This is a genomic window from Microvirga sp. jy35 (assembly GCF_056148915.1).
In genome coordinates, this window is the sequence record NZ_JBWBEW010000018.1 from 1 (window position 1) to 100,950 (window position 100,950).

The 100,950-nt window shown below is 63.9% G+C and carries 94 protein-coding genes; 37 read left to right on the plus strand and 57 right to left on the minus strand.

Translation table 11 applies throughout. From position 1 onward, the window contains the following. The coding region (locus AC0QTX_RS14725; RefSeq protein ID WP_474604568.1) for a VCBS domain-containing protein at nucleotides 1-3,036 on the minus strand (3,036 nt) is incomplete at its 3' end. Nucleotides 3,037-3,684: 648 nt separating this feature from the next. Here AC0QTX_RS14725 and AC0QTX_RS14730 point away from each other — a divergent pair. Beyond that, on the plus strand, nucleotides 3,685-3,903 hold the full coding sequence (locus AC0QTX_RS14730) for an antitoxin (protein WP_474604569.1): 219 nt from the start codon (nucleotides 3,685-3,687) through the stop codon (nucleotides 3,901-3,903). Further along, on the plus strand, nucleotides 3,900-4,316 hold the full coding sequence (gene vapC / locus AC0QTX_RS14735) for a type II toxin-antitoxin system tRNA(fMet)-specific endonuclease VapC (protein WP_474604570.1): 417 nt from the start codon (nucleotides 3,900-3,902) through the stop codon (nucleotides 4,314-4,316). Before AC0QTX_RS14730 ends, vapC begins: the two co-directional genes overlap by 4 nt. A 279-nt stretch (nucleotides 4,317-4,595) precedes the next feature. Here vapC and AC0QTX_RS14740 read toward each other — a convergent pair whose 3' ends face one another. Next, nucleotides 4,596-4,973, minus strand: coding sequence for a hypothetical protein (locus AC0QTX_RS14740; RefSeq protein ID WP_474604571.1), 378 nt, complete (start codon nucleotides 4,971-4,973; stop codon nucleotides 4,596-4,598). Nucleotides 4,974-4,985: 12 nt separating this feature from the next. Continuing rightward, the gene (locus AC0QTX_RS14745) at nucleotides 4,986-5,555 is read right to left on the minus strand and encodes a hypothetical protein (protein ID WP_474604572.1); all 570 of its coding nucleotides are present in this window, start codon (nucleotides 5,553-5,555) and stop codon (nucleotides 4,986-4,988) included. A gap of 353 nt (nucleotides 5,556-5,908) precedes the next feature. On the opposite strand from AC0QTX_RS14745, the gene AC0QTX_RS14750 reads away from it, so the two are divergent. Further along, nucleotides 5,909-6,856, plus strand: coding sequence for an NAD(P)/FAD-dependent oxidoreductase (locus AC0QTX_RS14750; protein WP_474604573.1), 948 nt, complete (start codon nucleotides 5,909-5,911; stop codon nucleotides 6,854-6,856). A gap of 9 nt (nucleotides 6,857-6,865) precedes the next feature. On the opposite strand, the gene AC0QTX_RS14755 is transcribed toward AC0QTX_RS14750, so the two are convergent. Next, complete coding sequence (locus tag AC0QTX_RS14755) at nucleotides 6,866-7,885, minus strand: alpha/beta hydrolase (protein ID WP_474604574.1); 1,020 nt, start codon at nucleotides 7,883-7,885, stop codon at nucleotides 6,866-6,868. Nucleotides 7,886-8,062: 177 nt separating this feature from the next. Here AC0QTX_RS14755 and AC0QTX_RS14760 point away from each other — a divergent pair, with 177 nt between their 5' ends. The 3 genes from AC0QTX_RS14760 to AC0QTX_RS14770 all read left to right on the plus strand — a co-directional run bounded on the left by AC0QTX_RS14760 (nucleotide 8,063) and on the right by AC0QTX_RS14770 (nucleotide 9,944). After that, on the plus strand, nucleotides 8,063-9,394 hold the full coding sequence (locus AC0QTX_RS14760) for a solute carrier family 23 protein (protein WP_474604575.1): 1,332 nt from the start codon (nucleotides 8,063-8,065) through the stop codon (nucleotides 9,392-9,394). Between the two features lie 125 nt (nucleotides 9,395-9,519). Then, nucleotides 9,520-9,741, plus strand: a complete 222-nt coding sequence (locus AC0QTX_RS14765; RefSeq protein ID WP_474604576.1) for a hypothetical protein — start codon at nucleotides 9,520-9,522, stop codon at nucleotides 9,739-9,741. After that, a complete protein-coding gene (locus AC0QTX_RS14770) occupies nucleotides 9,732-9,944 on the plus strand; it encodes an SDR family NAD(P)-dependent oxidoreductase (RefSeq protein WP_474604577.1) in 213 nt (70 codons plus the stop codon). The genes AC0QTX_RS14765 and AC0QTX_RS14770 overlap by 10 nt, the downstream gene beginning before the upstream one ends. 56 nt (nucleotides 9,945-10,000) lie before the next feature. On the opposite strand, the gene AC0QTX_RS14775 is transcribed toward AC0QTX_RS14770, so the two are convergent. Continuing rightward, nucleotides 10,001-10,204 carry a hypothetical protein gene (locus tag AC0QTX_RS14775; RefSeq protein ID WP_474604578.1) on the minus strand — a complete coding sequence of 68 codons (204 nt, stop codon included), beginning with the start codon at nucleotides 10,202-10,204 and terminating at the stop codon, nucleotides 10,001-10,003. A 197-nt stretch (nucleotides 10,205-10,401) separates the two neighbouring features. Here AC0QTX_RS14775 and AC0QTX_RS14780 point away from each other — a divergent pair, with 197 nt between their 5' ends. After that, a complete protein-coding gene (locus tag AC0QTX_RS14780) occupies nucleotides 10,402-10,575 on the plus strand; it encodes a DUF1328 domain-containing protein (protein WP_009494036.1) in 174 nt (57 codons plus the stop codon). A gap of 82 nt (nucleotides 10,576-10,657) precedes the next feature. On the opposite strand, the gene AC0QTX_RS14785 is transcribed toward AC0QTX_RS14780, so the two are convergent. Both AC0QTX_RS14785 and AC0QTX_RS14790 read right to left on the minus strand, forming a co-directional pair. Further along, nucleotides 10,658-11,203 (minus strand): sigma-70 family RNA polymerase sigma factor, encoded by a 546-nt coding sequence (locus AC0QTX_RS14785; RefSeq protein WP_474604579.1) that lies wholly within the window; start codon nucleotides 11,201-11,203, stop codon nucleotides 10,658-10,660. After that, nucleotides 11,200-11,421 carry a NepR family anti-sigma factor gene (locus tag AC0QTX_RS14790; protein ID WP_474604580.1) on the minus strand — a complete coding sequence of 74 codons (222 nt, stop codon included), beginning with the start codon at nucleotides 11,419-11,421 and terminating at the stop codon, nucleotides 11,200-11,202. Before AC0QTX_RS14790 ends, AC0QTX_RS14785 begins: the two co-directional genes overlap by 4 nt. 182 nt (nucleotides 11,422-11,603) lie before the next feature. Here AC0QTX_RS14790 and AC0QTX_RS14795 point away from each other — a divergent pair, with 182 nt between their 5' ends. The 4 genes from AC0QTX_RS14795 to AC0QTX_RS14810 all read left to right on the plus strand — a co-directional run bounded on the left by AC0QTX_RS14795 (nucleotide 11,604) and on the right by AC0QTX_RS14810 (nucleotide 15,489). Continuing rightward, nucleotides 11,604-12,410, plus strand: a complete 807-nt coding sequence (locus AC0QTX_RS14795; RefSeq protein ID WP_036347878.1) for a response regulator — start codon at nucleotides 11,604-11,606, stop codon at nucleotides 12,408-12,410. A 302-nt stretch (nucleotides 12,411-12,712) separates the two neighbouring features. After that, nucleotides 12,713-13,243, plus strand: coding sequence for a hypothetical protein (locus tag AC0QTX_RS14800; RefSeq protein ID WP_474604581.1), 531 nt, complete (start codon nucleotides 12,713-12,715; stop codon nucleotides 13,241-13,243). 357 nt (nucleotides 13,244-13,600) lie between these two features. Further along, nucleotides 13,601-14,356, plus strand: coding sequence for a PRC-barrel domain-containing protein (locus AC0QTX_RS14805; protein WP_474604582.1), 756 nt, complete (start codon nucleotides 13,601-13,603; stop codon nucleotides 14,354-14,356). 581 nt (nucleotides 14,357-14,937) lie between these two features. Continuing rightward, a complete protein-coding gene (locus AC0QTX_RS14810; protein WP_474604583.1) occupies nucleotides 14,938-15,489 on the plus strand; it encodes a hypothetical protein in 552 nt (183 codons plus the stop codon). A gap of 77 nt (nucleotides 15,490-15,566) precedes the next feature. Here AC0QTX_RS14810 and AC0QTX_RS14815 read toward each other — a convergent pair whose 3' ends face one another. Then, nucleotides 15,567-15,758, minus strand: a complete 192-nt coding sequence (locus tag AC0QTX_RS14815) for a con-10 family general stress protein (RefSeq protein WP_009494027.1) — start codon at nucleotides 15,756-15,758, stop codon at nucleotides 15,567-15,569. A gap of 435 nt (nucleotides 15,759-16,193) precedes the next feature. On the opposite strand from AC0QTX_RS14815, the gene AC0QTX_RS14820 reads away from it, so the two are divergent. Next, nucleotides 16,194-16,619, plus strand: a complete 426-nt coding sequence (locus tag AC0QTX_RS14820; RefSeq protein WP_474604584.1) for an HIT family protein — start codon at nucleotides 16,194-16,196, stop codon at nucleotides 16,617-16,619. Between the two features lie 45 nt (nucleotides 16,620-16,664). Here AC0QTX_RS14820 and glpK read toward each other — a convergent pair whose 3' ends face one another. The 3 genes from glpK to AC0QTX_RS14835 form a co-directional block, all read right to left on the minus strand. Next, nucleotides 16,665-18,161, minus strand: coding sequence for a glycerol kinase GlpK (glpK, locus tag AC0QTX_RS14825; RefSeq protein WP_474604585.1), 1,497 nt, complete (start codon nucleotides 18,159-18,161; stop codon nucleotides 16,665-16,667). A 14-nt stretch (nucleotides 18,162-18,175) separates the two neighbouring features. Beyond that, nucleotides 18,176-19,696, minus strand: coding sequence for a glycerol-3-phosphate dehydrogenase (locus AC0QTX_RS14830; RefSeq protein WP_474604586.1), 1,521 nt, complete (start codon nucleotides 19,694-19,696; stop codon nucleotides 18,176-18,178). An 88-nt stretch (nucleotides 19,697-19,784) separates the two neighbouring features. Then, entirely contained in the window at nucleotides 19,785-20,987 is a 1,203-nt protein-coding gene (locus tag AC0QTX_RS14835) for an MFS transporter (protein WP_474604587.1), read from the minus strand. A 273-nt stretch (nucleotides 20,988-21,260) separates the two neighbouring features. On the opposite strand from AC0QTX_RS14835, the gene AC0QTX_RS14840 reads away from it, so the two are divergent. Together AC0QTX_RS14840 and AC0QTX_RS14845 are read left to right on the plus strand one after the other, a co-directional pair. Then, the gene (locus AC0QTX_RS14840) at nucleotides 21,261-22,781 is read left to right on the plus strand and encodes a DEAD/DEAH box helicase (protein WP_474604588.1); all 1,521 of its coding nucleotides are present in this window, start codon (nucleotides 21,261-21,263) and stop codon (nucleotides 22,779-22,781) included. A 305-nt stretch (nucleotides 22,782-23,086) separates the two neighbouring features. After that, the gene (locus AC0QTX_RS14845) at nucleotides 23,087-24,340 is read left to right on the plus strand and encodes a DUF763 domain-containing protein (protein WP_474604589.1); all 1,254 of its coding nucleotides are present in this window, start codon (nucleotides 23,087-23,089) and stop codon (nucleotides 24,338-24,340) included. On the opposite strand, the gene AC0QTX_RS14850 is transcribed toward AC0QTX_RS14845, so the two are convergent. The 9 genes from AC0QTX_RS14850 to AC0QTX_RS14890 all read right to left on the minus strand — a co-directional run bounded on the left by AC0QTX_RS14850 (nucleotide 24,337) and on the right by AC0QTX_RS14890 (nucleotide 36,955). After that, the gene (locus AC0QTX_RS14850; protein WP_474604590.1) at nucleotides 24,337-25,284 is read right to left on the minus strand and encodes an acetamidase/formamidase family protein; all 948 of its coding nucleotides are present in this window, start codon (nucleotides 25,282-25,284) and stop codon (nucleotides 24,337-24,339) included. The genes AC0QTX_RS14845 and AC0QTX_RS14850 overlap by 4 nt on opposite strands. A 73-nt stretch (nucleotides 25,285-25,357) precedes the next feature. After that, a complete protein-coding gene (locus AC0QTX_RS14855; RefSeq protein WP_474604591.1) occupies nucleotides 25,358-26,521 on the minus strand; it encodes an ABC transporter permease in 1,164 nt (387 codons plus the stop codon). After that, entirely contained in the window at nucleotides 26,518-27,537 is a 1,020-nt protein-coding gene (locus AC0QTX_RS14860; RefSeq protein WP_474604592.1) for an ABC transporter permease, read from the minus strand. Before AC0QTX_RS14860 ends, AC0QTX_RS14855 begins: the two co-directional genes overlap by 4 nt. Further along, a complete protein-coding gene (locus AC0QTX_RS14865; protein WP_474604593.1) occupies nucleotides 27,534-29,447 on the minus strand; it encodes an ABC transporter substrate-binding protein in 1,914 nt (637 codons plus the stop codon). The genes AC0QTX_RS14860 and AC0QTX_RS14865 overlap by 4 nt, the downstream gene beginning before the upstream one ends. Next, nucleotides 29,444-31,309 carry an ABC transporter ATP-binding protein gene (locus AC0QTX_RS14870; protein ID WP_474604594.1) on the minus strand — a complete coding sequence of 622 codons (1,866 nt, stop codon included), beginning with the start codon at nucleotides 31,307-31,309 and terminating at the stop codon, nucleotides 29,444-29,446. Before AC0QTX_RS14870 ends, AC0QTX_RS14865 begins: the two co-directional genes overlap by 4 nt. 30 nt (nucleotides 31,310-31,339) lie before the next feature. Beyond that, nucleotides 31,340-33,280: a glycosyltransferase gene (locus AC0QTX_RS14875; RefSeq protein ID WP_474604595.1), complete on the minus strand. Its 1,941-nt coding sequence runs from the start codon at nucleotides 33,278-33,280 to the stop codon at nucleotides 31,340-31,342. Further along, on the minus strand, nucleotides 33,277-34,407 hold the full coding sequence (locus tag AC0QTX_RS14880) for a glycosyltransferase family 4 protein (protein WP_474604596.1): 1,131 nt from the start codon (nucleotides 34,405-34,407) through the stop codon (nucleotides 33,277-33,279). Before AC0QTX_RS14880 ends, AC0QTX_RS14875 begins: the two co-directional genes overlap by 4 nt. After that, nucleotides 34,404-35,675 carry a glycosyltransferase gene (locus tag AC0QTX_RS14885; RefSeq protein WP_474604597.1) on the minus strand — a complete coding sequence of 424 codons (1,272 nt, stop codon included), beginning with the start codon at nucleotides 35,673-35,675 and terminating at the stop codon, nucleotides 34,404-34,406. The genes AC0QTX_RS14880 and AC0QTX_RS14885 overlap by 4 nt, the downstream gene beginning before the upstream one ends. An 8-nt stretch (nucleotides 35,676-35,683) precedes the next feature. Beyond that, nucleotides 35,684-36,955, minus strand: coding sequence for a glycosyltransferase family protein (locus AC0QTX_RS14890; protein ID WP_474604598.1), 1,272 nt, complete (start codon nucleotides 36,953-36,955; stop codon nucleotides 35,684-35,686). Between the two features lie 161 nt (nucleotides 36,956-37,116). On the opposite strand from AC0QTX_RS14890, the gene AC0QTX_RS14895 reads away from it, so the two are divergent. From AC0QTX_RS14895 to AC0QTX_RS14905, 3 genes are all read left to right on the plus strand, one after another. Continuing rightward, the gene (locus AC0QTX_RS14895) at nucleotides 37,117-39,837 is read left to right on the plus strand and encodes an ABC transporter transmembrane domain-containing protein (protein WP_474604599.1); all 2,721 of its coding nucleotides are present in this window, start codon (nucleotides 37,117-37,119) and stop codon (nucleotides 39,835-39,837) included. After that, the gene (locus tag AC0QTX_RS14900) at nucleotides 39,834-40,280 is read left to right on the plus strand and encodes a Crp/Fnr family transcriptional regulator (RefSeq protein WP_474604600.1); all 447 of its coding nucleotides are present in this window, start codon (nucleotides 39,834-39,836) and stop codon (nucleotides 40,278-40,280) included. The genes AC0QTX_RS14895 and AC0QTX_RS14900 overlap by 4 nt, the downstream gene beginning before the upstream one ends. A 171-nt stretch (nucleotides 40,281-40,451) precedes the next feature. Next, the gene (locus AC0QTX_RS14905) at nucleotides 40,452-41,537 is read left to right on the plus strand and encodes a transglycosylase SLT domain-containing protein (RefSeq protein ID WP_474604601.1); all 1,086 of its coding nucleotides are present in this window, start codon (nucleotides 40,452-40,454) and stop codon (nucleotides 41,535-41,537) included. A 25-nt stretch (nucleotides 41,538-41,562) separates the two neighbouring features. Here AC0QTX_RS14905 and AC0QTX_RS14910 read toward each other — a convergent pair whose 3' ends face one another. From AC0QTX_RS14910 to AC0QTX_RS14920, 3 genes are all read right to left on the minus strand, one after another. Continuing rightward, nucleotides 41,563-42,228, minus strand: a complete 666-nt coding sequence (locus AC0QTX_RS14910) for a DUF924 family protein (protein ID WP_474604602.1) — start codon at nucleotides 42,226-42,228, stop codon at nucleotides 41,563-41,565. A gap of 86 nt (nucleotides 42,229-42,314) precedes the next feature. Beyond that, nucleotides 42,315-42,551: an Lrp/AsnC ligand binding domain-containing protein gene (locus AC0QTX_RS14915; protein ID WP_201863349.1), complete on the minus strand. Its 237-nt coding sequence runs from the start codon at nucleotides 42,549-42,551 to the stop codon at nucleotides 42,315-42,317. Nucleotides 42,552-42,636: 85 nt separating this feature from the next. Beyond that, nucleotides 42,637-43,941: a UDP-glucose dehydrogenase family protein gene (locus AC0QTX_RS14920; RefSeq protein WP_474604603.1), complete on the minus strand. Its 1,305-nt coding sequence runs from the start codon at nucleotides 43,939-43,941 to the stop codon at nucleotides 42,637-42,639. Between the two features lie 169 nt (nucleotides 43,942-44,110). On the opposite strand from AC0QTX_RS14920, the gene AC0QTX_RS14925 reads away from it, so the two are divergent. Then, entirely contained in the window at nucleotides 44,111-45,124 is a 1,014-nt protein-coding gene (locus tag AC0QTX_RS14925) for an asparaginase (protein WP_474604604.1), read from the plus strand. 7 nt (nucleotides 45,125-45,131) lie between these two features. Here the strand turns inward: AC0QTX_RS14925 and AC0QTX_RS14930 are convergent, their stop codons facing one another. From AC0QTX_RS14930 to AC0QTX_RS14940, 3 genes are all read right to left on the minus strand, one after another. Further along, nucleotides 45,132-45,923, minus strand: coding sequence for a bestrophin-like domain (locus tag AC0QTX_RS14930; RefSeq protein WP_474604605.1), 792 nt, complete (start codon nucleotides 45,921-45,923; stop codon nucleotides 45,132-45,134). 104 nt (nucleotides 45,924-46,027) lie between these two features. Continuing rightward, nucleotides 46,028-47,014 carry a methylmalonyl Co-A mutase-associated GTPase MeaB gene (gene meaB / locus AC0QTX_RS14935; RefSeq protein ID WP_474604606.1) on the minus strand — a complete coding sequence of 329 codons (987 nt, stop codon included), beginning with the start codon at nucleotides 47,012-47,014 and terminating at the stop codon, nucleotides 46,028-46,030. A 31-nt stretch (nucleotides 47,015-47,045) separates the two neighbouring features. Beyond that, nucleotides 47,046-47,804, minus strand: a complete 759-nt coding sequence (locus tag AC0QTX_RS14940) for a DUF3750 domain-containing protein (RefSeq protein ID WP_474604607.1) — start codon at nucleotides 47,802-47,804, stop codon at nucleotides 47,046-47,048. A gap of 144 nt (nucleotides 47,805-47,948) precedes the next feature. Between AC0QTX_RS14940 and AC0QTX_RS14945 the strand changes: the two genes are divergently transcribed. Then, a complete protein-coding gene (locus tag AC0QTX_RS14945) occupies nucleotides 47,949-48,965 on the plus strand; it encodes an alpha/beta hydrolase (RefSeq protein WP_474604608.1) in 1,017 nt (338 codons plus the stop codon). Between the two features lie 22 nt (nucleotides 48,966-48,987). On the opposite strand, the gene AC0QTX_RS14950 is transcribed toward AC0QTX_RS14945, so the two are convergent. From AC0QTX_RS14950 to AC0QTX_RS14975, 6 genes are all read right to left on the minus strand, one after another. Continuing rightward, complete coding sequence (locus tag AC0QTX_RS14950) at nucleotides 48,988-50,154, minus strand: family 16 glycosylhydrolase (RefSeq protein WP_474604609.1); 1,167 nt, start codon at nucleotides 50,152-50,154, stop codon at nucleotides 48,988-48,990. Between the two features lie 181 nt (nucleotides 50,155-50,335). Continuing rightward, the gene (gene scpA, locus AC0QTX_RS14955; protein WP_474604610.1) at nucleotides 50,336-52,498 is read right to left on the minus strand and encodes a methylmalonyl-CoA mutase; all 2,163 of its coding nucleotides are present in this window, start codon (nucleotides 52,496-52,498) and stop codon (nucleotides 50,336-50,338) included. A gap of 311 nt (nucleotides 52,499-52,809) precedes the next feature. After that, nucleotides 52,810-53,178: a hypothetical protein gene (locus tag AC0QTX_RS14960; RefSeq protein ID WP_474604611.1), complete on the minus strand. Its 369-nt coding sequence runs from the start codon at nucleotides 53,176-53,178 to the stop codon at nucleotides 52,810-52,812. A gap of 137 nt (nucleotides 53,179-53,315) precedes the next feature. Next, on the minus strand, nucleotides 53,316-53,705 hold the full coding sequence (locus AC0QTX_RS14965) for a hypothetical protein (protein ID WP_474604612.1): 390 nt from the start codon (nucleotides 53,703-53,705) through the stop codon (nucleotides 53,316-53,318). Nucleotides 53,706-53,742: 37 nt separating this feature from the next. Next, nucleotides 53,743-55,797 carry a methylmalonyl-CoA mutase family protein gene (locus AC0QTX_RS14970; RefSeq protein WP_474604613.1) on the minus strand — a complete coding sequence of 685 codons (2,055 nt, stop codon included), beginning with the start codon at nucleotides 55,795-55,797 and terminating at the stop codon, nucleotides 53,743-53,745. Nucleotides 55,798-55,942: 145 nt separating this feature from the next. Continuing rightward, a complete protein-coding gene (locus AC0QTX_RS14975) occupies nucleotides 55,943-56,323 on the minus strand; it encodes a DUF2267 domain-containing protein (protein ID WP_474604614.1) in 381 nt (126 codons plus the stop codon). A gap of 122 nt (nucleotides 56,324-56,445) precedes the next feature. Here AC0QTX_RS14975 and AC0QTX_RS14980 point away from each other — a divergent pair, with 122 nt between their 5' ends. The 3 genes from AC0QTX_RS14980 (at nucleotide 56,446) to AC0QTX_RS14990 (ending at nucleotide 59,934) form a co-directional block, all read left to right on the plus strand. After that, nucleotides 56,446-57,984 carry a helicase HerA-like domain-containing protein gene (locus AC0QTX_RS14980; RefSeq protein ID WP_474604615.1) on the plus strand — a complete coding sequence of 513 codons (1,539 nt, stop codon included), beginning with the start codon at nucleotides 56,446-56,448 and terminating at the stop codon, nucleotides 57,982-57,984. A gap of 31 nt (nucleotides 57,985-58,015) precedes the next feature. Next, nucleotides 58,016-58,471, plus strand: a complete 456-nt coding sequence (locus AC0QTX_RS14985) for a GNAT family N-acetyltransferase (RefSeq protein ID WP_474604616.1) — start codon at nucleotides 58,016-58,018, stop codon at nucleotides 58,469-58,471. A gap of 80 nt (nucleotides 58,472-58,551) precedes the next feature. Beyond that, complete coding sequence (locus tag AC0QTX_RS14990) at nucleotides 58,552-59,934, plus strand: M20/M25/M40 family metallo-hydrolase (protein ID WP_474604617.1); 1,383 nt, start codon at nucleotides 58,552-58,554, stop codon at nucleotides 59,932-59,934. Between the two features lie 106 nt (nucleotides 59,935-60,040). Here the strand turns inward: AC0QTX_RS14990 and AC0QTX_RS14995 are convergent, their stop codons facing one another. After that, nucleotides 60,041-60,718 (minus strand): haloacid dehalogenase type II, encoded by a 678-nt coding sequence (locus AC0QTX_RS14995; RefSeq protein ID WP_474604618.1) that lies wholly within the window; start codon nucleotides 60,716-60,718, stop codon nucleotides 60,041-60,043. A 169-nt stretch (nucleotides 60,719-60,887) separates the two neighbouring features. On the opposite strand from AC0QTX_RS14995, the gene AC0QTX_RS15000 reads away from it, so the two are divergent. From AC0QTX_RS15000 to AC0QTX_RS15010, 3 genes are all read left to right on the plus strand, one after another. Beyond that, nucleotides 60,888-61,763, plus strand: a complete 876-nt coding sequence (locus AC0QTX_RS15000; RefSeq protein WP_474604619.1) for a branched-chain amino acid aminotransferase — start codon at nucleotides 60,888-60,890, stop codon at nucleotides 61,761-61,763. A 253-nt stretch (nucleotides 61,764-62,016) separates the two neighbouring features. Then, nucleotides 62,017-62,736: a DUF1194 domain-containing protein gene (locus tag AC0QTX_RS15005; RefSeq protein ID WP_474604620.1), complete on the plus strand. Its 720-nt coding sequence runs from the start codon at nucleotides 62,017-62,019 to the stop codon at nucleotides 62,734-62,736. Between the two features lie 42 nt (nucleotides 62,737-62,778). Next, nucleotides 62,779-63,951, plus strand: a complete 1,173-nt coding sequence (locus AC0QTX_RS15010; protein ID WP_474604621.1) for an adenylate/guanylate cyclase domain-containing protein — start codon at nucleotides 62,779-62,781, stop codon at nucleotides 63,949-63,951. Here the strand turns inward: AC0QTX_RS15010 and murJ are convergent. Next, a complete protein-coding gene (gene murJ, locus AC0QTX_RS15015) occupies nucleotides 63,932-65,458 on the minus strand; it encodes a murein biosynthesis integral membrane protein MurJ (protein ID WP_474604622.1) in 1,527 nt (508 codons plus the stop codon). The two genes, AC0QTX_RS15010 and murJ, sit on opposite strands and share 20 nt — an antisense overlap. A gap of 3 nt (nucleotides 65,459-65,461) precedes the next feature. Next, nucleotides 65,462-66,448 carry a glycosyltransferase family 2 protein gene (locus AC0QTX_RS15020; RefSeq protein ID WP_474604623.1) on the minus strand — a complete coding sequence of 329 codons (987 nt, stop codon included), beginning with the start codon at nucleotides 66,446-66,448 and terminating at the stop codon, nucleotides 65,462-65,464. Nucleotides 66,449-66,544: 96 nt separating this feature from the next. Here AC0QTX_RS15020 and AC0QTX_RS15025 point away from each other — a divergent pair, with 96 nt between their 5' ends. Further along, complete coding sequence (locus tag AC0QTX_RS15025) at nucleotides 66,545-67,387, plus strand: ChbG/HpnK family deacetylase (RefSeq protein WP_474604624.1); 843 nt, start codon at nucleotides 66,545-66,547, stop codon at nucleotides 67,385-67,387. Nucleotides 67,388-67,495: 108 nt separating this feature from the next. Beyond that, complete coding sequence (locus AC0QTX_RS15030) at nucleotides 67,496-68,761, plus strand: adenylate/guanylate cyclase domain-containing protein (RefSeq protein ID WP_474604625.1); 1,266 nt, start codon at nucleotides 67,496-67,498, stop codon at nucleotides 68,759-68,761. Between the two features lie 49 nt (nucleotides 68,762-68,810). On the opposite strand, the gene AC0QTX_RS15035 is transcribed toward AC0QTX_RS15030, so the two are convergent. Beyond that, a complete protein-coding gene (locus AC0QTX_RS15035) occupies nucleotides 68,811-69,410 on the minus strand; it encodes a superoxide dismutase (protein WP_474604626.1) in 600 nt (199 codons plus the stop codon). 173 nt (nucleotides 69,411-69,583) lie between these two features. Between AC0QTX_RS15035 and AC0QTX_RS15040 the strand changes: the two genes are divergently transcribed. Beyond that, complete coding sequence (locus tag AC0QTX_RS15040) at nucleotides 69,584-70,573, plus strand: hypothetical protein (protein WP_474604627.1); 990 nt, start codon at nucleotides 69,584-69,586, stop codon at nucleotides 70,571-70,573. Here AC0QTX_RS15040 and AC0QTX_RS15045 read toward each other — a convergent pair. The 3 genes from AC0QTX_RS15045 to AC0QTX_RS15055 form a co-directional block, all read right to left on the minus strand. Continuing rightward, the gene (locus AC0QTX_RS15045; RefSeq protein WP_474604628.1) at nucleotides 70,563-71,120 is read right to left on the minus strand and encodes a hydrolase; all 558 of its coding nucleotides are present in this window, start codon (nucleotides 71,118-71,120) and stop codon (nucleotides 70,563-70,565) included. The genes AC0QTX_RS15040 and AC0QTX_RS15045 overlap by 11 nt on opposite strands. A gap of 4 nt (nucleotides 71,121-71,124) precedes the next feature. Next, nucleotides 71,125-73,503 (minus strand): PAS domain S-box protein, encoded by a 2,379-nt coding sequence (locus AC0QTX_RS15050; protein WP_474604657.1) that lies wholly within the window; start codon nucleotides 73,501-73,503, stop codon nucleotides 71,125-71,127. Nucleotides 73,504-73,603: 100 nt separating this feature from the next. After that, nucleotides 73,604-75,715, minus strand: a complete 2,112-nt coding sequence (locus AC0QTX_RS15055; protein WP_474604629.1) for a S9 family peptidase — start codon at nucleotides 75,713-75,715, stop codon at nucleotides 73,604-73,606. A gap of 423 nt (nucleotides 75,716-76,138) precedes the next feature. Here AC0QTX_RS15055 and AC0QTX_RS15060 point away from each other — a divergent pair, with 423 nt between their 5' ends. After that, nucleotides 76,139-76,573 carry a Ros/MucR family transcriptional regulator gene (locus tag AC0QTX_RS15060; RefSeq protein ID WP_474604630.1) on the plus strand — a complete coding sequence of 145 codons (435 nt, stop codon included), beginning with the start codon at nucleotides 76,139-76,141 and terminating at the stop codon, nucleotides 76,571-76,573. 45 nt (nucleotides 76,574-76,618) lie between these two features. Here the strand turns inward: AC0QTX_RS15060 and ftrA are convergent, their stop codons facing one another. Next, nucleotides 76,619-77,614, minus strand: a complete 996-nt coding sequence (gene ftrA, locus AC0QTX_RS15065; RefSeq protein ID WP_474604631.1) for a transcriptional regulator FtrA — start codon at nucleotides 77,612-77,614, stop codon at nucleotides 76,619-76,621. An 88-nt stretch (nucleotides 77,615-77,702) separates the two neighbouring features. Here ftrA and AC0QTX_RS15070 point away from each other — a divergent pair, with 88 nt between their 5' ends. Both AC0QTX_RS15070 and AC0QTX_RS15075 read left to right on the plus strand, forming a co-directional pair. Beyond that, nucleotides 77,703-78,137 (plus strand): rhodanese-like domain-containing protein, encoded by a 435-nt coding sequence (locus AC0QTX_RS15070; RefSeq protein ID WP_474604632.1) that lies wholly within the window; start codon nucleotides 77,703-77,705, stop codon nucleotides 78,135-78,137. A gap of 186 nt (nucleotides 78,138-78,323) precedes the next feature. After that, nucleotides 78,324-79,292, plus strand: a complete 969-nt coding sequence (locus AC0QTX_RS15075) for a DUF6456 domain-containing protein (RefSeq protein ID WP_474604633.1) — start codon at nucleotides 78,324-78,326, stop codon at nucleotides 79,290-79,292. 129 nt (nucleotides 79,293-79,421) lie between these two features. Here the strand turns inward: AC0QTX_RS15075 and AC0QTX_RS15080 are convergent, their stop codons facing one another. Continuing rightward, on the minus strand, nucleotides 79,422-79,877 hold the full coding sequence (locus AC0QTX_RS15080) for a SufE family protein (protein ID WP_474604634.1): 456 nt from the start codon (nucleotides 79,875-79,877) through the stop codon (nucleotides 79,422-79,424). Between the two features lie 41 nt (nucleotides 79,878-79,918). Then, nucleotides 79,919-80,242, minus strand: a complete 324-nt coding sequence (locus AC0QTX_RS15085; RefSeq protein ID WP_474604635.1) for a hypothetical protein — start codon at nucleotides 80,240-80,242, stop codon at nucleotides 79,919-79,921. A gap of 366 nt (nucleotides 80,243-80,608) precedes the next feature. Here AC0QTX_RS15085 and AC0QTX_RS15090 point away from each other — a divergent pair, with 366 nt between their 5' ends. Then, entirely contained in the window at nucleotides 80,609-81,448 is an 840-nt protein-coding gene (locus tag AC0QTX_RS15090) for a peptidoglycan-binding domain-containing protein (protein WP_474604636.1), read from the plus strand. Continuing rightward, nucleotides 81,448-81,789 carry a DUF1491 family protein gene (locus AC0QTX_RS15095; protein ID WP_474604637.1) on the plus strand — a complete coding sequence of 114 codons (342 nt, stop codon included), beginning with the start codon at nucleotides 81,448-81,450 and terminating at the stop codon, nucleotides 81,787-81,789. The genes AC0QTX_RS15090 and AC0QTX_RS15095 overlap by 1 nt, the downstream gene beginning before the upstream one ends. 19 nt (nucleotides 81,790-81,808) lie before the next feature. Here the strand turns inward: AC0QTX_RS15095 and AC0QTX_RS15100 are convergent, their stop codons facing one another. From AC0QTX_RS15100 to AC0QTX_RS15125, 6 genes are all read right to left on the minus strand, one after another. Continuing rightward, on the minus strand, nucleotides 81,809-82,393 hold the full coding sequence (locus tag AC0QTX_RS15100; RefSeq protein WP_474604638.1) for a carboxymuconolactone decarboxylase family protein: 585 nt from the start codon (nucleotides 82,391-82,393) through the stop codon (nucleotides 81,809-81,811). Nucleotides 82,394-82,487: 94 nt separating this feature from the next. After that, complete coding sequence (locus AC0QTX_RS15105) at nucleotides 82,488-83,507, minus strand: hypothetical protein (protein ID WP_474604639.1); 1,020 nt, start codon at nucleotides 83,505-83,507, stop codon at nucleotides 82,488-82,490. 499 nt (nucleotides 83,508-84,006) lie between these two features. Continuing rightward, nucleotides 84,007-84,504: a GNAT family N-acetyltransferase gene (locus tag AC0QTX_RS15110; protein ID WP_474604640.1), complete on the minus strand. Its 498-nt coding sequence runs from the start codon at nucleotides 84,502-84,504 to the stop codon at nucleotides 84,007-84,009. A gap of 5 nt (nucleotides 84,505-84,509) precedes the next feature. Further along, entirely contained in the window at nucleotides 84,510-85,073 is a 564-nt protein-coding gene (locus AC0QTX_RS15115) for a DUF1254 domain-containing protein (RefSeq protein WP_474604641.1), read from the minus strand. Then, the gene (locus tag AC0QTX_RS15120) at nucleotides 85,070-85,720 is read right to left on the minus strand and encodes a DUF1214 domain-containing protein (protein ID WP_474604642.1); all 651 of its coding nucleotides are present in this window, start codon (nucleotides 85,718-85,720) and stop codon (nucleotides 85,070-85,072) included. Before AC0QTX_RS15120 ends, AC0QTX_RS15115 begins: the two co-directional genes overlap by 4 nt. Before the next feature lie 20 nt (nucleotides 85,721-85,740). Next, nucleotides 85,741-87,951, minus strand: a complete 2,211-nt coding sequence (locus AC0QTX_RS15125; RefSeq protein ID WP_474604643.1) for a transglycosylase domain-containing protein — start codon at nucleotides 87,949-87,951, stop codon at nucleotides 85,741-85,743. Between the two features lie 218 nt (nucleotides 87,952-88,169). Between AC0QTX_RS15125 and AC0QTX_RS15130 the strand changes: the two genes are divergently transcribed. Beyond that, nucleotides 88,170-88,664, plus strand: a complete 495-nt coding sequence (locus AC0QTX_RS15130) for a YcgN family cysteine cluster protein (RefSeq protein ID WP_474604644.1) — start codon at nucleotides 88,170-88,172, stop codon at nucleotides 88,662-88,664. Between the two features lie 31 nt (nucleotides 88,665-88,695). Here the strand turns inward: AC0QTX_RS15130 and AC0QTX_RS15135 are convergent, their stop codons facing one another. The 9 genes from AC0QTX_RS15135 to AC0QTX_RS15175 all read right to left on the minus strand — a co-directional run bounded on the left by AC0QTX_RS15135 (nucleotide 88,696) and on the right by AC0QTX_RS15175 (nucleotide 98,058). Then, complete coding sequence (locus AC0QTX_RS15135; protein WP_474604645.1) at nucleotides 88,696-90,087, minus strand: coiled-coil domain-containing protein; 1,392 nt, start codon at nucleotides 90,085-90,087, stop codon at nucleotides 88,696-88,698. Nucleotides 90,088-90,091: 4 nt separating this feature from the next. Next, nucleotides 90,092-91,075 (minus strand): DUF6384 family protein, encoded by a 984-nt coding sequence (locus AC0QTX_RS15140; RefSeq protein ID WP_474604646.1) that lies wholly within the window; start codon nucleotides 91,073-91,075, stop codon nucleotides 90,092-90,094. Next, nucleotides 91,068-92,246 carry a cell surface protein gene (locus AC0QTX_RS15145; RefSeq protein ID WP_474604647.1) on the minus strand — a complete coding sequence of 393 codons (1,179 nt, stop codon included), beginning with the start codon at nucleotides 92,244-92,246 and terminating at the stop codon, nucleotides 91,068-91,070. The genes AC0QTX_RS15140 and AC0QTX_RS15145 overlap by 8 nt, the downstream gene beginning before the upstream one ends. Nucleotides 92,247-92,423: 177 nt before the next feature. Next, nucleotides 92,424-93,506, minus strand: a complete 1,083-nt coding sequence (locus AC0QTX_RS15150) for an AI-2E family transporter (RefSeq protein WP_474604648.1) — start codon at nucleotides 93,504-93,506, stop codon at nucleotides 92,424-92,426. A gap of 391 nt (nucleotides 93,507-93,897) precedes the next feature. Further along, entirely contained in the window at nucleotides 93,898-94,212 is a 315-nt protein-coding gene (locus tag AC0QTX_RS15155; protein ID WP_474604649.1) for a YMGG-like glycine zipper-containing protein, read from the minus strand. 86 nt (nucleotides 94,213-94,298) lie between these two features. Next, the gene (locus AC0QTX_RS15160) at nucleotides 94,299-94,880 is read right to left on the minus strand and encodes a DUF2939 domain-containing protein (RefSeq protein ID WP_474604650.1); all 582 of its coding nucleotides are present in this window, start codon (nucleotides 94,878-94,880) and stop codon (nucleotides 94,299-94,301) included. Between the two features lie 139 nt (nucleotides 94,881-95,019). Then, on the minus strand, nucleotides 95,020-96,108 hold the full coding sequence (locus AC0QTX_RS15165; RefSeq protein WP_474604651.1) for a TRAP transporter substrate-binding protein: 1,089 nt from the start codon (nucleotides 96,106-96,108) through the stop codon (nucleotides 95,020-95,022). 137 nt (nucleotides 96,109-96,245) lie between these two features. Next, nucleotides 96,246-97,742, minus strand: a complete 1,497-nt coding sequence (locus AC0QTX_RS15170) for a sensor histidine kinase (RefSeq protein WP_474604652.1) — start codon at nucleotides 97,740-97,742, stop codon at nucleotides 96,246-96,248. Nucleotides 97,743-97,863: 121 nt separating this feature from the next. Then, nucleotides 97,864-98,058, minus strand: a complete 195-nt coding sequence (locus tag AC0QTX_RS15175) for a hypothetical protein (RefSeq protein ID WP_474604653.1) — start codon at nucleotides 98,056-98,058, stop codon at nucleotides 97,864-97,866. Nucleotides 98,059-98,216: 158 nt separating this feature from the next. Here AC0QTX_RS15175 and AC0QTX_RS15180 point away from each other — a divergent pair, with 158 nt between their 5' ends. The 3 genes from AC0QTX_RS15180 (at nucleotide 98,217) to AC0QTX_RS15190 (ending at nucleotide 100,755) form a co-directional block, all read left to right on the plus strand. Next, a complete protein-coding gene (locus AC0QTX_RS15180; RefSeq protein WP_474604654.1) occupies nucleotides 98,217-99,245 on the plus strand; it encodes an endonuclease/exonuclease/phosphatase family protein in 1,029 nt (342 codons plus the stop codon). Nucleotides 99,246-99,435: 190 nt separating this feature from the next. Continuing rightward, entirely contained in the window at nucleotides 99,436-100,422 is a 987-nt protein-coding gene (locus AC0QTX_RS15185; protein WP_474604655.1) for a hypothetical protein, read from the plus strand. 18 nt (nucleotides 100,423-100,440) lie between these two features. Next, nucleotides 100,441-100,755 (plus strand): hypothetical protein, encoded by a 315-nt coding sequence (locus tag AC0QTX_RS15190; protein WP_474604656.1) that lies wholly within the window; start codon nucleotides 100,441-100,443, stop codon nucleotides 100,753-100,755. Nucleotides 100,756-100,950: the final 195 nt, after the last annotated feature.

Below are 100,950 nucleotides of genomic sequence, written 5' to 3' on the forward strand. Positions count from 1 at the left end.
GTAGACCTTGTCGTTGCCGGTGCCGCCATAGAGCTTGTCATTGCCGCCACGACCCTTGACCGTGTCGTTGCCGCCCTGAGCCTTGATCGTGTCGTCGACGTTGTCCCGGCCGTTCAGCGTCTCGGACCGGGCTGTGCCCGTGCGGCTGGCGACCTGATTGGCTGGAGGAGGCGGAGGAAGCGCGACCTCGTTTGTGCCGGCGATATTCACCGTTACCGTCGTTCCAGTGCCGTCGGCACTGAACACCTCGAAGCTGTCAGTGTAGACTTGGTCCTTGCCGAACTCGTTGTGAGCCGAGGAAGTCACGTAGGTCCACTGGCCGTTAGCGCCGATGGAGAAGCTGCCGTACTGGCCGGCTGTGCTCGTCTGCACCCGGTATGTCGCCTCTCCGCTATCCGGATCCGTTATGGTGAGCTGGCCACCAGTTGACAGAGCTGCGTCCGTCTCAGTCAGATTTACCATAGCCGAGGACAGAACTGCCCCGTCGTTTGTGCCGGTGATATTCACCGTCACCGTCGTTCTGGTGCCATCAGCGCTGAACACCTCGAAGCTGTCGGTGTAGACCTGGTTCTGGACGAACTCGTTGTGAGCCGAGGACGCCACATAGGTCCACTGGCCGTTAGCGCCGATCCCGAACGTGCCGTACTGGCCAGCCGTGCCGGACTGTGCCCGGAAGGTTGCCTCGCCACTGTCCGCGTCCGTGATAGTGAGCTGGCCGCCGGTCGACAGAACTGCGTCGGTCTCGGTCAGGTTTGCCGTCGCGGAGGATAAGACTGCGTTGGCCGGAGGAGGATTCTGGTTCGGAACCCAAACATCTCCAACGAGCTTGCCGTCTGCAAACTGCAGAACTTCGATGTTGAGTAGGTTATCCGTGCCTTCATTCGTGCCGGCGACGGTCCGGCTCGCGCCGGTCCCAGTAATCGTGTAGTTCGCCCGGTTGCCGGAGAACTGAGCCGTATCGTTTCCTTCGCCGCCATCCAGCGTGTCGTTGCCCGCGCCGCCTATCAGCGTGTCGTCACCGCCATAGCCATACAACTTGTTGGCTGTGCTGTTGCCAACGACGAGGTTGCTAAGCTGATTGCCCGCGCCGTCTGTCGCCCATCTCGCCAGCGGATCACCGGGGTTGGCAGGGTCAATCAGATAGAGATTCTCCACGTTGGCCGCCAAGGGGCTGGCAACCGGGATGGAGATGGAGCTGACGATGGTATCGGTCCCTTCTCCAGCCGCTTCCGTGACGATGTCCTGAGTGTGATCAACATAGTAGGTATCGTTGCCCAATCCGCCCTGCATTCTGTCGGCTCCGCCGCCGCCGTTCAGGACATTGTGCCCGGCATTGCCGTTCAACGTGTTGGCACCAGTATTGCCGTTTGCCGTCAGGTTGCCTGTGCCTGTCAGCGTGAGCTCTTCGACTTGAGCTGAGAGCGTATAATCGACGCTGCTGTAGACATGATCGTAGCCCCCTAGAACGCCATTGGCTTTTTCAACGATGAGAACGCTAGTGTTGTCGACAATATAGACATCGTTGCCATCGCCGCCCTGCAGCGTGTCAGCACCTCCGCCTCCATTGATCGTGTCTGCTCCGCCGAAACTTTCGAGATTGTTGGCCGCAGCGTTGCCGATCAAGACATTATCAAGCTCGTTCCCGTAGCCGTTGATCGCGGCAGATCCGGTCAATGTAAGGTTTTCGACATTAGCTCCAAGGGTGTGTTTGGCTGAGGAGCGGACATGATCAGTGCCTTCACCCGGATTTTCCGTAACGACGTCACCGTCTTTGTTGACAATGTAGGTGTCATTGCCAGCACCACCAGCCATTGTATCGACGCCAGCAGAGCCAGTGAGCGTATCGTCACCCGCGGTTGCGATGCCACCGGTCGTGTTGCCTTGGATTACAGTTCCTGTCGCTCCAGCAGACTTGTTCGTGGCCTCCTCGTGGATGGCGTAACGCGCATCCTCGGGATTGACGGTATTGTTGAGGATCTGAGTTCCGGTTGAGTAGTAGTTCTTCAGCGGGAATTTTGGCGGGCTGTTGGGTGAATCGCCATCCGGGTAGTCTTGGCGCAGGCGAATCTGGACTTCGTCAAAGCCACCCTGGAGTTCCTGTGAGTTGCTCGAGATGAAGCTGTCTTTGACAACCGTGTTGGTCGAGCCCTCAATGCGCACGCCTTGGCGCATGTTGTCGTGAACATTAGCTCCGCTAATGGTTACATTATCGGACAAGCTGACCAGAATACCCTCGCGGAGATTGCCGGAGTATTCACCGCCAATAATCTGAACGTTGTTGACGCGGGCAATTTCAGATTCATCGCCGCGCTGGATGTCACCGCGCTGAACTACAATACCTGCGCCGCTTGTGCCGGAGCCATTGTCCTTGGCGATGTTGTTCTGAAGGATAATATTGCTTGAGGCATTCTGAATGTTGAAGCCATGGCGATCATTATTATAAGATTCGTTGTTCGCATAAAGGCCGCCCACAACACCATCAGCCACGAAGCCATCTTTTCCGTTATTGTGAGCAACGGAGTTCGTAACTGTGAAATTATAGGTGATCTCGTGCGGATTGATCCCATATCCCGTGCAGTTCATCACCTCCAAGTTATCGAGGGTGATGTTGGTCTGCTTGCGACCGGTGCCGTCATCCTTGATGCCGCAGATGAATCCGGCCTGCTCCCCGATGTTGTTCGCGCGGTTGCCGTCGATGACAAGATTGGTGATCGCGACGTTATCAACACCTACGAGATCAGTCCGAACAATGCCGTTGATCTTGGCGTCAAAACGATCCTCAAGTTTGATAACTGTTCTAGGGAGCCCGCTCGGATCTCCTGTTCCCGTTAGCTTGACGCCAGAGAGCAGTTCAATCGCACCGGTCGAGGGGTCGGTCTTGTCTCCCGTGACGAGCCACTCTTGTGCGCTGAGTTGAACCGTTACCTGCTGTTTCGTCGTGTTGTACTCTTGATTAGCTTGTACGATGGCCGCCTTGATCCTAGCGACGTTCTCCGCTGCGTTGGTTGAAGGGTTCTCGAGAAGAATTGTCGTCATTACGATTTCCTTATGACCCGAAGTTCGTTCGAGTTGGTTCAATCACGAGCGTCACCGTCACCAGACCTTCGTCCGGAGCCTGCAATGCGATGATCGCCGGTTGTCGTGTTCTGCCGCTATCGCTGCGGCATGGTTCAGAGCCGCGTGAGCGTCGATCCGAGGAAGTGCCGCTGCCGTGTGGGCAGGCGATCCTTCCGGTCGTCAAGGCGGAGCCGGTCCTGCCTCGTGTGAAGTCATGAGCATAAGGCTGTGTCCTCTGCAGTAACTGCCAGATTGCTCAAGATTAAATAGGCATTTCCGCAAATTCGAAATGGTGCAATTTTGTATTGTCGACGCAATTTCGAGTTAATGCGTCCGCCGCTGCGACTAAGGCTAATGCTGTTGAAGTATAATCTCTAACCCTAAGGGATTGATGCCGCTCTGTCAGAGCTTGACCGGAAGGGTTGAGGGTCCAACCCCTCTCCCTGCAATTCTGCCGGTTTTGGGAAGACTCGATGGAGTTCACAATGCTACGGGCCGAGGCCATTCGCCGACACCACCGGTGGGAAGTGTGCGAGGCAAGGGCAGGTGTCCCTGACAACGGCAGTATGGTCCTTGAATTCACTCGCAGATTACGTATATACTTTATTGTATATACGGAGCATAAGGATGGCCACCGCGAAGGTTTTCAAATCGGGCAATAGTCAAGCTGTGCGACTACCTAAGCAGTTTCGCTTCACCAGCGATGAGGTCGAGATCTATCGGCGTGGCGACGAAATCGTCCTACGCGAGAAACCCAAGACGCTGGCCCGTGCGTTCGAACTGCTGTGTGAGTTGCCGGAAGTCGAGCGCGAGGATGGACCGCCGCAGGAGCGCGAGGGGCTATGACAGCCCAACCCCGTTATCTTCTCGACACCAACATCTGCATCGACATCCGACGGGAGCGACCGCAAGCGGTCATGGAGCGGTTCAAGGTGCTGCCTCCCGGTTCGACGGCGATCTCGGTTATAACCTATGGGGAACTGGCTTATGGGAGTCGGAAAAGCCCGGATCCTCGTAAAGCGATGATGGTCTTGGAGGAACTGATTACCCTTATTCCAGTCTTGCCGATGGCCGCCGATGTGGCCGAAGCGTATGGATCCATCCGATCTCATCTTGCTGCTCGCGGCGAACTGATCGGCAACAACGATCTTTGGATCGCCGCCCATGCCAAGAGTCTTGAGGTGATCCTGGTTACCAACAATGAGAAAGAGTTTCAGCGGGTGAGAGGCCTCAAAATCGAAAACTGGGCTAAGGGATAATTGCTGCCGGCTGGACGGCCCTGAAAGTGCCCCGTTCGGTGACGCCGCGGCACCCTTGATCGGTCAGCACACACGCCCAGACCGCTGCCGGCGTTGCGCCCACCACTCCGCAAGTTTGCAGTTCATGACTTCTGCCCCAGCTCTGACTGGACCATCGTCTTCTTCCGCAAGCGGTAGATGTCAGGAGCAAACTGGGCCTGCGCTGCTCCGAGACCGGTCAGGACAGTCGCTGCGTTCGTTGGATCGGCAGCGAGCGAACTCGTTAACTAAGACGGAGAGCTATTTTCGCGGCACGATGCTGCCGTCAATCTTCTTCTTCCAACGACTTCGCTTGCCGCAGGGCATTGGGCATTTGATCTGGTTGGCGCCAAGATGCCGGATCTTCTGCCGTTTGGCTTTGGCGGCACGCTGATGATCGTCGCGTGTCTTGGCCTGTGCACACGTGGCATGCGCGGGCCCCATATTGTCGGGCTCGTCTGTACCTCCCAACTCCAGTGCCCGAATAGGCTCGATGATCCAGCGCTCACGGACGCCATCAATGCGCCGCTCGCAGAGCACGCAGATCCCTCTGGCCCGCTCCCAGATGGCGAGCCGCACGCGTGGTGAGAGACGAGCCCGCCGGGTCATCCCGAGATCGGTTCGTTCAACAAGGGGCATGCCACAGGCTCCTCAGCGCTCATCAGGGCGAGAGCCTGGTGTGCTTGGCGCTTGCTCGGAGCGATCATGTCCCCGGTTCTCATCCGTTGGGCTGCTGTCATGGTCGTCGACAGGCATGAGACGGACCCGCAGCCCCGTTGAAGCAACGGTGAGGGTCTGCGATACCAGCGGCGAGACCATCGATGCGCTGTCCTGGATCCCCGCCGTGATGGACAGGCCGTGCAGTTGCTGGGCTTGGGCCGGCGCATCCTGCAACTGATTGGGCTGAGCCGGCGGCCGGGTGTCCGTTTCCTGCTCCTCCACAAGGGCCAACACGTGCTCGGCGCGGCGCGCGAGGATGATTGTTTCCAATGGGCTGAGGCCGAGTTGCTCATTGCAGGGATCCCGCAGCACTGACGCCAGGTCCCTGATCAAACGGATCAGGAGATCACAATCGCGGCAGGTGCGAAGGGCTGCTTCTTCGGCGGCATTCCGGTCATGGGCAATCAGAGCCTGGACAACGGCGCGAGCTGAGCGAACGGCATAGCGGAGGTGGGTTGAAGGATACGAAGAGGAAGCAATTGGATCGTGATCATCAACCATGGAAGATCCTTCAAGTAAGCCAAAAAACGTTATAGCGTTATTTACGTTACGTCAAGTGACTTCCATTCCTCAAGCGTGGTCAGCGTCACGCGACAGTCCAAGGTGCGAGGGTGGTCGCTGCCTCGGTGTCATCGGTCGCGACACCATGCAGGCGTCTGAAGGATGAATCGCCTTTGCCTGCACTTCGCGCCTCACGTTTTGGCAGAACGAACCCAATCGCTTCACAGCAGGGTGCGTTGTGCTCCTGACCGCTACAGAGCTTGGTTGCCGTTGCCGGAGCATCTCCAGCGATCCGATCTTTTTCCCTCCTCGCGTGTTGTGACTCCTGTGCTCATCAGGAGGACCGGAGAGGAATGGCGGTCAACGGGGACATTCTGGATTGCCTGATTGTCGGCGGCGGGCCTGCGGGGTTGACGACGGCTTTGTATCTGGCCCGCTTCAAGCGGCGGTTTCGGGTGATCGACAGCGGGTCGCCTCGGGCGGCCTGGATCCCCACCAGCCACAACATCCCCATGTTCGCGGAAGGGATCTCGGGCAAGGATCTCCTGGCACGGGCCCGGACCAATCTTGAGCAGTATGGGGATTGCATCTTGCCCGGCATGGTCACGGGCCTGCGCAAGCAGCCTGACCGCTTCATCGCCGTGGTGGAGGGCCATGACGGTTCCACGAGCCAGATTGCTGCGCGCCGGGTCGTGATCGCCACGGGAGCCGTCGATATCGAGCCCGACCTGCCGGACGTGCCCAACGCGATCCAGCAGGGGCTCGTGCGCTACTGCCCGATCTGCGACGGCTACGAGTCCCGCGACCAGAAGATCGCCGTTATCGCCTATGGCGCCCATGGCATCGGGGAGGCGGTCTTCATCGCCCGCACCTATTCCAGGGACGTGACGCTTCTGACCTTGGGGCAGCAGCTTGAGCTCGATGCCGAGCAGCGGGCGAAGCTCGACGAGCATGGGATCAAGGTGGTCGAGGCTCCTGTCGAGTCGCTTGCCATGGAGAACGACCGGATCTCTGCCGTGAACGTCGCCGGCACGGAGCATCGCTTCGATGTGCTCTATTCGGCGCTCGGCCTCAAGTATCGCTCGGATCTCGCCATCTCCCTCGGCGCCGAGCACGACCCGTCGGGCAGCCTGATCGTTGACAGCCATTGCCAGACCAGCGTCAAAGGTCTGTACGCGGCCGGCGACATCGTCAGGGGCATCGACCAGATCGTGGTCGGCATGAGCCACGCGGCCGTGGCTGCGACCCACATCCACAACCATTGCGAGCTGCCCACCGAAGACGAGCCCGGCGGCGCTTGAGCGCCGACCCTAGGACAGCGCCTTTGCCAGCAGCGGCAGGCTGATGTCCATGCGATAGTCGACCGAGGAATGGTCGTCGTGGAATTCCTCATAGGTGTGGGGAATGGCGGCGGCGTCGAGCTTCCGGCGCATGATCCGCGAGCCATAGACCATGTTGTACTGATCGATGTCGCCGCAATCGATGTAGAGGGCCTTCAGCCGGCGAAGGTTCTCCTGGCGCCGCGGGTCGTCCACCATGCGCAGCGGGTCCCAGCGCAGCCAGTTGGCCCAGCGCTCCTCGATGATCTCGCAGGTCTCGAGATCCACCGGCAGGCGGATGCCGTAGAATTGGCTGGGGTCGGGATCGAAGCTCGCTGCCTGGGCGAGCAGCATCAGGGTGTGCCAGTCCTTGTCCTTTGCCTTGGGCCCCGCCTCTAATTTGCGCAGGAAGGCCTCGATGGACATGCCGTGATCCATCAGGTGGCGGAGCGCTCCGGCGAACTCACCCAGGTTATAAAGGTATTCGAAGCCCACATCCCCCGAATGCGAGGCGGCGGCCGACCAGACGGAGCCGCCGTGCCGAAGCGCGTGCACCATGGCGCCGTAGCCACCCGAACTCTTGCCGAACACGCCCCGCCGCCCGTCCCCGCCGCAGCCGAAGCGCTCCTCGACGAAGGGCAGCATCTCGCGGATGAGGAAGGTCTCCCAGAGGCCCATGGCGGCGCTGTCGACATATTGGTTGCCGCCGAGCCTGGTGAAGCAGTCGGGGAAGGCCACCGCAACGGGCGGCATGGCGCCGGTGCCGATCAGCCGGTCCAGGCGCTCGGGCACGTTCTCTCCGTAGTTCTTCCAGTTGGTATGCGCCGGCCCACCGGCCGTGTAGCCGACGAGATCTACGAGGAGAGGAAGGCCGCTTCCGTCATGACCTGCGGGCACATAGACGTCCACACGACGACGGGAGGGATCGCCGAGCAGATTGTCCTTGAGGCATTCGCTGTCGATCCAGAAGCTGTGCACCGTACCTGCCGGTACGTCATGATTCTTGCGCATCGTGATCCCTCGTGAGGCCAATTGCCCGAGATGTGACGGCTCAAACGGCACTTGTCCAGAATTCGGCTCGTCGTGCCGGTTAATAAGTCCTTACCCCACCTAGCCATTCCACAGGCTGCGAGTCTACGGTGCAGCCCCAGGTATCAGAGTGAAGATGTCATACTTGGGGGTGTACTTATGACCGAGAGTTTCCTGCCGCGATGGAGCTTGAAGACCGAAGGTGTCGTCATGCCGGACGAGCGGCTGCCGACCGGCCAGATGGTGGTCGTCGGCCTGCAGCATGTGGTGGCCATGTTCGGCGCAACCGTGCTGGCCCCGATTCTGATGGGCTTCGACCCGAATGTCTCGATCCTGTTCTCCGGCATCGCGACGCTGATCTTCTTCGTCGTGGTCGGCGGCCGGGTGCCGAGCTATCTGGGTTCCAGCTTCGCCTTCATCGGCCCCGTCCTCGTCGCCACCGGCGCGAGCGTGGGCAGTCCCAATCCCAACATTCCCCTGGCGCTCGGCGGCATCATCGCGGCCGGCGCGCTCTACTTCCTCATCGGCCTCGTGGTACAACTGGCGGGACACCGCTGGATCGAGCGGCTGATGCCGCCTGTGGTCACGGGTGCCATCGTGGCCGCCATCGGCCTCGTGCTTGCACCCATTGCGATCAACAGCGCCTCCGGCATCACACCCGACAACCAGAACGGCAGCGACTTCGCCCGCTGGATCGCCCTCGCCACCGTCGTGGCGGTGGGCCTCATGGCGGTCTACGCGCCGGGGATCTGGCGGCGCCTGCCGGTGCTGATCGGCGGCGTGCTCGGCTATCTGATCTACTTCATCTGCGCGAACGTGCTGGGCCTCGGCCAAGCCATCGACTTCTCGAAGATCGGGGCGGCGGCCTGGTTCGGCCTGCCGTCCTTCCAGAGCCCCGTCTTCGACATGCGCGCCATGAGCCTCATCGCTCCAGTGGCAGTGATCCTGGTGGCCGAGAACCTCGGGCACATCAAGGCGATCGGCGCCATGACGGGCCGCAACCTCGATCCCTATCTCGGCCGCGCCTTCATGGGCGATGGCGTTGCCACCATGCTGTCGGGTGCCGCCGGCGGCACGGGCATGACCACTTACGCCGAGAACATGGGTGTGATGGCCGTCACCCGCATCTATTCCACGCTGGTCTTCCTCATCGCCGCGGCCTTCGCGCTGCTCCTCGGTCTTTCCCCTAAGTTCGGCGCCTTCATCGGCACGATCCCTGGGCCTGTGCTCGGCGGCCTCTCCATCGTGGTCTTCGGCCTCATCGCCGCGACTGCGGGGCGGATCTGGGTGGAGAACCGGGTCGACTTCTCAAACCCGCGCAACCTGATCACGGTGGCGGTGGCTCTGATCCTGGGTGCCGGCAACTTCAAGCTGAACGTGGCGGGCTTCACTCTGGACGGCATCGGAACGGCGACCTTCGGCGCCATCATCCTCTACCACCTCCTGAGCATGGCACCGGGCACGGCAGACCGCACCGAGACCGTGCACTAGTCATCAGCTTCTCCAGGAACAGGCATTTCGAGCCCGCGTTGAGATCCAACGCGGGCTTCGCCTTTTGCCTGGCCTGTCTCGTCCTGGCTGGAGGCCCGCATCCGCTTCGCACAAGGGATGTCAGCATGAGTTCCGACCAGAACCAGACCCTGCCGCCTCAGGTGCAGGACCAGCAGCTCGGCCATGATACCGAGATGAACCCGCGGCCCGACTACGAGCCGCGCTATGCGGGCAGCAACCGGCTGCAGGGCAAGGTCGCCCTCATCACCGGCGGAGACAGCGGCATCGGCGTGCAACGGCCGTTCTCTTTGCCGGCGAAGGTGCCGGCCTGGCGATCATGTACCTGAACGAGAACGAGGACGCACAGGAGACGAAGCGTCTCGTGAAGAGGCAAGGGCGCTCGTGCCTGACCATCGCAGGCGATGTGGGCGATCCGGGCTTCTGCCGCTCGGCCGTGGATCAGGTGATCCAACGCTTCGGCAAATTGGACGTGCTCGTGAACAATGCGGCGGAGCAGCACCCGAATGGCGGCGATCCCAAGGAGGCCTGAAACAAGAAGGGCGGCTCGAAAGAGCCGCCCGATCCTTCGTGGCGCTGCAGGAGATGTCAGCGTCTGCGGCGTACGCGCACCGGTACCGGATTATGCGAAGGGGTCGTCAACACGAACAGCAACATGACCGCCGAGAGGGAGCCGCCGATCAGGAAAAGGACTTCCGCGATTTCAACCTGGGAAGCCATCCCGGTGATCGCGGCAAACGCAGAGACAACAGCAAAGATAAAAAATGCACGAAGGGCAACCGAGCGATTCATTGGCCATCTCTCCCAAGTGTTCTTGGAAACGTGTGGGGGGAAGTCGAGTTCCATGCGAATAAAAGCCTGGAGGATTACTGTTGAACGACTGATGAACAGGCTCGATGAACTGCACAAGGCGGAACCTTACAGTCGCGCTTGGCGTTGTTTGAACATCGTCGGCTTACAGTCGATTGTAATGTTAGCGAGGTAACACCATGCTCGGTTGGGCAGTCACTTTTCTCATCATCGCTCTCGTCGCAGCTCTGTTCGGCTTCGGGGGCATCGCCGGCACCGCCGTTGAGATCGCGAAGCTGATTTTCTTCGTCGCGATCGTGTTGTTCGCGATCTCGGCCGTCATCGGCCTGCTGCGCGGGCGCAGCCCGATGTGATGCCGCTTCGGCACCTTTAGCGTCGAACGCCGCCCGTCAAAGGCGGCGTTTGTCGTTTGGAAGCAGCGGCCCCTCTGCTGCATCAGCTCTGCAGGGCAGCCCGGGTCATGCTGTCGGGGCCGAGGTCTTCGATATCATCGACGTTCAGCAGAGAGGCGAGCCGAATGCGCGCCCGGTTCACGCGGCTCTTGATGGTGCCGACAGCGCAGTCGCAGATGGTTGCGGCTTCCTCATAGGAAAAGCCCGATGCCCCCACCAGGAGAAGGGCTTCACGCTGGTCTCCAGGAAGTTTGGCGAGAGCGCTGCGGAAATCCTCGAAGTCGAGGTGGGAGCCCTGCTCGGGCTGAACCTTCAGGCGCCCGGCATAGGAGCCGTCGGGATCCTCCACCTCGCGCCGGCGCTTCCTGTACTCGGAATGGAAGAGGTTGCGCAGAATGGTGAAGAGCCACGCATTCAGGTTCGTGCCGGGTTCGAACCGATGCAGATTGGAGAGGGCCCGCAGGAGGGTATCCTGAACAAGGTCATCGGCCCTGTCGAGCTGACCAGAGAGTGAGATAGCGAAGGCGCGGAGGCTGGGGACCGCCGCGAGAAGAGCCTCCCGTAATTCGGGCTCCGGCTCTGGGGTCATTGAGACCCTTCCTTTCGCCCGTTCTTGTCCAACTGGTCGAGCAGTTCCCTGAAGCGGTCCGGAACAGGCTGCTGCATGAGCTCGTCGTACATGGCGCGGAGTTGGTCGCCGATGCGTTTCTGGCTGCCGCTGTCGAGCTTAGGATCGGTTGCGAGCTCGTTACCCAAGGCGCCGTCGGGACCGACCCGAGCGAGCTTGTTCCCCTTATCAACCGTCATATTAGTCCCCTTGCCATCCCTTATTTGCTGGGGGTGGCCAACCTTGGCAGTATCCATATATTCGTTTTCGAGCAATAACGCTCATTGCTGCCCACGGTTCCATTCTGTGGAACTTTTGCAGCTTTGCAGCGTTGAAAGATCCATCGGTACAACGAGTCAAAAGCACAGTTAAGGGGAAGCGAATGTCGACAGCCCAGCTTGTCGTCCAGCACTTACCATATCTTCGGCGCTACGCGCGCGCTCTCACAGGCAGTCAGATGGCTGGGGACGCTTATGTCGCCGCGACCCTCGAGACGCTTGTAAGCGAGCCCGAGACCATCGGCCCATCCGGCAACGTGAAGGTCGAGCTCTTCCAGGTGTTCACGCGAATTTGGAACTCCCTGTCGGTGAATGGCCGCAGCGAGCAGATCCAGCGTGATCTGCCGGCCGAAGTTCGGCTCGGGCAGATCACGCCGCTTCCCCGTCAGGCCTTCCTTCTCTCCTGCCTTGAAGGCTTCGGAGAAGAAGAGGTCGGCCAGATCCTCGATGTCGACACGCGAACCGTGCGTGATCTCGTCGATGAAGCAGGGCGCGAGCTTGCAGCCGATATGGCCACGGACATCCTCATCATCGAGGACGAGCCCCTGATCGCCATGGATCTGGAGGCACTTGTCGAAGGGTTGGGGCACAACGTCACCGGCGTCGCTCGCACGCGCACGGAGGCCGTCAAGCTGGCTGCCGCCAAGCAGCCCGGCCTGATCCTGGCCGACATTCAGCTGGCTGACGGAAGCTCCGGCCTCGATGCGGTGAACGATCTCCTGAAATCCTTCGAGGTTCCGGTCATCTTCATTACGGCCTATCCGGAACGGTTCCTGACAGGTGAGCGCCCCGAACCGGCCTTCCTGATCGCCAAGCCGTTCCAGCCGGCAAACGTCTCTGCGGTCATCAGCCAAGCCCTGTTCTTCCAGCAGAGCGCACGCCGACGCGAGGCTCGTGCCGCCACGGCTTGAGACCGAACGCATATCAAACCGAATAGTAATGGCCCGGCTGAAAAGCCGGGCTTTTACTTTTTGGCATGTATTGGGCGCAAAAAAAGACGGGCTCAAAAGCCCGTCTAAGGTGCCGGCCAATGCACAAGGGGAATGCGGGGAGGACCAGGAGGCCGGTGCTTTAAGAACGCCCTATCGAAAACAAAGGTTCCAGGCTTTTTATCCCTCTTTTTATTCTTATCTCCTACGTAAGGATGCAGGAACATCAAAGATATCGTCGCGTTGAATTTCGAAACGCTGAGGTTGAAGAGCAGGAGAGAGGGATGTTCCGTACCCCTGTGGCACTGGTGGGACTGGCTGGGGTTTTCTTTGTCGCGGGCAGCTTCGTTCCCGCCTCCTTCAACCTGTCTCCTCAGGCGCAATCCGAAGTTCTGTCCGACGCTGCGCTGCCCCAGCACATGGGCACTGCAAACAAGAGGGATCGCATGATGGCCCCGGTTCCGAGCGCGAGCCCGGCGACCGTGTCGATCGTTGAACTCGTTGGCGTCACCCAGGCAACGGTGATCCTTCGCGATCGCGACGGGAAGGTGCTGTATAAGTCCGATCCCCGTTCCGGCACCACGATCTATGCCCGCGATACGGAGCTGCCTGTCGTGACGCTCAAGGAGGATACGCAGGCTCCTGCTGCCCAGCATCCGGTCAGTCAGCGGGAGGGTACCGAAGCTCCCCGCGAGCAGAAGCAGAAAACACGCAAGCCAGTCGGGTGCCTCGGCGATGTCAGCCCTCTGGCCAAAGCGAGCGCCGACAGGATGCCGAGCCTCTGCCTGGCGCTTCTCCAGCAGTCTCTTTCCTGACCGCCCTGCCAGCGCGGGTTACGCGCGTGGGGCCAACACGGTGCCTGTTCGTGAGATCCGGTGCCGCCTGAGAGCGGGAAGATCCTTCCGACGGGCCGCGGGTGGCGTGGGAGCCGAATGTTGACGGAAAGGCTCCCGTTCTGAGTTCAGTATTTCTGTTTTCCGCACGAAAGGCGCCAGATAAATCTGAATCTTTGGAATATTGGCAAGTATTGATCCTAGGCTGGAATGTTAAGCCAGCCATTCACATTGCCTTGAATAAGTCAATGTTCGGAACGGTTGCTCGCGCCGGGCGTTTAACCCTCGCGCACTTTAGGCGCATAACGTGATTTAATGAATCCTCAGGAGAACTAAGCAATGCTGAAGAAGCATATGGCAACTTGCCTTGTAGTGACGGCTTTCGCGGCTGCGCCCGCCCTCGCACAGACCTCGACGACCCCCTCGGCTCCCACCGATCGCCCGGCCGCCTCCGGTACCGGCACCACCTCGACCGGCTCGCCGGCCATGCAGCCTGGCGCTTCCGGCTCTTCCTCGACGATGAGCCAATCCTCGTCGACCATGACCCAGAGCGGTGGCATGCAGGGTCAGTTCATGACCAAGATGGAAGCCAATCAGATGATGGCTTCGGAACTGATCGGCACCCGCGTCATCGGCGCCAACAATGAGTCGATCGGCGACATCAATGACGTCATCATGGACCGCAACGGTCAGATCATGGCGGCCGTGGTCGGTGTCGGTGGGTTCCTGGGCATTGGCGAAAAGGATGTGGCCGTTCCGTTCAATGCGCTCGAGTTCATGAATGCCCAGCAGGCTCAGGCCATGAACAACAACAGCGGCGGCACCAACAACAACGTCGCGACCACGGGTTCGACCGCAACGGGTTCGACGGCAACGGGCAACACCGCCACGACAGGCTCGGGTACGGCCGGCTCTTCCAACATGACGGCCAGCAACACCTCCGCCAACCAGAACCAGCCTGAGCGCGTGGTTCTGCGTATGACGAAGGATCAGCTCCAGGCCGCTCCTGCTTTCGACGATGATGGCGGCAACGCCAACAACTCGACCACCGGTTCTGCCAGCCAGTCGGGCACTTCGACGGCTCCGAAGCAGTAATCTGTCATTCGGCCGAGAGGCTAAGCGGCGTCTGGGAAGTCCCAGGCGCCGCTTTTTCATGTCCAGGAGATTACCCGCACATGAGGCAAAAATAAAAGGCGCAGCCATTGGCTGCGCCTCAAAGGTGCCGGTCCAAGGGGGCATTCGGACCAGTTGTAGGCTTAACGGCAGTTGGACATTCCGGTTCCAGCAGAATTCGAAAAATTCTGCCGCTCTCATTCGGCCGGCAGCGGCCGGGGCCTTCCGGACTTGTTGACGCACAAGGAACCGGGGTCCGGGGCATACGTTGCCGTTTCAAGCATGATGCGGAGGAAGCCATGACTGCGACGAATGAGCTGGATGCTGTCTTGTGTCAGGAGGAGCTGCCGGATGAGTTTTCCAGGCTGACGTCGAGCTCTCCCTACAGGGACAAGCCGTCCGTGGCTTCGATGCTCAGCGGCATCATCTCAGTCTGTCACCAGGACGAGGTGACCTGTCCCTTGATGCTGAGGCGGCATCTCGTTGTTCCGGCATGGCCGCACGTACTGCCTGCGGGAGCGAGTCCCGGCATCTGAACGATCAGCGTTCAAGGTTTTTCATTTATGGTCGAAGCATTGCCCTTTCCGTCTGCCGCCGGTTCCGTGTCGATCCTGTTCCATCCGAGCACGGTTCCGGTCATCGACGTGTTCCGCTCCCTGAACCGTCTGGAAGACCAGTACGACCTGGCCATGCTCGACGGTCCTGAACAGGCACTGGCAGCCTATACCCAGGCTGAGATCGCGAAAGGGATCATTTCGGACGCGCTCCTTCTGGCCTTTGCTCTGACCCGGCAGCGCGGGCGCCCCTTCGTCCACAGGCCGATCGGATCCCGACATGGAAGCTTGGACGAATATTGTCTTCTGACAATGATTGGAGCCTCCCGCGATCCCGGCTCGGGGGTGGCCAGCGAGGCAGCCCGCTATCTGGACATCGTGTCGCTCGACTTCATGTCAGCCTTGGCGGGGGATCTCGTAAAGCAGATCGATCTCGGTGCCGTGGCGTTCGACGTTCCGAACTTCCTGCACTTCCGCGCCATCGTGGGTGTCGGAGCTGCCCAGGAGGTTCTCGTGGAAACCGCTCTGACCCGTGCTGAATTCAACTTCAGGCACCAGTAAAAATTTTTTCCAACACAATGATGCAAAGTAAAGGGGCCGCTAAGCGGCCCCTTTGATTATTGCAGCTGATGAAAGCGTTATTCCTGATTGCCGCGGGTGTTGCCCGAGGCCTGACCGCCCTTGCGGCCGGCTTCCGAGGCGAGTTCGCGGTCCTGCGAGAAGGAACGCTTCTCGGCTGGAACACTCTTGCCGCCCTTGCTGGCGATTTCACGCTGCCGGTCGGAATCCATCGACGCGAAGCCACGCTTCGAGGTCGAACCACCTGCCATTTATGCCTCCTAATCGAGTGGTGTTCGTGCTTCATCAACCGCTCGCGGATTCGATGGTTCCGGTGAGAAAGGGTCAACCTTTGCAAAAAATTTTGCGAAATTATTCAGACCCTACGAATTGTTGCGTCTGGTGCAAATGTTTGACTGGAGGAAACAAGGCAACATCTTGTCGGTAGGAATAAGAGCCAAGAAGGTACTTACCTCGATACAGGCGAAGAATGGTGCCTATATTTGCCAATAGATGCCTCATCGAAGGTAAGTCATAGAAGCTCGACAATTCTCACCGAGTCCGCTCTCCGAAATCAGTATAATGGTAAGTCCATGATCTTGGATGATGAGGCGGCAAGCCGGGTGTGCTCAGGCGCCTGCTGTCGATATAAGGGTAGCGCACTGCTTCGAGCGCACCTGTAGTAACGGCGGAGGATGGAAGACGGGATGACCTACGACGACAACAATGTGTTCGCGAAGATCCTTCGCGGGGAGCTGCCCTGCCACAAGGTCTACGAGACGGATCGGGTTCTGGCCTTCATGGATGTCATGCCCCGGGGCGACGGCCACGTGCTGGTGATCCCCAAGGCGAAGGCTCGCAACCTCCTTGACATCGAGCCGGACGATCTCGCGGAACTCGCCAAGGCCGTGCAGGTCGTCGGCAAGGCGGCCAAGGCTGCGCTTTCGGCCGACGGACTGACGATCCAGCAGTTCAATGAGAGCGCCGGAGGGCAGGTGGTCTTCCACATCCACTTCCACGTCATTCCCCGTTTCGAGGGCGTGGCGCTCAAGCCCCATACGGGCCAGATGGAAAAGCCGGAAGTGCTGGCGGGAATGGCGGACAGGATCCGCGCTGCCCTGGCTTCGGCATAAGGACGTAAGCGGCGGGGCGCGCCTGCCGCTCTCCTTTGCGAGACTTCAGTCTGCCCAATCGAGGGAACGGGACACGGCTTTGTTCCAGAGGGTATTCAGGCGCTCGCGGCGGGAGGCCTCCATGGCGGGCCTCCAGCGCTTGTCCACGGCCCAGTTGCGCACCAATTCGTCTGTCCCGCTCCAGAATCCCGTGGCCAGACCGGCCGCATAGGCCGCGCCGAGGGCCGTGGTCTCAATCACCTTCGGGCGCACCACCGGCACATCGAGGATGTCCGCCTGGAACTGCATCAAAAGCTCGTTGACGACCATACCACCGTCCGTGCGCAGTTCCCGTGCAGTGATGCCCGTGTCCTTGGTCATGGCGTCCAGAACCTCACGGGTCTGGAAAGCCGTGGCCTCGAGGGCTGCGCGGGCGATGTGCGCCTTGGTGGCGTAGCGTGTCAGGCCGCCGATGAGGCCGCGGGCATGGGAGTTCCAGTGCGGCGCATAGAGCCCCGAGAAGGCCGGCACGATGGTCACGCCGCCATTGTCCTCGACGCTGCGCGCAAGGGTTTCAATGTCGGGGCTCTGCTCGATCATGCCGAGATTGTCGCGCAGCCACTGCACGAGGGCTCCTGCAATCGCGATCGAGCCTTCCAGGGCATAGACAGCCTTCCCCTGGCCGAAACGGTAACCTACCGTGGTGAGGAGACCGCATTTCGACGGATAGGGCGTCTCGCCGGTGTTCATCAGCATGAAACAGCCGGTGCCGTAGGTGTTCTTGGCCTCCCCCTGCTGGAAGCAGGCCTGCCCCACAAGCGCCGCCTGCTGGTCGCCCAGAATGCCGGCAATCGGCACGCCGGCCAGATTGTCGGTCGCCTCGCCATAGACCTCGCTCGACGAGCGGATCTGCGGCAGGCAGGCGCGCGGGATCTCGAACAGGCGAAGGATCTCCTCGTCCCAGTCGAGGGTCCGCAGATCCATGAGCTGCGTCCGGCTCGCATTGGTCACGTCAGTGATGTGGCAGCCGCCGTTGACGCCCCCGGTCAGGTTCCAGACCAGCCAGGTGTCGATGTTGCCGAACAGAACGTCGCCGGACTGCGCCTTCTCGCGGGCGCCGGGCACGTTGTCGAGGAGCCAGCGCAGCTTGAGGCCGGAGAAATAGCTCGCCAGCGGCAGGCCGGTCTTGTCGCGCAGGCGGTCGTAACCGCCGTCACGGGCGAACTCCTCGACGATCGGGTCGACGCGGGTGTCCTGCCAGACAAGCGCGTTGTGAAGCGGCTTGCCCGTGCGCTTGTCCCAGATCAGCGTCGTCTCGCGCTGGTTCGTAATCCCGATAGCGGCGATGTCCTGCGGCTTGAGACCTTTCTTCGCCAGGGCCTCCTGGATCACCGCTTGCGTGTTGCGCCAGATCTCGAGCGGATCGTGCTCCACATAGCCGGGCTTGGGGTAGATCTGCTCGTGCTCCTTCTGCCCGACCGAGACGATGCTCCCGGCCTTGTCGAACACGATGAAGCGCGAGCTGGTCGTGCCCTGATCGATGGCACCGACGTATTGAGCCATGTCCTTCCCCGATTTTATTGAGCGGCGACGGACGCCACTTTTGTCCTGGCCAAGTAGGCATCGATCCTGGCCGGAGCGTCAACCGGCACATGCAGCCCGAGCTTTGAGCGGCGCCAGAGAATGTCCTCGGCCGTGCGCGCCCATTCGCGGCGCACCAAGTAGTCGACTTCAGCGGCGGTGAGCCCGGCGCCGAAATCCTCTCCGAGATCACTCATGGACTTGGCGGAGCCGAGAAGCTCCTCGACGCGGGTGCCATAGGCGCGAGCAAGGCGATGGGCGAGGGCCTCGGGCAGGAAGGACCAGCGCTGGCGCACCGTGGCGAAGAAGCGGTCGAAATCCGCGTCGGGCATGTCGCCGCCCGGCATCTTGGCCTTTTCGGTCCAGGACGGCTTCATGTTGGGGAAGTAGGATTTCAGCTCCTCGAGGGCATGCTCGGAGAGCTTGCGGAAGGTGGTGATCTTGCCGCCGAAGATGGACAGCACCGGGGCCTGACCCTGCGGCGCGTCCATGTCGAACACGTAGTCGCGGGTGACCGCCGAGGCGTTGGTGGAGCCGTCGTCGAAGAGGGGGCGCACGCCGGAATAGGTCCACACCACTTCGGCCGGCGTGACCTCGCGCTTGAAGAAGTGGTTCACCACGTTGCAGAGATACTGGATCTCGTCCTGGGTGATCTCGACCTTCTTGTCCGGAACCGACTCGACCGGGATGTCGGTGGTGCCCACGAGTGTGAACTTCTCCTGATACGGAATGGCGAAGACGATCCGCTTGTCCGTGTTCTGGAGAATGAAGGCTTCCTTGGTGTCGAAGAGCTTTGGCACAACGATGTGGCTGCCCTTCACGAGGCGCACGTTCTTGGTAGTATTGAGGCCCAGCTTGGCGTTGAGCACATCCGCCACGAAGGGACCGCCCGCATTGACGATGACCTTGGCGCGAACCTCTTCCGTGTCGCCCGTCTGCACGTTCTGGAGGGTGGCGACCCAGGTCTGGCCGTCCCGGCGGGCCGAGGTGAGCTTGGTACGCACCCGGATGTCCGCGCCTTTCTCGAAGGCGTCGAGGGCGTTGAGCGCCACCATGCGGCTGTCCTCGACCCAGCAGTCCGAATAGACGAACGCGGTGTCGAAGCCGGGCTTCAGGGCCTGGCCGGCGGGATGCCGGGTCAGCTTGATGCCTTCTGTTCCCGGCAGCTTCTTGCGCGGGGCGAGGTGGTCGTACATGAACAGGCCCAGGCGCACGAACCATGCCGGGCGGATGCCCTTCTCGTGCGGCAGGATGAAACGGAGCGGCCAGATGATGTGGGGGGCGGATTCGAGCAGCCGCTCCCGTTCGAACAGGGCTTCCCGGACCAGCCGGAACTCGTAATATTCCAGGTAGCGCAGTCCACCGTGGATCAGCTTGGTCGAGGCGGAGGAGGTGTAGCCGGCCAGGTCGCCCTGTTCGCAGAGCACGACTGAGAGGCCCCGGCCCACGGCATCGCGCGCGATGCCGGCGCCATTGATGCCGCCGCCTACAATCAGAAGATCGGTCACTGTCGTCACGGAATGCGTCTTTCCTTCAAACGGGCTGTCCCGGTGTCCTGCACATGGTTTCTTTAGCCACCTAAGGCAAGCAAATTCTCGAACTTGTTCAGGGCTCCCTCGCCAAGACCAGGTTTAGCATGAAAGCCACGAGGGAACCCACGGCCATGGCGAGGCAGAGGGCGATCACGGCATCGTAGCTGCCCCACCAGGCCCAGAGGGCGCCGAAGGCGAAGGGGGCGCCGGCCATGGTGATCCGGACCGGCATGGCAATCATGCCCTGGATGGCTCCATAATCCTCGCGCCCGAACAACTCCGGCGGGAGCAGGGCGCGCACGATGGTAAGCATCCCGTTGGAGGCGCCGTAAAGAGCGGCGAAAACGAAGATCAGCCAGGATCCGTCCTTGATGAACGGCAGGAGCAGGAAGGCGAGGGCGCTGAGCGCCATGGTGGCGACTCCGATCCCCTTAAGGCTCATGGCCCGCTCACCGAAACCAGTCAGGAACCGTGCCGCGACCTGAACCGGCCCGATTACTGCATAGGCAACCACGGCTGCTTCGATGGAAAATCCTCGATCGAGGAAGATCGGGATCAGATGAATGGAGATCCCGGTCGAGATCATGCCCTGCAGGGTATTGGTGAGCACGAAGAGCCAGAAGGCTGGCTTGGCCAAGACACGGCGTGGCTTCGCGATAGGCCGAATGGCCGCGCGGCTTTCGCCCGTATCCTTCCGCCTCGCAGGAGCGGCCGGAATGCCGGTGGCATGCAGCACGGCGCAGATGCCGATATTCAGGGCTGCCATGGCCAGGAGCGTGTCGCGCCAGCCGTAGCGGTCGATGAGCACGTGGAGGAGCGGGATGAACACCGTGCTGGCGAAGCCTGCCACCAGGGTTATGATCGTGATCCCCCGGCGGGCCAGGAGGCCAAGATTCAGGGTCAGAACCGCAAAGCCCGCCTCGTAGAAGAGCGCACTCGTGGCGGCCCCCAGGCCGATCCAGATCAGCACGAAGACCGGGTAGCTCTCCGTGTATGCCCAGAGAACGAGAAGAAGGGCGGCCAGCACCGAGCCTCCCGTCATCACCGCCCGCCCGTAGCCCCGGTCGATCAGCCGCCCGACCGGTACGGCGAAGAACGCGGAGGAGATGAGAGCGAGGGAAAAGGCGGCGGTCAGGGCCGTCTTCGACCATCCGAGATCCCGCTCCATAGGCTCGATCAGGAGCGCAAAGGCATAGAACAGCGTCCCGTAGGAGATCAGATGCGTGATCGAAAGGGCCGAGACGATACGCCAAGGCATAGGGTTAGAGAGTGACATTCTTACTTTATGTCAGGCCTTGAGGTTGACGGATAGGCTTTTACCCCCCATATGCACAGCAGGCGACGGCGCTCGTTATCCGAGCAGCTTGAGCGGGACTGCGTGACGGATATTCGCGATATGGCGAAGACCCCGGTCCCCTTCTTCAATCGCTCCATCATAAGACGGCCCCATCACGCGGGCTGTTTCCCTAAAGAGCCCTGAAGCGCCTTTGCTTTACCAAGCCGAACCTGCTTTGCGGCTCACCGCATCCGTTCGAAAGACGATACGATCTTGACACTCTTCACCGATTTTGGATTGGCCCAGCCGATCCTGAAGGCGCTTGCGACCGAGGGCTACGAGAAGCCCACCCCGATCCAGGCCCAGACCATTCCCTATGCCATGGACGGCCGCGACGTGTGCGGCATCGCCCAGACCGGCACCGGCAAGACGGCCGCCTTCGCGCTGCCGATCCTGCATCGCCTGTCCGGCAACCCGAAGCCGCGCAGGGCCAAGAGCCCCCGCGTGCTCGTGCTCAGCCCGACCCGTGAGCTCGCCAGCCAGATCGCCGACAGCTTCAAGACCTATGGCCGCAACCTCCGTCTCACCACCGAGGTGGTGTTCGGCGGCGTCACCATCTCCCGCCAGGAGAAGGCGCTGATGAATGGCGTCGACGTGCTCGTCGCCACGCCCGGCCGCCTGATCGACCTCATCGACCGTAGGGCCCTGTCCCTGCGCGAGATCGAGATCCTCGTCCTCGACGAGGCCGATCAGATGCTCGACCTCGGCTTCATCCATGCGTTGAAGCGCATCGTGACCCTGCTGCCGAAGGAGCGTCAGAGCCTGTTCTTCTCGGCCACCATGCCGAAGACCATCTCGACTCTGGCCGAGTCCTTCCTGCGCAACCCGGCCCATGTGGCCGTCACTCCGGTGGCGACCACCGCCGAGCGCGTGGAGCAGAGCGTGATCTTCGTGCAGACCGGCCGCAAGCAGGTTCTGCTCGAGACGCTTCTTCGCGATCCGTCCATCGAGCGCGTGCTCGTCTTCACCCGCACCAAGCATGGCGCAGACAAGGTGGTGCGCGGCCTCGACAAGGCCGGCATCGCGGGGGCTGCCATTCACGGCAACAAGTCCCAGCCGCAGCGCGAGCGTGCGCTCGCGGGCTTCCGCGACGGCTCGTGCCGTGTGCTGGTCGCGACAGACATCGCGGCCCGCGGCATCGACGTCGAGGGTGTGTCGCATGTCATCAACTACGACCTGCCGAACGTGCCGGAATCCTACGTCCACCGCATCGGCCGTACGGCCCGTGCGGGTGCCACGGGTCTCGCCATCTCGTTCTGCAACGACGAGGAGAAGGCATACCTGAAGGACATCGAGAAGCTGACCCGCCTCAAGGTTCCGGTCATGCCGTTGCCCGAGGGTCTTCCTGCCGGTTCCGCCCCGTCGGAATCGTCCGAGCCGCGCCGCGAGCAATCCGGGCGCAACGGGCAGCCGCAGCGGGGCCGTCCGGCTCCTCATGCCCGCGGGCATCAGGGTCATGGCCAGCCGCGCAGCGCCGATCCGAACGCCGACCGGGGGCCGAAGCGCCGTCGCGGTCGTGGCGGCAAGCCTGCGGGCAACGGTCAGCCCCAGGGCGGCCAGCCTGCCGGGAACCAGCAGCGGCCCGCGCAAGCGCAGCAGCGTCCGGCTCAAGGGCAAAGGCCTGCACAGGGTCAACGCCCCGCACAGGCAAAGCCCGCCGCAGCCCGTACGGATGGGCGCCGCGGCGACGGAGCCCAGGTGGCCTGGCTCGAAAAGAGCCCCCGCCGCCGCTAAGACATGAACAGAAAAGGCGCCTTCGGGCGCCTTTTTTATGGGAATAGCTCAACCTCTTTCCCTCCCCCTTGTGGGGAGGGGTGGCCGCGGCAGCGACCGGGGTGGGGTGTGAGCGATAGCCTATGCAGGTCTGGCGCAGGTTCACCTCTCCTCGAGGGAGAGGTCGACGCGCGTCAGCGCGGCGGGTGAGGGGATACGCCCTTTCCGGATGGACCTGCAAGCCGTCACCCGGACCTTGCGACCCGACCTCTCTCCATGGGAGAGGTGAGGCAGCTGCAAAATCAACCTCCAGGAGACACCGCTCGATGGCCAAGCGCGCCGGAAGCGCCGATCTGCCACTGCATTCCGGCCATGTGCCGAAATGGCTGGCGGATCGCATGACCCGCCTCGGTGGCGTGATCAGCGAGGCTGTCGTGCACCATTACGGACGCGACGAGCTCCTGCGCCGGCTTGCGCATCCGTTCTGGTTCCAGTCCTTTGGCGCCGTGATGGGCATGGACTGGCATTCCTCCGGCATCACCACCAGCGTCATCGGGGCCCTGAAGCGCGGGCTGACCCCGCTCTCGAAGGAACTCGGCATTCATGTCTGCGGCGGGCGAGGAAAGCACTCGCGGCAGACGCCGCATGAGCTCGTCTCCATTGGCGAGCGCGTCGGCTTCGATGGGGCTGCTCTCGCGAATGCCAGCCGTCTCGTGGCGAAGGTCGACAGCGCCGCGATCCAGGACGGGTTCGATCTGTATCTCCACGGCTTCATCGTGACGGATGACGGCAAATGGGCCGTAGTCCAGCAGGGCATGAATGACGACCGCCGCCAGGCGCGCCGCTATCACTGGCTCTCAGAGGATCTTGAGAGCTTCGTCGACGAGCCGCACACGGCCATCGACGGGCAAGGGCAGGGCACGATCGTCAATCTCACCGACCGTCGGGCGGCGGCCTCGCGCAAGGCGCAGATCGAGATTCTGGATTCGCTCGGACCCGACGGCATCGCCCGCAAGTTCCTGGCGCTCGAGGAGCGTGTAGCGGAAGCAGCCCCGGCTTTGAGCCCGCAGCCCCTGCTGCCGCATCTGATGATGCCCGAGCATCACGATGTTCGGGCAAAGGACGTGGTGCTGCGGCGGCTCCATGGGACGCTTGCGGCCGCTGCCGACCGCGGACCTGAGGACTTCCCCGATCTCCTGATGACGCCCGGCGTGGGGCCGCGCACCGTGCAGGCGCTCGCCATGGTGGCGGAGGTCGTGCACGGTACGCCCTGCCGCTTCAGCGATCCGGCCCGCTACTCCTTCGCCCACGGCGGCAAGGATCGGCATCCCTATCCGGTGCCGGTGCGCGTCTATGACGAGACGATCCGCGTGCTGAAATCGGCCGTCCAGAATGCGAAGCTCGGGCAGCAGGAGGAGCTTTTTGCTTTGAAGCGCCTCGATGACCAGGCCCGTGCCCTCGAACGGCACGCCACCGGTTCCGACGTGGAAGAGCACATCCGCCAGGAGCGGGCGAGGTCCCATTCCTATGGCGGCCGCTCCATCTTCGGTGACGAGCCGCCCCCGGACTCGGCGATTTAGCGCTGGGCCTTCTGCAGCAGGCTCTTGTCGAGCATCACATGGACGCCCTTGTTGCCGTTGACCACCTGCGTGATGCGCAAATCCGCCGCAAGGCTGCACAGGGCATAAGCCTCCGCCTTCGTGATGCCGGTGCGGGCGACGATCAGGTTGATCATGGAGCGGAGCGCGATGACTACGCAATCGTCGAGGTCCGGGTCGAACGCCATGGTCATGACGTGCGTCGGCGTCTCGGCCATGGGCCATGTGAGGCTCATGTCCTCGCGCAGATGCAGCTCGAAGGTGCCGATCAGGCCGGTCTCAATGGCTGTGACGCAGACCTCGCCGTCGCCCTGGACGCCATGCCCGTCGCCCACGGAGAACAGGGCGCCGTCCACATGGATCGGCAGGAAGAGAGTCGTGCCGGCCACCAGCTCCTTGTTGTCGAGATTGCCGCCGTTGCGGCGCGGCGGCAGGGTGCTCAAGCTTCCCCAGGCGGCAGGCGGCGCCACGGCCATCACGCCGAAGAATGGTTTCAAGGGCAGCTCCAGACCCCAGGGCAGCCTGCCTGTCATCCGCTCGCGGTCGAGCGGGATGGTCATGAAGTGAATCTCGTCGAAATCGTCGGGCAGGGCGCCTTTCTGAGGTGCAGAATAGGTGAAGCCCCACTCGTAGTGCAGCTGGATGTCCTTGATGCGGACCTCGAGCACCTGACCGGCTTTGGCGCCTCGCACCGCAACCGGACCCGTGCAGATGTGGCCAGGCAGCTTCGGCTTGTGGGCCGCATGAATGTCCGACAGCGCTTGCGGGATCGCGAAGGGCGCCTTCGGCATCGCTTCCGGGCCGCCCGAGACGGTCGACATCGTGACCGTGTCGCCGGAATCCACTGTGAGGAGCGCGGGAATGCCCGCATCGAAATAACCCCAGTGAACAGATTCCGGGGATGCATCAATCCGGTACTCGGCCACGAAACACCTCTGCTGTCTTTACCGATGCAGGATGTCTCGCATTCCCTTGAGCCAAGGACAACAGCCTATCCGGCTAATGATACGGATCCGCCGCGTCGCGCAGGCCGTCGCCCATGAAGTTGAAGGCGAGCACGACGATCACCACCGGGGCCATCGGGAACAGAAGCCAGGGGTGCAACTGCACGGCAGCCAGATTCTGCGCCTCGTTGAGCAGCACGCCCCAACTCGTCACCGGCGGCCGCAGGCCGAGCCCCAGGAAGGAGAGAGCGGTCTCGCCGAGGATCATGGACGGGATTGAGAGCGTCGCCGAGGCGATCAGGTGGCTCATGAAGTTGGGGATGAGGTGGCGCGCGATCACACGCTGCTTGGACGCCCCCATCAGCTCCGCGGCCTTCACGAAATCCTCCTCCCTCAAGGAGAGCAGCTTGGAGCGCACCGCACGGGCGAGGCCCGGCCAGTCCAGGAGGCCGAGGATGATCGTGATGCCGAAGAAGACCAGGATCGGGCTCCAGTTCGGCGGAAGCGCGGCGGAGAGAGCGAGCCAAAGCGGGAGTTCGGGCAGGGAGCGCAGGATCTCGATCGTGCGCTGGATCACGTGATCGACCCAGCCCCCGAGATAGCCCGCGAGGCCGCCGAAGAAGAGCCCGAGCGTGAACGAGACGGCGATGCCGACGATGCCGATGGTAAGCGAAATGCGAGCGCCGTAAATGATTCGCGATAGCAGGTCTCGGCCGAGCCTGTCCGTGCCGAGCAGGAACATCGTTCCGTTCTCCGGCGGGCAGACCAGATGCAGGTTCATCTGCCACATCCCCCAGAATTCGTAATCGTCACCCTGGCACAGGAAGCGGATGGGTTGCGGCCTTGAGGTGTCGACCGTGTAGACCCGACGGAAATTCTCCAGGTCGAAGCTGTAGGTGTAGGGATAGACGAAGGGGCTCATGAGCCGCCCCTCGTGCATCAGGTGAATGCCTTGAGGCGGCGCATAGAGGAAGTCGCCGTGCCGCTTGGTCTGGTTGTAGGGCGCGATCACCTCGACGAAAGGAACGATGGCATAGAAGGCCAGGAGCACGAAGGCCGCGGCGAGCGCCACCTTGTGCCGACGGAACTTCCACCACATCAGCTGCCAGGACGAAGCGCGGTAGAAGCTTTCGCTTTGCGTTCCCACAGGCTCGGTGGCGCCTGGATCGAAAGGCGCAGGATCGACGTAGTGGCGCTTGGACGTCACGACATTGTTCATCGTGCGCCTCCCATGCGGATGCGCGGGTCGAGCCACGCCAGCAGCAGGTCGGAGACCAGCATGCCGGCTACGGTGAGCACGGCCACGAACATGAGGATGAAGCCGGCGAGGAACTGATCCTGGCTCTTCAACGCGCTGAGCAGGATCGGGCCGACCGTCGGCAGGCTCAGGACCAGCGACACCAGCACCGAGCCTGAGACGAGCTGCGGCAGGAGATTGCCGATATCGGCGATGAAGGGGTTGAGGGACATGCGGAACGGATATTTCAGCAGAGCCTTGGTGGGCCCGAGGCCCTTCGCCTTCGCGGTCACGTAGTACTGCTTGCCCAGCTCGTCGAGGAGGTTCGCCCGCATGCGCCGGATCATGGCGGCAGTCCCGCCGAGCCCGATCACCACGGTGGGAACCACGAGATGCGAGAGGAGGGACTGGATCTTGGCCCAGTTCCAAGGCTCGCCCGCGTATTGCGGATCGTAGAGCCCGCCGATTGAGATGCCGAACCAGCGGTTCATGTAATAGAGCAGGATCAGGGCGAGCAGGAAGCTGGGTGTCGCAAGGCCGATATAACCTATGAAGGTCGCGATGTAGTCGCCGACGGAATATTGCCGGGTGGCCGAGTAGATCGCGATGGGAATCGCGATCAGGTGGATGAAGATCACCACGGCGAAGTTGACGAGAAGCGTGAGCCAAACGGCATCGCCCACCACGTCGACGACAGGCTTGTCGTATTCGAAGGACCACCCCCAGTCGCCCTGCAGCAGGCCGGAAAAGCCGTTCGGGCCCGGCATGACGCCGAGCCAGACCAGGTATTGCTGCCAGACCGGCTTGTCGAGCCCGTACTGCCGGATCAGGAACTCGGCCTTGGCGATGGAGGCTGATTCCCCCTGCGCCCTCAGCTCCGCGATCTGGTTGGTCAGGAAGTCGCCCGGCGGCAGCTTGATGATGAAGAACACCAGGGCCGAAATGATCAGCAGGGTCACCGCCATGGTGGCAGTGCGACGCAACAGGAAGCGGATCATCGACGGGCCTCTTTGCCGGCGGCTTTGTTCCAGTAGATCTCATCCAGCCGGTAGATCCCCAGCATCGCCGTGGGCTCCCAGCTGTACAGGGCCTTGGCCGGGAGGCCATGGAGGCCGTTTCGCACCACGATAGGCTGCAGGGCGCCGGCGATGGTGCCGATGGTCCACTGGTTCTCCACGTGGTTCTTGAGCATCTCGTGCCAGGCCGCCCTCTGGACCTCCCGGTTCCCGGTGTTCATCCAGGTCTCGTACGACTTGAGAAGCTGTTCGGCCTCCGGAATGTCGACCGATTCTCCGTTCTTGCCCTTGGTCTCGATGTACTGCCCCCATTTCGGCCAGGCATAGTTGTCCTGCCGCATGGGAGCGAGTTCGGTCGGGGGCATGAGGGCGGTGGGAATCGCGTTGTCGAGGCCGGGGGCCGCCACCATCACGGTGAGACCCGCATAGGAGCGGTTGCGCAGCACGGTCCGGTCCTGCGGCTTCACGAAGAGCCGTACGCCGATCTCGCGCCAGAACTCGCCAATGAGGGTGAGCCCGTCCACCACGAGGCTGCTCTCGCCGTCGGTCTCGACGATGATCTCCAGCTCGCGGCCGTCCGGCAGCAGTCGGATGCCCGCGCCGTTGCGCTTCGTCAGGCCGATCTCGTCGAGCAGGCGGGTGGCCTGATCGGGATCGTAGGTTGCGTGCTGAGTCCGCAGCTCCGGCATGAAGAGCGGGCTTTCCGCCACGATGGTGTTGTTGCCCTCGACGCCCAGCCCGAAGAGCAGCGCATTGTTGAGGGTCTTGCGGTCGATCCCGAGGGACAGGGCGCGGCGGAAGCGAATGTCCCGGTTGAGTTGGCGCCAGACCGGATCCACCGTGTTGAGATTGGGGTAGAGCGCGAGCTCCGTGCCGCGGGCATAGGGCCAGAGCAGGGTCGTGTAGCCCTTCGCCTTCTCACCCTGCTTCAGGACGGGAATGTCGCCCATGGACAGGCCGCGGAACAGCAGATCCTCCTCACCCGCATTGGCCTTCGCGGCAAAGAGGCCGCTGGCCGACACGTCCATGATGATCCGGTCCACATAGGGGAGTTGCCGCCCCTCGGCATCGACGCGGTGGTAGTAGGGATTGCGCTCGAAGATGAAGCGGTTCGCCGGCGCCGCATTCATCACGCGCCACGGCATCAGGGTCGGCAGGGCCGGATTGGTCTGCTCCTTCATGTCGTCCATGCGGTTGTGGAGCGCAGCCCAGGATTTCAGCTTCTGCTGCTTCGCCTTATCCTCAAGATCGGCCTTGTCGGCGTATTTGGCGTGGAACTGCTTCAGATAGGCCGAGGCACGGTAGATGCCGGGATCGAGCGGGCCGGCCAGCTGCGGCAGGAAACGCGGATTGGGCTTGTCCCAGGTGTAGCGCAATGTGCGCTCGTCGAGAACCTCGAAGCGGGGCGGCTTTCCGTCCACCAGCATGAACTCGGGCGGTCCTGCGGGCGAGAGGTCCAGGTTGTGCGCCACATCCTCCCAGTAATAGCGAAAATCTTCTGCCGTGAAAGGCGAGCCGTCGGACCAGCGATGGCCGGCGCGCAGGATGAAGGTGAAGACCCGGTCGTCCACGTTCTCGAATCTCTCAACCAGATCGGGCTGAAGCTCCAGGTTCCTGTCGTAGCCGATGAGGCGCGTATAGGTGAAGGTCGAGATGTAGCGGATGTCGCGCGGGCGCGGAACGAGGGTGACGATGTCGCCGCCGTACTGACCGGATGAGCCGACAACGATGGGCGTTTTCGGAAGGCGCTCGACTATCGGCGGGAGTTTCTTGTCCTGCGGCAGGTCGGCAAAGAGCGGGGGCTCCTTGTAATCCTGAGCCAGAGCCGGAAGTGCCAGCCAACCGAGCGAAAGAGCCAGTGCAAGCGTGGTTTTGCGGATGTTGAGCATCATGCAGCCTCCCGGGCTGTCAGTCGCCCCAGACGGACCTTATGGCCGGGCTCGATTTCCTTCATCACACCGAACTCGCCAGGCTCGATGCGGTAGGGCTCCGGCCATGCGGAGGGCTGCGAGAAGCCGCCCGTCCGCAGCTTGGTGAAATCGAGGGGCCGGTCGATGTCCGGATCCGGCACGGCCGCGAGCAGGGCCTGAGTATAGGGGTGAACCGGATTGCGGAACAGGGAGGATTTCGGAGCCTCCTCGACGATGTAGCCCCGGCACATCACCGCGATGGTGTCGGCGATGTAGTCCACCACGGCGAGGTTGTGCGACACGAAGAGGAAGGAGAGTCCCAGGGCCGTCTGCAGGTCCTTGAGCAGGTTCAGCACCTGCGCCTGAACGGAGACGTCGAGGGCTGACACGGGCTCGTCGCAGAGCAGGACGCGCGGCTCGAGCGCGAGTGCCCGGGCGATCCCGAGGCGCTGGCGCTGGCCGCCGGAGAACGAATGCGGGTAGCGCCGGAGCGCCCGCTGGTCGAGCCCCACCATCTCGAGGAGCTGCTTCACGCGCTCATAGCGGTCGTCCGAGGTGCCGATGTCATGAATGCGCAGGGGTTCGGTCAGAAGCTCGTAGACCGTCATGCGGGGATTGAGGGACGAGAATGGATCCTGGAAGATGAACTGCACCGAACGGCGATAGGTGGTCAGCGCCTCGCCTTCGAGCTTGTGCACGTCCTTGGGACCGGTTCCGTCGTCGAACAGCACCCGTCCGGAATTGGGCGTGATCGCCCGCATGATCATCTTGGACACCGTGGTCTTCCCGCAGCCGGACTCACCCACGAGGCCCAGGGTCTTTCCCGCCGGAAGGGAAAGGTCGACCTCGCTCACGGCGCGGATCTCCCGTGTCTTGCCGGAGAACCATCCGGATCGGAGCGTGAAGGACTTGGTGAGGCGCTCCACCTTCAGGATCGGGCCTGTCGGCTGAACGCGCTGCGGCGCATCGACGGATGCGAGGCTTGCGCTCTTCACCTCGCGGATCGGCGTCAGGCGCTCGTTGTCGGCCATGGCAAAGCGCGGAACCGCGCGCATGAGCGCCTGGAGATAGGGATGCTGGGCGTTGCGGAAGATGTCATCCCGCGAGCCGGCCTCCATGATCCGCCCGCGGTACATGACCACCACTTCGTCGGCCACGTTGGCCACGACGCCGAGATCGTGGGTGATGAGGAGCACCGACATGCCCGTTTCGACCTGCAGCTCCTTGATGAGGTCGAGGATCTGCGCCTGCGTGGTCACATCCAGCGCTGTCGTCGGCTCGTCGGCGATCAGAAGGGCCGGGCGGGTGATGAGCGCCATGGCGATCATGGCGCGCTGGCGAAGGCCGCCCGAGAGTTCGAACGGGTAGGTTCTGAGCGCCCGCTTCGGATCCGGGAAGCCGACCCTGGCCAGCACCTCCATCGTCCGCCGGTTCGCCGTGGCCTGGTCCACGTCGGCGTGGATCATCAGCGCCTCGGAGACCTGGTCGCCGATGGTATGGAGCGGCGACAGGGACGTCATCGGCTCCTGGAAGATCATGGCGATGCGTGCGCCCCGCAGGGCATGCATGGCATCGCTTTCGGCCGGCAGCGCCGCGATGTCGATGCTTCCCCCGTTCGCAGGATCGTTGAAGAGAAGGGAGCCGTTCGCGATCCTGGCCTTCTTCGACAGGATCTGGAGGATGGCTTGGGCCGTCACCGACTTGCCAGATCCGGACTCGCCGACAAGCGCCACTGTCTTCCCTTTCGGAATGTCGAAGGTCAGGCCATCGACCGCGCGGAAGTTTCCGGCGTCGGTGCTGAAGTCGACCGTCAGCTGGCGAACCGACAGGATTGGCGCTTCCATATGCTCCTCCACGCTTACGAGCATAACGCTTCAAATCCCATTAGATCGCAAATGTGACCCTGTTTCCATTCCGAAACATAGATCGGGACGCAGGAAATGGATGTCTCGTGCCGCGAGATGCGCCATAAGCCTTTCGGATAACATCCAGATGACCTCGTCATGGACCAGATGATGGGTCAGCAACCCGATGGGTTCATCCCGGTCGGCCTTGCCGGCGATGCGCCGCTCGATAGCTCCCGCGAAGCCGGCAACGATCCGCCCGGGCTCAACCGCACTTCGGCTGCCGTGCCAGTCGATGGGATCCACATGGGTGTTGACCTGCAGGAGGCCCTGGGCGGGGGAGGCGACAGCTCGATCCGTGAACGTCGACAATCCTGCAAAGCCCAGGCGCGGCAGGTGCGGGATCATCTCGCTGAAGATCCGGTTCCAGGGCGGCACGAAGACCGGCAGCAGCTTCGGTCCGAGGTGATCTTGCGTCACCTGCAGAGCGCGCCGTGCTTCCGCGGCCATGGTTTCCACCGGGCGATCAGCGCCGAATTCCGCCTTCTTGGTTTCCCGAGATGCATGGTTGTCGTGGCTCCACCCATGCACCAGGGCAAAGGCCGAGCGTTCATCCGCAAGGCGCGAAGCCAACGAGGCTTGAAGGCCGCCCGGTATGACGGCCAGGCCAATTCCGGCACCGTAGCGGCGGGCCAGCGTGAGGAGGCGGTCGAGGGCAGGGGTGTCGGCCACCGCATCGTCATCCCGCCACCAGAAGCGGAGGGAGCAGCCCCGATCCCTGGCCCGCTCCAGCGCAGCGTTCAGAGGCGACCAGTCGATGGTCGGATGCAGGGCAGGCCCGGACAGGGCCAGGCTTTCCGCGATGGCAACGCTCCGCCGTGCCCCATCGATGGCGATGGCCGGGGGCGGCGACAAGGGCTGCCGGAGCCCATGGCGGATCGCCTCGGCCAAACGTGCCCCGGACACTTCGTCCTCCGGGACGATCTCGGCAAGGCCCATGCCCTTCAGGCGCTCGGCCCGCAGGCGCTGCTCCGTCTCGTGGCCGGCCTCGAAGGGGACGAGAACCGATCGCACGCCGCAGCGCAGGAGGTCCACGACCGTGTTGTAGCCGGCCTGGCTGACGGAGATGTCGGCACTGGCGAGCAGCGCCCGGAAATCAGGTCTCGCCCGCTCGACGACCGCATGGGACGGAGCGCTGTTCCGGAGCGCCTGAAAGTCTTCCTCCGCTACGCCCCGCCCGATGAGGATGCGCCAAGGGCGATCGTCGACGGCCCGCGCGGCTTCGAGCGCGGCACGGTAGAGCGGCAGGCTCGCGGCGCTTGATCCGCCCGAGACCACGATGCCATGCCGGTGACCTTCCGGAACGGGATCCTCGTTCTCGTCCACATAGCCGGTGTAGCGAATGAGGGGCCTGATCCTTTCATCCACCGGCCATGAGGCCTCCAGGGGAATGAGGGTGGGATCGCCATGGACAAGAATGCCATCGTAGTCGTGCAGGATCCGCTCGTGGGCCTGCGCGATGCGCTCGGCCTTTGTCGGCGCCACGAGAATGTCGCGGATCGAGCACAGGAGGAGCGGGCGCTGATCGAGGGCGCGCGCGGCCTCGATCAGCGCCGTGAACTCGCCCGCCAGCACCCGACGCCCGAACGGGAACAGTTCGGTGATGAGGATGTCGGGTCGGGTGTGGCGGAGGGTGTCGAGCAGGATCGCTTGGCGTCGATCAAGATAGGCCTGATCGACCGGGTTGAGGTTCTCGTCGAGAAGCGTCCTGAAATCGGTCCCGGCGGTGCGCACGGGCGGCAGCTGAACGAGCGCTGCTCTGCCGAGATCGGCCAGGCGGGCAGGGGCTCCGCCTGACATGAGGGTCGTCTCATGCCCTTTGCCGGCGAAAGCACGCGCCAGGGCGGCGGCCCGGGTCAGGTGGCCCGCGCCCAGCAGATGCGTCACGGCAATCAACACGCGCAATGTCATGCTCCCACCCTAGCCGTGAGCGGTTCGAGGGCATTGCGCAAGCGCAAAGCGGCATGATCGAGGTCGCGCTCCCGTCGCACGAAGCGCAGGGCATCGGCACCGAGCCTACGGAGCCGATCCCGATCCTGCAGGAGGGCGCTCAACGCATCGGCAAAGGCCGCGACGTCGCCGGGGGGTGTCAGGGTTCCGGTCTCGCCATGTTTCACCACGCTGGCAACACCGCCATAGGCTCCGGCGAGCACCGTGCAGCCCATGGCCTGAGCCTCCAGCAGCACCATCCCGTAGGCCTCGTTGACGGCAGGCCAGACGAAGAGGTCGGCGCTTTCATAGAGCGCCTTCAGATCGGTCCGGCTCTCGATCCGGCCGTGGTATCGCACCCGGTCTGCGAAGGGCGAGAAGCGCTGCACGATCACCTCCCGTGCCTCACCGTCCCCCACGATGTCGAGCGACCAGGGCAGATGCTGCAGGCGTTCGAGAGCGGCGGCAAGAATGCCGTACGAGGCGAGCTTGTCGCCTTTGCGCATCATTGCGACGGTGAGCAGGCGCGGTTCGCTTCCGGACGGGAGGGCGGCACTCGGCGCGGACCAGTCCTGTAAATCCAGAAACGGCGGAAGATCGACCAGAACCTGATGCGGGGGGCGTGCCGCTTGCAATGCTTCCCGGTCATGCGCCGTCATGACGAAGATTGCGTCGGCCCTGTCGAGAGCCGCCTCTGCTCCCGCATGCCCGAGGGCCCAGGAGCCCTGCGCACGTTTTGCGGCCCGCGAGCCTTCCGCAACCGCATAGGGAATGCGCAGCGCCTCCGCCACGCTGGGGCCGATCCAGTCCGGCGCCTTGTAATAGACGTGGTAGGTGAACCACAGGCAGGGGCGGCTTTCCTCCGGCAGAGCCCGATAGTGTTTGATGAGGCGTGAGGCCTCCCCGAGCGATTGCTGCCTGATGAGCTCCTGCTGCTGCGGATGGCCTGCCTTGTCGAGGGTGCGCAGCTCGCTGGCGAGCTGCGGCGGGTAGCCTGCTCGGTCGAGGGCCTTCATCAGCAGCCGCGCCATGGTGCGGTCGCCAGACGGAAGAGGATGGTTCGGGCTCTTCAAGGGGGCGTAGAACGCCACGGGCCGCGCGTGAGTCACACCCGCTCCGCTTCTCTCTGGGGCTTCTCGGTCACAGCACTCAGGCGCCTTTCGAGCACGTCGATTCCGCCTTCCATGGAGAAGTCGCCGCGCAGGCGCGCGAAGGCCGCGGAGCCGAGGGATTCGCGCCGTTCAGGGTCACGGGCGAGCAGATTGAGGGCATTGGACAAGGCTTCCCAGTCCCCTGGCGGAACGAGCTCGCCCTCGGCACCGCTGCGGATGAATTCCGGAATGCCGGCGAAGTCCGTCGCCACGATGGCAAGCCCCTGGCTCGCGGCCTCCATGATCACGTTCGGCAGGCCGTCCCGGTCGCCCGATTTCGCCTCCTTGGAGGGCAGCACGAAGAGATCGGCTTCCTGCAGGAGAGCGATGATCTCGGGCTGCGCCTTGGAGCCGAGGAATGCCACCTTGCTCGCGATGCCGGCCTGTTCGGCCTGCTTCTTGAGGCTGTTGAGCAGTTCGCCGCCGCCCACATGGGCAAAGCGCCAGTGCAGATCCGGCGGCAGGGCGGCGAGTGCCTGGATCAGGTCGCCATAGCCCTTCTTGGCCACGGCCCGGCCGACGGAGACGATCCGCAACGGATCGAGCGGGTCCGAGCCGTCGCGGGCGGGGCGGCTCTCGGGCGGTGACGGAAAGCGCGAGAGATCGAGCCCGTGATAGACGAGCGACACCTGCTCCGGCCGCGACAGCGATCGAAGGTTCGCTGCACCTTGGGCCGTGCAGGTCACGCCCCAGCGGGCCTCGGCGATCTTCTCGCGCTTCTCCCAGTCCGGCGTCGTCCAGATGTCCTTGGCATGGGCCGAGAAGGTCCAGCTCCGGCCCGTCAGGAGCGCGGCATAGCGGACGACGGAAGCGGGGGTGTGGAGGTAATGCACGTGCAGGTGCCGGACGTCGGCCGGCAGCTCCCGGGCCATCGCGAAGGCCTGCCCCAGGCGGCGTACCCGGTTGGCGGTGAAATCGCGCCTCAGATCGCGCCAGAACGCCTTGATCGTGGCCCCGAAGCCATGCTGGCCAAGGCTCCAGAGGGCGCCGCGCATCACGCGCAGGGGCTCTTCATAGAGATATTCCGGCAGATAGGTGATCTTTGCTCTGATCGCCTTGTGCATGGGATGCACGGCCCGTTCCGTCGGATGCCGGAGAGACCAGATCTCGAGGTCGAGGCCCCGCTGCTCGAGGGCGAGGATCTCCTGGGCGATGAAGGTCTCAGAAAGGCGTGGATAACCTTTCACCACGATGGCGATGCGTCGGGCTGTCGTTGAAGGAAGCATTCTTCACGCTACTCGGCCGCCTGATGATAGGCAGGGGCAAACCGTGGTTGGGATTCGGTCAGCACTTTGAGCCGTTCGCACACCCGGTCAAGCCCATCGAGAAGGCCGGGAATTGTCACCTCTGACGGGCGGGGCTGGGACGACAGCGCGCGCAGGGCCGCCGCCATGCCCTCGGGCGTGCGCGGCTCCTTGTAATCGCTCAGCATCCGCACGAGGCCGAGGCGCTCGGCCTCGACCGCCCGGATGTACTGCTCCAGCCGCGGCCGGGTGCGTGGGACGATGAGGGTGCGCTTGTCGAAGGACAAGGCCTCGCAGAAGGTGTTGTAGCCGCCCATGGCCACCACCGCGTCGGCCTTCTTCATGAGCCATTCGATCTTGTTGTCGAAGGACATCACGTCGAGCTTCGGCTGCCGGGCGATGCGCTCCACGAAGGAGCGACGCTTGTCCCTGTCGATGAACGGGCCGAAAAGGATCAGCGCGGGCTGATCGAGCTCCGCATCCGCCTCATAGGCCGAGATCACCCAGTCGATCAGGTCGTCCCCGTCGCCGCCGCCGCCGGTGGTGACCAGAATGAAGGGTTGCTTGGTGATCTTGGGGTACTTGGTCAGAGACGGCGTCGGCGGCACGTCCCGGCGCAGATAGCCGGTATAGGTGATCCGGCTTTCCACATCGGGGGGCAGGTCCAGCGACTTGAGGGGCTGGTAGACATCCTTCAGGCCATAGACCCAGATCTCGTCATAATAGCGGATCAGGGCCGCCCTTGCGCCCTTGCGCTCCCATTCCGGGACGAGGAGGGCCGGCTCGTCCATGACGTCCCGGATGCCGAGCACGAGACGGCAGCCCGCAGCCTGCAGATACTCGAGAGCCGGCACGACCTCGCCGCGAAATCCCGTGGGTTCCTTGTCGACGATGAACACGTCCGGCCGGAAGGCCTTGGCTGTCTGGAGAATGAGCGCCTGACGCAGGCCCACCGCCTCGTCCAGATCCACGTTGAGGTTGAGGCTGCGGTAGTCGCCGTCGTGCAGCTTGGTCACCCCCGGGATGCGGATGTAGTCGACGCCGCTCTCGAACTCGAAGTTGCCGATCACGGGAGATCCCGAGATGATGATCACCGAGGTGCCCGGCTGCGCCTCCACGATGGCATTGGCGAGTGCCCGCGACCGGCGCAGATGGCCGAGCCCGAACGTGTCGTGGCTGTAGATGAGGACCCTTGCCCCCTGAGGGGATTTGACCGGGGGCTGGCCTGTCTCTGTTCTCGGGTCCATGACCGCGTCTGCCATGCAGGCTTCCCCTGGTGGGCAAGAAAAGGAAAATGACGTATCGTTTATTGACGTTAGGCCAGCTATCTCTACCCTTGCAATAGCCCCTCTCGTCAAACTATGGCGATGCCCCAGAACGGAAAGAGGGATCACCGGCACATGAAGATGGCATCACTGCGCTGATGGAAAAGAGCCTTTTTCGGTATATCTGGACACATTCGAAGCGCGACCAGATGATCGTCTGCGCGGTCGTTCTGGCGTCCCTGCCGTTTTACTTCATGTCCCTCGATCTGCCTCGCCAGATCGTGAACCAGGCCATCCAGGGCGAGGCCTTCCGTGACGGAAACCCGACAGCTCCTCTTCTCAATCTGGCCGTCGACTGGCCAGGTTGGCTCGGGGGCGGCACATGGGAGATCTTCGAGGGCTTCCAGGTCAGCCGGGTCGGCCTGCTCATGGGCCTGTCGTTCGTGTTCCTGTTCTTCGTCATCGTGAACGGGGCCTTCAAATACTGGATCAACGTCTCCAAGGGCGTGCTGGGCGAGCGGATGCTCAGGCGCATGCGCTTCGACCTGTTCTCCATGGTGCTGCGCTTCAGCCCGGAAGCCCTGCGCACCGTCAAATCCTCCGAGACCGCGACAATCGTCAAGGACGAGGTCGAGCCGATCGGCGGCTTCATCGGCGATGCCTTCATCACGCCCGTGTTCCTGGGCACGCAGGCCATCACCGCGCTCGTGTTCATCATGGTGCAGAACGTCTGGCTCGGCCTGATCGCACTGGCGGTGATCGCGGTGCAGTTCACGATCATCCCGCGGCTGCGCCGCGAGCTGCTGCGGCTCGGCAAGCAGCGCCAGCTGGCGTCCCGCCAGCTGGCCGGGCGCATCGCAGAGGTCCTCGACGGAATCGAGGTCGTGCATGTCCACAATGCCTATAGCTGGGAAAGGGCCGAGATCGGGCACCGCCTCTTCAATCTCTTCTCCATCCGATTGAAGATCTACAACCGCAAATTCTTTGTCAAAGCCCTCAATAACTTCCTGGCCCAGCTGACGCCGTTCTTCTTCTACGCCATCGGCGGCTATTTCGCCCTGCGCGGCACCCTCGACATCGGCCAGCTCGTCGCCGTCATTGCGGCCTACCGCGAATTGCCTCCGCCCCTGAAGGAGTTGATCGACTGGGACCAGCAGCGTCTCGACGTTCAGGTGAAGTACGATCAGGTCACCCAGCACTTCGCAGAGGACAGGCTCGGTCCGCTGATCGAGACGCGCGAGGCGGCGGAGGCGGATCAGCCTCTGATCGGCCCCCTCGTTGCCGAAGACATCCGGATCGCCGGGTCGCATGGGGATCTGATCGTGGAAGGCGGCGCCTTCGCGGCCGAACTGCCGGCCAGTCTGGCGCTGATCTCGAATGGCGGTGCGGCGGCCGGCATCCTGGCCCGGATACTGGCCCGTCGGAGCCTGGAATTCAGCGGCCGGATCCGCATCGGCGAGCGGGACCTGACCCAGCTTCCCATCGCCGTGACCGGGCGCAGAATCGCCTATGCGGGCGTCGACCCGATCCTCTTCCCCGGCAGCATTCGGGACAATCTCGTCTATGGCCTTCGCTCCAAGCCTCTGGGCCGGCTGAAGGAGGACAGACAGGAGATGGACCGCCGGATCGCGGAGGCGCTCAGAACAGGCAATCCGATCGAGAGCATCTCCGATCAGTGGGTGGATTACGAGCGCATCGGCGCGAAGGACGAGAACGAGCTCGACCGCATCCTCCTCGATCTCCTCGAAAGGGTCGGCATGGGCGACACGATCTACCTGTTCGGGCTTGCCGGCAGGATCGATCCGCAGCGCCATACGAGCCTCGCCGAGCGCCTGGTGGAGGCACGGCACCGCCTTCGGGAAACTTTCCGGTCCAACGGCATGGCCGATCTGGTGGAGCCCTTCGATCCGGCGCTGTACAACAGTCAGGCGACGATTGCGGAAAACCTTCTTTTCGGTGTGCCGATCGCCGATGAGTTCAAGGGCCGCAACCTCGCCGAGAACGCCCATTTCCGCAGCGCCATGGACAGGGCGGGGATGACGGATGACCTCGTTCGCATGGGCCTGCAGATCGCCGAGACCATGACCGAGATCTTCGAGGGCCTCCCGCCAGGGCATTCCCTGTTCGAGCAGTTCTCCTTCATCGGCGCCGATGAGCTGACCGAGTTCGAGGCCATCCTACGCCGTCGCGGCCGAGGGGAGGGCAGCCTGAAGCGGGATGACCGGACACGCCTCCTGTCCCTGCCGCTGGCCTATATTGAAGCCAGGCATCGTCTGGGCCTTCTCGACGAAGCCATGACGGGCCGCATCGTCGAGGCACGGGGACTCGTCCGCGAGGTTCTTGAAAAGTCAGAGTCGGATGGGGTGGAGTTCTACGATCCGGACAGGATCTGCGCTGCCGCCCCCTTGAGGGACAACCTCCTGTTCGGGCGTGTCAGCTATCAGGTGGCCAATGCCCGCGCGCGGGTTGCGGAGGCGGTTGCGGCGGTCGTTCGCGAACTTGACCTTCAGGAGGAGGTCGAGAGGATCGGCCTGGATTATCAGGTTGGCACGGCAGGCAGGCTCCTCTCCCCGCAGGAGCGGGCGAGCGTCAACTTGGTCCGCTGCCTCGTGAAGCGCCCGGACATTCTCGTGATCGACGGAGCGCTCGCACCTTTCGATGAGGCCCGAAGCCAGCAGCTGATGCAACTGCTCCTTGACCTTTTCGATCAACAAAGCTTGTTCATGGTCCTGCCGAATGATCGACAGGCTGACGCCTTCGATGTTCAGATACGGTTCCGCGACGGGCAGATCATAACCAACAAGACGGCCGCTCCGGCTCCAAGGCCCTCGACGCCCGAGCCGGACGCCCCCCAGAGGATAGCAGGAGAGGTGGCATGACCCTTGAGACGGAAGTTCAGTCGTTGCGGCAGGTCCCGATGTTCCGGGATGTGGACCCCGCCCGCCTGAAGCTTCTCGCCTTCACGAGCGAGCGGGTGCAGTTCGCCGATGGGCAGCGGTTCTTCTCCCAAGGGGATCCGTCCGACGCCGCCTATGTCATTCTCGACGGTCGGGCCAACGTGCTGCTCAACACCCCTGGCGGGGAAATTCAGGTAGCTGAGTTGGGAAGCAACGCCCTCGTGGGCGAGATGGGGATTCTGTCCGATACCCCGCGCTCCGCGACGATCATGGCGGCCGAGCCGACCACGGCGCTGCGAATCGACAAGCGGGTGTTCCTGGAGCTTCTGGCCCAATTCCCCCAGATGTCTCTGGCCATCATGCGGGAGCTGGCGAAGCGCCTGGAGCGGACGAACGCGCAGCTCGTCGCACAATCATCATCCTAAATTTCCGGAAAAAACCTGAAAATTTCTCGGGGAAAAGCTGCGCAAGGTTAGCGAATTCCTACTTTTTATGGCCAAGCTGACCGATTCTCGACACATCTACCCGTCAACCCTTGTCCCAGAATAACACAAGGGAAGGCCCGATCATCAGGTTGGGCTATGCGGGATTAAGTGATGATGAGTAACGCGAGAACGCTGCTATGCGCAGTACCGCAGCCTGTTGCGGATGTGCGTAAGACCGGAAGTCGCCGCTCTCTCCACCTCGCCCTGGCCGCAGGCCTGATCATGGGCCTCCAGGGCCTCACTGCCGGGCCGGCCGCCGTGGCAACCATCCCCACCGCCCTGTTGGCACGGCCCGCCGCCGTCCCGCAGGTGCAGGAGGATATCACCGGTTCGGTGGTGACCGCGTCCGCGGCTTACACCCCGAAGCTCGCCAAGGATCCGGGTCTCTTCAAGGCCATCCTCGACGGGGCCTTCTCCTTCACGAAGCCCCGCGCCGAGAAGCCGGCATCCCCCACCATATCCGAGACGGAGATCGGGGATCCGGACGAGCTGATCCCCTTCAACGGGCGCAACGTGCCGCGCTGGCTGGTTCATTCCATCCTCAAGGCCGCACAAGTGACAGGGGTCGACCCGGTCTACATGATGACCCTGGCCGATGTGGAATCGAGCCTCTCGCCGGAAGCCAAGGCACCCACCTCCTCGGCCCAGGGCCTGTTCCAGTTCATCGACAGCACCTGGATCGAGACGGTCTACCAGCACGCTGCCGATTACGGCTTCAAGGCAGCCGCGGAGGCGATCCGCTATGTCAACGGCGAACTCGCCGTCGACCCCAAGCACCGCGACTGGATCATGAGCCTTCGTACCGATCCCTTCTTCTCGGCCCTCATGGCCGGCGAGCTGATCAAGGACGTGGAGCGGGCTCTGCAGGCTCAAGGCGAGCGGGAACTGGCCGAGGCCGAGCTTTACCTTGCCCACTTCCTGGGTGCTTCCAGCGCGGTCCGGTTCCTCGAGGTGCTGGACCAGGACCCGAACATGAAGGCTTCCAAGCTCTTCCCGAAGGCAGCCCGCGCCAATGCCGGGCTCTTCACGGAAGGCAAGGGGCGCAAGCGCCGTCCCGTGAGCGTCGCCGAGCTATACAACAAGATCGATTCGAAGATCGTCCGCCGCCTCGACCGGTATGAGGGCATCGGCCCGTACATCGCGGAGGTCACCCGTCAGGCCGAGCGCACGGCCGAAGCCACCGCCGTCGTCCAGTAAAGGGCGGCCCCACGGACGGGGCCTCTCAGCCGACCGCGCTGATCGCCGATGAGGCCGAGGCCGGCAGCGTCCGCGTATGCACGAAGTCCCCCTCCGCCAGATAAGCCAGCTCCTCCGGTGTGGAGGCGCGGCCCAGAACCGGGTTGCGATGCGGGAACCGGCCGAAGCGGGCAATCACATCGAAATTGGCTTCGGCCTGGCCCAGCGAGAACTGCCAGACGGGCTTGAGGTGCTCCGGAGCCTCCTCGAGGGCCTGTTCCGAGATGGCAACGATGCGCCGCATCCGCTCCAGGTGATCCGGTCCCTCCGCATGGGCTAGCGGGAGCAGATGGAAGAACCTCTCATAGGGGCTGTGCAGGGCATCGTAATGCCCGTTCCCGAAGCCCTCCTCGGCGATGCTCAGGGCGTCCTGATCCGATGAATAGGCCTCGGCTGTTCCGGCAAACAAGCCGCGCGGAAACTGATCCAGAACGATGATGAGAGACAGGCGCCCGTGCGGGGTTTCCAGCCAGTGGTCCAGCTGGCGGGCCTTTGCCGCCTGCACGACAGGCGCAAAGCGCACCAGCTCCGCAGTGGCGCCTCCGCGCATCCACCAGGCGAGCATCTGCCAATGGGCGGCGACGTCGGCGTTCGAGAGGTCCACCGGAAACCAGAACCGGTAGACCTGTTGCCAGTCCATGCGAGATGACATCGGATTCTCCCTCAAGGAGCTTCGATGTTAGCCGCGGCAGGCTTTTCAGGATGTGACCTGCATCACATGAGGGCAGGCGGCAGGTTTCAAAACGCCTTGAAGGTGATGATCGTGTGGGTGTCGGCGATCTCGGGGATGCTCTGGACGTTCTCGGCGATGAAGTGGCCGATATCGACATCGTCGTCCACGTGGAACTTGGCGAGGATGTCGTAGTTGCCGGCGGTCGAGTAGATCTCGGACGCGATCTCCCTGTCCGCCAGGGCATTCGCGACGGCGTAGGTCTTGCCGAGCTTGCACTTGATCTCGACGAAGAAGGTCTGCATGAGCCGCTCCAGGTGGCGCAATCTTTAAGATGCCTCACTCATGGCATCGCGGGGACCGGCACGCAAGCCGATCCCCATCTGGGGGTCAGGGGCGTCCGATGCTGACGTATGTGAAGCCGTGGCGGCGCATCTCGTCCGGACGGTAGACGTTGCGCAGGTCGACCACCACCGGGGAGGCCAGGGCCGCCTTCAGGCGCCGCAGATCCAGGGCGCGGAACGTATCCCATTCGGTGACGAGCACCAGAACGTCCGCGTCCCGGGCGCAGTCATAGGCGTCCTTGGCGTAGGTCACGTCCGTCAGCATGGACCGGGCCGCCTCCATGCCCTCCGGATCATAGGCCCGCACCCGGGCGCCGGCATCCTGGAGCGCCGTGATCACGTCGATGGAGGGCGCGTCCCGCATGTCGTCGGTGTTGGGCTTGAAGGTCAGCCCCAGGACCGCAACCGTCTTGCCGCGAACCGAGCCGCCGCAGGCGGCGATCACCTTGCGGCCCATGGCGCGCTTGCGCTGGCTGTTGACCGCCGCCACCGTCTCGACGATGCGGATCGGCGCCTCGTGGTCCTGCGCGGTCTTGATCAGGGCGAGCGTGTCCTTGGGGAAGCACGAGCCGCCGTAGCCGGGGCCCGCATGCAGGAACTTGGACCCGATGCGGTTGTCGAGGCCGATGCCCCGGGCCACGTCCTGCACATTGGCGCCCACGTGCTCGCACAGATCCGCGATCTCGTTGATGAAGGTGATCTTGGTGGCCAGGAACGCGTTCGCCGCATACTTCGTCAGCTCCGCCGTGCGCCGGGACATGGCGAGCACCGGCGACTGGTTGAGGTAGAGCGGCCGGTAGAGGTCGTTCATCACCGCTTTCGCGCGCTCATTCTCGGTGCCGATGACGATGCGATCCGGGCGCTTGAAGTCGGCAATGGCCGCGCCCTCGCGCAGGAATTCCGGGTTGGACACGACGGCGAAATCCGCATCCGGCCGGGTTTCGCGGATGATGCGCTCCACCTCGTCGCCGGTGCCGACCGGCACGGTCGATTTGGTCACGATCACCGTGTAGCCGTCGAGGGCGGCTGCGATATCGCGGGCGGCCTGATAGACATAGGACAGGTCCGCATGGCCGTCGCCGCGCCGGGAGGGGGTGCCGACCGCGATGAACACGGACTCGGCGCTCCTGACCGCCTGGGACAGGTCGGTGGTGAAGGTGAGGCGCCCCTCGCGCACGTTCTTGGCGACGAGCTCGGCGAGCCCCGGCTCGAAGATCGGAATCTCGCCCCGGTTGAGGGCCTCGATCTTGGCCGGATCCTTGTCGACGCAGCAGACCTCGTGGCCGAAATCCGCAAAGCAGGCGCCGGATACAAGGCCTACATACCCTGCTCCGATCATCGCGACATGCATCAGGGGCTCCCCGTTTGTTTGAACCTTGGGTTTAGGGTGGCCGGGGCTCAGCCGCAAGCGGTCGCTTGCGACGATTTCGCGGTGGCTCGTTGGTGTTTTGCAACAACGTCCCCTTTGACTTCTGCCGCCAGTGCCTCCACAACACCGCCGCTTTTCAAACGGGGCATTGATGGACAATCCATTTCTTGTCGAGGTCACTCGCGGACATCTGGTCGAGTCGCGCCACAGGGGCAGCGTCTCGGTGGTGGACGCGGAGGGGGCCACGGTTCTGTCGATCGGTGACGTGGACCGGCGCGTTTTTCCGCGCTCCGCCATCAAGGCGCTTCAGGCCATACCGCTGGTCGAGAGCGGGATCGCGGACAAGTACGGCCTGAGCGACGAGGAGATTGCGCTCGCCTGCGCCTCCCATTCGGGCGAGCCGGCCCATGCGGCGGCAGCAGGATCCATGCTCGCCAAGGCGGGCCAGGACGCCGGGTGTCTCGAATGCGGCACTCATTGGCCCATGGGCGAGGCCGCAAACCGCGCCCTGGCGGCATCTGGAGGAAATCCCAGCGCCCTGCACAACAACTGCTCGGGCAAGCATGCGGGCTTCATCTGCCTCGCCTGCGGCCAGGGAGAGAATCCCAAGGGCTATGTGCTCGCGGACCATCCGGTCCAGCGCACCGTCCGCGAGGCCCTGGAGGATATTACGGGCGCCTGCCATTCCCTGGAGAAGAGCGGCATCGACGGCTGCTCGATCCCGACCTATGCGATCCGGCTCCCGTCGCTGGCCTTCGGGTTCGCGCGGTTCGGCACAGGGATTGGCCTGCCGGGCGAAGGCAGGTCCGCAGCCGCCCGAATCCGCAGGGCCGTCGCCCGCCATCCCTTCATGGTCGCCGGCACCGGCCGCTTCGACACGAAGCTGATGGAGCTCTTGGGCGAGCGGGCCTTCGTCAAGGTGGGTGCGGAGGGCGTCTACTGTGCCTCCTTCCCGGAGCTCGGTTACGGGATCGCCCTGAAGGCCGACGACGGCAACGCCCGTGCGGCCGAGGCGATGATGGCCGGTCTCGTCCTCCGCTTCCTCCCCTTGAGCGATAACGAGCGCCGGACCGTCGAAGCGCTGGCGCAGCCCGTGATGAAGAACTGGAACGGGATCGAGGTCGGGCAGATCCGGCCCACATCGGAGATCCTGGGTACGGCCTGAGCCGGCTTCAGGCCCGCGGCTGCATCTGCTGGCGGGCCTGGATGAGGTCGTCGGGCCGAAGGCCATGCGCCCCATGGAACGGCCGGTCGAGCACGGCAACCATGTAGACGACGAGGCCGATGAAGGCCATCAGCACGCCTCCGAGGATGAAGTGGGTCGTCCGCTTCAGGTCGAACAGCCAGAGGGTGAACACGTTGAGGGCCGCGCCCACCAGGACGACGGCCCAGATCACCGTTGGGATGCTGGTTCCTGCCGCCTGGATGCGAAGGCGTCGCTGTTCGATGAACTCGGCGAAGGTACTCAGGGCCTCGCCATGAAGCAGGTCTTCTCCGGCCTCCTTGTTTGGCCTGAAGCCCAGAAGATCCCGGCTCAACCGGTCGACCAGCCGCATGCCCGGCGTAGAGACCTGATTGCCCTGCTGGAAGGCCCAGCCGGGCCCGGTCTCCTCCTCGACGTATCGAACCAAGGTTTCCGAGAGCGACCTGCGGGCGGGCTCCGGATAGCCGCTGAAGACGTTGTAGAGAGCAACCGCGCTCGAGGCTTCCCGTCCGACCGCGTCCTGCGCCTTGTTGTAGTTCTCGAAGACTGCGATCGAGAGCAGGGCCAGAAGGACGCCGTAGTAAAGGGAGAAGGCGTTCAGAAGCAGGCCCACCACCGTGTTCGCATCCTTTTCTCCCCGCAGCAGACGGCTGACGACAGGCTGCAGCAACGCCGAGCCGATCAGGGTCGGCACCACGAAGATCAGGCAGACGATGATGGCGCCGAGCAGAAGGGGCAGTTGGTGCAGCCGGTCGATCACGATGCAATCCGCTCCTGTTCTCGGCGAGCCAAACAGCCCCCTGGATTGAAGCGAGTTTTCAGGCCTGGATCAGGTGCAATTCCGGATAGGTGCCGGACGACCGGCTAAATCCCTAACAACCTCACGATCTCGGTTGCCGCCGCATTGGGCGAAAGCCTCCCGTCGGCGATGGCGCGCTCGATCTCCGGCACGCGCTGGCGCAGGGCAGGATCGTGAGTGAGACGCTCGTGCAGGCTCTCATGAACGAGGGCCCACATCCATTTGGTATCCTGCGCACGCCGCTTGGCGGCAAGCTCTCCGGTGGCGTCCAGGCGCTTGCGATGGTCGAGCACCTTGGTCCAGAGCTCGTCCAACCCTTGGCCGGTGAGCCCCGAGACCGTCAGCACGGGCGGCGTCCAGGTGGGCGAAGCGGGGGCCAGGATGTGGAGGGCGGCCTTGTATTCGGCCGCGGCGGCCTTGGCCTTGGCGCCCGCATCATCCGCCTTGTTGACTGCGATCAGGTCGGCGAGTTCCAGGATGCCCTTCTTGATCCCCTGCAGCTCGTCGCCGGCACCCGGCAGCATGAGAACGAGGAAAAAGTCGGTGAGGTCGGCCACCGCCGTCTCCGACTGCCCGACGCCCACGGTCTCTACCAGGATCACGTCGAACCCGGCGGCCTCGCAGAGCAGCATCGTCTCCCGGGTCTTCACCGCGACGCCCCCCAGGGTGCCGGAGGAGGGCGAGGGGCGGATGAAGGCGTCAGGGTCCGCCGCCAGCCGCGCCATGCGCGTCTTGTCGCCGAGGATCGCGCCGCCCGTGCGGGTGGAGGATGGATCGACGGCGAGCACCGCCACCTTGTGCCCCTTCTCGGTCAGCATGGACCCCAGAGTGTCGATGGTGGTGGACTTGCCAACCCCCGGAACGCCCGTGATGCCGATGCGCACGGCCTTGCCGGTGCGGGGCATCAGCTCCTGAAGAAGCGCGCGCGCCGCCTCTCGGTGATCCGGACGGCGCGATTCCATGAGCGTGATGGCACGCGCCAGCGAGGCGCGTTCGCCGCTGGCGACCATATCCGCCGTAACGTGCTTCTTGGTTTGTAGAGCCCCAGTCATGAAGGAGCATTAGCGCATCCGGGTTGCGCTTTCACCAGGTGATCGGGTCCATGCCGAATCGTCCCCAGGCGGGGATCTTGATCGCGGGCCGGCGCACGTCGAGGCCGGCGACGAGGCCCATGAAGTCGATCTCGATGCCCTCAATCCAACCGATGGCGATGCCGGCATAGCCCCCAAGGGAGACCTGGATGCCGGTGCGACTCGGGGTGAGACCCACGATGTCCCGCCAGGGCTGCCAGTCCTTGCCCAGCGCTGTGGGTGGCAAGGGGGCGGCGAGTTCGGGGACCGAGCGCATCACATGGGCCACGAAGGTATTGGAGTTCGGGCCGGGCCAGGCGTTGTAGGCGCCGAAGGTCTGGTAGGGGTAGCTCGTCACGGCTTGGCGCACCTGCGGGATCAGCCGCTCGGCCTCGGGGCCTTCGATCACCACCACGGGATGGGGCGCATTGCCGAACCAGCGCCCGTCCGGCGCCCAGCCGTTGGTGCGCACCGGGCTGCCCCAGCCGACCTTGTCGTAGCGGGTGTACTGGCGTGCGCCGGCTTCCTTCACGACCACCCAGGTATGATGTGCGAAGATGCCGCGCCAGCGGCCGACCCTTGCGGCATAGACCGCCACGATGGCCTGAGGCGCTTCGGAGGCTGCCGGCAGGAGCTTCGCGCTGGACCAGTCGGCGGCCATGCGGTTCGGTGCGATATCGTCGCGCATGCTCCACCAGAGGGCATGAGCCCCGAGGGGAATGAGGAAAAGGGCAATGATGACAAGGAGAGTACGGGCGAGAGCGGCGAGCATGGGGTGAAGGTACGGTCCGCTCCTGCCTTCATCAAGGCACCATGCCCCAAAGCTCGTTCACCAATGCTTTACCGCAATGCGGCACGAGTGGGAGTTGCGGCAGGGTTTCCGCCTTGCGCATGCCATGATCGAGGGCAAAACAGCATGACCTTCCTTGTCTCCTCTCGAAACCCGGGTCTCATGCGCTTCTCCCTTTCCCGCCTCGCCATCGTGTGCCTTGCCGGCCTTGCCCTGTCCGGTTGCGTCGGGGAGGATTCGGCGCTCGTCAGCCCCGCAGCCTTCAAGATAGGCCTTGGAAAGGATCCCAAGCTCCTTGTTGCCACCACGCGGCTCCCGGTGGGAGACCCGCCCAAGAAGCCCTGGTTCAGCAGCGAACGCTCGGCGGACATGATCTTCGCGGAGGCGCGCCTGACGCCGCCGTCGGATTCGCTCCTCAGCCGCGTGACGGCGAGCGACTGGAGCATCGCGAAGGTCGAGAATGTGGAGCGCGGCAACGCCGCCCAGGCCTTCGCGCAAGCCGCCTTCGGCCGCGACCTGCTGCTCTATATCCACGGCTACAAGGAAAGCTTCGAGACGGCCGCGACCTCGACCATCGATCTCTCCGAGGGCATCAAGTTCGCGGGCGTGACCGGCCTCTTCACCTGGCCGTCCGCCGCCTCGACCTTCAGCTACGTGGCCGACCGCGAAAGCGCCATGTGGTCCCGCGACTCCCTCGAGGACCTGCTGACCGCCATCGCCAAGACCCCGAGCGGCGGGCGCATCCACATCGTGGCGCACAGCATGGGCACGCTGCTGACGCTGGAGACCCTGCGCATGCTGCGCGCTTCCGGCGGCGAGAGCGCCATGGAGCGCATCGGCGCGGTGGTGATGGCAGCCCCCGACATCGATATCGACCTTTTCGCCCGCGGCCTCGAGCGCCTGGGAGCGGATGCGAAGAAGATCACCGTCATCAGCTCCACCAACGACCGGGCTCTTGCCGTGTCGAGCCGCCTCGCAGGCGGCATCGTACGGGCCGGGGCGGCCGACCGCGAGCGGCTGGAGGCCTTGGGCGTGCGCGTGGCCGACGCCTCCGAGTTCGGCGGCGGCATCATCAACCACGACCTGTTCCTGTCGAACAAGGAAGTGCAGCAGGTGGTGAAGCGGGCGATCGAGCGGTCCTGAGGGGCCGCTCGACAGAGGGTTCTCAGACGATGAAGAAGTCGTCGTAGCCGAGCTGCGCCTTCCTCACGCCGTCGAAGGTGATGGAGCCGCCGTCGGCGAGGTTGAGGACTGCATCCCCGGAGGTATCGTCCTTGATCATCCGGTAGAGGCCGGCGAAGTTTTTCTGACCGGCAATCGCCTTCGTGATGCGCACCACGTCTCCGCTGGCGGGGTCGAAGTCGAGGATAACGTCGTGGCCGGAGGGGCCGGCCCTATAGACGAATGTATCCGCGCCGCTGCCTCCATCCAGGGTATCATTGCCCTTGAGGCCCTCGAGCGTGTCGCTGCCGCCATAGCTGAACATGATGTCGTTGAGAGCGGTCTTGATCTTGTCGCCGACCAACGAATTGTTGCTGTTATCTCCCACGAGTGTCGGCTTGATCGCGGGTGCATAGGCACGGATGTAGTCGATCTGGAACTCGGCCGGGAACGAGGTCGTGCCGTCGGGCGCGCCCGGCCAGTTCCCGCCGACGGCAAGCCCGGCGAGCAGGTACATGGGCTCGGTCATGCCCGACGGCGTCGCCATGGAAAACACCTGCGTGCCGTCGAGGTAGTAGGTGATCGTATCCGCCGTCCACAGTGTCCCGTAGCTGTGGAAGCCATCCGAGAGATCGACCCCGGCCGAGATCCCCTGCGTCTTGAAGGCGTGCTTGCCCGTCGCGTCCTTCCAGTGGGAGCCGACGTAGTAGGTCGACGGATCATGGCCCAGCAGCTCCAGCACGTCTATTTCCGGCGGCCAGTTGCCGCTCTGCGGCAGCAGCCAGAAGGCCGGCCACAGGCCCTGGCCGGATGGCACCTGGGCCGAGATCTCGAAATAGCCGTAGGTTTGCGAAAACGTCCCGTATGTGTTGATGAGCCCCGACACATAGGGGAGGCCATCCGTCAGGCTCGTATCGGGAGAAGGCTGGGCCGTGATGGTCAGGACGCCGTCGCCGGACTGATAGGGATCCGGGGCGATCCGGAAGGGATCGAGGCTCGGATATTGCTGGACCACCGCAGTGGAGCGATCGGCGAAGTACTGCATCTCGCCGTTGCTCGCCAGCGTGCGCCCGCCCCACCAGTACTTCGTTCCCCAGACCGAGGTATCGAGAGTGCTGCCCGTAAACTCGTCTGAGAACGTGAGTGAATAATCTTCGAGATTAATTGCCATGGGATTCCCGCAATCACTTAAAAGCTAATTGCAGGAAACTTCCCATGCGGAATGTTACCGATCAGTGAAGCGGAGGGTCTAACCCGTCGGATCAGGAGGAAACAGGCCCCCCTCATGTCAGGAGGGTTATCGCACGGTTGACGAGTTTTGACCTTAGGCGACTCCGGATGGAGAGGCAGCCCTATTCCGCCGCCTGCTTCGGCCCGTAACCGAGTCGGCCGTTCAGATCCTCGATGAGGTTGACGGCCGCATCCGCGATCACCGTACCGGGCGGGAAGATCGCCGATGCGCCGGCCTGATACAGCGCGTCGAAGTCCTGTGGCGGGATCACGCCGCCGACCACGATCATGATGTCGTCGCGGCCGAACTTGGCGAGCTCGCTCTTGAGCTCCGGCACCAGGGTCAGGTGGCCGGCCGCGAGGGACGAGACGCCGATGATGTGCACGTCGTTCTCGATGGCCTGGCGGGCCGCTTCCCCAGGAGTGGCGAAGAGCGGGCCGATGTCCACGTCGAAGCCGAGATCGGCGAAGGCCGAGGCGATCACCTTCTGGCCGCGATCGTGCCCGTCCTGGCCCATCTTGGCCACGAGAATGCGCGGACGGCGCCCGTCGTCGTGCTCGAACTGTTCCACCAGATGGCGGACCTTCTCCACGGCAGGAGACCCCATGCCGACCTCCCGTTTGTAGACGCCCGAGATCGCCTTGATCTCGGCCCGGTGACGGCCCCAGACCTTTTCCAGGGCGTCGGAAATCTCGCCCACGGTCGCCTTGGCGCGGGCGGCCTTCACGGCGAGGTCGAGCAGGTTGCCATTGCCCGCAGCACCCTGCGACAGGGCGTTGAGGGCTGCATCGACATCGGCCTGGTTGCGGTCGGCCTTCAGGCGCCTGAGCTTCTCGATCTGGCTCGCGCGCACGGCAGCGTTGTCAACCTTCAGGATGTCGATGGAGGCCTCGTCGGTCGACTTGAAGCTGTTCACGCCGATAATCTTCTGGTGGCCGGAATCGATCCTCGCCTGTGTGCGGGCCGCCGCCTCCTCGATCTTCAGCTTCGGAATGCCGGCTTCGATGGCCTTGGCCATGCCGCCGAGTTCCTCGACCTCCTGGATATGCGCCCAGGCCTTCTGCGCCAGCTCGTAGGTGAGGCGCTCGACATAATACGAGCCGCCCCACGGGTCGATGATGCGCGTGGTGCCGCTTTCCTGCTGCAGGAAGAGCTGCGTGTTGCGGGCGATGCGGGCGGAGAAGTCGGTGGGCAGCGCCAGCGCCTCGTCGAGGGCGTTGGTGTGCAGCGACTGGGTGTGGCCTTGGGTTGCCGCCATGGCCTCGATGCAGGTGCGCGTCACGTTGTTGAACACGTCCTGCGCGGTGAGCGACCAGCCGGAGGTTTGCGAGTGCGTGCGCAGGGGCAGCGACTTCTGGCTCTGCGGGTTGAAGCCTTTCACGAGCTTCGCCCAGATGAGGCGCGCGGCGCGCATCTTGGCCACTTCCATGAAGAAGTTCATGCCCACCGCCCAGAAGAACGACAGGCGCGGCGCGAACTGGTCGATGGTAAGTCCGGCCGCGATGCCGGCGCGGATGTACTCGACGCCGTCGGCGAGCGTATAGGCGAGCTCCAGATCCTGCGTCGCGCCCGCCTCCTGCATGTGATAGCCGGAGATCGAGATCGAGTTGAACTTCGGCATGTTCGCGGACGTATAGGCAAAGATGTCCGAGATGATGCGCATCGACCCTTTGGGCGGGTAGATGTAGGTGTTGCGCACCATGAATTCCTTGAGGATGTCGTTCTGGATCGTGCCCGACAGCTTGGAGGCGGGCACGCCCTGTTCCTCGGCCGCCACGATGTAGAGCGCCAGGATCGGCAGCACCGCGCCGTTCATGGTCATCGACACGCTCATCTGGTCGAGCGGGATGCCGGCGAACAGGGTGCGCATGTCGTAGATGGAGTCGATAGCAACGCCCGCCATGCCCACATCGCCCGACACGCGCGGATGATCGGAATCGTAGCCCCGGTGGGTGGCGAGATCGAAGGCGACCGACAGGCCTTTCTGGCCGGCCGCGAGGTTGCGGCGGTAGAAGGCGTTCGAGTCCTCAGCCGTGGAGAAACCGGCGTACTGGCGCACGGTCCAGGGCTGGTTCACGTACATGGTGGGGTAGGGCCCGCGTAAGTAAGGCGCGATGCCCGGATAGGTGTCGAGAAAGTCGAGCCCGGCGCGGTCCTCAGGTCCGTAGGATCCCTTCACGGCGATGCCCTCCGGCGTCAGCCACGGCTCGGCCAGGGCCTTCGAGGAGGATGCCAGGGGAGCGTCCGAAAAAGCGACGCTCGTGAAATCCGGGATGCTGGTCATGGGATGAAGCGGATGTCCTTGCCGGTGGAAACAGATCTAATGAGGTGCATTCTAGGGCATCCGGGATCGGGAGGCTATCGGAGCATGGTTGGAGAGCGTGTCTTGGTGCTCTGCCCCGTCATCACCGGCCCTGTGCCGGTGATCCCGATCCGAGAGGCGTATGGCTGTTCCAATCGTGATGGCCGGAACAGGTCAGGCCATGACGTGGTGGGTGTCATCCCCGGCGGCCGTAGGCCGGGAAGGGGATCCACCTACACACTCAGCGCTATGGATTCCCTTCCCCTCTGTTCCGGCCGGGAATGACACGGGTATCATCCCCGCTTCTCGGCATTCCAGTAGCCCGAGCAGACCCGTCCGCCCGATGTCGTCCAGGTGCCGCGGCCTGTGCTGCCGGAGAGCCGGCCGGAGACGTTGGCCCGGTCCTGACCGCGGGAAATGCTGGCTGAGACGGAGCCGTTCTGCTGCACTCGGCCGTTCACGTTGAAGTTCTCCGGTCCGCCATAACGGGCCTGGCCGTTCTGGATGATGACGGCGTAGCGGTAGGCCCGGTCGCAGGCACCCTGCTCGGTGACGACCTCCACGCTCCAGTTGCCGTCGAACCGATTTGTCTGGGCTTGGGCTTGGGGCGCCATCACAAGGGCTGCCATGGCGGCTCCGCCAAGCCAGGAAAGAACACGCATCAAACACTCCTGAACACGATGAGTTGGTTGAACCAACGTGGGTGTTTCAAGCAGGGTTCCTCTTCACGGCAGACAGTCGCAGGCACAAAAAAGCCGCCGCGCCGAATGGTGCTGCGGCTTGAGGAAAGCGTGGCCTGTCAGCCCTGTGCCACGCTCGAGCGCTTCTGGGCATTCCAGCGGCCGGAGCAGCCGTAAGAGTCGAATTTCCAGACGCCCGAGCCGGACTGGCCCGCCAGGCTGCCCGAGGCCTCGGCCTGCGCGGAGTTGCGGCGGATGTCGAGGCTCACAGTGCCGTTGGCGGCGATCTGTCCGCTGATCTGGGCGGGGGTCTCATCGGGGTTGTCGTGGTAGCTGACGTTCCCCTTCTCGACCGTGATGGCATAGGTGTTGGTGCCGCAGATGCCGGAATCCGTCACCATCTGCACCTGCCAAGTGCCGTCGTGCTTGTCCTTGGGAGCAGAAAGAGCTGCGCCGGTGCAGATCATACCGAGGCCGAGGGCCACAGCCGTTGTCTTCGTGAACATCATAACCGTGATCCTCCCGGTTGTTGGCCGGGAGGAAATCTCAAGTCTCCGCGCAGGCCAAGTCGAGGGCCTCGCCGAGAATCTTGAGGGTGTCGCACCCGGTGAAAATGAAGGTTGTGATGCCGGCCCCGGTCAGCTCTTCTTGATCTGCCCCAGGGCGGCCAGCCAGGAAGATAAGTTCTGATCCTGCCTGACGCAAGGTACTTGCGGTCGCAGGGGCGTGAACTTTGTATATCTCGTCAGTAGAGCAGATGCATGAAATCTTGGCTTTGCTGTCGGTTAGGGCATCTTTCAGACTTTGTTGATCCGTTAATCCCTCGTTCATAATGACTTCTACGCCGCCGGCTTCGAAGAAATTCTTGGCAAAGCTTGCGCGGGCGGTGAAATCGGCGGTCGATCCGAGACAGGCCAGGAAGACTTGCGGTCTTGAACCGGTCCGGGCCTGGTAAGCGTCGGAGATGTCGCGCAGGCGCTCGAAAGGTTCCGCGGCCCGGGCCGAGGGCAGGGGGGCAACCTCCACGGCTTCCGGAGCCAAAGCCGTGGCAGCAAGCTGCGGCAGCGCTGCTCCATGGGCCGCCATCTGCACGAGGGAGGCAAATGAGGTTTCCTTGGAGACCGCCGTGCCGTCCTGCACTCCTCCCCCTTGTGGGGAGGAGTTGGAGGTGGGGGTATCGGCGCCACGTTCTGACGTCCTGGCGCTCACACCCCGACCCGGCCGCTGCGCGGCTGCCCCTCCCCACAAGGGGGAGGGGAAGAGCACCGTTACGACCGCTTCGCCGATATTCGGGAACTCGCTCGTGCCGGTGATCGCCTCCCTGCGGGTAGCGACGGCCTTCTCCCGCTGGGCGCGAACGGTTGCGATCCGCGCCTGGAGGGTCTCGCTCTTCAGGCTCTCCAGAATTCCGCCCTCGCGCTCGATCTCTTGGAACAGGCCCCAGGCCTTGTCGCACAGCGCATCGGTGAGCGCCTCGAACCCGCCCGCGCCAGCCGCCGGATCGGCCACGCGGGCGAGGTTGGATTCATCGAGCAGGATCAGCTGCGTGTTGCGCGCGATCCGGCGGGCGAAGGCATCGGGAAGGCCGAGGGCGGCCGTGAAGGGCAGCACCGCAATCGCATCCGCCCCACCGATCCCGGCCGAGAAGGCGGCGACCGTGGTGCGCAGCATGTTCACCCATGGGTCGCGCCGCGTGGTCATGCGCCAGGCGGTTTCCGCATGCAGGCGGATCGGCTTCGGCTCCAGGCCGCAGGCCTGCTCGACCCGCGCCCACAGGCGTCGCAGGGCCCTGAATTTGGCGACGGTCAGAAACTCGTCCGCGTCGGCGACGAGCAGGAAGGAAAGCGAGCGGCGTGCCGCATCGAGCGAATGCCCTGCGGCTTCCAGACCGCGCAGGTAGCTCAAGCCCGTCGCCAGCACGGCTGCGAGTTCCTGCGCCTCGCTGGCGCCGGCCTCGTGATAGACGCGCCCATCGGCCAGGAAAGCACGGCCGGCGAAGCCTTTGGACGTCAGATGAGCGAGGGTGTCGCCCATGCGCTGCGCCATCGCGTCCCAGGACGCTGACATACGTCCCATGGCCGCCATGGCGCCAACGGGATCAAGGCCGAGATCGAGGGAGAGCTCGGAAAGCGTGTGGCCGCGCCGCTCGGCCAGCGCCAGCACAAGCGCAGCCATCTGACGGCCGTGGCCGCCTGCATCCACGCGCAGGTGAATGAGGTCGAGCATGACGCCCTTGAGCGTCCGGTCGAGATCGTCGACGGAGTCGATCCCCACCCCGAACCCGCGCGCCGCGGGAGCCTTGCGGGTGACGAGGGTCAGCGCATCGGCCCCGCCTTCGAGATCGGCCAGCGCCAGTTCATTGGCTTTTGCCGGATCGGGATGGTCGACCCTCTGCGACACCCGCCAGCGGCCGGCCTGATCGCGCGCGATCAGCGCAGAGCCTTCCGCCTTCGGATAGAGCGGCTGGATGTCGATGCCGTCGTGGCTGCGGGAGACGAGCTTCTTCTGGAAGTCGGCGCCCTTCAGCACGCCCTCGACGAGCTTGAGCCATTGCTCGCGGGTCGCTTGCGGAAAATCGGCGGCAAGAGAGAGATCGTCCATGGGGGCCTCGTCCGGAGGAAGGCTGCGCGAATGGCGCGGACAATACCGGGAGGAGGAGACGGTGGGAATGCCCCAAAGGATAGGGATGAAGAAGCGTCATCCCGGACGAAGCTGAGCGAAGATCCGGGATGACAATGAGGCGGGATCAAACGAACTGCGAAAGCCCCGGGATCGAACCCACGATGGGCCCCATCACGTCCTCGCCGGCCTTCTCCCGGCCATAGGCGAAGAGCTCCTTGCCGAGCGGCTGCATCTGGCCCATGGACACGCCGATGCCCATGAGCTGGCCCCCGAGCGCCATCACGCCGCCGCCCATGGAGCCCATCATACCCATGAGGCCGCCGCTGGCTCCGGTCTTGCCCTCCTCGATGGCATCCTGCGCGCCCGGCAGGGCTGCGACGAGTTGATTGACCTCGTTCTGCGGACCTTCCTTCTGAAGGTAGCCGAGGATGATGCCGATCGCCTTGCGGGCGGTGGCTGCGTCGAGGCCCGTCTTCTGCGTCACGCGGGCGATGAGCTCTTCCATTTGATTCTCCTTCGTAAGATTTGGCACGATAGTTCATATCTGAACTGTTAAATCAAGAAATCCGAGAGTGGAAACTCGCGGCAACGCTTCTAAGATCCATTGATAGAATATGGAGAGACGCGATGCTGCAGGACGGGAAGATCTTCATCGGGAAGAGCACGAAGCCCGAATACCTCGATCTGAGGCTCGCCAACCGGCACGGCCTCGTGACGGGGGCCACGGGCACGGGCAAGACCGTCTCCCTGCAGGTGCTGGCGGAGGGCTTCTCCAACGCGGGCGTTCCGGTCTTCGCCGCCGACATCAAGGGCGATCTCTCCGGCATGGCCGCCACGGGCAAAGGCAAGGAACCTCTGGTCAAACGCGCCCAGGACATCGGCGTGGAGTACGTTCCGGACAAGTTCCCGGTGGTGTTCTGGGACCTGTTCGGCGAGCAGGGGCATCGGGTGCGGGCGACGATCTCCGAGATGGGGCCGCTGCTGCTCTCGCGCCTGCTCGATCTCAACGACACGCAGGAGGGCGTGCTCAACATCGTCTTCCGCATCGCCGACGAGCAGGGGCTCCTGCTGCTCGACCTGAAGGATCTGCGCGCGCTGCTGCAGCTCGTCTCCGACAATGCCAGCCAGCTCACCACCACCTACGGCAACGTGTCGAAGGCGACCATCGGCACCATTCAGCGCCAGCTCCTCGTGCTGGAGAACCAGCAGGGCGACGAGTTCCTCGGCGAACCGGCGCTGGACATCAAGGACCTGATGCGCACGGACCGCGACGGGCGCGGCATCGTCAACATCCTGGCGGCGGACAAGCTCATGAGCAATCCGCGCCTCTACGCCACCTTCCTCCTGTGGCTCATGTCGGAGCTCTTCGAGGAACTGCCGGAAGTGGGTGATCTCGACCAGCCCAAGATGGTGTTCTTCTTCGACGAGGCGCATCTGCTGTTCAACGATGCTCCGAAGGCCCTCGTGGAGACGGTGGAGCGTGTGGTGCGGCTCATCCGGTCCAAGGGCGTCGGCGTCTATTTCATCACGCAGAACCCGATCGACATTCCCGAGAGCGTACTGGCGCAGCTCGGCAACCGGATCCAGCATGCGCTTCGCGCCTATACCCCGCGCGAGCAGAAGGCGGTGCGGGCGGCGGCCCAGTCCTTCCGGGAGAATCCCGCCTTCGACACGGAGAAGGCCATCACCCAACTCGGCGTCGGCGAGGCGCTGGTCTCGACCCTCGAGGGCAAGGGTGCGCCCTCCATGGTGGAGCGCACCCTGATCGCGCCGCCGATGGCCCAGGTGGGGCCGATCGAGCTCACCGAGCGCCAGCAGATCATTGCATCAAGTCCCATGAAAGGAAAATACGATCAAGCCGTCGATGTGGAATCGGCTTATGAGATGCTCGCCAAGCGAGCCGAGCAGGCGGCTGCCGAGGCGAAGGCCGCGGAAGGAGGCGGCGGCCTCCTCGACATGCTGGGCGGCCTCTTCGGCGCCGGCCCGCAGCGCAAGGGCTCCATGTCGGTGGGGCAGCGCGTCACCCGCGAGGTGACGCGCACCATCGTCAACCAGACGGTCGGCAACCTCGCGGCGGAAATCGGCAAATCCATCGGCGGCCGCCAGGGCAGCTCCATCGGCCGGGCGATCGTGCGCGGCACGCTGGGCGGGCTGTTGAGGCGGTAAAAGTCAGCCGACATCGTGCTTGTTATTGACAATGAATGACATTCGCTTCGCCTACCCTGAAGATCTGGCCGCCGTCGAAGCGCTCGTCCAGGCTGCCTACACTCTGTACATCCCGCTCATCGGCCAAAAGCCCGGACCGATGAGCGACGACTATTCCGCTCTGATCAAGAAGGGGTGCGTCCATGTTCTCTCCAGTGAGAATAGACTCGCTGGACTACTCGTTCTTGTTCCGGAGGACGGAGCCATGCTTCTCGACAATGTGGCCGTTCATCCGGATATACAGGGACGCGGCTATGGGCGTGCGCTGATCGCCTTCGCGGAGAGGCTCTCCGTCGAACGAGGATTCAAGGCTATTCGGCTCTACACGAACGAGGCCATGATCGAGAACATCCGTCTGTATGAGCGCCTGGGCTTTGCGGAAACCCATCGGGCGGAGGAAAAGGGCTTCCGGCGTGTTTATATGACGAAGCCGTTGGTCCCATCCTGAGCCGCAATGTCGTGCTTGCGATCACCGGGGTGATGAGAGTACCTCTTGGGGCGACCTCGTCCACAAGGCAGATGTTCCCCATGTCCAAGCTCGACCAAGTTCTGCAGCGCATCGATTCCGACCTCGATTCCTCCCTGGAGCGCCTGTTCCAGTGGCTCAAGGTTCCGTCGATCTCCACGGATCCCGCCTATAAGGACCATTGCCGCACCGCCGGCCAGTGGCTCGTGGATGAGCTGAAGAGCATCGGCATCGAGGCGTCCCTGCGCGAGACGGGCGGGCACCCGGCTGTCGTGGGGCGTGCCAAGGGCGATGCGAAGCTGCATGTGCTCTTTTACGGCCACTACGATGTGCAGCCGGTGGACCCGCTGGAGCTGTGGGAGAGGCCGCCCTTCGAGCCGCGCATGATCACGCTGCCCGACGGCCGCAAGGCCATCAGCGCCCGCGGCTCCTCCGACGACAAGGGGCAGGTGATGACCTTCGTCGAGGCCTGCCGCGCCTGGAAGGCCGAGACGGGCTCCCTGCCCATCAACATCACCTTCCTGGTCGAGGGCGCTGAGGAGGACGGCTCCAAGTTCCTGCCCGAATTCATCGAGGCCAACAAGGACGAGCTGAAGGCGGACGTGGCCCTTGTCTGCGACACGGGCATGTGGGACCAGAACACGCCCGGCATCACCTCGTCCCTGCGCGGCATGGTCTATGAGGAGATCATCGTCCGCTGCGCCGACCGCGACCTGCATTCCGGCACCTTCGGCGGCGCGGCCCGCAATCCGATCCATGTGCTCTCCAAGATCATCGCGGCATTTCACGACGACAACGGCCGCATCACGATTCCGGGGTTCTACGACGGCGTGAATGAAACGCCCACGCAGGTGCTCGAGCAGTGGAAGGGCCTGAACCTGACGGAAGAAGAGTTCCTGGGGCAGGTCGGTCTCAAGCATTCCGCCGGTGAGAAGGGACGCATGCTGATCGAGCAGATCCAGTCGCGCCCCACCTGCGACGTGAACGGCATCATCGGCGGCTATACGGGCGAGGGCACCAAGACGGTGATTGCGTCGGAAGCCCGCTGCAAGGTCTCGTTCCGTCTCGTGGGCGATCAGGATCCGGTCAAGATCTCCCAGAATTTCGAGGCTTTCGTACGCGAGCGGATCCCAGCCGATTGCTCGGTGGATTTCATCCATCACAAGGGCTCGCGCGCGCTGGCTCTGCCGCACGACTTCCCGGCCATCACGGCCGCGAAATCCGCCCTGCATGACGAGTGGCAGAAGGATCCGATCGTCATCGGCATGGGCGGCTCGATCCCGGTGGGCGGCGACTTCAAGCGCACGCTCGGCCTCGACACGCTCTTCGTCGGCTTCGGTCTCGACGACGACCGCATCCATTCGCCCAACGAGAAGTACGATCTCAAGAGCTTCCACAAGGGCACCCGCTCCTGGGCGCGTATTCTGGCGGCTCTGGCGAAGTAAGGCCGCTCTTCATTCTCAGCGTCATGCTCGCACTTGCTGCGGGCATCCACGTTTTAAAATGTCGAAAGACCTGGATGGCCGGGCCAAGCCCGGCCATGACGATATTTTAGATCAACCTGTCGAGCGACGCGATGACCGCGCCGGGCGCAAGCTCCACATACTCGTCCAGCAGGCCAAGCCGGTTCACCCAAACCGCCGTGAATCCGAACGCGGCCGCGCCTGCGATGTCCCAGCGGTTGGACGAGACGAACAGCACTTCATCTTTGGTGACGGACAGAGCCTGCAGCACGAGGTCGTAGCTGCGCGGGCTCGTCTTGAAGATCTGTGCGGCATCGACCGACAAAACCACATCAAGATCATTGGCGAGGTCCGCCGAGTCCACTGCGGCGTTCAGCATGTCGGGATCGCCGTTCGACAGGATTCCGGTGCGCAGTCCGTGCTTGCGCAACGCCTGCAGCGTCGGCCGAACTTCCGGATAGGCATCAAGGGTGCGATAGGCGTCCAGCAGAAGGGGCCTCAGGGAGCGGTCCACGTCCGGAAATCGCGCGAAGGCATGGTCCAAGGCCTGTTCGGTGAGATTCCAGAACGGCTCGTAGCGGCCCGCCAGCGACAGCACCCAGGAATATTCCAGCTGCTTCGTGCGCCACACTTCCGAGAATCGCGCCGCCTCCGGCCCGACCCGGGCCATGTGGCGGCCGACGGCCGAATGCACGTCGAACAATGTTCCATAGGCGTCGAAGATGACGGCCTTCGCATGGGTTGGGATGAGACTCGGGCTGGTCATGAAGGGCAGATTTTCACCGGGTGCGGACAATGGCAAGCCGGGCAATGATCAGCCCTCCTCATGAAACCCATCACAAGACTTTATGTGCCGCTCCGGATGAAGCGATTGACGGTTGGGGACGCAGGCGTTTCGATAGGGCAGAACTTCTGACCGATTAAGGATGGGACACGTGGCTTGGTATTCGCAGACCTGGAACTGGTTCAATGGCGCCTGGCATGAGGGCAATCCGCCCCTGATCGGGCCGCGCTCGCACGTCTCGTGGCTCGGCTCCTCCGTCTTCGACGGTGCCCGCGTGTTCGAGGGCGTGGCGCCCGATCTCGACAGGCACTGCGAGCGCGTGAACCGCTCGGCTCTCACCATCGGTCTCAAGCCCACCATGGAGCCTAAGGCAATCTTCGATCTCGTCCGCGAGGGCGTGAAGAAGTTCGCGCCCGGCACGGCGCTCTACGTGAAGCCCATGTACTGGGGCGAGGCCGAGGGCCTTGCCACCATCGCGCCGGATCCGGAGTCGACCCAGTTCTGCCTGTCCCTTTTCGAGGCGCCGATGCCGGTGCCCGGCGGACTCTCGGTCATGAAGTCGAGCTTCCGCCGCCCGACGCTCGAATCCATGCCCACCGACGCGAAGGCAGGCGCCCTCTATCCCAACAATGCCCGTGTGCTCCGCGAGGCGAAGGAGAAGGGCTTCGACAACGCCCTCGTGTGCGATGCCCTCGGCAATATCGCCGAGACCGCCACCTCAAACGTGTTCATGGCCAAGGATGGCGTGGTCCATACGCCGTATCCGAACGGCACGTTCCTGAACGGCATCACCCGCCAGCGCGTGATCCAGCTCCTGCGCGACGACGGCGTGCAGGTGGTCGAGAGCACCCTGCGCTACGAGGATTTCGCCGGTGCCGACGAGATCTTCATCTCGGGCAACTATTCCAAGGTGATGCCGGTGCTGCGCATCGATTCCCGCGATCTCCAGCCCGGCCCGTTCTATCGCCGCGCCCGCGAACTGTACTGGGCCTTTTCCCATGACAAGGGAATCCTCAAGGCGGCTTGAGTCAGTTTCTCTGTAGATATTTGAGTAAGATGCTGACAGCCCTCCTCCCCCTTGTGGGGAGGAGTTGGAGGTGAGGGTGTCGACGCAGGACTGGTTCAAGGTTGGCGCTCACACCCCCACCCTTGATCCCTCCCCACAAGGGGGAGGGAGAAGGCGCATACTCCTCAACACATTTGTGATCGGCCGGCGAAGCAGTCTCTTCTGCATCCCGCCCTACATGGCACCAGCATTGCGCTCAAAGCTGGAGCCCCCGATGCGGTTTGTCCTGAAGAGCCTTGTGGCCCTGAGCCTCCTGACGGCTCCGGCTGCAGCGGAATCCGTCGATCTGGAGCTGGTGTTCGCTGCCGACGGGTCCGGCTCCATCGACAATGACGAGCTGCGCCTTCAGCGGCAGGGCTGGGCCGATGCGCTGACCAGCCCCGACGTGCTCACCGGCATCAAGGACGGCCCCCTCGGCGCCATCGCGGTCGCCTTCATGGAATGGGGCGGGCCGAGCTCGCAGGTGCTGATCGTCGACTGGCACGTGATCCGCGACGGGGCGAGCGCGAAGGCCTTCGCCGACAAGCTCCTGAGCGCGCCGCGAGGCGCCTCCGGCTACAATTCCATCTCCAACGCCATCGATTTCTCCATGCGTCTCGTGGAGAGCAATGTCCATGAGGGCACGCGCAAGGTGATCGACGTCTCAGGCGACGGCCCGAACATGAACGGCCGGTCCCTGGAGCAGGTGAGGGCGGAGGCGCTGGCCAAGGGCTTCACCATCAATGCGCTCGCCATCCGCCGCCCCGGCAGCGGCCGGCCGGGCGGTCCCGGCGGCATGTCGCTGGAGGATTATTACGCGCAGAACGTCATCGGAGGGCCCGGCTCCTTCGTCGAGATCGCCGACGAGACGCAGCCCTTCGCGCTGGCCGCCCGCCGCAAGCTCCTGACGGAGATTGCCGGCACGGGCGGAGCCACGCGCCACGCGGGCCGCTGACCTCCGCAAGACATTCCCGATCGGGATGCTAAACTGCCCGCCATGACGAATCTCGACGACTGGATCATCGACCAGGGCCTGCACGGATCCGACATGGCCTCGCTGCTCTCAGGAGTTGCCGAGCGGCTGGTCGGGGAGGGCATACCGTTGGTCCGGGCCTATATCGCCCTGCCGACCGTCAACCCGACGATCCGCGTCTACACCCATGTGTGGACCCGCTCCGCCGGGACAGTGGTCGAGGGGGTCTCCCACGAGCGCAACGCGGATGCCTTCGAGCTCAGCCCCTTCGCGCACATGATGCGCACCGAGCAGGAGAGCTGCTACTGGCATCTGCACGGACCTGATGCGGACAGGTTCAGCGTGTTCGAGGACGTGAGGCGCCTCGGCGGAACCGACTACCTGGCGCGCCTCTTCAGCTTCGGCAATGCCAGCGCCCCGGACCTGCGAGGCTTCGGCGCTTCCTTCTCGACCAGCCGCCCCGAAGGCTTCCTGCCGGAGGAGATCGCCCGGATCGACGGGCTCCTGCCGCTCCTGGGCCTTGCTGCCTACCGCATGACCCTGTTCGACCTCACGGTGATCATGCTCGACACCTATGTGGGCTTCTCGGCCGGTCGGCGGGTTCTGAGCGGCGCAATCCGGCGCGGCTCCGGCACGACCATCGAGGCGGCCTTGCTCTTTGCCGATCTGAGGGGCTTCACGACGCTTGCGGATACGGCGGGGCTCGATCTCATCGCCCGCCTCGACCGGCATCTGGAGGCCATGGCCGACCCGGTGGCGGAGCAGGGCGGCGAGGTGCTCAAGTTCTTAGGGGATGGCCTCCTGGCCGCTTTCCCGATCACCGAGGAGCGATCGCACGAGAGCGCCTGCGCGGCGGCGATCCGGGCCGCCCAGGTGGCGTTCGAGCGCAACGATGCCGTCAACCGCGAGTATGAGACCCCGCTCGCCCTCGACATCGCGCTCCATTGCGGCGACGTGTTCTACGGCAATATCGGCGCCGCCGGGCGCCTGGACTTCACGGTGATCGGGCCTGCCGTCAACGAGGCGAGCCGCATGGAAGCCCTGTGCGGCGCCCTCGACTGCTCGATCATCCTGTCCGACCGGGTTGCCTCGGTAAGCCCGGTGCCGGTCCGCTCCCTCGGCAGCCACCGCCTGCGGGGTATAGCAGTCGAGCGGGAGCTGTTCACCCTGGCCGACGTCAGCGGCGCGACAGCCTGACCCCGAGCACCTTCAGGCCCGCCAGCAGCACGCCGCCATACAGGAGGGCTCCGGCCATCCCCAGGATCGCAAGCAGGATCTCGCTGTTCCAGGCGGGGAGCCGGGCGGCCCATTCGGACAGTGGGATCGGCGCGAACCAGGCGAAGGCCCCGAGCAGCAGGCTCGCGACAGCGACGGCGGCTGCGGTGCGGCCCAAGGTGCCGCTCGGATTCATCCAGTCGCGACGCAGGGCGAGCAGCACGAGGAGACCGAGATTGACCCAGATGCCGATGGCGGTGGCGAGCGCCAGGCCGACGACCCCATAGGGCCCCGTCAGCACGATCTTCAACGCCACGTTGACCGCCACCGCCGTGAGCGACGCGATAAGGGGCGTAACGGTGTCCGAGCGGGAATAGAAGCTCGCCACCGCCGAGCGGATGAGCACGGCGGCAGGCAAGCCGACGGCATAGGCTGCGAGCACCGCGCCTGAGCGCTGGGCCGCGGCCGCGTCGAAGGCGCCGCGCTGGAACAGGGCCGACATGATGAGATCGGGCAGGGTGACGAAGGCAACGACGAAGGGGGCGGCCAGCGCCAGGGTCAGGCCCACGGCCCGGTTCTGCGCGCCATGGGCGCCGGTCTCGTCGCCGGCAGCGATGCGGCGGCTCATCTCGGGCAGCAGCACGGTGCCGGCCGCGATCCCGATCACGCCGAGCGGCAGCTGGTAGATGCGATCGGCATAGTAGAGCGAGGCAACGGCGCCTGTCGGGAGGAACGAGGCGATGATCGTATCGGCGAACATGGCAAGCTGCACGCCGGCCGAGCCGATCACGGCGGGCCCCAGAACCTTGAAGAAGTGCTTCATGGCCGAATCGAAGCGCGGCGCCTCGATGGCGGGCGCCACGCCCAGACGCTTCGCCGCAACCCAGACCAGCAGCAATTCGAGCACGCCCGCTACCGTAACGCCCCATGCGGCCGCATAGCCGGCATTCGGGAACAGGAAGGCGACAGCCAGAGCCGCCACCGTGGAGACGTTGAGCAGGACAGGCGCGGCGGCGGGCGCCGCGAAGCGTTCATGGGCGTTGAGGATTGCGGAGAGGATCGTCACCAGGGTGATGAAGAGGAGGTAGGGAAAGGTGATGCGGGTAAGCGTCACCGCCAGGTTGAATTTTTGCGGATCGTCCGTGAAGCCCGGAGCGAGCAGGGTTACCACCACCGGCATGCCGATGAGAGCTGCCGCCAGCAGCACGATCTGGACGATCAGCATCAAGGTGCTGATGCGGCTGGCGAAGGATCGGGCCGGAGCGGCGCCTTCCCGTTCGAGCACGCCCGCATAGGTCGGCAGGAATGCGCTGTTGAAGGCGCCCTCGCTGAAGATGGCCCGGAAATGGTTTGGAATGCGCGAGGCGACCACGAAGGCATCGGCGATCGGTCCTACGCCCATGACGGCCGCCAGAACCACGTCGCGGATGAAGCCCGTGAGGCGCGAGACCAGCGTCCAGCCGCCGACGGAAAGAATCTTCTTGAACATCGGTCAGGCCCGGGGCAGGCGGTAAGTGTCGGGAACGAGGCTGCCTGAGACCTCCGCCGCGCCGCCGATACGCTCGGCCACCACATAGAGCGGCCGCCGCTTCACCTCGGCGAAGATGCGGCCGACATACTCGCCGACGATGCCCAGGGACATGAGCTGAATGCCGGAGAAGAACATGACGGAGACGATCAGACTCGGAAATCCGGGGAGGTCGGTGCCGAACAGGAGGGTCCGGATCGTGAAGAACAGGGCCGTGGCGATCGCCATGAACGAGATCAGGAAGCCGATATAGGTCCAGATCCGCAGCGGCACGGTGGAGAAGGCCGCGATGCCGTCGAAAGCGAAGCGGAAGAGCTTGCGGAAGCTCCACTTGGTGGTGCCGTAACGGCGCTCCTCCACGACGAACGGCACGCCCGTGGCCTTGAAGCCGATCCAGGCATAGAGGCCCTTGGAGAAGCGTGCCTTCTCGCCGAGCGTTCTGAGAACATCGACGCCTTTCCGGTCGATGAGCCGGAAGTCGCCGGCGCCCTCGGGGAGGGGGATCTCGCCGAAGCGGGCGAAGAGCTTGTAGAAGATCTGGGCGAAGCCGCGCTTGACCCGTGTCTCGTCCGTCCGGTCTGTGCGCTGGCCATAGACCATGAGGAAGCCCTCCCGCCAGCGCTCCACGAAAGCCTCGATCATCTCCGGCGGGTGCTGGAGGTCGGCATCCATGATCACGACCGCATTGCCCAGGGCATGGTCGAGCCCCGCCGCGATGGCGATCTCCTTGCCGAAGTTGCGGCTGAAGGAAACGGCCCCGATCCGGGGCTCCGTGCGGCTGATGTCCCTGATGATGTCCAGGGTGTCGTCCCGGCTGCCGTCATCCACGAAGACCACCTCCCAGGCCGAGGTGATCCGGTCGAGGACCGGCAGCAGGCGCTCGCACAGGGGGGCGATGTTGGCGCTCTCGTTGTGAACCGGGATGATGACGCTGAGCTTGGGCGACGCCACTGGATGAACCCTTGATTGTCGGGCCGCATCAAGAGCCGAGTTTGCAGCTTTGCTCAAGAGCATTAGGCTGCGGCAAAGCTGAATTTTAGGGCATCCATGGGTTCCTTTCGCAACGTCATCCTCTGCGCCGACGATTTCGGCCTCGCCGACGGGGTGAGCCGGGGCATCGTCGAACTGGCGGAGATGGGCCGCCTCTCGGCCACGGGAGCCATGACCAACATGCCGGGCTGGCGCCGGGCCGCGGGGGATCTGAAGCCCCTGAAGGGCCGGATTGCGGTCGGCCTTCACCTCAACCTCACCACGGGAGCGCCCCTAGGTCCCATGCCGAAGCTCGTCCCATCGGGCGCCTTTCCGCCTTTGGGAAAGCTTCTGCAGAGAGCCATGCGGCGCCGGCTTCAGGCCGACGAGATCGTGCAGGAGATCGAGCGTCAGCTCGACGCCTTCGTTGAGGTCCACGGCGAGCCTCCGGCCTTCGTGGATGGCCATCAGCACGTTCATGTGCTTCCAGGGATCAGGCCGGCTCTGCTCGGGGTTCTGACGGAGAGGGGATATGGCGGGCGTGTCTGGCTGCGCGACCCTTCGGACCGGCTGTCCTCGATCCTGAGACGCCCCATTGGCCGCAGCAAGGCGCTGATCGTGAAATCTCTCGCCCGGGGCTTTGCCAGGGCTGCCCATCAGGCAGGATTCCAGACGAACGAAGGCTTCACGGGCTTCGCCCCGCTCGACCTCTCCGAGCCGGCCGCCCGCGTATTCGAGCAGGCGTTCTCGAAGCTCGGACCCCGCCCGGTCGTCATGTGCCATCCGGGCTATGTGGACGACGAGCTGAGGGCGCTCGATCCTACCGTGGAGAGCCGTGTCGCGGAGCTGGACTACCTGAGGTCCGATGCCTTCGGTGATTTGCTGGCGGACAGACGGCTGAGGCTCGCTCCTGTTCTCTGAGCTGGGGATGGCCTCAATTTCCCCTGAAATTCAGGGAAACTCGCGTATAGTCGGAACAGGTAGCTGTGCAGGCTTATCCAGGGGCTGAGGGGCCAAGGGAGCAGGCCGATGCAAGAGGCGTCCTCCGTCAACGAGGCCGAGCGGCTCGCGGCGCTCGCCCTCTACCAGGTGCTCGACACACCGCCCGAATTCGCCTTCGATGCCGTGACCGAGCTCGCGGCGGAGATCTGCAGCTGTCCCGTGGCGATCGTCAGCCTGATCGACGAACGGCGTCAATGGTTCAAATCCAAGTATGGCCTGCCGACCGATTTCACCGAATGCCCGCGGGAGATCACCGTCTGCAACTCCACGGTCTGCTCGAACGACCTGGTGTATGTGCCGGACTTGGCGACCCATGAACGCTTCAAGCATGTGGGCGTGGTCACGGGTGAGCCGCATCTGCGTTTTTATTGCGGGATGCCGCTGATCTCGCGAGAGGGATTTGGCCTGGGGACCCTGTGTGTCGTTGCCTTCGAACCGCGGGAGTTGCGCCCGTCCCAGCGGGAGGCCGTCCGCCGTCTCGCACAGCAGGCCATGGCTCTCCTCGAGCTGCGGCGCCAGCTTCTGGAGCGCAATGCCCTGTTGGCCGAGCTTGCCGAGGCCAAGACCGCGGCCGAGCAGGCGCGGGACCAATCAGAACGATTGCTGCGCAACATTCTGCCTGAGCCGGTGGCCCATGAGCTGCAGCGCCGTGGAAAGGTCGAGCCCCGCTTTCATGAGGCGACCACCATCCTCTTTGCGGATTTCATGAAGTTCACGCTGCTCACTGAGTCCCTCGATCCCGCGCGGCTCATCGATCAGCTCGACCAGAATTTTGGCCGCTTCGACGAGATCGCGGCCAACAACCGGCTGGAGACCATCAAGACCATCGGCGATGCCTATCTCTGTGCCGGCGGATTGCCCGTACCCAGCCGCACCCATGCCATCGACACCTGCCTGGCGGCCCTGCAGATGCAGGCTTTCATCCAAAGCGCCAACCGTCAGCGCGAGAAATTCCGTCTCGCACCTTGGGAATTGAGGATCGGCATCAATTCAGGTCCGGTGATCGCCGGCATCGTCGGGCATCGCCGCTTTACCTATGACATCTGGGGCAATGCGGTGAATGTCGCGCAGCGTCTCGAGGAGGCCTGCGAGCCGGGGCGGGTCAACATCTCGGCCAGCACGTTCCATCATGTCTCCCGCCTTTTCGAAGCGGAGGTTCGAGGATCGGTGAGCGTCAAGCACATCGGCGCCATAGACATGTACTTCCTCAACCGAATCCGGCCCGAGTTCAGCGCCGACGCGGATGGGTTCACGCCCAATGCGGAGTTCTGGCGCACGAGCGGCACAGGCTAAAACAAAAACGGGCCTCCGAAGAGGCCCGCCTGACGCAGCGTTATTGCGCTTACTTCGATGCAGTCTCGAACATCTCCTCGACATGTTCCCAGTTCACCAGGTTGTCGAGGAAGGCCTTGACGTAGTCGGGACGGCGGTTGCGGTAGTCGATGTAGTAGGAGTGCTCCCACACGTCGCAGCCGAGGATCGGCTGTGCGCCGTGGACCAGCGGGTTCTCGCCGTTCGGGGTCTTCATGACGGTGATCTTGCCGTCCTTGACCGCAAGCCAGGCCCAGCCGGAGCCGAACTGGCTGACGCCGGCCTGGATGAAGTCCTCCTTCATCTTGTCGACGGAGCCGAGATCCTCGACGATCTTCTTCTCGAGTTTGCCCGGCAGGGCGCCGCCGCCGTTGGGCTTCATCCACATCCAGAAATGGATGTGGTTGTAATGCTGTCCCGCATTGTTGAAGAGGGCCTGGTTCTTGCCGTAGGAGCCCTTCACGACCTCCTCGACGCTCTTGCCTTCGAATTCCGTGCCTTTCAGCAGGTTGTTGCCGGTGTTGACATAGGCCGCGTGATGCTTGTCGTGGTGAAACTCCAGAGTTTCGCGCGACATGTAGGGCTGCAGAGCATCATAGGCATAAGGCAGTTCGGGCAGAGTGAACGACATCGGCGTCTCCTTTGAATTGAGCGACCTGACGCGTTAGTTAAAGCGCAGGACGTCCGAGAGCAACGGCCAAGATCGGGACTTTTTTCTGCTCAAGCTTCCATTGCCGTTGTCTTTTGCCTATAGAAGCATAGCTTTGCCTTGATAGCCTTCGGTTTGCGTAAGATGGAGACGGCATGATCATCGCTCTATTGGCCCTCGCGATTGCGATGATCGTTGGCGGATTTCTGGCCGCTTTCTTCGGATGGGATATCGTTCTGGTCGAACGGGGCTGGACGATGGTGATCGCAGGCAGCATCACGGCCGCAAGCGGCGCGTTGCTGCTCGGCATCGCCGCGGCGGTCTCCAAGCTGTCGAAGATCGAGAGCAGGCTTGCAGGGCTGCAGGTCGCCTCCGGGCCCGACGAGTTCGGCCTGCGCCACCCCGCCGCCGGAGCGCTTGGGGGTGCCGGGCTTGCGGGCGGTCTCGCGGCCGCAGAGGCGGCCGGGGCCTACGAGGAGCGTTCGGACGAGAACCAGCCGATATTGCCTCTCTTCGAGGAAGAGGAGAGACGCGAGCAGGCTGAACTCCAGGACGAACCTCAGGACAAACCTCAGGATCAACCCCATGACACACCCATGGTGGCGGTCGCCGAATGGCCTGAGAGCAGGGATGCGCCACCTGTCATTCCTTTCCCGCCGAGGACGAGCCCGGTTGTCCTGCCTGACCAGGATGATCAGGAGCCGGAACTCAAGGTGCCGGACTTCCTCCTGGGCGACCGGAAACGCGACGACGAGGAGGTGCATCTCGTTGCCGAGCCGGGGCTCGACCTCGACGAGTTCGAGCGGGGCGAGCGTGAGCACGAGGGCGACGACCGCGGCCGGAGCGACGAGCCTCTCGAGCCCGTTTCGGACGTTGAGCCCGACATGGAGCGGCAACGCGACGGCGAGCCTGCCGTCGCAGGGGCCGAGCAGGAAACCGTTCACGAGGACCAGGGATCGCCCGACGAGGAAAGCCCGGCCACGATCATCGGCACCTACAATTCCGGCGACAACAAGTACGTAATGTTCTCGAACGGCTCGATCGAGGCTCAGACCCCGAGCGGCACCTTCCGTTTCCAGTCCCTGGAAGAGCTGAAGGAGTTCATCGCGGCTGGGGGCGAAGGCAACGCGTCGTCTAGTTTTTGAAGAGCGGAGACAGGGCGCGGAAATCCTCCGTCGCGGCTCGCTCCATCCATTCGAAAACAACCATCTCTGTGGTGACCCAATGGCAACCCGCATGCAGCAGGCGCGCGCAGGCGGCGCTGACGCTGTGAGGGGAGCGGCTCGACACCGCATCGGCGACCACGAAGACCTCCATGCCTGACGTCCTGAACTCCAAGGCAGTCTGCAGCACGCAGACATGTGCCTCCGCACCGCAGACGACGAGTTGATCACGGCCGCTGCCCCGCATGGCTGCGATCCGCTCTGCAATCGATGGCTCGCGGGCGGCCGAGAAGGCGGTTTTCGACAGGGTGACCGCGTCGCCGGGGAACGCCTCCGCGACCGAGGGGAGGGTGGCGCCCAGCCCTTTGGGATATTGTTCGGTCGCCGTCACGGGAATTCCGAGCCGCTTGGCCGCTTCCAGCAGGATCGCCAGATTGCGGACAAGGCCTTTACCCTCGTGGATCGCGGGCATCAGGCGGGCCTGGACATCGACCACCATAAGGTGCGAGCGGCCTGCATTCATCAACATGGCATCATCGATCCGGGTTGAAGAGGGGCGGTGCGCCGGGGATCGGCATGGTCATGGTGAAGCGCAGGCCTTCCTCCGGGAAATCCATCGTAACATCAGCCTGCAGCTGCGTCGCCAGAACCCGCTGCAGCAGACGCGAACCGAAGCCTTGGCGGGTGGGCGCGTTCACCCTCGGCCCGCCATGCTCGATCCAGGAAAAATGCAGGATCGGCCGCTCTCCTCCCGGCTCTACACGCCAGCGCACCTCCACCTGGCCGCCGAAGGTCGAGAGCGCTCCGTGCTTGGCCGCATTGGTCGTGAGCTCGTGAATGGCCATGCCGATGGGCACGGCTGCTTCCGACGGCAGCTCCACATGCGGACCTTCGACGATGATGCGGTTTCGCGCCTCGTCCTCGTAGGGGCCGAGTTCCGTCTGAACCAGATCCTCCAGCGCGGCTTTCTGCCAGAGATCCTCGGTGAGCAGGTTGTGGGTGCGGGCCAGCGAGACGATGCGGCCCACGAAGCCCTGGTAGAACTCGTCGATGCTGGAAGCCGTGCGAGCGGTGGAGCCGACAATGGCCTGCACTGTCGCCAGCGTGTTCTTGACCCGGTGGTGCAGCTCGCGGATCAGCAGCTGCTGGCGATGCTCCGCCTGCTTGCGGTCTGTGATGTCCTGAGCTATGCCGGTCATGCCGGCGAACACCCCTTGCCCGTCATAGAACGGCTCCGCCATGACGCCGATCCAGACCTGTTCCTGCGTATCCTTGCGCTTGAACCGGAACTCGGTGTGATACTGGGACTTGTCGGCAATCGCCTTCTCGCGATCTGCGTTCATGCGAGGCTGGTCGGAGGGGAAGATCGGCGCGAGAAGTTCATTCTTGGGCGTCGAGAGGGCTTGAGAAAAGCCGAAGATCTGTGCGGCTCTGTCCGAGAGATGGATGACGTCCCCGACGGCATCCCAGGTCCAGTCCCCCATCTTCGCGGCTCTGAGCGCCATGCGAAGCCGCTCCTCGCTGTCGCGGAGAGCTTCCTCAGTTTCCTTGAGGTCGTGAATGTCGACGCTGGTGCCGACCCATCCTTTGAATTCTCCAGATGGCGTATGGATGGGGGCGCCTTGGATCAGGTGCCAGCGATAGACGCCCTCGTGAGACCGGTAGCGCGCCTCCGTCGTGTAGGGCGTGTGGTGGGTGACGACCGGCACGAGCTCTTCCTGCATCCGCACCATGTCGTCGGGATGGATGGCGGCCATCCAGCTATGGCCCAAGGCCTCTTCCGGAGAAAGGCCGGAATAGGTGACCCAGCGTTCGTTCGTATAGGTGAGTTCGGTCCTGGGATTGAGAACCCACACCAGCGCCGGCAGAGACTCGGCAATCAGGCGGAAGCGGGCGTCGGTCTCGCGCAGGCTGATTTCGGCGCGCGCCTTCTCCACGGCTGTCCAGGTCCGCTCGGCAACGTCCTCAGCCAGCGACAAGTCGTCTCCAGACCACGCGCGAGGGTCCGCTGAGTGCATGTAAAGGATCGCCGTGAGCTTCTGATCCTTCAGCAGGGGGACGGCGAGAGCCGATCGGGCGTTGATGGTGCTGTAGGCCGCCTGAACCTCCGGCTTGTCGGCGCGGGGATCATTCCTGATGTCCTCGACATAGATCGGCCGCCCCTGCTTGAGCTCCGCCATCATTGTGGGGAGGAAATCGTACAGACGATAGGCCCGCCCCTCGTTGCTGATGACACCCTTGGACCATTCGCGCTCGACGAGGATCATGCCGCGGGTTTCATCAACCTCGCCATAGCCGGCGCAATCCACTTTGAGAAAGCGGCCCAGGCTCTGGGCCGTGGCTTCCATGATCGCGTCGGGATCGTCGAGGCTGCGCAGCTGGTCGTTCAGGTTCAGGAGAAATTTCTGTCGCTTCTGGGCGCGGTTGATCTCTTCCTTGATCCTCTCCCTCTCGGTGATGTCCTGGAAGACACCGAAGGTTTGAACAGGTTTGTCGTTCTCATCATAGATCGTGCCACCCTGCACCTGAACGCGAATGATGCGTCCGTCGGGTTTGATGAACCGGTGGTGGAGGTTGAAATGCGTATTCGTTCTGATGCTAAAGTTGATGGCTTGCAGGATACGTTCCAGATCACCTGGGTGGAACATCTGCAACAACTGTTCATGGCCGAGAACCTCGTTCTCCGGGATGCCAAGGCTCGACTTGAAGGTGGGAGACCCGGTCATGACCTCCGTTTCGAGATCGCGGTCCCAGGCGCTGAGCTTGGCAATCTCAAGAGCCATCTGCAGCTTGCCGTTGGCAATGCGCAGGGCAGTCTCTTTCTCACGTAGAAGCTGCTCCAGTTCCGCAACGCGTCGGCTGAGGTCATTGTCATGCGAAGGGTCATCCCCCGCCTTCTGCACGGGAGGCATGCTGGTCAACGATTTCTGATCTCGAGCATTCACGATAGGGGTGCGCCTCGTTCACAAGCCAAATATCTTGTAACCCTCTGCAAAGATATAGGGTTTCGGGTCAAGTCTGGAACCCCCCGATGCACTTCAGCGCGAAGGTATAAGCAAGGGCGACCTCCTCGAGACGGTCGAAGCGGCCGGCGGCACCTGCATGCCCGGCCTCCATGTTGAGCTTGAACAGGATCGGGCCGCCTCCCGTCATGCTGGCCCGGAGCCTCGCCACCCACTTCGCCGGCTCCCAATAGGTGACCCGCGGATCGGTGAGGCCTGCAAGCGCCAGGATCGCCGGATAGGCCTGAGGCTTGACGTTGTCGTAGGGCGAGTAGGCCAGGATCGTGCGGAAGGCGGCTTCGTCCGCGGCGGGATTGCCCCATTCAGGCCATTCGGGTGGGGTGAGGGGCAATTCGCTGTCGAGCATGGTGTTGAGGACGTCGACGAAGGGCACCTCCGCGACGATCCCGGCGAAGAGGTCCGGCGCCAGATTGGCCACCGCGCCCATGAGCATGCCGCCGGCGCTGCCCCCATGGGCGACGATCCGGCCGCGCGAGGTGTAGCCGGCCTGAACCAGAGCCTCGCCGCAGGCGATGAAATCCGTGAAGCTGTTGGTCTTCTTCTCGCGCTTGCCATCCATGTACCAGCGCCAGCCCTTCTCCGTGCCGCCGCGGATATGCGCGATGGCATAGACGAAGCCCCGGTCGACGAGGGACAGGATCCCGGTGCGGAAAGCCGCCGGCATGGACATGCCATAGGAGCCATAGCCGTAGAGCAGGCATGGCGCGGATCCGTCGAGGGCGACGTCGCGCCGGTGGACGAGCGAGACCGGCACCTGCTCCCCGTCGGGAGCCGTGGCGAACAGGCGGCGGGTCACATAATCGGCCGGGTCGTGTCCGCTCGGCACCTCCTGCCGCTTGCGCAGGGTCCGCTCTCCATTGTGCAGGTTGTAGTCGATCACCTCGCTCGGGGTGGTCATCGACGAGTAGTGATAGCGGATCACGTCGGTGTCGAACTCGTAGCCTGCCGAGAAGCCCAGCGAATAGGCCTCCTCGTCGAAGGCGACGCTCTCCTCGCGGCCGGTCGCAAACTCCCGGAGCACGATGCGCGGGTTCGCGTCCGCGCGCTCGAGGCGCACGAGATAGCGGGCGAGCGCCACGTGAGAGAGGATCATCGTGCCTGGGCGATAGGGCACCAGGTCTCGCCAATGAGCTCGCCCCGGCGTCGCAACGGGGGCTGAAACGATCTTGAAGTCCTCGGACCCATCCGCGTTGGCCAGGATGATGAGATCATCCCCGTGGTGCTCCACGTCGTATTTGAGCTGCGGCGTACGCGGCTCGACGACCCGGGGCGCGGCCGAAGGGTCGGCCCGGTCGAGGAGCCAGACCTCGGAGGTCTCGTGATCGCTCGCCTCGATGAGCACGAAGGCATTCGACTGGGTGACGCCGAGCTTCACGAAGAAGCCCGGATCCTTCTCCTCGTAGACGACCTGATCCTGATCGATGCTCGTTCCGAGGCGATGATGCTTGACCCGGACCGGACGATGGTTCTCGTCGAGCTCCACATAATAGAAGCTCGAGGAATCGTTCAGCCACACGGCGCCGCCGGAGGTTTGAGCCACCTCGTCGGGCAGATCGGCGCCGCTCCCGAGATCGCGCACGCGGATCGTGAAGTATTCCGATCCCTTAACATCTGCGCTCCAGGCCAGCAGGTGGTGGTCGGGCGAGTGATCCGCTCCGCCAAGATCGAAGAAGGGGTGGCCCTCGGCCTCCTTGTCTCCATCGAGCATGATTGTCTCTGGACCTCCGTCCCGCGGCTGGCGGCAGACGAGGGGGTGCTGTCCGCCCTCCCGGTAGCGGGTGAAGTACGCGTAGGGACCATCCGGCTCGGGAACGGTGGAATCATCTTCCTTGATGCGGCCGCGCATCTCGGCCACGAGACGGGCCTGGAACTCCTCCGTCCCGGTGAAGGCTGCGGCCGCGTAGGCGTTCTCCTGCTCGAGGCAGGCGCGGATCTCCGGATCAAGCACCGTCGGATCCTTGAGAACCTCCTTCCAGTTCTCCGCCTTCAGCCAAGCGTATTCGTCCCGGACCTCAGCCCCATGCATTTCGAAGACGTGCGATTTCGCTGGAACGGATGGCGCAGCAGGCAAGGGATGGAAGGGGAGGCGTTCGGGTTTCATGAAATCTTCCGGTGAGGCAGGTAGGGCGGGGATTATGCACAGATAACTCTGATTTCCCACGGCGGGTCCCCAGCAGGGTCGTCATGCGCTCCAACGTTCTGCTCAAGTGCCTTTTTAGTTACTTCTTCGTCTCCAAAGGATGAAATTCATGTGATCAGGTCCCTAACCTATGGACATAGGCATTAACTTTTGCTCCCCGGTTTATTGCACAGTGAAAGATGATACGAAGTTTTCCAAAGTTTTCCTTTTGAACATCTTGCATTGGGGCTGAATTTGACATACTTGGACAAACGAGCACGATTTCTGTGCAAGTACGGTGCGGTTCTAGGAAGAAGCAAGCATTGCTTCAGACGAGAATGCTCAAAGATAGGTTGAAATGCTTTTTTGAGCCGTTCCAAAGAGCCGGAAAGGAAGAAAATCAAAATGAGCGACAACATCGCTGCTTCGAACTACATTGAGTTGGCTGCGGATATCGTGTCCGCTTATGTCAGCAATAATTCCGTTCCTACGTCCGACCTTCCGACTCTGATCAACGAGGTCCATACGGCTCTTCTTCGTGTCGGGGGCGGCACGGTGGAAGTGCCCGTCGAGGCGCCCAAGCCCGCGATCCCGGTCAAGAAGTCCGTGACGCCGGATTACATCGTCTGCCTTGAAGACGGAAAGAAGTTCAAGTCTCTGAAGCGTCATCTGCGCACGCAGTACAACATGACGCCCGAGCAGTACCGCGAGAAGTGGGGCCTGCCCGTCGATTACCCGATGGTGGCTCCCAACTACGCGAAGGCCCGCTCCGAGCTCGCCAAGGAAATGGGCCTCGGCCAGCAGCGCCGGAAGCGCCGCTCCTCGCGCAGCGCCGGCTAAACGACGCTCATTCGTTGAAATCAGCCGCCCTCAGGGCGGCTTTTTTCATTCCGGAGCCTTGCTGAACCTGGACTTCGTCTGAGCCTCCTGCGCAAAGCGGCCTCGATAAGCCGCCGGGCTGGTGCCAAGGCGAGAGCGGAAGTGATGGCGTAGGGTCGCGGCGGAGCCGAACCCGGCCGCGCCTGCAATATCCTCGATCGAGCTCCGGGTCGTTTCCAGCAGTTCGCGGGCTCGGATCAGACGCTCAGCGAGCAGCCACTCCCCAGGCGGCAGGCCGGTCGCGGCTCTGAAGCGCCGCAGGAAGGTTCGGGTGCTCATGCCCGCCTCGGCGGCCAGCATGTCGATCGGCTGCTCCTCGCTGAGCCGTTGCCGCATCCGGTCGAGGAGGGGAGCGAATCTGGCCCCCTCCCGTGCAGGCGGAACGGGGCGTTCGATGAACTGCGCCTGCCCGCCCTCGCGATGGGGCGGCACGACGAGGCGGCGGGCCAGCCGGTTGGCGATGTCAGGGCCGTAATCGGCGCGCACCACATGAAGGCAGAGATCGATCCCCGCCGCGCTGCCGGCGGATGTCAGCAGCCGGCCTTCATCCACGTAGAGGACGTCCGGCTCCACCTTGATCTCGGGATAGACCTTCGAGAGCTGTTCCACATGGTGCCAGTGAGTCGTCGCGCGGCGCCCCGACAGGAGGCCCGTGGCCGCAAGGGCGAAGACGCCGGAGCAGATGGACATCAGCCGCGCCCCGCGCCCATGCGCCCGCTTCAGGGCTTCGACAAGTACCGCCGGAACCGGTTCGGCGGAGGCTCCCCGCCATCCGGGGATCACGATGGTATCCGCCTGTTCCAGAAGCTCGAGCCCGCCATCGGCCTCGATCCGGAAGCCGCCGATGGCCCGTAAGGGACCGGGTTCGATGGCGCAGACGGCGAAGCGGTACCAGTCCGGCCCCATCTCCGGGCGGGGCAGTCCGAAGATCTCGACCGCGATGCCGAATTCAAAGGTGCTCAGGCGATCATAGGCGAGGGCGACGACGAGGCGATTTGGCATGATGTTTACGTCTGTTGGCACAAGCGCCACTTTCCACCATGACGCCTGTGCGGAACTCTGGCGATGGTTTTTCCACAAGGAGGTTCTCATGCCAGCCAGTTCCGTTGCGGCCATTCCTGCTGCCGCATCCGCCGTCGCCCAGGCCCATTTCTCCGCCCGGCTCTCCCTGGAGACCGACTGCGCCGACGTGCATGATGCATTCACGAGCAGCGCAGCCGACTTCGTGCTCCTCGACGTGCGCGGCCCTAAGGCCTATGCCCGCAGCCACGTTCCGGGCGCCCTCAACCTTCCGCACCGGGAGATCACGGCGGAGCGCATGTCCGCTTGGCCTGAGGATACCTTGTTCGTGGTCTATTGCGCCGGCCCGCATTGCAACGGCGCCGACAGGGCGGCATTGCGGCTGGCGCAGCTCGGGCGCCCGGTGAAGCTGATGCTCGGCGGCATGACGGGCTGGGCGGACGAAGGATTTTCCTTCGCGGAAGGGGCAGAGCCGGGGTCCCTCAAGCTCTCGTCCGCAGCGTAAACCGGCGCGATCCCTCGCTGGAAGATGCGGGGGATCATTGCGGCCTTTGTGCGGGCGGCTCCGGCGCCGTCCGACTTATCCTCAGTCTTATCAACAGTTTTGAATCGCGTTGACAACTAGGAATATGCCCCCACTATCGGAGGAGGAAGGGGCAGCCCTTCCTTAGTTTATTTATAGGAACAAAACATGAACATTGAAGACGGCGATGCGGTTCATCAAGGTATTGCCGCGGCAGGCTTTTCAACACCGGAGAAGGCCGGCACGAAGAGGCGGAAGGGACATGCGAAGACCGTGGCGGAACGTGGCACCGGACAAGCGGCGGGCGATTCCCTGTCCCGGGAGGCGAAGCGCCTGCTTGGAGCGCTGGGCCAGCCGGAGACCTGGGCGTTCGTCGATCCGACGGATTCGTCGAGCGTGCTTATCCACAGGCGTCGGGGCAGCGTCTCGGTCGGGGCAGGGCGCTATGGGGCTACGGCGGCGGATGCCCTCGCGCGCGCGGATCTCGCCTGCTGGCAGCAGGCAGGCTCAGGCCGGCGGATTCTGCAGCTGACATCGTCCGGTGAAGCCCATCTTCGTCGCATCTCCGCACCCGACAGGGACCTCGCCTTCCTGCACCAGCATCGTGCGACCGAAGTCGCGCATGTGGAAACGGACACGGGAGCAGCGCGCGTGCGGATCGACACGGAGGAGAGCCCCCTCGACTGGCTGCGCCGGCGAAAGGATCGCAACGGTGCGTCGATGATCGACGAGGCGTCGTATCAGGCAGGGGAGCGGCTTCGCATGGACATCATGCTCGCAGGTCTCCTGCCGGGCGTGACGGCGCGATGGGACGGGATGCCGAAGACCGGCGGCCCTGCCTCACCGGGCGAGGCCACCGACCGGATGGTCGCGGCGCGCCAGAGGCTCCGCCACGCCTTCGACGCCATCGGGGGCGATTTCAGCGACCTGCTCCTCGACCTCTGCGGCTTTCTCAAGGGGCTGGAGCAGATCGAGCGGGAGCGGCAATGGCCCGCGCGCTCGGCCAAGATCGTCGTGCGCCTCGCCCTTGCGCGTCTCGCGGAGCATTACGGCATCGAGTCGACGGCTCGCGGCCCCGCTGCCTCCCAAGGCATCCGGGCATGGCAGGCGGTGGTGATCGAGGGCGGGCGGATGTGAGGGCCTGCCCTTGCTGTCTTGGTCATGGCCGGGCTCGTCCCGGCCATTTCGATGGGAGAAGCGATGCACCTCGCGGATCGAGATCTCCGGCACGAGGCCGGTGACGACGTCGGGAATGCCAAAGGTGCCTTAGGACGCAGCCAGCGCCATCTGCGCATCGCGGCGGATGCGCTCGACCATGGATCTGACGCCGTTCGACCGTTGAGGCGTGAGGTGCTCGGACAGTCCGAGCTCCTTGAACAGGCCGAGGGCATCCGTGGAGAGCGCCTCCGAAGCCGTCTTGCCGTCGTACAGGGAGATGAGGAGCGCCACGAGGCCGCGCACGATGTGGGCATCGCTGTCGCCGAGCAGATGCAGGACCGGCTGACCCTCGGAGGATTTCACGTCGGTCTGGAGCCAGACCTGACTGGCGCAGCCCTGGACCTTGTAGACGTCGCTATGCGCCTCGTCGGGCAGCGGCTCCATGAGCCGGCCGAGCTCGATCAGGTAGCGATAGCGCTCCTCCCAATCGTCGAGCAGCTCGAAGTTGGAAACGATTTCGTCGATCGTCGGCAGCATGGGAAACCTGTGATGTCTGCCGGTCATATAGCCACCGGGCAGCCATTTGGCGACGGGTGCTGCGGAAATTAGGTGCGCGGCTTGGATGAGGCCGACGCGCGGTCCTCCGGCCGCAGGGTATCGGCCGGCCTGGAAGCGTCCGCCAGGGGGAAGCCCGAGGACGTGAGGATCTTGTCGACCACCGCCTGCTTGGCGCTGTCCGGCAGGGCCTTCCAGACGGTCTCCAGGTGCCCCGTGCCCTCCGTTGCGGGCGGGAGAGAAGGGGAAGCCGGCTCGCTTGCCCTCGGGGTGAACAGCGCCTCGAGGGCGGCGGTGCCTTCTCCCTTCTGCCGGACAGGCGAGTAGTAGAAAATGGCGCCGACGATGAGGATGAAACGGATGATGGACAACATGGGTGGCTGCGGTTGGCCTGGAACGAACGATGATGCAGCACCATAACGTACCCGATGCATCTGGCGTAGGCGTGTCATCAGAAATCGTCAAACAGGATGAACGAAACCTTGCTGCTTTCTCGCAGGGCCAAGTCTCTACAGAACAAGGAGAAATCCGGGCATACATCGCCATCCCGCCGCAGGCGGATGTCGGGATCGATGCCGGCCGGGATCTCCCGGGACGAACGGCCGCGGCAATTAGGTTTCGTTTAAGCGCCCTCTGTCAGGCTTCCTGGCCAGAAGGACGGCGGGCGGATTCAGCCGCGGGCTTGTCCTTTCGCCTGCGCGGTCCAAAACGACCTCATCTCTCGAAGACGGAACGATCCCTTGCGCGAAGCTTTTGTCGACCAGCCCGATGACGACATGGACCTTCCCGCCGTGGTGCGGCGCAAGGCGCCGGCACGGCCGCCGCAACGGCGCGGCACGAAGCCCCCTCGCAGGCCGGGTATGGCCGAGCGTGCCGCCGCTTTCGTGTTCGGTCACCCGCAGCAGATTCTTGCCGCCCTGTTGCTGACCGGATGCGGAGGGGTGATTGCCTGGAACGCGCTCGCGCTGCAGAGCAGTCGCCATCCGGCGCCGCTCTTCAACACCCGGGAAGTCATGCTCGCGCCGGAGCCGTCTCCCCAGGCTGGGACAGATCGGCTCTTGCCGCCTGCGCGCCCTGGAGCTGAACCTGCCGAGCCATTGGCGACGGCGCCGAACCCGCATGCATTCGTTCCGCATGCAGCAGCACCTGAGACAAATGCTGCTGGCGCGACGACAAAACCTGTGGCGCGAAGCCCGATCGGGGAGATGATCCGCAACGGCGGCCAGCCCGCGCCGGCCGCCGCGCCTCCCGCGCGAGCCCAGCAGCCCGCGCCCGCAGCGGCACCGCCGGCTGCGCGCACCGCCGCGCGCGATCCCATTGCCGACATGATCCGCATGGGCGGACCGGTGCCGGTGCCGCCCGGCAATGTGGGCCGGCAGGATCCCGGCGACACTATTCTCGCCGGACAGCGCGCGCTTGCGCGGCTCGGCTACAGCGTGAAGGTGGACGGCCTGATGGGCTCGGGAACGCGGCAGGCCGTCGAGCGCTTCGAGCAGGAGCGGCGCCTGCCGGTCACGGGCGAGTTCAATGCGCGCACCATGCGCGAATTGTCCAACGCATCCGGCATCGCGGTTCAATAGTGGCGCGCCTTCGCTCCGATTTCTGGGTCTCGGCCTATCTCCGCCGCTGCTCGGTGGAAGGCCTCGACGCTGCCCTGCGCAAACGCGGCGCCGCCGAGGCCGGAGCGATCTTCGTCAAGATCGATCATCTCGACGGCACCGCGAGCCTGTACGGCCCTGCGCCGCAGCTCTTCCTGGACGACAGCGGGGAGCGCCTGTTCGCTCCGGTCCTGCAGAATGCGACGCCCCTCGACGTGGAGGAGCGCATGACCCGCGAACTGCGCTTCGATCCCGACCTCTGGCTCGTCGAGGTGGACGACCGGCAGGGCCGCCATTTCCTCGAACTGGCGCCGGGGGACTAGTCTCGGGCATCGATCCCTTTCAAAGGGCCTTGCCGACAGTCATCTTCGACCGGAACTCTTCGTCGCCATCGATGAAGGCGGCTTCCGTGCCGGCTCCGACTGCGTCGAAGAACCGGCTGACGAAGCACCGAAAGGCGGCGCAGAGGGCGATGTCGCAGATCTGCTGGTCCGAGAAGCCTGCTGACCGCAATCTGTCGATGTCCGATGCTGAAATGCGCGATGCGTCGACGGCGATCTGTTCTGCATAGGACAGCATCGCGACGTCCCGTGCGGACAAGCGCGCTGTTCGAAAATCGTTCTGAACCGCGAGCACCGCTTCCTTCGTTCCGAGATCCGCGATGAGCTGCTTGCTGTAGACCTGGGAGCAGTAGGTTGACGGGATATGCTTTGCGGCGATGAGTGTGATCAGACGCCATTCGCGCAGGCCAAGGGAAAATCCGGCCCTGATCCTGTCGGAGAAGTCGGTGTAGATCGGCAGCAGGTCGGGGCGGGCGGTGAAGCATTTCGTCGCTTCCATGACGAAGCCGAGCTGCGCCCTCTGCCGTTCGTAAATCTCTGCGACCCGGCCGGTTGCTTGCTCTTCCTCAATCGTTTCCAGGAACATACGACTCTCCGATCGATCCCCCCGCACGGGAAACCCTATCAGAAATCCGGATCGCGAGGCATTCCTCCTACGGATGCAGGCAGCCAATACACCCCTATGCCTGATGTTTTCCGGACAGAGCTCTCACGCCAAGGACCGCCTCGACGAGCGCAAGAGCAACTGGGCCAGGAACATCCCGCACCTCGCGCACAAGCTCCCTGATCGCCGAGAGCGGATAGGACAGGGCAGGGTGCAGGGAGAGGAAGACTCTCGTCGAATCCTCCCGGCTCATGTCGAGCGCTTTCAAGGCGAGCGCGAGGAGACGATGGCGTCCGATCTCGAGCACCGTCCACTCCGTCGACGGGGGAAGGCCGAGGAAGGTGGAGAGGAGAGCCTCCAGCCGCTCCACATCCCCCCTGCGGCTGACCGCCAGGAGCTCCGCGACGTCCTCCTCGGAGAGCACGCACGACCGCGTGATGCGCTGCCCGGCCAGCATGCCGGCGACATGCTCGCGGATCGCCGCGCGTCGCACAGCATCGGCTGCGAGGTAGAGGGGCACTTGATCGCTTGCCGGAAGATCGTCGCGCCGGAGAAGGGTCCGGGCGAGGGCAGGGCGGCACCGCGCGCGCCGCACCAGAAGCTTGAACGATGCAGTGTCGGGCGCAACGGCGGGATTGGCCGCAAGGGTCTCCGCGATGGCCTCCTCGCCGAGAAGCAGCAGCCTCCGAATGGTCGCGGTGTCGAGATCCGGGCGGGCCGCGAGCCGCAGACGTCCTGCAGGCGTTGCGAGCTGCCGGCGATTCGCGGTCGCGGGCAGATGCCGGGCGTGCTGGAGCACGACGGAACGTGCCTCGGGCGAATGCTGAACGAGATAATCGAGCACGGATGCCGGTGCATCGGCACAGGGCGCGAGGATGCGGGCGAGTGCCAGGAGTGTTGCCGAGTCCGCGCGCGGCAGGGAGCCGAGCATGAGCGCCTCGAAAGTTTCGATGCTCTCACGGTCGCGGGCGGGCGCGGCGACAAACATCTCCGCGTTCACTTTCACGAGAGCAGCGCGCATGTCCGGAGTCGCACTCTCGGAGGATCCGAAGCCCGACAGGCCCGACCAGAGATCCGGGTTCGAAGAGGACGTCATACGCAACTCGCTTCAACGCAACTGCGCGGAGACTAGGGCGTGCATGTTAGCGCATCTTTAACGCTCTTCGGCGGCACGGAATACGCGCGATCCCAGGCGGAACATAAGCGCGGCCGTGAATGTTGTTTTCATGTCAGGCTAGGCATTTTTCGACATGGCAGAGCCCGGCGGAAACCATCTGTTAACCATAGGTCTCCTTTTGTGGGTCAGTCGTCGAGGCAGCCAGTGGCACCGTAGAAGAGGAGGGCAGAATGCAAGACGTCTGGACGAGATCGCCGGGAGTGGTGATCGCATTCCCGGATAGTACGGAGCGGCCGCCGCGTCCGCATCTGTCGGCGAACGAACCCAGGGGCGAGATTCTTCTCTTCACGGGTGTTCGCTACGAGAGACCGGCTCCCAATCCTGGCCCGTCCCGCCCCTTCGCATCCAGCGGCCGCGGCCGTCGGCGTTCCTGATTCATCGGTTGTTTCATTGCCCACGTGGCGCCGTTAGGCGTCGTTCAAAGGCTGGCTGCGTCGCGCACCATCAGCACGGCATCCGGTCCGTAGCTCGCGAGCTTTGCCCCCAGGCCTGACATCGCGACCGCGCGAAAGCCGGCCTTCTCCCAGAATGACTGCGACTTGTTGACGGCGACCAGCGACAGGCTGTCGAAGCGCGCCTCGCGCGCATGGACCGCCAAGTGTTCCATGATCTGCGCCGCATAGCCCTTGCCCCGCGCCTCGGGCAGCAGAGCGACGTCGTGGATGTAGTAGGTTGTGGCGGAGGACGGGATCCCGCCGAGGAGCCGGTTCAGGGGCGGCGGCTCCGCGAAGCGCCACGGATGGGTGAGCGCATAGCCGATGGCGCGTCCAGCCTCGACCAGCATGAAGCAGCCGTGCGGATAGAGACGCTGGCGCTCGGCCAGAACCCCGGGATCCTCCGGGTGGCTGAAATGGATTGCGTCCGCCAGAACCTGAACCTGGGCCAGGTCCTGCGGGGTCATCGGCCGCCAGGGCATGCGTCTCAGGCGTCCTGTTCGGCCGTGCAGGAGACCGCCTTTGCCATCTCTTCCGCCTGGGGCCGCAGGCTCGGGGAAGGCGCGACCACGCGCACGATGACGAAGCCCTGCACCTCGGGCGCGACGATCCGCACGTCGCGGGAGGGGTCGTTCTCGTCCTCGGCGGCCCGGGCCTCGTCGAGCTGGCGCGGCGTCATGGCAACGATCTCGAGCTCGCCGCGCACGGCGGCACGATCCGTCACGGCGAAGAACACGCCGCCCGTTTCCTTATGGAAGGAGAAGGAGAGGGGGAGCGAACCTGCACGGGTTGCGACCCGCATCGGTCCGTTTCGAAGGTCGAAGGCACAGGTCGCAACCGCAGTGGCGGGATCAGGCCTGGACAGCCACGTGTTCTGGCCGCCGGGGGCACTGATGATCTGGGCCTTGTCCGCGGTCAGGGTCGCCTGGACCTTCGAAAAGGCATCCTGATCGGCCAGATGGGGGCTGGCCAGGATGGCCGCGATATGGACGCCTACGGCGACCACGAGGCCGCAGAGGGTGGCGATGAAGAAACGACCGAAACCTCTCATGCGCCGCACCCCAGCCGCTGAATGACGGGCATGTCGCCCTGCTCGAGATTGGCTCCCGCAGCTCCCGGCGGGTCGTAGAGGCGCAGGACGACGGTGAAGGGGCTGCCTGCGGGGAGCTGGAGCCAGTTGCCCGGCTGAACCTCCCGCGACAGGGCAACGGAGAAACGGTCCTGCGCGTCGCGAAGCACCTCCGCCGAGGTGAAGCTGCTGCGTCCCAGGTCCGTGGCCGGCAGGCGCCCGGCTTGGTCGTAGACGGTCAGCGTCCAGACCCGCGCGATGGGTGCCACCGGGCCGACGCTATAGGAGCAGGCCGAGTCGAGCGGCCTGCCGTCATTGTCCGTGGCGGCCGTAAATCCCATCCCTTCGCCCGTGGCGAGGGGAACGTCGCTCCGGCGCGCGATGATGGCGCGCATGTAGGGATCGGCCTCGGGGGCGCCGAGCTTGGGCCAGGCCTGCCACGGACCGAGCCGGAGGCTGCCGAAGGGGGGATCGCGGTTGATGGCCCAATAGGCTGTTCCAAGGCCGAGTCCCAGCGCCAGGAGAAGCGTGTAGACGACCAGGATGGCTGTGGGGACTCGGCGGATGGACACGGACAGGGATGGCCTCGATGGGGCGCGCATCGAAGCGGCCGCAGGGGCGTTCGTCAAGAGAGCCTCACTCTGCATGATCAGGGCATGGCGACTTGGCGGGGGGCATTCACGGCCGCCGAGCTGCGCTGCGCTTCCGGAGCCTTGCCCGTCGTGACGGAGCGGTCGACCGACTGGAACAAGGTGCCGATTCCCCCGAGAACCTCATAGGACCTGCGCGACAGGGTACCGGCCAGGAAGGCCTGCGAGGTCGCCTGGGCCTGATCCGCCGCCGGACGGTTGGAGGAAGCAACGCGGTTGGCATTGGCCGGGCTTGCCCCGGGGATCGGGCGGATCTCCAGGTTCTGGTGGGCGACATTCATCACGTCGTGCCATGTCATGGCCGGGAGCGTGCCGCCGGTCATGTCGTTCATCGGGGTGGAATCGTCGTTGCCGTACCAGACGCTGGCCACGAGGTTGCCCGTATAGCCCACGAACCAGGCGTCCTTGTAGCCGTTGGTGGTGCCGGTCTTGCCAGCTACCGGGATGCCTTCGAGAATGGCCCGCTTGCCGGTGCCTTCCTCGACCACCTTGTTCAGCATGAAGTTCATGTCCTGCACCACGCGGGTGTCGAGCACCTGCTTAGGCTGGGCGTCCCGGTCACGGCTGAAGATGACCTCGCCGGAGGAGTTGCGCACCTCCCAGGCCGCATAAGGATCGGCGCGCTTGCCGCCATTGGCAAAGACCGCGTAGGCGGCCGCCATGTCGATGACGGTCACCTCGGCGGCGCCGATGGGCAGGGAGCTCGAATCCGTGAGCGGATGAGTGAGGCCCATGCGCTTGGCCGTATCGACGATCACGGCGCGGCCCGCCTTGGCGTTGCCCTTGCCGATCTCGAGCGACATGCGGACGGGAATCGAGTTGATCGAGCGTGCCAGGGCTGACGTCAGGGACATGGAGCCGGAGAAGGAGCGGTTGTAGTTCTGGGGACACCAGTTGCCCAGACAGATCGGCTGGTCGACCACGTTCGAGTTCGGTCGCAGCTTCGGATTGGTGGTCAAGGCCGCCGTATAGACGAACGGTTTGAAGGACGAGCCAGGCTGGCGAAGGCCGCCGGTGGCGCGGTTGAACTGGCTCTGGCCGTAATCGCGGCCGCCCACGATGGCCCGCACGGCGCCGTCCACATCCATGACCACGAGGGCGCCCTGGCCCACCTTGTACTGTCGTCCATGCTGACGCAGCATGTTCTCGAGGGTCTGCTCCGCATGGCGCTGCAGCGTCGTGTCCAAGGGGGTCTTCACGATCAGCACGCGCTCGTTGCCGAACTTCTTCTGCGAGGCCTGAAGCTTCACCTGCTCGAAGGCCCAGTCGAGATAGAAGTCCGGCGTCGTCTCGCGCTCCCGGTTGATCGGGGTGGCCGGATTGCGCCGGGCGATCTGGATCTGGCCCTCGGTGAGGAAGCCGGCCTCGACCATGTTGCGCAGCACCTCGTTTGCCCGCGCACGGGCAGCCGGCAGGTTGATGTGCGGGGCATACTTGGTCGGCGCCTTGAACAGGCCGGCCAGCATGGCGGACTCTGCCAGCGTGAGGTCTTTCGCCGGCTTGCCGAAGTAGTAATCCGCGGCCGCCACGGCGCCGTGGGCGCCGCCGCCCATGTAGGCGCGGTCGAGATAGAGCTTGAGGATCTCGTCCTTGGTGAGGTGGAACTCGAGCCAGATCGCCAGGAAGGCTTCCTTGATCTTGCGCTCAAGGGAGCGCTCGTTCGTCAGGAAGAGGTTTTTCGCCAGCTGCTGGGTGATGGAGGAGCCGCCCTGGACCACGCCGCCGCCCTGCGCATTGACGATGAGCGCGCGCAGGGTGCCGAAGGGGTCGATGCCCCAGTGATCGTAGAAGCGCCGGTCCTCGGTCGCCAGCGCCGCCTTGATCAGGTGATCCGGGAAATCCTCAAGCTTGTAGGAATCGTCGAGGTTCAGGCCGCGTCGCCCGACCTCCTGGCCATACCGGTCGAGGAAGGTGACGGCGAGGTCCTGGGTCTTGAGCCAGTCATCCTCCGTCTCCTGGAAGGCCGGGAGGGCGAGCGCCAGCATGACCACGGCGCCGCCGGCGCCCAGCGTTGTCGCCTCGCTCGTCAGGTCCAGGAGAACCCGGGGAGCCCCGCGAAACCGCAGGCCCTTCATCTTCTCCGAATACCATTCCCACGCGCTTGCGAGGCCGTTGCCGCCCTGGAACAGGGCAGAGTTGAGCCAGGCATCGAACGCGAGCGCGGCACGCTTGATTCGTGTCGTGAAGGGGATAGGAGGCTGCTGGCTCACGGCGGTCCTTCGGGGCGGGTCAGGTGGCCTGACCTCACGCATATTATGATCGTTCGGTATCCTAGCGGCAACGCTGAAGCGCGGCGAGGCTGATATATATAACTCCGAACCTTGTTTGTAGGTTCACGGAGATTTACCTCTTAGGAGCTAAAAGGCTGCGACACGTGCGGTTTAGCACTTTCCTTCAAACCGCCTCAAAGAGACGTCAAAGCGCCCACATGCCAAATGCCGCACCCGTCATCCGCTCCCAGCCGGAGGAGCAACCCTTCTGGCGCGTGAAGTCCCTCGAAGCCATGAGCCTCGACGAGTGGGAGAGCCTGTGCGACGGCTGCGGGCGCTGCTGCCTCGTCAAGCTCGAGGACGAGGACACGGCAGAGGTGATGTACACCAATGTGGGCTGCACCCTGCTGGACGATCAGACCTGCCGCTGCCGCGACTACCCGAACCGTCAGGCCAAGGTGGCCGATTGCGTGCGCCTGACCCCCCAGGCGGTCCACAGTCTTTCCTGGCTGCCCCGGACCTGCGCCTACCGTCTGCTGGCGGAGGGCAGCGACCTTCCCTGGTGGCACCCGCTCGTCTCCGGCGATCCGGAGACGGTTCATGCGGCCGGCGTCTCCGTTCGCGACCGGGTGGCAGGCCCCGAGGAGAACTTCAGCATCGCCGAACTCCTGGAGCGCATCACCGATTGGCCCATGGAGCACCCTGAAGACTGAGCGCCGGAAGGCCCTGGCAGGCTGTCCTTCGTCAGAACGACCCGCCGGTCCTGAATCCACCTCCGCCGAAGGATCCGCCTGTCCCGAAGCCGCCTGGCTGGGGGAAGGGGATGCCTCCGCCGAAGCCGGAATCCCAGGGGCTTGGGCCATGATGGAAGCCGCCGCGCAGGACCTGTCCCAGGATGGCTCCGCCGATCGCCCCGGTGAGGACGCCGCCGAGCACGTTGCTCAAGGCCGCCTCGTTGCCGAAGCTGCCATAGGGGGTGTCGTAGCCCTGGCTGCGCAACTCCTCCCATTCCTGTTCGATGGTCGACCGCCGCTGGGCCGTCTCCTTGAGCTGGCGGTGAGCGTCAAGGGCCTGGCGCAGCGCCCGGTTCATCATCACATCGGTGGCCTGGATGCGGCGCACGATCGCCTCGTCCTCGGGGGTCGGGGTGCGTAGGGCTTCCTCGTAAAGCTGGTTGAGGTCCTCGCGCTCATCCGCGGCGGCGAGCAGGGCGACGGCCTCCCGGTAGGGCGCATCCCCCTCCAGCACCGAGGCATCGTGGGTGCGGTCCAGATCGGCGAGCGCTGCCCGGGCTTCGGCGAGCCCTCTCTCGGCCTCATCCACCGCCTCCTTGTTCTGAGCGGCCTTTTCCTCCAGCGGCGGGATCCCGGCAGCGACGAGCGCCTGGCGTTCGAGGCCGGTCAGCCGGCTCCGGACGGCCCTCAGATCATCGATGATGCGGCGGGCGTGCTCCCGCAGCCTTTCCGGGATCTCGTTGAGCAGGGCGTAGTTGGCCCGCGCCTTGTCGTAGCCGACGACGCGCGCCACCAGCCGGTCCATATACCGGGTGAAGGGGCCGGCCCGGTAGGAGGCCGTGCCGAATTTGCGCTTCCACAGGTACATGAACAGCGGGTCGGCCTCATAAGGCCGACGCTTCTCGTCCCGGTCGGTTTCGGCCTGCACGGCCTTCTTCTCGGCCTGCTGAGCCTGTCCGGTGATCTCGGCCACCTTGGCACGGGCTGCGATCCATTCAGAATCGGCGCTGATCTTCGCCTCAACATCCTGGCGGAGGATTTCGACCTGGCTTAATGCCTGCTCCAGGGCATCCACGGCCGCCTGCCTCCGGGCCTCGGCCTGTCTCACCCGCGCCTCAGCCTGATGACGTCGGTCGGTCAGCTGTCGCAAGGCCTCCTGGCGGCTGTTGAGCACGCTCAGCGCCTGCCGTTCGGCCGCATCCAGCTGGCCGACGACCTGGTTCTGCCTGATCGCATCGAGCTTCAGCCGCGCCAGCTCGCGGAACGCTTCCGTGCGCTGGATCCGGAGGCGGCCGACCTCCTCGGTGGCCCGGGTATAGGCGAGCTCGCACTTGGCCTCCTGCTGGCGGGCCTTCTCGATGGTCTGCTCGATCTGCGCGAGTGCCTGACGTCCCGAAATCATCGCCCTACCATTGTGTGATCGCACCATTGAGAACCGGGATCTGATAATCCACGTCGAGCTGGCCCCGGCGCTTCTCGCCGAGGCGGTTGCGCTGCACGATTCCGTCGTCGTTCTTGTCCCGCTGCACCTGCATGGCCGTGGTCTCGCTCACGCGCACGCCCCACTTCGACGCCGTCACGGTCCGGCCGTCCTCTTCGTTCGTAACCGGCAGGCTCAGGACCCGGCCGTCGGGGGCGACCGCCTCCACGATCAGGTAATAGTTCCGGCCGGCCGGGTTGCGCTCCGGCACGCGCCAGACACCGGTGGGCTCCCCAGGGCGGGAGACGATCCGCAGAACATATTCGCGCCGCAGCTCCGCGCGCAGGACCTCCAGATCGCTGATGGCCTGCCGCGCTCCGGCGGCATCACCGCGCGCGATGGCGGTCTTGCCCTCCGCCAGAAGCCGGTCGGCCCTTTCACGGGCGACCGGCACCTGCGCCTCCCGCAGCACGTCCTCGTGACCCTGCTCCAGGGCGGTCGGCAATCGTGTGGCCAGCTCGATCCGGTTCCGCTCGGTCTGAGCCTGCTCCTGCGCCACCCGCTGGCGAGCCGGTTCGACCACGCCGAAGTGGTAGGCGCCCCAGCCGAAGGCCAGCAGGGCCAGCAGGGTGAGCAGGCGCCGCCCAATCCTGCCGCGGTTCACCCAGGCCCGCGCCACGGTCCGGGCGAAGCTCGGGCCCGGCGGAGTATAGATGAAGCGCTGCTCCTTGAGCGCCTGCACACCCTCCTGCAGGATCCGGTCGGGAACCTCAATACCCTGACCGTGGTAGATCTCGCGAAGCCGATGCAGCAGCTGTGCGTCGCGGTCATGCTCGCTCAGCTCGCGGCTGACGAGAATCTCCTGGTGGCGGAGCGTGTCCACCACGTCCATTGCGAGCATCACCTCGTCGAGGTCCCGGGGCGGCTGGCCGGGAGGGCTCGCGGGCGGTGTGGCGACCATCTCAGCCATTGGGCGGCAGCGCCTGTCCTTCCGCCACGAGGCGCGCGATGCGCCGCTTGCCGTCCTCGACCGCGTCGCGGATCTCGGCCGAGTTCTGCGTCGAGAGCCGGCGCATTTCGCCGATGATCTCCTGGGAGCGCTCCTGGAACGTGATCACCGAATCCACGAGCTTCTTCACCGCATCGGCGCGAATGGTGGGGCCATAGCCCGCCCTCACGGCGGCCTCGCCCACCTGATCGCCGATCTCGGCCAGCACCTCCAGGCTGCGGGACACGCCTTCCTTCATCTCGTTCAGGGTCTGGGTCGCCTCGTTCAGGCCGAACATGCCGGTGAACGACGCCTTCAAGGCGGTGAACACCGAGTCGTTGGTGGAGAAGAACGACACGGCCTGGGCATAGACGCGCTCCTTGGCGTTCGTCATCTGCATCAGGCGCGCCATGATCACTTCGGAGGTATTGTAGCCGATCGTCAGGTTGTCGGAGAGGTCCTTGGCGATCTGGTAGCGCTTCTCCTCGTCCTGAGTGCGGCGGAGCTGTTCGTCTCGCGTGAGCTCGAGCCGCGCGCGCTCGGCCACCTCCGTGCCCTGGAAATTCGCTACCGTATCGGAGGCGCGCTGCAGCTCCGCCCTGGCGGCTTCGAGCTTCCGCTCGGCGGTTTGCAGCACCTCGAGGGCCATGACCTCGGCATGCTTGAGAGCGCCGCGGAAGTCGCGATAGGCGTCGAGGATGATCTGCTCGCGCTGAATCTGGTCCTTGGTCGACCGGGTCACGTCGAGATAGACCTCTTTGATCTTGTCGAAGCGGTCCGCGACATCGCCCCGGGAGATCTTCATCCAAACGTTGTTGATGCGTTCGAACAGATCGATCTTCTGATCGTCCAGCTGGTCGACCATCTTCTTCGTGTCGTCACGGATCGAGTTGAAGGATTCCGTGATCTCGCGGTAGCGCTCGCCGATCTCCATGGCCTGTGTCTGCTCGCGCACCACTTCGTTGAACACGCTGGTCTGCCCCAGGGTGCGCGCAATGATCACGATGCGGTCCTGATCGAGGTCCGAGATCTTCTCCAGAAGGCCGTTGATGGGGGCGTCCATGGCCTGAGGCGGGATGATCCCGAGCTCCCGCAGGGCTGATGTCGCCTTATCGAGATACTGCAGGGGCGTTTTAACGACGATATCGGACATGGGATCTCCTCCGGACCAGATCGCGGCCTCTCAGCCGTTCTCTGGAAATTGCCGGCGCAACGCATCGACGGGCGCCAGCGAAAGCACAGCGGTCTAATGTGCAATCGGATCGAGGGTTCCCGGAAGCGCCCGACGCACAGCCTAGCAGTTGCTTGCGATGAAACGCTCATCGCGGCGTTACGAACCGACTTCCTGCGACCTGTTGCTTTCATCCTCACCCGGAACATCCGTGTGCTCGCCGAGGGTCTCCCGGACGTAGAGCTTCTTCACCAGGACGTAGGTCACCACGGCGAGGGGAAAGCCGAAGATCAAGCCAAGCGTGCCGAACAGGACGCTGCCGATCAGGATTGCGAAGAGCGCCAGGGCCGGCGGGATGCTGATCATGCTTCTGGCCACCAGGGGGAAGATCACGTTGCCCTCGATCTGCTGGATTACCAGCATTGCGAGAACGGTCCAGAGAGCAGCCTCTCCGCTGACGCTGAAGGCGATCAGCACGGCCGGAAGCGCGCCGAGAATGGGGCCGAGGAAAGGGATGAAATCCGCCAGGCCTGCGATGAGCCCTAGGGCGATGGCGGAGGGCAAGCCGATGAGCCAATAGGCGATGGTCGACAGAACCGCCACGCATGCCATGGCGATCAGCTGAGACGTCAGCCAAAGGCGCAAGGCCTGCCCGGACGCGTGCAGTGAGTCCTCGACCCGTTCATGATGACGGATCGGGAACAGCTTGACGAAACCTTGCCGATAGAGGCGTGGAGCCGCCGCGATATAGATACCGGCAATCACCACGAGGATGAAGTCCGCCAATCCATCGAGAATGGCGCCGCCAACACCGGCAATGCGTGCTGCCATGCTCCCGTTCGGCGCGTTGTTCATCATCTCGGAAAGGTCGTCGCTGACGGCGCCGAGGCCGAGATTCTTGGAAAAGTTGTCCACCGCAAAGGGCAGTCGCTCCACCACGTTGGAGAACTGCGCCCGGACCTGCGTTCCGAACAAGGCCATCATGGCCAGGAGCGCTACGAAGATGAGAAGGGTCGCAACCGTGAGGCTCCATCGACTGGGCACCCGCAGGTAGCGTTCCAGTGCCTCGGCGGCGGAGTGCAGGAGGAGAGCGACCAGGATAGCCCCGAAGGCCAGCAGAAGAACGTCCGACAGCTTCCAGAGGAGGAGAGCGAACAGCCCAAGGCCGAGTGCGATGAGGAACTTACGGATGAATTCCGCATCTCTCATAATCCCCAGTCGGGAACGGTCCTGGTCATCCATCGTTTACGCCCTCTCCACTTGCGCATTGACAATGGAAACGGCGAAGCTCGGTTCCGAATTATGAGCCGAGCGTATTCATGAAGCGATTAGGGATTAGCGCTTCATAACTTGACTGTATAAGGCGAAATACATTCCCAACATTGTGGAACGTTATGAGAAATTCATGGTTGTTCTGGCATGGAGGGAAGTCAAATGACATCGAATGTCATCTGTTTTATTCTCGGTACAGTCTTTCCGCTTGCTACAGTGGGCTGGCTTTTCGTTCATTGATCGGAAAGTCGCTCATTCCGTCCAGTTGAAGTATTCTGTGCACCTAAACCTGATCGATGCCCATTCAAAACCCGCCTGATAGCTTCAGGCGGGTTTTGCATAGTTTGACTGTTGATTTTGGCTAGCGAATAACGTCCGTGCAGGACTGATTGCCTCGAATGTCTACGCTGCAGGTTCGCTGGCGGATGGATCCGGTGGTTACAGGATCTGACACGACAACAACGCCCGGCGCTGACTGGGCCTTGGCGTTCTGCTCGGCCACGCCGCCTGCGATGCCTCCGACGCCCGCGCCGATCACGGCACCCACGGGTCCGCCCACGACCGCACCGGCGACTGCGCCGGTTGCAACGCCCGCTGCCGTGCCCTCTTGGGCAAAGGCAAGATGGGGCATGATGATGAGAGCGGATGCAGACAATCCGATAGCAAGTTTACGCATAACTCGTTCCTTCATCAGATGTATTCTGATGAATAACGTTGAGGTTATCCTCAAGGTTCCCCTTTGGGCAGGATAGTCTTCGGTCTCTACTTCGAAGCGGCGGCAGCGCGCTTGATCAATTCTTCCCGGAGTGTGCCGGGCAGGTCGATGCCCGTCAGGCGCCAGGTGGTGCCGCTCAGGCGGAAGGTGACCTTGAACTGCTGGTCCCGGGGCTCGTCCGGGGTGAGCGGGATCGTGATGGCCCGAAACCCCTGCGCTTCGGACATGATGAAGATCCGCCAGGCCTGTTGGAACGAACCGGGATCGAGCCCGATCGCCTGCACGCCCGCGCCCTCCCGCTGGATCCGCTCCAGCTGCCCGTCTTCCAGAAGATCGATCAGGGCCTGAGGCGTGACGAGTTCCTCCAGAAACGGGTTTCCGGCGGTCGCTCCAGCCTGAGCGGCCAGTTGCCGGTCGCGTTCGCTAAGGTCCTGGGTCTTCAGGTATTCCCCAAGGATCTGACGGGCGAGGGAGACGCGCAAAGCGTTGAAATTGACGCGCTCAGTGATGCGGGCGACGTCCTTGGCCTGGACGGCCTTGGAAAGGTCGTAGAGCGCAACGAAGGGCGAGACCAAGAAGATGGCATACGCCAGGAGCAGAAGGAAGCTGATACGAAAGGTCCAGCGCATCGGGTCCAACGTCAAAGGGTGCGGGGGCCGTCAGCATGGGGGTGAGGCGACCGGTGAACAGCCTCAGGTATGCATTCCTCGGACAATAAAAAAGGGCGATCCTGCGATCGCCCTCTCTCAGGATTGGCTGGTCTGAAGATCAGCCGCGGGCGCGGGCCCGGATCATGAAGGTGTCGAAGGCATACTCGGCCACTTGGAACCAGAGATATTCCTCGTTGCGGAAGCTGCGGACGCTCTCATAGATCTTCTTGAAGTCGGCGTTCTTGCCCGAGACCTCGTCATAGACCTCGTTGGCGGCCTTGTAGGCTGCTTCGAGAATCTCCTGCGAGAACGGACGCAGCTGGGTGCCGGCGCCGAGCAGACGGCGCAGGGCCGCCGGATTGCGGGCGTCGTACTTGGCCAGCATGTCGTTGTTGGCGTAGCTCGAAGCCGTGGTCAGGATGGCCTGATACGCCTTCGGCAATTCGCGCCACTTTGCCTGGTTCACGAACAGGTGGATCGACGGGCCGCCTTCCCAGAAGCCAGGATAGTAGTAGTACGGCGCGACCTTCGAGAAGCCGAGCTTCTCGTCGTCGTAGGGGCCGACCCACTCGGCGGCGTCGATGGTGCCGCGCTCGAGCGACGGATAGATGTCGCCGCCGGGGATCTGCTGCGGCACCACGCCGAGCTTCGCCATCACCTGGCCGGCAAGGCCTGCGATGCGCATCTTCAAGCCCTGCAGGTCCTGAACGGTCTTGATCTCCTTGCGGAACCAGCCGCCCATCTGCACGCCGGTGTTACCCGCAGGCATGCCGTACAGGTTGTGCTTGGCGTAGAACTCGTTCAGCAGGTCGTTGCCGCCGCCATGGTAGAGCCAGGCGTTCTGCTGGCGGCCGTTGAGGCCGAAGGGCAGGGCGGTGCCGATGGCGAAGGTCGGGTCCTTGCCGAAGTAGTAGTAGGAGCAGGTGTGGCCCAGCTCGACGGTGCCGCCGCCGACAGCGTCGGCGATCTGGGGCGTGCCGACGATTTCACCGGCCGCGAAAGGCTGGATCTGGAACTTGCCGTCCGTGGCTTCCGACACGTATTTGGCGATGGTCTCGGCCGCACCGTAGATGGTGTCGAGCGACTTGGGGAAGCCGGACTGCAGGCGCCACTTCACTTCCGGCGCCGACTGGGCGATCGCCGGAGCGGCGACCGCGGTCGAGGCGGCGCCGACCGTCGCGGCCTGCAAAAACTGACGACGTTTCATAAAACAAACTCCTCCCTCTGGGATCGTGACTTCGTCACTTGCGCCCTATTGACACTAAATCCGGTTCCCTCCGCAAGAACAGTCAAGCCGATATCGACTAATGATCTACGCGTCGCTTGAGAACGGGTTCGCTCTGCCTAGGAAAGAGGCACGTCGATCGTGCAGACCACCCCTTCCGGCCGGTAGATCAGGCTGACCTCCCCATTGAGCTCCCGCGCCAGGCCGTCCTGGATCAGCCGCGATCCGAAGCCCTTCCTGGACGGCGGGGAGACCGACGGTCCGCCATGCTCTTCCCAGCGCATGGCCAGGCGCAGCCCGGACGGGGTCTCGAGGGTCGCCCAGGACACCCGGACCCGGCCTTCGGGAGCGCCCAGGGCGCCGTACTTGACCGCATTGGTGCACAGCTCGTGCATCGCCATCGAGAGGCTCAGGGCCATGGAGGGGGTGACCCGGAGATCCGGCCCCTCGAGCCGGATCCGGCCGTCATCCTCCGACAGATCCCGATAGGGAGCAAAGGCCTGGGCGACGATCTCGATGAGGCCCGCGCCTTCCCAGTTCTCCCGGGTGAGGATGTCGTGGCCGCGGGCCAGGGCGAAGAGGCGGGCCTCGAAAGCGCCGTACAGGGCAGGCAGATCCTGCGCGCCGCCGGTCCTCAGCACCCGGAAGCTCTGGGACGCCAGGGACTGGACGGTGGCCAGCGTGTTCTTCACCCGGTGGTTCAGTTCGTTGATCAGGAGCCGCAGGTGCTCCTCCGACCGCTTGTGATCGGTGATGTCGATCTGGATGCCGTCCCAGAGGATGCCGCCGTTCTCCAGCCGCCGCGGCGTCGCGATGATGCGGTGCCAGCGGGTCTCGCCGGTCTTCGCATGCCGGATCTCGAACTCCTCTTCGCATTCCGTGATGTCGCGAAGGCTCTCCAGCCGCCGCGCGAGCATCCGCTCCCGGTGCTGCGGCAGCACGAGGCTGTAGAGCAGATCCGGGTTGGACTGCGCTTCCTCCGCGGGCACGCCGGTGAGCCGCTCGCAGGTCTTGGAGACGTAGAGCACCCTGCGCTCGTGGTATTCCGGGGAATGGGTGGTCTGATAGAACATGCAGGCGGGCGCGTTGTTGGCCAGCGCGCTCAGGCGCGCCTCGCTGGTGCGCAGCTCCTCCTCGGCGCGCCGGCGCTCCGTCCAGTCGCGGAAGCTGACGCCGATGCCGCCGCTATAGGGAAAGACGTGGAATTCCAGATGGCGGCCGGGGCGTCCGACCGCCTCCCCCTCGAAGGATAGGGAGTTGCCGGAGAGGAACACCTCCTCGTACCGACGGCGAAGGTCCGTGCCCTCGGATTCGGGAAACACGTCCCAGATCATCTTGTGGAGCATCGCCTGGCGGGGAAGGCCGAAATAGGTTTCCGCAGCCCGGTTGATGTAGCTGAAGCGCCAATGCGCATCGAGGGAGTAGAAGGCGTCTCCGATGCCCTCCAGCAGCACCGCAAGCTGGGCATTGACCTTCGCCTCGACCGTGCGGGCGAGGGCCTGCTGCAGGGCGTCGTTCAACGCTCCCCGCGGAGAGGCGGAGATCGAGGCCACAAGATCGCTTGTGAGTTGTTCCAGATCGAAGGACGCGGCCAGGGCCGGGTTGGGCATGCTCATGATCTGCAACATAATCACGGTTTTACATCGCGAGCAATGTACCGACCGTATCGTATTGTTAAGTTTCAGACACGCGCGTGCGGAGCCGCACGCCGGAACTGCCGCGGCCGCTTCAAACCGATCAGGACTCGGTCTGAACCGATTTCTCGTCGAAGGAGGAGTTCTTCGGAATGCTGAAGGCTTCAGCAGCGCAGATCAGGGTGAACAGGGCGACGACGCCGACGATCTCGGCGAAGCTGACAAGCGTGGAAGACAGATCACCCGCATGGGCAAATGCACCTGACACGAGCGCGACAACGACAGCCCAAAACATCATGGGCCCTCTCCCCGGCTTAGCTTATTGTGGCGACAGAACGCTTAATTAGGCCAAAAGTTCCTAAAGCCAAGCTAAAAAATTCCCTGGCTGTCGGTTTCCGCCAAATTGCGTTGCCTTACCATGGATACACTCGACGACGGTTTTGTGAAGGTTCGTCCATGCGCTCCCCGATCGACCACGTCGTGCCGGATCTGCAGGGGCCGGACAGCGCTCTGCTGGAGGATGCCCGACGGTCTTCCGGGCAGGGGAAGGCTGCCCATAGGGGCCTGCTGGAGCGCATCCCGGCCCTTCACGCCATCGAGCAGGGTGCGCCCGCTGCCCCCGTCCCATGGACCGGCTCCCTCAGGATCGCGGCGTTCAATGCGCAACGCCTGAAGAACAGACCGGCGGTCCGGCGGCTGATGGAGCAGGCGGGGGCGCAGGTCACGCTGTTGAGCGAGGTCGATCTCGGCATGGCGCGGTCCGGCAACGCGCACAACATCCGTGATCTGATCGCCGGAACGGGGGAGGGGTATCTCTACGGGGTCGAGTTCGTGGAGCTCGATCTCGGCAGCGCCGACGAGATTGAGCGCTCCGCAGATCAAAGCAACAGCCATGGCCTGCACGGCAATGCCGTCGTGACGGGCCTTGCCCTGGAGCGGCCGCACCTGATCCCCCGCGAGGAGAACGGCCTGTGGTTCCCCGGCATCAACGGCGCGCAGCGCCGGATCGGCGGACGGATGGCGCTTGCCGCCCGTGTGGCGCAGGCGCCCCGGCCGCTCTGGCTCGTGAGCACCCACCTGGAGAGCAAGACCGATCCTGCCGACCGCCGGCGGCAGATCAGAGCTCTGCTGCGCGCCCTGGACGAAATCGCCCCGGGAGAAGCCTGCGTCATCGGCGGCGACTTCAACACCAAGGCCCTGCCGCGCGGCGAGAGCGGGCGGCATCTCCTGCTGGATGCGCCCGAGCGGTTCGAGCCGCTCTTCGCCGACCTGCGCGAGGCCGGGTTCGGCTGGCACCACGCGAACCTGGCCGTGCCGACCCAGACACCGGGCCCCACGAACAAGCACCAAGCCCCTTTCGGCAAGCTCGACTGGCTCGTGGCGCGCGGCCTTGAGGCCCGCCATCCGCAGGTGATCCCGGCGATGGACAAGGAGGGCAGGGCGGTGTCGGACCACGAGATGATCGCTGTGGATCTCAGTTTCTGAATTTCAGCCAGAAGTAGTAAATCTTTGGAGCTTCGCAGGGCAAATTGACGCCCGGGTAAAACTTGGGGAAAGTCGCTTATAACCTCTGGTTGAATAAGCCAAGCTGTGATCTCCTCAGTGAGGCTGCTCGGAGCACTCTGTCGGTCCCGCGAGGAAACGGGCCGTCAAAAGGCAGCCAAAGGGGGAGGCAATGAAGATCACTTGCGTTCCTGTCGCCATGGCCGTTTTCCTGGCGCCCTATCTCGGATCGTGCGCCATCCATCCCGTTCCGCAGGATGTGGCCGTTCCCACTCTGGAAATCGTGAAGCGGATCCGCTGCGAGACCCGCAAGGCCGTGTTCGACTCGGCGGTGGGCTGGCTTGTGCACGACAAGGACGTCGATCCGGATTCAAGACGCATCGGCGCCACGTTCTACAACACCGGCCGGCCCATCAGGGAGTTCCACCCGAAGCTGTTCAAGGGATCGGTCTCCACGGTGCTCGATCTCTTCTGGAAGACCGGGGTGGCCTACAACTATTCCTTCGAGATGACGGAGACGAACAACGTCAACACGGAGCTCAACTTCCTCAAGCCCCTCACGAACTCCAGAAGCCTCGGGCTCAAGGCCGGGATCGACCGGGAGCGGCAGAACATCAGATCCTTCACCGTCACGGACACCTTCAGCACGTTGATCGCGGAAGTGCCCGACAGCTACTGCGATGAGAAGATCGTCTCGGCGAACTATGCCTATCCGATCGCCGGGCGGATCGGCATGAATGAAGTGGTCCAGACATTCGTGAACCTGACCCTGCACGGAGGTCTCGGACCCAAGGCCGGGGAGGCCGCCGGACCGCCGACCATGGTGGATGAACTCGGGTTCACCACCACGATCTTCGGATCGGCGACGCCCAAGGTCGTTTTTTCTCCGGTTGGTGAGAACCTCAGTCTTGCGGACGTGTCCTTCAACGCGGAACTCAAGCGCAAGGATTTCCACAAGGTCACCGTCGGCCTGGCGCTGCCGACGGCTGTGCAGGCGCAGGTCGGGCCGATCCGGAGCGCCCTTTATTCGAACACCTTCTTCAGCCGCCTTCTCACCGCTTCCGGTGGACCCACGCAGCAGGCTGCAGCCGAGGCGGTGAACCAGGTTCTCACGCTGCGCGCCCTGGACAGCAGAAGGACCGTCGTCATCAGCGAATAGCCACGAGGGAGAAGTGTCATGACTCAGAAAAGGACCTCCGAAGACGCCCCGAAGCCGGTCTATCCGAAGGGACCGTCGAAGATCCCGCTGGATTCCATCTTCCGGTTCCTGGGGCTGCTTCGAAGGCACGGCCAGATTGCGCAGTTCAGGAAGGAGGCCGAGGAGGCCGGAGCCTTCGTCGAGGCCGATCCGGCGACCGTGAAATTCATCAAGGATTTCGTGGCCGCCCGCCCGGACATGTACAGCGACCCGCTCGGCGCCAAGGTGATCAGACCGACAGCCGCCAAGACGGCGTCTGCCGATCAGGGCCAGCACACGTGCACCTTCAGCTGAAGGAGCCGATGCTGGGCACCGGCCCTTGGCAATGCTCCGTGCGGTGCTGAGGCCGGTCGTCTTCTACACCACGAAAATGTCCGTGCTCTTCAAGGCGAGGTTCTTCGACAGTTGAGCGAACTCCACCGCTGCACCCCGGCCGGAGCCGTCCGCATCATAGGAGAGCACGCCCGTCTTCTTGTTGTAGACCAGGTA

Bases quoted from the DNA above. Each gene is read 5' to 3' on its own strand.
- AC0QTX_RS14730 (WP_474604569.1), top strand. From the start codon at position 3,685: ATGGCCACCGCGAAGGTTTTCAAATCGGGCAATAGTCAAGCTGTGCGA.
- vapC (WP_474604570.1), top strand. From the start codon at position 3,900: ATGACAGCCCAACCCCGTTATCTTCTCGACACCAACATCTGCATCGAC.
- AC0QTX_RS14740 (WP_474604571.1), bottom strand. From the start codon at position 4,973: ATGCCCCTTGTTGAACGAACCGATCTCGGGATGACCCGGCGGGCTCGT.
- AC0QTX_RS14745 (WP_474604572.1), bottom strand. From the start codon at position 5,555: ATGGTTGATGATCACGATCCAATTGCTTCCTCTTCGTATCCTTCAACC.
- AC0QTX_RS14750 (WP_474604573.1), top strand. From the start codon at position 5,909: ATGGCGGTCAACGGGGACATTCTGGATTGCCTGATTGTCGGCGGCGGG.
- AC0QTX_RS14755 (WP_474604574.1), bottom strand. From the start codon at position 7,885: ATGCGCAAGAATCATGACGTACCGGCAGGTACGGTGCACAGCTTCTGG.
- AC0QTX_RS14760 (WP_474604575.1), top strand. From the start codon at position 8,063: ATGACCGAGAGTTTCCTGCCGCGATGGAGCTTGAAGACCGAAGGTGTC.
- AC0QTX_RS14765 (WP_474604576.1), top strand. From the start codon at position 9,520: ATGAGTTCCGACCAGAACCAGACCCTGCCGCCTCAGGTGCAGGACCAG.
- AC0QTX_RS14770 (WP_474604577.1), top strand. From the start codon at position 9,732: ATGTACCTGAACGAGAACGAGGACGCACAGGAGACGAAGCGTCTCGTG.
- AC0QTX_RS14775 (WP_474604578.1), bottom strand. From the start codon at position 10,204: ATGAATCGCTCGGTTGCCCTTCGTGCATTTTTTATCTTTGCTGTTGTC.
- AC0QTX_RS14780 (WP_009494036.1), top strand. From the start codon at position 10,402: ATGCTCGGTTGGGCAGTCACTTTTCTCATCATCGCTCTCGTCGCAGCT.
- AC0QTX_RS14785 (WP_474604579.1), bottom strand. From the start codon at position 11,203: ATGACCCCAGAGCCGGAGCCCGAATTACGGGAGGCTCTTCTCGCGGCG.
- AC0QTX_RS14790 (WP_474604580.1), bottom strand. From the start codon at position 11,421: ATGACGGTTGATAAGGGGAACAAGCTCGCTCGGGTCGGTCCCGACGGC.
- AC0QTX_RS14795 (WP_036347878.1), top strand. From the start codon at position 11,604: ATGTCGACAGCCCAGCTTGTCGTCCAGCACTTACCATATCTTCGGCGC.
- AC0QTX_RS14800 (WP_474604581.1), top strand. From the start codon at position 12,713: ATGTTCCGTACCCCTGTGGCACTGGTGGGACTGGCTGGGGTTTTCTTT.
- AC0QTX_RS14805 (WP_474604582.1), top strand. From the start codon at position 13,601: ATGCTGAAGAAGCATATGGCAACTTGCCTTGTAGTGACGGCTTTCGCG.
- AC0QTX_RS14810 (WP_474604583.1), top strand. From the start codon at position 14,938: ATGGTCGAAGCATTGCCCTTTCCGTCTGCCGCCGGTTCCGTGTCGATC.
- AC0QTX_RS14815 (WP_009494027.1), bottom strand. From the start codon at position 15,758: ATGGCAGGTGGTTCGACCTCGAAGCGTGGCTTCGCGTCGATGGATTCC.
- AC0QTX_RS14820 (WP_474604584.1), top strand. From the start codon at position 16,194: ATGACCTACGACGACAACAATGTGTTCGCGAAGATCCTTCGCGGGGAG.
- glpK (WP_474604585.1), bottom strand. From the start codon at position 18,161: ATGGCTCAATACGTCGGTGCCATCGATCAGGGCACGACCAGCTCGCGC.
- AC0QTX_RS14835 (WP_474604587.1), bottom strand. From the start codon at position 20,987: ATGTCACTCTCTAACCCTATGCCTTGGCGTATCGTCTCGGCCCTTTCG.
- AC0QTX_RS14845 (WP_474604589.1), top strand. From the start codon at position 23,087: ATGGCCAAGCGCGCCGGAAGCGCCGATCTGCCACTGCATTCCGGCCAT.
- AC0QTX_RS14855 (WP_474604591.1), bottom strand. From the start codon at position 26,521: ATGAACAATGTCGTGACGTCCAAGCGCCACTACGTCGATCCTGCGCCT.
- AC0QTX_RS14860 (WP_474604592.1), bottom strand. From the start codon at position 27,537: ATGATCCGCTTCCTGTTGCGTCGCACTGCCACCATGGCGGTGACCCTG.
- AC0QTX_RS14865 (WP_474604593.1), bottom strand. From the start codon at position 29,447: ATGATGCTCAACATCCGCAAAACCACGCTTGCACTGGCTCTTTCGCTC.
- AC0QTX_RS14870 (WP_474604594.1), bottom strand. From the start codon at position 31,309: ATGGAAGCGCCAATCCTGTCGGTTCGCCAGCTGACGGTCGACTTCAGC.
- AC0QTX_RS14875 (WP_474604595.1), bottom strand. From the start codon at position 33,280: ATGACATTGCGCGTGTTGATTGCCGTGACGCATCTGCTGGGCGCGGGC.
- AC0QTX_RS14885 (WP_474604597.1), bottom strand. From the start codon at position 35,675: ATGCTTCCTTCAACGACAGCCCGACGCATCGCCATCGTGGTGAAAGGT.
- AC0QTX_RS14890 (WP_474604598.1), bottom strand. From the start codon at position 36,955: ATGGCAGACGCGGTCATGGACCCGAGAACAGAGACAGGCCAGCCCCCG.
- AC0QTX_RS14895 (WP_474604599.1), top strand. From the start codon at position 37,117: ATGGAAAAGAGCCTTTTTCGGTATATCTGGACACATTCGAAGCGCGAC.
- AC0QTX_RS14900 (WP_474604600.1), top strand. From the start codon at position 39,834: ATGACCCTTGAGACGGAAGTTCAGTCGTTGCGGCAGGTCCCGATGTTC.
- AC0QTX_RS14905 (WP_474604601.1), top strand. From the start codon at position 40,452: ATGATGAGTAACGCGAGAACGCTGCTATGCGCAGTACCGCAGCCTGTT.
- AC0QTX_RS14910 (WP_474604602.1), bottom strand. From the start codon at position 42,228: ATGTCATCTCGCATGGACTGGCAACAGGTCTACCGGTTCTGGTTTCCG.
- AC0QTX_RS14915 (WP_201863349.1), bottom strand. From the start codon at position 42,551: ATGCAGACCTTCTTCGTCGAGATCAAGTGCAAGCTCGGCAAGACCTAC.
- AC0QTX_RS14920 (WP_474604603.1), bottom strand. From the start codon at position 43,941: ATGCATGTCGCGATGATCGGAGCAGGGTATGTAGGCCTTGTATCCGGC.
- AC0QTX_RS14925 (WP_474604604.1), top strand. From the start codon at position 44,111: ATGGACAATCCATTTCTTGTCGAGGTCACTCGCGGACATCTGGTCGAG.
- meaB (WP_474604606.1), bottom strand. From the start codon at position 47,014: ATGACTGGGGCTCTACAAACCAAGAAGCACGTTACGGCGGATATGGTC.
- AC0QTX_RS14940 (WP_474604607.1), bottom strand. From the start codon at position 47,804: ATGCTCGCCGCTCTCGCCCGTACTCTCCTTGTCATCATTGCCCTTTTC.
- AC0QTX_RS14945 (WP_474604608.1), top strand. From the start codon at position 47,949: ATGACCTTCCTTGTCTCCTCTCGAAACCCGGGTCTCATGCGCTTCTCC.
- AC0QTX_RS14950 (WP_474604609.1), bottom strand. From the start codon at position 50,154: ATGGCAATTAATCTCGAAGATTATTCACTCACGTTCTCAGACGAGTTT.
- scpA (WP_474604610.1), bottom strand. From the start codon at position 52,498: ATGACCAGCATCCCGGATTTCACGAGCGTCGCTTTTTCGGACGCTCCC.
- AC0QTX_RS14960 (WP_474604611.1), bottom strand. From the start codon at position 53,178: ATGCGTGTTCTTTCCTGGCTTGGCGGAGCCGCCATGGCAGCCCTTGTG.
- AC0QTX_RS14965 (WP_474604612.1), bottom strand. From the start codon at position 53,705: ATGATGTTCACGAAGACAACGGCTGTGGCCCTCGGCCTCGGTATGATC.
- AC0QTX_RS14970 (WP_474604613.1), bottom strand. From the start codon at position 55,797: ATGGACGATCTCTCTCTTGCCGCCGATTTTCCGCAAGCGACCCGCGAG.
- AC0QTX_RS14975 (WP_474604614.1), bottom strand. From the start codon at position 56,323: ATGGAAGAGCTCATCGCCCGCGTGACGCAGAAGACGGGCCTCGACGCA.
- AC0QTX_RS14980 (WP_474604615.1), top strand. From the start codon at position 56,446: ATGCTGCAGGACGGGAAGATCTTCATCGGGAAGAGCACGAAGCCCGAA.
- AC0QTX_RS14985 (WP_474604616.1), top strand. From the start codon at position 58,016: ATGAATGACATTCGCTTCGCCTACCCTGAAGATCTGGCCGCCGTCGAA.
- AC0QTX_RS14990 (WP_474604617.1), top strand. From the start codon at position 58,552: ATGTCCAAGCTCGACCAAGTTCTGCAGCGCATCGATTCCGACCTCGAT.
- AC0QTX_RS14995 (WP_474604618.1), bottom strand. From the start codon at position 60,718: ATGACCAGCCCGAGTCTCATCCCAACCCATGCGAAGGCCGTCATCTTC.
- AC0QTX_RS15005 (WP_474604620.1), top strand. From the start codon at position 62,017: ATGCGGTTTGTCCTGAAGAGCCTTGTGGCCCTGAGCCTCCTGACGGCT.
- AC0QTX_RS15010 (WP_474604621.1), top strand. From the start codon at position 62,779: ATGACGAATCTCGACGACTGGATCATCGACCAGGGCCTGCACGGATCC.
- murJ (WP_474604622.1), bottom strand. From the start codon at position 65,458: ATGTTCAAGAAGATTCTTTCCGTCGGCGGCTGGACGCTGGTCTCGCGC.
- AC0QTX_RS15025 (WP_474604624.1), top strand. From the start codon at position 66,545: ATGGGTTCCTTTCGCAACGTCATCCTCTGCGCCGACGATTTCGGCCTC.
- AC0QTX_RS15030 (WP_474604625.1), top strand. From the start codon at position 67,496: ATGCAAGAGGCGTCCTCCGTCAACGAGGCCGAGCGGCTCGCGGCGCTC.
- AC0QTX_RS15035 (WP_474604626.1), bottom strand. From the start codon at position 69,410: ATGTCGTTCACTCTGCCCGAACTGCCTTATGCCTATGATGCTCTGCAG.
- AC0QTX_RS15040 (WP_474604627.1), top strand. From the start codon at position 69,584: ATGATCATCGCTCTATTGGCCCTCGCGATTGCGATGATCGTTGGCGGA.
- AC0QTX_RS15045 (WP_474604628.1), bottom strand. From the start codon at position 71,120: ATGTTGATGAATGCAGGCCGCTCGCACCTTATGGTGGTCGATGTCCAG.
- AC0QTX_RS15050 (WP_474604657.1), bottom strand. From the start codon at position 73,503: ATGCCTCCCGTGCAGAAGGCGGGGGATGACCCTTCGCATGACAATGAC.
- AC0QTX_RS15055 (WP_474604629.1), bottom strand. From the start codon at position 75,715: ATGAAACCCGAACGCCTCCCCTTCCATCCCTTGCCTGCTGCGCCATCC.
- AC0QTX_RS15060 (WP_474604630.1), top strand. From the start codon at position 76,139: ATGAGCGACAACATCGCTGCTTCGAACTACATTGAGTTGGCTGCGGAT.
- ftrA (WP_474604631.1), bottom strand. From the start codon at position 77,614: ATGCCAAATCGCCTCGTCGTCGCCCTCGCCTATGATCGCCTGAGCACC.
- AC0QTX_RS15070 (WP_474604632.1), top strand. From the start codon at position 77,703: ATGCCAGCCAGTTCCGTTGCGGCCATTCCTGCTGCCGCATCCGCCGTC.
- AC0QTX_RS15075 (WP_474604633.1), top strand. From the start codon at position 78,324: ATGAACATTGAAGACGGCGATGCGGTTCATCAAGGTATTGCCGCGGCA.
- AC0QTX_RS15080 (WP_474604634.1), bottom strand. From the start codon at position 79,877: ATGACCGGCAGACATCACAGGTTTCCCATGCTGCCGACGATCGACGAA.
- AC0QTX_RS15085 (WP_474604635.1), bottom strand. From the start codon at position 80,242: ATGTTGTCCATCATCCGTTTCATCCTCATCGTCGGCGCCATTTTCTAC.
- AC0QTX_RS15100 (WP_474604638.1), bottom strand. From the start codon at position 82,393: ATGTTCCTGGAAACGATTGAGGAAGAGCAAGCAACCGGCCGGGTCGCA.
- AC0QTX_RS15105 (WP_474604639.1), bottom strand. From the start codon at position 83,507: ATGACGTCCTCTTCGAACCCGGATCTCTGGTCGGGCCTGTCGGGCTTC.
- AC0QTX_RS15110 (WP_474604640.1), bottom strand. From the start codon at position 84,504: ATGCCCTGGCGGCCGATGACCCCGCAGGACCTGGCCCAGGTTCAGGTT.
- AC0QTX_RS15115 (WP_474604641.1), bottom strand. From the start codon at position 85,073: ATGAGAGGTTTCGGTCGTTTCTTCATCGCCACCCTCTGCGGCCTCGTG.
- AC0QTX_RS15130 (WP_474604644.1), top strand. From the start codon at position 88,170: ATGCCAAATGCCGCACCCGTCATCCGCTCCCAGCCGGAGGAGCAACCC.
- AC0QTX_RS15135 (WP_474604645.1), bottom strand. From the start codon at position 90,087: ATGATTTCGGGACGTCAGGCACTCGCGCAGATCGAGCAGACCATCGAG.
- AC0QTX_RS15140 (WP_474604646.1), bottom strand. From the start codon at position 91,075: ATGGCTGAGATGGTCGCCACACCGCCCGCGAGCCCTCCCGGCCAGCCG.
- AC0QTX_RS15145 (WP_474604647.1), bottom strand. From the start codon at position 92,246: ATGTCCGATATCGTCGTTAAAACGCCCCTGCAGTATCTCGATAAGGCG.
- AC0QTX_RS15150 (WP_474604648.1), bottom strand. From the start codon at position 93,506: ATGGATGACCAGGACCGTTCCCGACTGGGGATTATGAGAGATGCGGAA.
- AC0QTX_RS15155 (WP_474604649.1), bottom strand. From the start codon at position 94,212: ATGCGTAAACTTGCTATCGGATTGTCTGCATCCGCTCTCATCATCATG.
- AC0QTX_RS15160 (WP_474604650.1), bottom strand. From the start codon at position 94,880: ATGCGCTGGACCTTTCGTATCAGCTTCCTTCTGCTCCTGGCGTATGCC.
- AC0QTX_RS15165 (WP_474604651.1), bottom strand. From the start codon at position 96,108: ATGAAACGTCGTCAGTTTTTGCAGGCCGCGACGGTCGGCGCCGCCTCG.
- AC0QTX_RS15170 (WP_474604652.1), bottom strand. From the start codon at position 97,742: ATGAGCATGCCCAACCCGGCCCTGGCCGCGTCCTTCGATCTGGAACAA.
- AC0QTX_RS15175 (WP_474604653.1), bottom strand. From the start codon at position 98,058: ATGATGTTTTGGGCTGTCGTTGTCGCGCTCGTGTCAGGTGCATTTGCC.
- AC0QTX_RS15180 (WP_474604654.1), top strand. From the start codon at position 98,217: ATGCGCTCCCCGATCGACCACGTCGTGCCGGATCTGCAGGGGCCGGAC.
- AC0QTX_RS15185 (WP_474604655.1), top strand. From the start codon at position 99,436: ATGAAGATCACTTGCGTTCCTGTCGCCATGGCCGTTTTCCTGGCGCCC.
- AC0QTX_RS15190 (WP_474604656.1), top strand. From the start codon at position 100,441: ATGACTCAGAAAAGGACCTCCGAAGACGCCCCGAAGCCGGTCTATCCG.